Origin of the sequence: Pseudomonas sp. L-22-4S-12 (genome assembly GCF_009799935.1) — a bacterium.
Lineage (GTDB): Bacteria > Pseudomonadota > Gammaproteobacteria > Pseudomonadales > Pseudomonadaceae > Aquipseudomonas.
Map to the genome: position 1 here is coordinate 55251 of NZ_WELL01000006.1, position 112611 is coordinate 167861.

The 112611-nt window shown below is 66.1% G+C and carries 108 protein-coding genes, 4 tRNA genes and 1 pseudogene (2 of these 113 running past the window's edge); 78 read left to right on the plus strand and 35 right to left on the minus strand.

The annotated features are described in order from the left end of the window. A protein-coding gene (locus F3I16_RS15050) for a Bax inhibitor-1/YccA family protein (RefSeq protein WP_160494382.1) crosses the window boundary here: on the minus strand, positions 1-616 show its 5' portion. It extends 53 nt beyond the left edge of the window; 616 of the gene's 669 nt are visible here — the first part of the coding sequence; the start codon lies at positions 614-616; its stop codon lies beyond the left edge, outside the window. Between the two features lie 136 nt (positions 617-752). Between F3I16_RS15050 and F3I16_RS15055 the strand changes: the two genes are divergently transcribed. Further along, positions 753-842, plus strand: a tRNA-Ser gene (locus F3I16_RS15055). Positions 843-1112: 270 nt separating this feature from the next. On the opposite strand, the gene F3I16_RS15060 is transcribed toward F3I16_RS15055, so the two are convergent. Continuing rightward, the gene (locus F3I16_RS15060; RefSeq protein WP_160494383.1) at positions 1113-1340 is read right to left on the minus strand and encodes a general stress protein CsbD; all 228 of its coding nucleotides are present in this window, start codon (positions 1338-1340) and stop codon (positions 1113-1115) included. 92 nt (positions 1341-1432) lie between these two features. Further along, the gene (locus F3I16_RS15065; RefSeq protein ID WP_160494384.1) at positions 1433-10012 is read right to left on the minus strand and encodes a GH36-type glycosyl hydrolase domain-containing protein; all 8580 of its coding nucleotides are present in this window, start codon (positions 10010-10012) and stop codon (positions 1433-1435) included. Between the two features lie 243 nt (positions 10013-10255). On the opposite strand from F3I16_RS15065, the gene F3I16_RS15070 reads away from it, so the two are divergent. The 10 genes from F3I16_RS15070 (at position 10256) to F3I16_RS15115 (ending at position 18189) form a co-directional block, all read left to right on the plus strand. After that, entirely contained in the window at positions 10256-10471 is a 216-nt protein-coding gene (locus F3I16_RS15070) for a hypothetical protein (RefSeq protein ID WP_160494385.1), read from the plus strand. 175 nt (positions 10472-10646) lie between these two features. Further along, complete coding sequence (locus F3I16_RS15075) at positions 10647-11945, plus strand: sodium:proton antiporter (protein WP_160494386.1); 1299 nt, start codon at positions 10647-10649, stop codon at positions 11943-11945. Between the two features lie 67 nt (positions 11946-12012). Then, entirely contained in the window at positions 12013-12738 is a 726-nt protein-coding gene (locus F3I16_RS15080) for a serine protease (RefSeq protein ID WP_256670191.1), read from the plus strand. Positions 12739-12900: 162 nt separating this feature from the next. Further along, a complete protein-coding gene (locus F3I16_RS15085; protein ID WP_160494387.1) occupies positions 12901-13137 on the plus strand; it encodes a hypothetical protein in 237 nt (78 codons plus the stop codon). Next, on the plus strand, positions 13134-13346 hold the full coding sequence (locus F3I16_RS15090) for a CsbD family protein (RefSeq protein ID WP_160494388.1): 213 nt from the start codon (positions 13134-13136) through the stop codon (positions 13344-13346). The genes F3I16_RS15085 and F3I16_RS15090 overlap by 4 nt, the downstream gene beginning before the upstream one ends. A gap of 114 nt (positions 13347-13460) precedes the next feature. Next, positions 13461-14294 (plus strand): BON domain-containing protein, encoded by an 834-nt coding sequence (locus tag F3I16_RS15095; protein WP_160494389.1) that lies wholly within the window; start codon positions 13461-13463, stop codon positions 14292-14294. A gap of 162 nt (positions 14295-14456) precedes the next feature. Further along, a complete protein-coding gene (cls, locus tag F3I16_RS15100; protein ID WP_160494390.1) occupies positions 14457-15848 on the plus strand; it encodes a cardiolipin synthase in 1392 nt (463 codons plus the stop codon). Beyond that, positions 15845-16735 (plus strand): hypothetical protein, encoded by an 891-nt coding sequence (locus tag F3I16_RS15105; protein WP_160494391.1) that lies wholly within the window; start codon positions 15845-15847, stop codon positions 16733-16735. The genes cls and F3I16_RS15105 overlap by 4 nt, the downstream gene beginning before the upstream one ends. A gap of 283 nt (positions 16736-17018) precedes the next feature. Further along, entirely contained in the window at positions 17019-17177 is a 159-nt protein-coding gene (locus F3I16_RS15110; RefSeq protein WP_160494392.1) for a DUF3309 family protein, read from the plus strand. 304 nt (positions 17178-17481) lie between these two features. Continuing rightward, positions 17482-18189 (plus strand): alpha/beta fold hydrolase, encoded by a 708-nt coding sequence (locus F3I16_RS15115; protein WP_160494393.1) that lies wholly within the window; start codon positions 17482-17484, stop codon positions 18187-18189. A 32-nt stretch (positions 18190-18221) separates the two neighbouring features. Here F3I16_RS15115 and F3I16_RS15120 read toward each other — a convergent pair whose 3' ends face one another. Continuing rightward, positions 18222-18563: a hypothetical protein gene (locus F3I16_RS15120; protein WP_160494394.1), complete on the minus strand. Its 342-nt coding sequence runs from the start codon at positions 18561-18563 to the stop codon at positions 18222-18224. Positions 18564-18698: 135 nt separating this feature from the next. Continuing rightward, positions 18699-18899 carry a hypothetical protein gene (locus tag F3I16_RS15125; protein WP_160494395.1) on the minus strand — a complete coding sequence of 67 codons (201 nt, stop codon included), beginning with the start codon at positions 18897-18899 and terminating at the stop codon, positions 18699-18701. A 234-nt stretch (positions 18900-19133) separates the two neighbouring features. Here F3I16_RS15125 and F3I16_RS15130 point away from each other — a divergent pair, with 234 nt between their 5' ends. Next, complete coding sequence (locus F3I16_RS15130) at positions 19134-19706, plus strand: bacterioferritin (RefSeq protein ID WP_160494396.1); 573 nt, start codon at positions 19134-19136, stop codon at positions 19704-19706. A 13-nt stretch (positions 19707-19719) separates the two neighbouring features. Here F3I16_RS15130 and F3I16_RS15135 read toward each other — a convergent pair whose 3' ends face one another. Genes F3I16_RS15135 through F3I16_RS15145 form a run of 3 tightly spaced genes read right to left on the minus strand, consistent with a single transcriptional unit; the run spans position 19720 to position 20855 of the window. Further along, on the minus strand, positions 19720-20019 hold the full coding sequence (locus F3I16_RS15135) for a hypothetical protein (RefSeq protein ID WP_160494397.1): 300 nt from the start codon (positions 20017-20019) through the stop codon (positions 19720-19722). After that, entirely contained in the window at positions 20016-20456 is a 441-nt protein-coding gene (locus F3I16_RS15140; RefSeq protein ID WP_256670192.1) for a phage holin family protein, read from the minus strand. Before F3I16_RS15140 ends, F3I16_RS15135 begins: the two co-directional genes overlap by 4 nt. Positions 20457-20474: 18 nt before the next feature. Further along, positions 20475-20855, minus strand: a complete 381-nt coding sequence (locus F3I16_RS15145) for a YqjD family protein (RefSeq protein ID WP_160494398.1) — start codon at positions 20853-20855, stop codon at positions 20475-20477. A 260-nt stretch (positions 20856-21115) separates the two neighbouring features. On the opposite strand from F3I16_RS15145, the gene F3I16_RS15150 reads away from it, so the two are divergent. The 4 genes from F3I16_RS15150 (at position 21116) to F3I16_RS15165 (ending at position 24920) form a co-directional block, all read left to right on the plus strand. Further along, positions 21116-21436 carry a hypothetical protein gene (locus F3I16_RS15150; RefSeq protein WP_160494399.1) on the plus strand — a complete coding sequence of 107 codons (321 nt, stop codon included), beginning with the start codon at positions 21116-21118 and terminating at the stop codon, positions 21434-21436. A gap of 131 nt (positions 21437-21567) precedes the next feature. Further along, positions 21568-21969: a DUF4398 domain-containing protein gene (locus tag F3I16_RS15155; RefSeq protein WP_160494400.1), complete on the plus strand. Its 402-nt coding sequence runs from the start codon at positions 21568-21570 to the stop codon at positions 21967-21969. Then, positions 21966-22766 carry an OmpA family protein gene (locus F3I16_RS15160; protein WP_160494401.1) on the plus strand — a complete coding sequence of 267 codons (801 nt, stop codon included), beginning with the start codon at positions 21966-21968 and terminating at the stop codon, positions 22764-22766. Before F3I16_RS15155 ends, F3I16_RS15160 begins: the two co-directional genes overlap by 4 nt. 33 nt (positions 22767-22799) lie before the next feature. Next, entirely contained in the window at positions 22800-24920 is a 2121-nt protein-coding gene (locus tag F3I16_RS15165) for a bifunctional diguanylate cyclase/phosphodiesterase (RefSeq protein WP_160494402.1), read from the plus strand. Here the strand turns inward: F3I16_RS15165 and F3I16_RS15170 are convergent. Next, positions 24910-25638 (minus strand): Crp/Fnr family transcriptional regulator, encoded by a 729-nt coding sequence (locus F3I16_RS15170; RefSeq protein WP_178116676.1) that lies wholly within the window; start codon positions 25636-25638, stop codon positions 24910-24912. The genes F3I16_RS15165 and F3I16_RS15170 overlap by 11 nt on opposite strands. Positions 25639-25795: 157 nt before the next feature. Further along, the gene (locus F3I16_RS15175) at positions 25796-26524 is read right to left on the minus strand and encodes a Crp/Fnr family transcriptional regulator (RefSeq protein ID WP_160494403.1); all 729 of its coding nucleotides are present in this window, start codon (positions 26522-26524) and stop codon (positions 25796-25798) included. A 281-nt stretch (positions 26525-26805) separates the two neighbouring features. Here F3I16_RS15175 and F3I16_RS15180 point away from each other — a divergent pair, with 281 nt between their 5' ends. Then, positions 26806-27171 carry a PilZ domain-containing protein gene (locus F3I16_RS15180; protein WP_160494404.1) on the plus strand — a complete coding sequence of 122 codons (366 nt, stop codon included), beginning with the start codon at positions 26806-26808 and terminating at the stop codon, positions 27169-27171. Here F3I16_RS15180 and F3I16_RS15185 read toward each other — a convergent pair. Genes F3I16_RS15185 through F3I16_RS15215 form a run of 7 tightly spaced genes read right to left on the minus strand, consistent with a single transcriptional unit; the run spans position 27163 to position 33450 of the window. Beyond that, positions 27163-29259 carry a flagellar biosynthesis protein FlhA gene (locus F3I16_RS15185; protein WP_160494405.1) on the minus strand — a complete coding sequence of 699 codons (2097 nt, stop codon included), beginning with the start codon at positions 29257-29259 and terminating at the stop codon, positions 27163-27165. The genes F3I16_RS15180 and F3I16_RS15185 overlap by 9 nt on opposite strands. After that, entirely contained in the window at positions 29256-30398 is a 1143-nt protein-coding gene (flhB, locus tag F3I16_RS15190; RefSeq protein ID WP_160494406.1) for a flagellar biosynthesis protein FlhB, read from the minus strand. Before flhB ends, F3I16_RS15185 begins: the two co-directional genes overlap by 4 nt. Then, positions 30391-31191, minus strand: coding sequence for a flagellar biosynthetic protein FliR (gene fliR, locus F3I16_RS15195; protein WP_160494407.1), 801 nt, complete (start codon positions 31189-31191; stop codon positions 30391-30393). Before fliR ends, flhB begins: the two co-directional genes overlap by 8 nt. A gap of 3 nt (positions 31192-31194) precedes the next feature. Then, positions 31195-31467, minus strand: coding sequence for a flagellar biosynthetic protein FliQ (locus tag F3I16_RS15200; protein WP_160494408.1), 273 nt, complete (start codon positions 31465-31467; stop codon positions 31195-31197). An 8-nt stretch (positions 31468-31475) separates the two neighbouring features. Beyond that, on the minus strand, positions 31476-32225 hold the full coding sequence (gene fliP / locus F3I16_RS15205) for a flagellar type III secretion system pore protein FliP (RefSeq protein WP_160494409.1): 750 nt from the start codon (positions 32223-32225) through the stop codon (positions 31476-31478). Then, positions 32225-32599: a flagellar motor switch protein FliN gene (gene fliN / locus F3I16_RS15210; RefSeq protein ID WP_160494410.1), complete on the minus strand. Its 375-nt coding sequence runs from the start codon at positions 32597-32599 to the stop codon at positions 32225-32227. Before fliN ends, fliP begins: the two co-directional genes overlap by 1 nt. Positions 32600-32610: 11 nt before the next feature. After that, positions 32611-33450 carry a FliM/FliN family flagellar motor switch protein gene (locus F3I16_RS15215; RefSeq protein WP_160494411.1) on the minus strand — a complete coding sequence of 280 codons (840 nt, stop codon included), beginning with the start codon at positions 33448-33450 and terminating at the stop codon, positions 32611-32613. 447 nt (positions 33451-33897) lie between these two features. Between F3I16_RS15215 and F3I16_RS15220 the strand changes: the two genes are divergently transcribed. The 18 genes from F3I16_RS15220 to F3I16_RS15305 all read left to right on the plus strand — a co-directional run bounded on the left by F3I16_RS15220 (position 33898) and on the right by F3I16_RS15305 (position 50055). Beyond that, complete coding sequence (locus tag F3I16_RS15220; protein ID WP_372239639.1) at positions 33898-35298, plus strand: sigma 54-interacting transcriptional regulator; 1401 nt, start codon at positions 33898-33900, stop codon at positions 35296-35298. Positions 35299-35332: 34 nt separating this feature from the next. Then, positions 35333-35668 carry a flagellar hook-basal body complex protein FliE gene (locus F3I16_RS15225; RefSeq protein WP_160494413.1) on the plus strand — a complete coding sequence of 112 codons (336 nt, stop codon included), beginning with the start codon at positions 35333-35335 and terminating at the stop codon, positions 35666-35668. 19 nt (positions 35669-35687) lie between these two features. Continuing rightward, complete coding sequence (fliF, locus tag F3I16_RS15230; RefSeq protein ID WP_160494414.1) at positions 35688-37388, plus strand: flagellar basal-body MS-ring/collar protein FliF; 1701 nt, start codon at positions 35688-35690, stop codon at positions 37386-37388. After that, positions 37360-38424, plus strand: a complete 1065-nt coding sequence (locus F3I16_RS15235; protein WP_160494415.1) for a FliG C-terminal domain-containing protein — start codon at positions 37360-37362, stop codon at positions 38422-38424. Before fliF ends, F3I16_RS15235 begins: the two co-directional genes overlap by 29 nt. An 8-nt stretch (positions 38425-38432) precedes the next feature. Beyond that, positions 38433-39128 (plus strand): flagellar assembly protein FliH, encoded by a 696-nt coding sequence (gene fliH / locus F3I16_RS15240; protein WP_160494416.1) that lies wholly within the window; start codon positions 38433-38435, stop codon positions 39126-39128. A gap of 4 nt (positions 39129-39132) precedes the next feature. After that, the gene (gene fliI / locus F3I16_RS15245; RefSeq protein ID WP_160494417.1) at positions 39133-40455 is read left to right on the plus strand and encodes a flagellar protein export ATPase FliI; all 1323 of its coding nucleotides are present in this window, start codon (positions 39133-39135) and stop codon (positions 40453-40455) included. Beyond that, positions 40452-40877 (plus strand): flagellar FliJ family protein, encoded by a 426-nt coding sequence (locus tag F3I16_RS15250; RefSeq protein ID WP_160494418.1) that lies wholly within the window; start codon positions 40452-40454, stop codon positions 40875-40877. The genes fliI and F3I16_RS15250 overlap by 4 nt, the downstream gene beginning before the upstream one ends. A 125-nt stretch (positions 40878-41002) precedes the next feature. Further along, a complete protein-coding gene (flgM, locus tag F3I16_RS15255; RefSeq protein ID WP_160494419.1) occupies positions 41003-41287 on the plus strand; it encodes a flagellar biosynthesis anti-sigma factor FlgM in 285 nt (94 codons plus the stop codon). Continuing rightward, a complete protein-coding gene (gene flgN, locus F3I16_RS15260; RefSeq protein ID WP_160494420.1) occupies positions 41284-41730 on the plus strand; it encodes a flagellar export chaperone FlgN in 447 nt (148 codons plus the stop codon). The genes flgM and flgN overlap by 4 nt, the downstream gene beginning before the upstream one ends. 393 nt (positions 41731-42123) lie before the next feature. Next, complete coding sequence (fliD, locus tag F3I16_RS15265) at positions 42124-43461, plus strand: flagellar filament capping protein FliD (protein ID WP_160494421.1); 1338 nt, start codon at positions 42124-42126, stop codon at positions 43459-43461. Then, complete coding sequence (fliS, locus tag F3I16_RS15270; protein ID WP_160494422.1) at positions 43458-43856, plus strand: flagellar export chaperone FliS; 399 nt, start codon at positions 43458-43460, stop codon at positions 43854-43856. Before fliD ends, fliS begins: the two co-directional genes overlap by 4 nt. Beyond that, complete coding sequence (locus tag F3I16_RS15275; protein WP_160494423.1) at positions 43840-44145, plus strand: hypothetical protein; 306 nt, start codon at positions 43840-43842, stop codon at positions 44143-44145. Before fliS ends, F3I16_RS15275 begins: the two co-directional genes overlap by 17 nt. 3 nt (positions 44146-44148) lie before the next feature. Beyond that, positions 44149-45249, plus strand: coding sequence for a flagellar hook-length control protein FliK (locus tag F3I16_RS15280; protein WP_160494424.1), 1101 nt, complete (start codon positions 44149-44151; stop codon positions 45247-45249). Between the two features lie 62 nt (positions 45250-45311). After that, positions 45312-45800 (plus strand): flagellar basal body-associated protein FliL, encoded by a 489-nt coding sequence (fliL, locus tag F3I16_RS15285; RefSeq protein WP_160494614.1) that lies wholly within the window; start codon positions 45312-45314, stop codon positions 45798-45800. 11 nt (positions 45801-45811) lie between these two features. Continuing rightward, positions 45812-46543 carry a FliA/WhiG family RNA polymerase sigma factor gene (locus F3I16_RS15290; RefSeq protein ID WP_160494425.1) on the plus strand — a complete coding sequence of 244 codons (732 nt, stop codon included), beginning with the start codon at positions 45812-45814 and terminating at the stop codon, positions 46541-46543. Positions 46544-46545: 2 nt separating this feature from the next. Further along, positions 46546-47418: a flagellar motor stator protein MotA gene (motA, locus tag F3I16_RS15295; RefSeq protein WP_160494426.1), complete on the plus strand. Its 873-nt coding sequence runs from the start codon at positions 46546-46548 to the stop codon at positions 47416-47418. Further along, positions 47415-48353 carry an OmpA family protein gene (locus F3I16_RS15300; RefSeq protein ID WP_160494427.1) on the plus strand — a complete coding sequence of 313 codons (939 nt, stop codon included), beginning with the start codon at positions 47415-47417 and terminating at the stop codon, positions 48351-48353. The genes motA and F3I16_RS15300 overlap by 4 nt, the downstream gene beginning before the upstream one ends. 121 nt (positions 48354-48474) lie before the next feature. Further along, a complete protein-coding gene (locus F3I16_RS15305) occupies positions 48475-50055 on the plus strand; it encodes a hypothetical protein (protein WP_160494428.1) in 1581 nt (526 codons plus the stop codon). Between the two features lie 90 nt (positions 50056-50145). On the opposite strand, the gene F3I16_RS15310 is transcribed toward F3I16_RS15305, so the two are convergent. From F3I16_RS15310 to flgA, 3 genes are all read right to left on the minus strand, one after another. Continuing rightward, a complete protein-coding gene (locus F3I16_RS15310) occupies positions 50146-51012 on the minus strand; it encodes a winged helix-turn-helix domain-containing protein (RefSeq protein ID WP_256670194.1) in 867 nt (288 codons plus the stop codon). A 317-nt stretch (positions 51013-51329) separates the two neighbouring features. After that, entirely contained in the window at positions 51330-52175 is an 846-nt protein-coding gene (gene lafA / locus F3I16_RS15315; protein ID WP_160494429.1) for a lateral flagellin LafA, read from the minus strand. 731 nt (positions 52176-52906) lie between these two features. Continuing rightward, positions 52907-53719 (minus strand): flagellar basal body P-ring formation chaperone FlgA, encoded by an 813-nt coding sequence (flgA, locus tag F3I16_RS15320; protein WP_160494430.1) that lies wholly within the window; start codon positions 53717-53719, stop codon positions 52907-52909. 76 nt (positions 53720-53795) lie between these two features. Between flgA and flgB the strand changes: the two genes are divergently transcribed. The 21 genes from flgB to F3I16_RS15425 all read left to right on the plus strand — a co-directional run bounded on the left by flgB (position 53796) and on the right by F3I16_RS15425 (position 69905). Beyond that, positions 53796-54155: a flagellar basal body rod protein FlgB gene (gene flgB / locus F3I16_RS15325; RefSeq protein ID WP_160494431.1), complete on the plus strand. Its 360-nt coding sequence runs from the start codon at positions 53796-53798 to the stop codon at positions 54153-54155. A gap of 3 nt (positions 54156-54158) precedes the next feature. Continuing rightward, entirely contained in the window at positions 54159-54587 is a 429-nt protein-coding gene (gene flgC, locus F3I16_RS15330) for a flagellar basal body rod protein FlgC (RefSeq protein WP_160494432.1), read from the plus strand. After that, complete coding sequence (locus tag F3I16_RS15335; RefSeq protein ID WP_160494433.1) at positions 54587-55267, plus strand: flagellar hook capping FlgD N-terminal domain-containing protein; 681 nt, start codon at positions 54587-54589, stop codon at positions 55265-55267. The genes flgC and F3I16_RS15335 overlap by 1 nt, the downstream gene beginning before the upstream one ends. Positions 55268-55304: 37 nt before the next feature. After that, a complete protein-coding gene (flgE, locus tag F3I16_RS15340; protein ID WP_160494434.1) occupies positions 55305-56498 on the plus strand; it encodes a flagellar hook protein FlgE in 1194 nt (397 codons plus the stop codon). Between the two features lie 11 nt (positions 56499-56509). Continuing rightward, on the plus strand, positions 56510-57235 hold the full coding sequence (locus F3I16_RS15345; RefSeq protein WP_160494435.1) for a flagellar basal body rod protein FlgF: 726 nt from the start codon (positions 56510-56512) through the stop codon (positions 57233-57235). A gap of 12 nt (positions 57236-57247) precedes the next feature. Then, the gene (gene flgG, locus F3I16_RS15350; RefSeq protein WP_160494436.1) at positions 57248-58033 is read left to right on the plus strand and encodes a flagellar basal-body rod protein FlgG; all 786 of its coding nucleotides are present in this window, start codon (positions 57248-57250) and stop codon (positions 58031-58033) included. 5 nt (positions 58034-58038) lie between these two features. Next, complete coding sequence (gene flgH, locus F3I16_RS15355; protein WP_160494437.1) at positions 58039-58701, plus strand: flagellar basal body L-ring protein FlgH; 663 nt, start codon at positions 58039-58041, stop codon at positions 58699-58701. A 22-nt stretch (positions 58702-58723) separates the two neighbouring features. Next, positions 58724-59818 (plus strand): flagellar basal body P-ring protein FlgI, encoded by a 1095-nt coding sequence (locus F3I16_RS15360; RefSeq protein WP_160494616.1) that lies wholly within the window; start codon positions 58724-58726, stop codon positions 59816-59818. Between the two features lie 12 nt (positions 59819-59830). Next, complete coding sequence (locus tag F3I16_RS15365; RefSeq protein ID WP_160494438.1) at positions 59831-60886, plus strand: transglycosylase SLT domain-containing protein; 1056 nt, start codon at positions 59831-59833, stop codon at positions 60884-60886. After that, positions 60883-62250: a flagellar hook-associated protein FlgK gene (gene flgK, locus F3I16_RS15370; RefSeq protein WP_160494439.1), complete on the plus strand. Its 1368-nt coding sequence runs from the start codon at positions 60883-60885 to the stop codon at positions 62248-62250. The genes F3I16_RS15365 and flgK overlap by 4 nt, the downstream gene beginning before the upstream one ends. Before the next feature lie 23 nt (positions 62251-62273). Continuing rightward, positions 62274-63188 carry a flagellar hook-associated protein FlgL gene (gene flgL, locus F3I16_RS15375; protein ID WP_160494440.1) on the plus strand — a complete coding sequence of 305 codons (915 nt, stop codon included), beginning with the start codon at positions 62274-62276 and terminating at the stop codon, positions 63186-63188. A gap of 12 nt (positions 63189-63200) precedes the next feature. Then, on the plus strand, positions 63201-64244 hold the full coding sequence (locus tag F3I16_RS15380; RefSeq protein ID WP_160494441.1) for a hypothetical protein: 1044 nt from the start codon (positions 63201-63203) through the stop codon (positions 64242-64244). Between the two features lie 96 nt (positions 64245-64340). Further along, positions 64341-64685 (plus strand): tryptophan synthase subunit beta, encoded by a 345-nt coding sequence (locus tag F3I16_RS15385; protein ID WP_372238538.1) that lies wholly within the window; start codon positions 64341-64343, stop codon positions 64683-64685. 265 nt (positions 64686-64950) lie between these two features. Beyond that, the gene (gene uvrY / locus F3I16_RS15390; protein ID WP_160494442.1) at positions 64951-65595 is read left to right on the plus strand and encodes a UvrY/SirA/GacA family response regulator transcription factor; all 645 of its coding nucleotides are present in this window, start codon (positions 64951-64953) and stop codon (positions 65593-65595) included. A gap of 81 nt (positions 65596-65676) precedes the next feature. Then, a complete protein-coding gene (gene uvrC, locus F3I16_RS15395) occupies positions 65677-67515 on the plus strand; it encodes an excinuclease ABC subunit UvrC (RefSeq protein WP_160494443.1) in 1839 nt (612 codons plus the stop codon). A gap of 33 nt (positions 67516-67548) precedes the next feature. Next, the gene (gene pgsA / locus F3I16_RS15400; RefSeq protein ID WP_160490527.1) at positions 67549-68109 is read left to right on the plus strand and encodes a CDP-diacylglycerol--glycerol-3-phosphate 3-phosphatidyltransferase; all 561 of its coding nucleotides are present in this window, start codon (positions 67549-67551) and stop codon (positions 68107-68109) included. A 65-nt stretch (positions 68110-68174) separates the two neighbouring features. After that, positions 68175-68250: transfer RNA gene (locus tag F3I16_RS15405), tRNA-Gly, on the plus strand. Between the two features lie 43 nt (positions 68251-68293). Continuing rightward, a tRNA-Cys gene (locus F3I16_RS15410) sits at positions 68294-68367 on the plus strand. A 123-nt stretch (positions 68368-68490) separates the two neighbouring features. Beyond that, positions 68491-68577: transfer RNA gene (locus tag F3I16_RS15415), tRNA-Leu, on the plus strand. 207 nt (positions 68578-68784) lie between these two features. Further along, complete coding sequence (locus tag F3I16_RS15420) at positions 68785-69519, plus strand: DUF599 domain-containing protein (RefSeq protein ID WP_160494444.1); 735 nt, start codon at positions 68785-68787, stop codon at positions 69517-69519. Beyond that, complete coding sequence (locus F3I16_RS15425) at positions 69516-69905, plus strand: MAPEG family protein (RefSeq protein WP_160494445.1); 390 nt, start codon at positions 69516-69518, stop codon at positions 69903-69905. The genes F3I16_RS15420 and F3I16_RS15425 overlap by 4 nt, the downstream gene beginning before the upstream one ends. A gap of 42 nt (positions 69906-69947) precedes the next feature. Here the strand turns inward: F3I16_RS15425 and F3I16_RS15430 are convergent, their stop codons facing one another. Further along, positions 69948-70238 carry a hypothetical protein gene (locus F3I16_RS15430; RefSeq protein WP_160494446.1) on the minus strand — a complete coding sequence of 97 codons (291 nt, stop codon included), beginning with the start codon at positions 70236-70238 and terminating at the stop codon, positions 69948-69950. Positions 70239-70426: 188 nt separating this feature from the next. On the opposite strand from F3I16_RS15430, the gene F3I16_RS15435 reads away from it, so the two are divergent. The 4 genes from F3I16_RS15435 (at position 70427) to htpG (ending at position 74625) form a co-directional block, all read left to right on the plus strand. After that, entirely contained in the window at positions 70427-70900 is a 474-nt protein-coding gene (locus F3I16_RS15435) for a PaaI family thioesterase (protein WP_160494447.1), read from the plus strand. Continuing rightward, positions 70900-71346, plus strand: a complete 447-nt coding sequence (locus tag F3I16_RS15440) for a PaaI family thioesterase (RefSeq protein WP_160494448.1) — start codon at positions 70900-70902, stop codon at positions 71344-71346. The genes F3I16_RS15435 and F3I16_RS15440 overlap by 1 nt, the downstream gene beginning before the upstream one ends. A gap of 37 nt (positions 71347-71383) precedes the next feature. Then, positions 71384-72628: an MFS transporter gene (locus tag F3I16_RS15445; RefSeq protein ID WP_160494449.1), complete on the plus strand. Its 1245-nt coding sequence runs from the start codon at positions 71384-71386 to the stop codon at positions 72626-72628. Between the two features lie 98 nt (positions 72629-72726). Further along, positions 72727-74625: a molecular chaperone HtpG gene (gene htpG, locus F3I16_RS15450; RefSeq protein WP_160494450.1), complete on the plus strand. Its 1899-nt coding sequence runs from the start codon at positions 72727-72729 to the stop codon at positions 74623-74625. 59 nt (positions 74626-74684) lie between these two features. Here the strand turns inward: htpG and F3I16_RS15455 are convergent, their stop codons facing one another. From F3I16_RS15455 to F3I16_RS15475, 5 genes and pseudogenes are all read right to left on the minus strand, one after another. Next, the gene (locus F3I16_RS15455) at positions 74685-75458 is read right to left on the minus strand and encodes an ABC transporter substrate-binding protein (RefSeq protein WP_160494451.1); all 774 of its coding nucleotides are present in this window, start codon (positions 75456-75458) and stop codon (positions 74685-74687) included. Between the two features lie 50 nt (positions 75459-75508). Next, on the minus strand, positions 75509-76369 hold the full coding sequence (locus tag F3I16_RS15460; protein ID WP_160494452.1) for a pirin family protein: 861 nt from the start codon (positions 76367-76369) through the stop codon (positions 75509-75511). Between the two features lies 1 nt (position 76370). Next, positions 76371-76766: an OsmC family protein gene (locus F3I16_RS15465; RefSeq protein ID WP_160494453.1), complete on the minus strand. Its 396-nt coding sequence runs from the start codon at positions 76764-76766 to the stop codon at positions 76371-76373. Between the two features lie 54 nt (positions 76767-76820). Further along, a pseudogene (locus F3I16_RS21425) lies at positions 76821-77705 on the minus strand (methyl-accepting chemotaxis protein); the annotation flags it as partial. Positions 77706-78347: 642 nt separating this feature from the next. Beyond that, positions 78348-79208 (minus strand): ABC transporter substrate-binding protein, encoded by an 861-nt coding sequence (locus F3I16_RS15475; RefSeq protein ID WP_218573270.1) that lies wholly within the window; start codon positions 79206-79208, stop codon positions 78348-78350. A 175-nt stretch (positions 79209-79383) separates the two neighbouring features. On the opposite strand from F3I16_RS15475, the gene F3I16_RS15480 reads away from it, so the two are divergent. Then, complete coding sequence (locus F3I16_RS15480) at positions 79384-79845, plus strand: DUF3859 domain-containing protein (RefSeq protein WP_160494455.1); 462 nt, start codon at positions 79384-79386, stop codon at positions 79843-79845. Positions 79846-79850: 5 nt separating this feature from the next. Here the strand turns inward: F3I16_RS15480 and F3I16_RS15485 are convergent, their stop codons facing one another. Then, on the minus strand, positions 79851-80285 hold the full coding sequence (locus tag F3I16_RS15485) for an OsmC family protein (RefSeq protein ID WP_160494456.1): 435 nt from the start codon (positions 80283-80285) through the stop codon (positions 79851-79853). A 180-nt stretch (positions 80286-80465) separates the two neighbouring features. Here F3I16_RS15485 and F3I16_RS15490 point away from each other — a divergent pair, with 180 nt between their 5' ends. From F3I16_RS15490 to F3I16_RS15515, 6 genes are all read left to right on the plus strand, one after another. After that, positions 80466-81185 carry a response regulator gene (locus F3I16_RS15490; protein ID WP_160494457.1) on the plus strand — a complete coding sequence of 240 codons (720 nt, stop codon included), beginning with the start codon at positions 80466-80468 and terminating at the stop codon, positions 81183-81185. A gap of 186 nt (positions 81186-81371) precedes the next feature. Then, positions 81372-84173, plus strand: a complete 2802-nt coding sequence (locus tag F3I16_RS15495; protein ID WP_160494458.1) for a PAS domain S-box protein — start codon at positions 81372-81374, stop codon at positions 84171-84173. Between the two features lie 116 nt (positions 84174-84289). Then, the gene (locus F3I16_RS15500; protein WP_160080663.1) at positions 84290-84565 is read left to right on the plus strand and encodes a DUF4242 domain-containing protein; all 276 of its coding nucleotides are present in this window, start codon (positions 84290-84292) and stop codon (positions 84563-84565) included. A gap of 54 nt (positions 84566-84619) precedes the next feature. Then, on the plus strand, positions 84620-85384 hold the full coding sequence (gene mddA / locus F3I16_RS15505; protein ID WP_160494459.1) for a methanethiol S-methyltransferase: 765 nt from the start codon (positions 84620-84622) through the stop codon (positions 85382-85384). Positions 85385-85604: 220 nt separating this feature from the next. Continuing rightward, positions 85605-86051 (plus strand): DUF3859 domain-containing protein, encoded by a 447-nt coding sequence (locus F3I16_RS15510; protein WP_160494460.1) that lies wholly within the window; start codon positions 85605-85607, stop codon positions 86049-86051. Positions 86052-86233: 182 nt separating this feature from the next. Beyond that, positions 86234-87859 carry a methyl-accepting chemotaxis protein gene (locus tag F3I16_RS15515; protein ID WP_160494461.1) on the plus strand — a complete coding sequence of 542 codons (1626 nt, stop codon included), beginning with the start codon at positions 86234-86236 and terminating at the stop codon, positions 87857-87859. Between the two features lie 316 nt (positions 87860-88175). On the opposite strand, the gene fabB is transcribed toward F3I16_RS15515, so the two are convergent. The 3 genes from fabB to F3I16_RS15530 all read right to left on the minus strand — a co-directional run bounded on the left by fabB (position 88176) and on the right by F3I16_RS15530 (position 92004). Further along, entirely contained in the window at positions 88176-89393 is a 1218-nt protein-coding gene (gene fabB / locus F3I16_RS15520; protein WP_160490540.1) for a beta-ketoacyl-ACP synthase I, read from the minus strand. A 13-nt stretch (positions 89394-89406) separates the two neighbouring features. Continuing rightward, on the minus strand, positions 89407-89922 hold the full coding sequence (gene fabA / locus F3I16_RS15525; RefSeq protein ID WP_160080653.1) for a 3-hydroxyacyl-[acyl-carrier-protein] dehydratase FabA: 516 nt from the start codon (positions 89920-89922) through the stop codon (positions 89407-89409). Between the two features lie 180 nt (positions 89923-90102). Next, entirely contained in the window at positions 90103-92004 is a 1902-nt protein-coding gene (locus tag F3I16_RS15530; protein ID WP_160494462.1) for an ATP-binding protein, read from the minus strand. Between the two features lie 272 nt (positions 92005-92276). Between F3I16_RS15530 and F3I16_RS15535 the strand changes: the two genes are divergently transcribed. The 9 genes from F3I16_RS15535 (at position 92277) to F3I16_RS21430 (ending at position 104616) form a co-directional block, all read left to right on the plus strand. Next, positions 92277-93299, plus strand: a complete 1023-nt coding sequence (locus F3I16_RS15535; RefSeq protein ID WP_160494463.1) for an NAD(P)H-dependent glycerol-3-phosphate dehydrogenase — start codon at positions 92277-92279, stop codon at positions 93297-93299. A gap of 25 nt (positions 93300-93324) precedes the next feature. Then, a complete protein-coding gene (locus F3I16_RS15540) occupies positions 93325-93672 on the plus strand; it encodes a DUF4389 domain-containing protein (RefSeq protein ID WP_160494464.1) in 348 nt (115 codons plus the stop codon). Beyond that, positions 93669-94127, plus strand: a complete 459-nt coding sequence (sixA, locus tag F3I16_RS15545; protein WP_160494465.1) for a phosphohistidine phosphatase SixA — start codon at positions 93669-93671, stop codon at positions 94125-94127. The genes F3I16_RS15540 and sixA overlap by 4 nt, the downstream gene beginning before the upstream one ends. A 385-nt stretch (positions 94128-94512) precedes the next feature. Next, positions 94513-96168 (plus strand): AMP-binding protein, encoded by a 1656-nt coding sequence (locus F3I16_RS15550; RefSeq protein WP_160494466.1) that lies wholly within the window; start codon positions 94513-94515, stop codon positions 96166-96168. A gap of 181 nt (positions 96169-96349) precedes the next feature. After that, positions 96350-98407, plus strand: coding sequence for a type VI secretion system tip protein VgrG (locus F3I16_RS15555; RefSeq protein WP_160494467.1), 2058 nt, complete (start codon positions 96350-96352; stop codon positions 98405-98407). Continuing rightward, positions 98397-99134, plus strand: a complete 738-nt coding sequence (locus tag F3I16_RS15560; protein ID WP_160494468.1) for a DUF4123 domain-containing protein — start codon at positions 98397-98399, stop codon at positions 99132-99134. Before F3I16_RS15555 ends, F3I16_RS15560 begins: the two co-directional genes overlap by 11 nt. Next, positions 99131-103900: an RHS repeat-associated core domain-containing protein gene (locus tag F3I16_RS15565; RefSeq protein ID WP_160494469.1), complete on the plus strand. Its 4770-nt coding sequence runs from the start codon at positions 99131-99133 to the stop codon at positions 103898-103900. The genes F3I16_RS15560 and F3I16_RS15565 overlap by 4 nt, the downstream gene beginning before the upstream one ends. Next, a complete protein-coding gene (locus F3I16_RS15570; RefSeq protein WP_160494470.1) occupies positions 103897-104202 on the plus strand; it encodes a hypothetical protein in 306 nt (101 codons plus the stop codon). Before F3I16_RS15565 ends, F3I16_RS15570 begins: the two co-directional genes overlap by 4 nt. A 219-nt stretch (positions 104203-104421) precedes the next feature. Then, complete coding sequence (locus F3I16_RS21430) at positions 104422-104616, plus strand: polymorphic toxin type 47 domain-containing protein (RefSeq protein ID WP_160494471.1); 195 nt, start codon at positions 104422-104424, stop codon at positions 104614-104616. 50 nt (positions 104617-104666) lie between these two features. On the opposite strand, the gene F3I16_RS15585 is transcribed toward F3I16_RS21430, so the two are convergent. Further along, positions 104667-105695 carry an IS30 family transposase gene (locus F3I16_RS15585; protein ID WP_160494472.1) on the minus strand — a complete coding sequence of 343 codons (1029 nt, stop codon included), beginning with the start codon at positions 105693-105695 and terminating at the stop codon, positions 104667-104669. Positions 105696-105852: 157 nt separating this feature from the next. On the opposite strand from F3I16_RS15585, the gene F3I16_RS15590 reads away from it, so the two are divergent. Both F3I16_RS15590 and F3I16_RS15595 read left to right on the plus strand, forming a co-directional pair. Next, positions 105853-106017, plus strand: a complete 165-nt coding sequence (locus F3I16_RS15590; RefSeq protein ID WP_160494618.1) for a DUF2986 domain-containing protein — start codon at positions 105853-105855, stop codon at positions 106015-106017. Between the two features lie 92 nt (positions 106018-106109). Beyond that, positions 106110-106484: a hypothetical protein gene (locus F3I16_RS15595; protein WP_160494473.1), complete on the plus strand. Its 375-nt coding sequence runs from the start codon at positions 106110-106112 to the stop codon at positions 106482-106484. Between the two features lie 103 nt (positions 106485-106587). Here the strand turns inward: F3I16_RS15595 and cobA are convergent, their stop codons facing one another. The 4 genes in view from cobA to nirB are tightly spaced (at most 33 nt apart) and all read right to left on the minus strand, a layout consistent with a single transcriptional unit that may run on beyond the window. Then, positions 106588-107325: a uroporphyrinogen-III C-methyltransferase gene (gene cobA / locus F3I16_RS15600; RefSeq protein WP_160494474.1), complete on the minus strand. Its 738-nt coding sequence runs from the start codon at positions 107323-107325 to the stop codon at positions 106588-106590. A 10-nt stretch (positions 107326-107335) separates the two neighbouring features. Further along, the gene (locus F3I16_RS15605) at positions 107336-110206 is read right to left on the minus strand and encodes a nitrate reductase (RefSeq protein ID WP_160494475.1); all 2871 of its coding nucleotides are present in this window, start codon (positions 110204-110206) and stop codon (positions 107336-107338) included. Between the two features lie 33 nt (positions 110207-110239). Then, complete coding sequence (nirD, locus tag F3I16_RS15610) at positions 110240-110575, minus strand: nitrite reductase small subunit NirD (protein WP_160494476.1); 336 nt, start codon at positions 110573-110575, stop codon at positions 110240-110242. Continuing rightward, on the minus strand, positions 110572-112611 hold the 3' portion of the coding sequence (gene nirB / locus F3I16_RS15615; RefSeq protein ID WP_160494477.1) for a nitrite reductase large subunit NirB. The gene runs 417 nt beyond the window's last position; 2040 of the gene's 2457 nt are visible here — the last part of the coding sequence; its start codon lies off the right edge, out of view — the gene reads right to left on this strand; the stop codon is at positions 110572-110574. Before nirB ends, nirD begins: the two co-directional genes overlap by 4 nt.

Here is a 112611-nt window from a genome sequence, read left to right on the forward strand (position 1 = left end):
TGTAGATCGATACATACAGGCTGATGGTGGCCATGATGTAGTTGCGTTCGCCGCCGTGGATGATCGCGCTGGTCTGGAACAGAATGGCCGCCGAGGAGAACAGCACGAAGCCGGCGCTGATGGCCAGCTGCAGGCCGCTGATCTCGAAGAACAGGCCGGCCACCATGGCGCCCAGCAGGACGAAGAACCCGGCGGTGATGAAGCCGGCCAGGAAGCTCATGTCCTTGCGGGTGGTCAGCACGTAGGCGGACAGGCCGAAGAACACCAGGGCGGTCATGGCGAAGGCCGAGCTGACGACTTCGCCGCCACCGCTCATGCCCAGATAGCGGTTGAGGATCGGGCCCAGGGTGTAGCCCATGAAACCGGTCAGGGCGAAGGTGCTGAGCAGGCCCCAGGCGGAGTCGCGCAGTTTCATGGTCAGGAAGAACAGGCCGTAGAAGCCCACCAGGGTCACGATGATGCCCGGATGGCCGACATGCATCTGCTGCGAGACAAAGGCGACCAGGCCGCTGAACGCCAGGGTCAGGGCCAGCAGGCCATAGGTGTTGCGCAGGACCTTGCTGACTTCCAGCTGGTCGGCTTGCGCGTGATTCAGCGCGTAATCTTGTTCGTGCATGACAACTCTCCTGAGCGGCGAAATTGGGTTCCGTGACCGCAGTCGAATGGATCATAACAGAGCGTACTTATCTGCCAATTACGAGAGTTTGACAGTGTGTTGCGTTCCGGTAAGATTGCCGCCCGCAGCAAACGCCGGAAGCGTGGCAGAGCGGTTGAATGCAACGGTCTTGAAAACCGTCGAAGGGGAAACTCTTCCGTGAGTTCGAATCTCACCGCTTCCGCCACATACATGCCTAAAAGCCCCGTATTCCGGGGCTTTTTCGTTTCTGCGGGTGTCGCTCCACACGTTGGCTCACCGCCTGCAGTTTCTCCCGAAAGCGCTTCGTAACCATGCACGCAGGCATTCGAGGCGTAGATGTTCTGCACGGTGGCGCTATCGCCGGGCGGGCTGTTGCGCAGGATCGGGCGAATGATGTTGCCCGAGCCGCGCGAGGCGACGAAATAGGCGGAGAACATGGGCAACCTCCATGGCAGGGGTTGCCTGCCGGTGCGGGTCAGGTGGTTCTGTGCCGCTCGAAGAAGCTCATGACCTGTTTCTGCGCATCGGCGTGCGGCATGTCGTAGCGCTGCTGCACCAACTGGGTCAGCTTCTGTGCATCGCCTTCGGACTTGATCAGCTCGTCCAGGGTCAGTTCGTCCCAGACGATCCGCGCCAAGCCGGCCAGCTGGCGCCAGTTTTTGCGGATGATCTCGGTGAGTGGCTTGCCGGTGTCCTGGCTCATGGTAATTGACCTGGCTGGGGAAGTAGCGAAGAGGGAAGGTGCCTGCGCCTAGCGTCGCAGCGATGGCCCGTGCGGTCGGTGCGCCAGCGCACTTAGGTCGGTCGGCAGCGGATCTCGACGCGGTGCTCGCGGCCGTCGTCCAGCAGCGCGAATTGCGTGCCTGCGAGTGCCACTCCGTCCAGCTGCAGCGATGGAATTGCATCGGCCTGCTGCAGCACCTCGATGCGGTACAGCGCGCTACCGTAGCGGTAGTCCAGGCTGAAGCCCGGCCAGTCGGCGGGCAGCACCGGTTGCAGGCGCAGGCTGGCGCCGCTGCGCTGCAGGCCGAGCAGCGACTCGACGATCAGCCGGTACATCCAGCCGGCCGCGCCGGTGTACCAGCTCCAGCCGCCGCGTCCGGCGTGGGGGGCCACGCCATAGACATCGGCGCTGACCACATAGGGCTCGACCTTGTACTGCTCGATGGCCGCCGCGCTGCCGTGGTTGACCGGGTTGATCAGGCGCAGCAGCTCCCAGGCCCGCGCGCTGTCGCCGAGCGCGGCGAAGGCCATGCCCGCCCATACGGCGGCGTGGGTGTACTGGCCGCCGTTCTCGCGCACGCCGGGCACGTAACCCTTGATATAGCCGGGGTCGAGCGTGCCCTTGTCGAAGGGCGGGTCGAGCAGTTGCACCAGGCCCAGGTCGCGGCGCAGCAGGTGTTGCTCCAGGGCGTCCATGGCACTGCGCTGGCGCTGCGGTGCAGCCGCGCCGGAGAGCACCGACCAGCTCTGGGCGATGGAGTCGATGCGGCATTCCTCATTGCTCGCCGAGCCCAGCGGCGTGCCGTCGTCGAAGTAGGCGCGGCGGTACCAGGCGCCGTCCCAGCCGTGTTCTTCCAGGCTGATGCGCAGGGCAGCGGCCTGCTCGCCGCAGCGCTGGGCGAACGCCGCATCGTCCTGTATCAGAGCGGTGTCGGTGAACTGTTGCAGCACCTCGTAGAGGAAGAAGCCCAGCCACACGCTTTCGCCCCGGCCCTGCTCGCCGACGCGGTTCATGCCGTCGTTCCAGTCGCCGCTGCCGATCAGCGGCAGGCCGTGGGCGCCGCGGGCCATGCCGTGTTCGATGGCGCGCACGCAGTGCCGGTACAGGCTCTCCTGCACGGGCGAACGCAGCGGCAGGTCGTAGTAGGACTCCTCGCCGGCATTCAGCGCGCGGCCTTCGATATAGCTCACCGGCTCGTCGAGCACGCCGTGGTCGCCGCTGATGCGCACATAGCGGCTGACGGCCAGGGGCAGCCACAGGTAGTCGTCGGAGCAGGCGCTGCGCACGCCGCGCTCCATGGGCGGATGCCACCAGTGCTGCACATCGCCCTCGCTGAACTGGTGCGCCGCGCACAGCAGCAGGTGCTGGCGGCTGGCGGCCGGGCTGGCATGCAGCATGGCCATGCTGTCCTGCAGCTGGTCGCGGAAACCGTAGGCGCCGCCGGATTGGTAGTAACCGCTGCGCGCCCAGAAGCGGCTGGCGATCACCTGATACATCAGCCAGCCGTTGACCAGCACATCGATGGCCGGCTCGGGGGTCCTGACCTGGATCGCGCCCAGGGTCGTGCGCCAGTGTGCGCGTACCTGCTCCAGTGCGCTGCTGGCCGCGTTGGCCCCGCGAAAGCGCTGGGCCAGGTGCGCGGCGGCTTGGGCGTCGTGGCCGGCGCCGAGGCGGAAGACGATTTCCTGGCTGTCGCCATCGGCCAGCTCGAAGGCCACCCGGATCGCCGCGCAGGGGTCCAGGCCGCCGCCGGTACGCCCCGATAGGCGCGCTTTGGCCAGCGCCGCCGGGGCATTCAGGTGGCCGTTGCGGCCGAGGAATTCGCTGCGGTCGCCAGTCACGCTGCGCGCCGGCGAGTCGACATCGAAGAACGCCACGCGGCCGGCAAACTCGATGGAGTAGGCGTTGCGCGCGAACAGCACGCCGCTGGCCGGGTCCTGCTCGGTGACCACGTGCAGCGCCGATTTTTCGCGCAGGTCGCCGAGCACCCAGGCCACGTAGCCGGTGGCCGACAGGCGGCGGTTGCGCCCGGAGTGGTTGCGCACGGTCAGGCGCGAGAACTTGATCGACGCATCCAGCGCCACATACACCCACAGCTCGCTGTGGAGGCCGTCCTCGTCGTGCTCGAAGACGCTGTAGCCGAAGCCGTGACGGGTGGTGTAGCTGCCCGTGCCGGGGCGCGGCAGCGGGGTGGGCGACCAGTAGTGGCCGCTGTCGTCGTCGCGCAGGTACAGGGCCTCGTCGCTGGCATCGCCGAGCGGATCGTTGTGCCAGGGCGTCAGGCGGTATTCATGGGCGTTCTCGCTCCAGGTGTAGGCGCCGCCGCTTTCGCTGATCAGCGTGCCGAACTGCGGGTTGGCCAGCACATTGGCCCAGGGCGCCGGGGTGCTGACGCCTTGGTCCAGACGAATCACATACTCGCTGCCGTCGGCGCTGAAGCCGCCGTAGGGGTTGCCCAGCAGCAGCGCCGGGTCGCGGGCTGGCGCCGGGCCGGGCAGGCGGCGTGGCTGGCGCATCTGGCTCGCCTCGAACCGCGGTAGCGCCGCTTCGCTGGTGCGCCGATGCAGCTGCTCGGCCAGGCTGCCGTTGCTGTCGCTGAGCACCAGGCGGGCCACGGCGAGCATCAGCAGGCGATCCTCGCTGGACAGTTGCTGGGCCGGGCGGACGAAGATGCCGCCCGGGCGGTCGACCAGATTGGCCTCGCTGCCGGAGGTGACCAGCGCCATGATCAGTTCCTGCAGCTGCTGGCGATAGCCGACCTGGTCCTCGTTCCAGATCACCAGGTCCAGCGCCAGGCCTTTCTGCCGCCAGTAGGCGTGAGCCTGCACCAGCTGGCGCACCAGCTCGATATTGGCCGGGTCGGCGATCTGCACCAGGACGATCGGCAGGTCGCCGGAAATCGCCTGGCCCCAGAGGTCGGACTGGTTGCGCTGGTTGCCGCGCAGCACGCCGGCATCGGCGCGCAGCGCGGCATTGGCGTAGAGGATCGCGGCGGCCATTTGCTCGAACAGGCGGGCGTCGGCCAGCGAGGCGTTGAGCTGGCGCAGCAGCACCTGGCTGTGGGTCCAGGCCAGGCCGAACACGCGGTCGGCCAGGTGGCGATCACGGTACTTGTCGATCAGCTGCAGGCAGCCTTCGCGGGTCTCGCCGAGGCCCGTGACCAGGTCGATGATGGCGCTCTGGCCGGGGTCCAGGCTGATCCGGCAGCGGATCGCCACGATCGGGTCGAGCACCGAGCCGGCGCTGCCGGACAGGCTGTCGACGCCGGCGTCCAGCGCCGCCGGATGGGCCACGCTGCGGCTGCGGCCGATAAAGCGCGCGCGGTCGGTCTCGTAGGAAATCGCCTCGATATCCACGCCGTGGGCGGCCAGCAGGTGGCACATCCACGGCACTTTTTCCTGGCTGGAGCGCGGCCGCCGCGAACAGAGGATCGCCTGCAGCTCCGGCAGCAGCTCGGTCTGCACGAACAGCTTGCTGAAGGCCGGGTGCAGGGCGTCGGCGATGGCCGGGGCGAGCACCACTTCGGCGTAGCTGGTGAGCTCCAGGCTGCGCCGCACGCGGGCGCGGTTGGTCAGGTGCAGGCGGCGCAGTTCGATGTCGTCCTCGGGCGAGACGACGATCTCGGTGTGCGCATCGAAGTCGCGTTCGCGCACGCGGAATTCGGCGCGGGCATCGGTGAAGATCGCCTCGTAGCCTTGCGTGCGGCGCAGCGTCGGCTGGTGCGCGGCGGACCAGAAGTCACCACTGGCGACATCGCGCAGGTAGCAGAACATGCCCCAGTGGTCGCGGCTGATGTCTTCCTGCCAACGGGTCAGCGCGGTGCCGTTGCAGCGGCTGTAGCCGCCGCCGGCGCTGCTGAGCATGACGTGGTAATGGCCGTTGGAGAGCAACTGCACGGCGGGGCGCCGGCGATCCGGATCGGTGAACACCCGCAGCTTGGTCTCGATGACCCGCGCGGCGGCGTCGGCGGCGGGCGAATGGGCGGCGTGCAGGTACTGCGCGGCGGTTTTCGGGATGCGTTCCTGCAGCAGCAGGGCGGTGGCCTGGAACTGCGGGTCGGACTCGAAGCGCCGCTGCATCGGCCGGTCCAGCAGCACCTGGGCCAGCGCCAGCAGGCTCATGCCCTGGTGGTGGGCCATGAACGAGTGGATCACCGCGGCGCTTTGCCCGCGCGGCAGGCGCGCCGGGGTGAAGTCGACCGCTTCGTGCAGGCCGAAGGTGCCGGCCAGGCCCTGGGCGGCCAGGCGCTGCAGGTTCTTGCAGGCGGCTTGCGGGGCGACCATCAGGGCCAGGGCGGTGGCATAGGGGGCGACCACGATGTCCTCGCCGAGCCCGCGCTTGAGACCCAGGCCGGGGACGCCGAAGGCGCGGTACTGGTAATTGCCGTGGGCATCCTGGGTGTTGTAGCCGGACTCGGAAACGCCCCAGGGCAGGCCCAGCTGGTTGCCGTACTCGATCTGCCGGGCCACGGCGGCGCGGCAGGTCTGGTCGAGCAGGGTGCCGGCGTAGTTGGGCATCACCAGCAGCGGCATCAGGTACTCGAACATCGAGCCGGACCAGGACAGCAGCACCGGCACCCCGGCGTTGCTGGTGAGCAGGCGGCCGAGGGTGAACCAGCCTTCCTGGGGCAGCTGGCCCTGGGCGATCACCACGAAATTGGTCAGCCGCGCCTCGGAGGCCAGCAGGTCGTAATAGGCCGCATCCAGGCGGTTCTCTTCGGCGTTGTAGCCGATGGCGAACAGGTCGCGCTGGCGGTCGTAGAGAAAGCCGAAGTCCATCTGCGCCAGGTCGCCGGCCTGCTGGGCGAGGCGTTCGGCGCAGGCCATGCGCTCGCGCGCGCAGCGCTGCACCGCCTGCACCCGGGCCTGGCTGGCGACGGGCCACAGTGTGCTGTCCAGCTGCGCCAGCTGGCGCCAGGTCGCCGGCGCGGGCTGCTCGCTGGCGTCGAGGGGCGGCAGGCAGAACTGGCCCAGCTCCTCGTGCAGGTCTTCGCCGTGCGCCAGCAGCGCCTGCAGCCAGCGCTCGCTCTGGCTGCCGGCTGCTGGCTGCAGGCGCTGGCGCAGCGCGTGGCAGTGTTCGCACAGGCGCAGCAGGCGTTGGCAGGTCGCCTCCAGGCTTTGCGGCGCCTGCGCCTGCGCGCTATCGAGCTCGTCCTGCAGCTCGCCCAGGGGCTGCTCGTCGCGGGGTTCGCCGAGCAGGGCCTCGCGCAGCAGGGCAAGGCTATCGGCGAGGCCGGCAAACAGCCGGGGGCCGAGCAGCGGCTGGTCCGCCAGCTCCAGCAGGCCCGGGCGCAGGGTCAGCAGCAGGCCGGCCAGGTTGCCGCTGTCCACCGTCGACACGTAGTGCGGCGGCAGGGGCCTGAGCGTCTGCGTGTCGTACCAGTTGAAGAAGTGCCGGCGATGGCGCTCCAGGCTGGCCATGCTGCTCAGCGAGCGGTCCAGGCGCGCCAGCAGGCGGCCGGCGCTGAGGTAGCCGAAGTCGTAGGCGGCCAGGTGCGAGAGCAGGGCCATGCCCATGTTGGTGGGCGAGGTGCGGTGGGCGATCACCAGGCTTGGCTGCTCCTGGATATTGTCGGGAGGCAGCCAGTTGTCTGCCGGACCGACGTGCTGGTCGAAGAAGGCCCAGGTCCTGCGCGCCAGGTTGCGCAGAAAATGCAGTTCTTCGGCCGAGGGCGTGAAGGCCGCCCGCGCGGTGGGCCGGCTCAGCCACCAGGCGATGGCCGGGCCGGCCAGCCACAGCAGCAGGAGCGGGCTGGCCAGCGCCAGCACGCCGGGCCTGGCCAGCAGCAGGGCGGCGCAGGCCAGGGCCAGCGTCGGGGCGATCCACATCAGCCGGTACAGGCCGGGGAGCTGGTTGCCGCTGCTGCGCTCCACTTCGCGCGAGGGGTTCCACTGCAGCAGGCGGCGCCGGCTGACCAGCATGCGCCACAGGCTGCGGGCGATGGCGTCGAGGCTGAGCAAGGCCTCGAAGGGCAGCCACACCAGCGCCAGCAGGGCGCGGCCGAAGTGCAGGGCGGCCGTGCGCGAGGTGGCCTGCAGGTGCTGGCCGAGCGGCGTGTCGTGGGGCTTGCGCAGCAGTTCCAGGAGCGAGCCGAGCAGCGGCTGGGTCAGCACCAGGCCGAGTACTGCCAGGGTCCAGAGCAGCGCCGGCTCGACGGCGAACCAGCCCCACAGCAGCATCGCCAGGAAGGCCGCCGGCTCCAGGCTGCGGCGCAGGTTGTCGAGGATCTTCCAGCGCGCCAGGGCGCTCAGGCGGTTGCGCTGCAGGCCGCCCTCGGGCTTGGGCGTCCACGGCAGCAGCCAGGGCAGCAATTGCCAGTCGCCGCGCATCCAGCGGTGCCGGCGCTTGCAGTCGGCGCTGTAGCGGGCAGGGTGCTCCTCGTACAGCTGCACGTCGCTGAGCAGGGCGGAGCGGGCGTAGCAGCCCTCGATCAGGTCGTGGCTGAGGATGCGGTTGTCGGGAAAACAACCGCACAGCGCCTGCTCGAAGGCATCCACCGCGTAGATGCCCTTGCCGATGAACGAACCGTGCTGGAACAGATCCTGGTAGACGTCGGAGACGGCGCGGGTATAGGGGTCGACCCCGGCGTCGCTGCCGAACAGCTGGGCATAGGCCGAGCGCGCGGTGCTCGGCAGGCTGATGCCGATGCGCGGCTGGAGGATCGCGTAGCCGGCGACGATGCAGCGGCCCGCGGGGTCGAACACGGCCTGGTTGAGCGGGTGGGCGAGGGCACCGACCAGTTGCCGGGCGACATCGCGCGGTAGCTGGGTATCGGTGTCCAGGCTGATCACGTAGTTGACCCGCGGCAGCGCGGCGATATCGCCGACGATCAGCGCGAACTGCTTGCGGCCCTGGCCGCGCAGCAGGGCGTTCAGCGCGGCGAGTTTGCCGCGTTTGCGTTCGTGGCCCATCCACACGCCTTCGCTCGGGTTCCAGCGCCGTGGTCGATGCAGCAGGTAGAAACGCGCGGCGCCGCCGGCCGGGTACTTGTGGTTGAGCGCCTCGATCAGCTGGCGGGCCAGCAGCAGGGCGGCGTCCTGCTCCAGCACCTCGCTCGGCGCATCCATGAAGTCGGTGAGCAGGGCGAAGTGCAGGTTGGCGTCGCGGTTGGCCAGGAAGCGCACCTCCAGGCCTTCGACCAGTTCCTCGAGATCCCGCGCGTTGCCGATCAGCGTCGGTACCACCACCAGGCTGCGCGACTGCTCGGGAATGCCGGCGCTGTAGTCCAGGCGCGGCAGGATGTGCGGGGGCAGGGTCAGGGTCACCAGCCAGTTGACCAGACCCAGGGCCAGGCAGCTGGTCATCAGCAGGGCCGGTAGGCCGAGCAGGGCCAGCAGGCCGCCGTGCAGACCGCTGGCCTGGGCCGCGGCGAGAAATGGCCAGGTCAGCAGCAGGCTGAGCAGCACGGCCGGGCCGAGGAAGAAGGCCAGCGGCGCCCGCCGCAACAGGCGCTGCCAGGCTTCCGCGGGCGTGACGCGGGCGCCCAGGCGCCGTTCCAGCGCGGCCAGCCCCGGCCCCTGCAGGTAGTAGCCGACGTGCGCGGCAACCCCCTGCGCGGCGGCGGCCAGCTCGACGGCGCAGCGGGCCACCGCTTCCTCGCTGTGCGCACAGTGCTTGGCCAGGCGCTCGATCCCATGGCGGTAGTGGTCGCGGGTGGCGAAGTCCATGCTGGGGTAGACCGCCGCCGGGTCTTCGCCCAGCACCTGTTCGACCCGGCTCATGCTTTCGACGAAGCTGCGCCAGTCGCAGGCCGAGAGTTTGCGCAGGCTGCTGATGCTGTTGCTGATGGAAACCTGCTCGGCGGCCTGTTGCTGGGCATCCAGTTGCGCCAGGCGTTCGATGTTCAGGCCGTTTTCGCCGAGCGCCTGTTCGATCCAGTTCAGCGGCAGGTTCAGGGCCGCGCTCTGGCCCTGCAGGCGTCTGGCCAGTTCGGCGACGAAGGAGCTGCTCAGCGGCGGTTGCGAACGGGCCATGTCGGCGACGGTCAGCAGCACGTTCTTGGCATCCTGCTCGGCGGTTTCGTGCAGGCGGTCGGCCCAGTCGTTGGCCAGGTTGCGGTCGTCCCAGTTGGCCATCACCCGCGCCGCCACGCGCCGCAGGTTCTCGATCAAGGCCAGGCGCAGCATGATCGGGATGGCCCACAGCTCGCCGAGGGTCAGCGGCATGACCGACTGGTAGGCCGCGACGAAACGGCTCAGGCTGTCGCTGTCGACCCGGCCGTCGCCATGGCAGATGGTCTCCAGGGCGATGTCATAGACCCGCGGCAGGCCGCTCGACGGACCGCCGGCCAGGCACGGCAGCTCGCGGCTGTAGCCCTTGGGCAGGTGCTTGCGCGCGGTACGGATCTGTTCCTCGATCAGGTAGAAGTTGTCCAGCAGCCATTCCGCCGCCGGGGTGGCACGGCGGGTAGCCGGGGCAACCTCGCAGAGCATGGTGCAGCTGTGCGCCAGCAGCGCCTCGTTATCGTCCAGGCGCGCCAGCAGCGCGCCGGAAGCCGAGCGTGGGCTGAGCCGGTGCTGCTTGGCCAATTGATGGCCATGGTTGGCCATCTGTTCGGCGCTGAACAGTTCGGCGCGCAGGACCGCTTCATAGGCAAACTTGCGCGTTGAACCGCGCAGACGCGAGAGGGGGCGTAGCCATGTACTGGGCATTGTGTCCTTGGCCGGCCATGCAGGAGAGCGCGAAGGGGTAGCGGGGGCGTGGCTCTGCTGCCGCTCAGTCTGCCCAGGGCGGCTGGCGAGCGTCTGTCCGCTAGCGCACATAGCGCCGTGCGTCGCCGCAGCCGGGGCGGGCGCGGCTATGCGCGCTGGCGCACCGACGCACGCGCCGCGTGCGACCACAGTGGCGCTGCCACAGGCGCGCCATAGCGGAGCGCCGGGCCAACCGAGGTCGCCATGAAACAGGCCAACCCATGCAACCTGGGCACCGTTCAGCCGCCCCCCGCCGACCTGTCCGAACAGGCGCCAGGCGCTTCCACGCCCGTCCCCCAGGCGCAGGGCAAACCCATGCTCGGCAATGTCGCCGAGCCGCCAGTGCGCAACGCGCCGCTGACCGATCTGCGCTCGGGCAAGGGCGACCGGCGGGTGAACCCGTCGCGCAGGACCGAGTGATGGGGCCCGTTGTCTCCCCGGGCAGCAGCCGCTGAACCGCTGCAAAGGCTGCGCGAGCCATGCCCGGACCGTGGGCGGGCGGCCGCAAACCTTCATCGACAGTCGGCGTACCTAACCTGACTTCAACGTGACGCCGGCGCGATACGGATGGAGCCCTTGCTGGAGTGTCGCGCCTATGTCCGTTGCCTTCTGGTCACTGCTGCTCGGCGCCTTGCTGATTGTCATGGTGTTGGCCAGAACGCTGCTCGCGCGCCTGCTGCTGAGCAGCGCCATGATCTACCTGGCGGTGGGGGTTGCCTTGGGGCCGCTCGGGCTTTCGGTGATCCGCCTCGACCCCGTCGAGCATGCCGGCATCTTGCAGGCGGCCACCGAGGTGGCGCTGCTGATTTCGCTGTTCACCGTGGGTTTGAAGATGGGCGCGGTGCCCTTGCTCGACCGGCGCTGGCTGCTGCCGCTGCGCCTGGCATTCATCAGCATGGCGCTCACCGTCGGCCTGATCACCCTGGTCGGCGTCTGGGCCCTGGGGCTGCCGCTGGGCGCCGCGATATTGCTCGGCGGCATTCTTGCGCCGACCGATCCGGTGCTGGCTTCCGGGGTGCAGACTACCTGCAGCAGCGATCCGGATCGTCTGCGCTTCAGCCTGGCGGGCGAGGGTGGGCTGAACGATGGCACGGCCTTTCCGTTCGTCCTGCTCGGCCTCGGTCTGCTGGGCTTGCATGAGCTGGGCGCCCAGGGCTGGCGCTGGTGGCTGCTCGACCTGTGCTGGGCAACCCTGGCCGGCCTGCTGATCGGGGCGTTGGCCGGCGCCCTGATCGGCAAGCTGGTGGTCTACCTGCGTACCCGCCATCACCTGGCGGTCGGTCTGGATGAGTTTCTCGCCCTGGGCCTGGTGGCCGTGGCCTACGGCGCGGCGCAGCTGTGCCTGGCGTCGGGATTCCTCGCGGTGTTCGCCGCCGGGCTGGCCTTGCAGCGGGTCAAGGAGCAGCCGCGCACGCAGGAGCCTGAGCCGCCTGCCGATGAGACCGGCGATGACGGGCTGGCGACCCATTCGCAGCATGCCAGTGCGGCCATGAGCCAGGCGGTGCAGGGCTTCAACGAGCAACTGGAGAGCCTGGCCGAGCTGGCCCTGGTGCTGCTGGTCGGGGCGATGCTGGCCTACACCACGCCCACTCTGGCCCTGTGCTGGTTCGTTGCGCTGCTCCTGCTGCCGTTGCGCGGGGCGGCGGTGCTGCTGGGGACCCTGGGCGAGCCACTGGCCGCGCATCAGCGCAGCATGGTCTGCTGGTTCGGTATCCGCGGCATCGGCTCGATCTTCTACCTGATGTTTGCCCTGCAGAATGGGCTAAGCGGTGAGTTGGCGCAGCAGCTGATCAGCCTGACCCTGGTGACCGTGGCCGCCTCCATCGTGCTGCACGGCGTTTCGGTCGGCCCGCTGATGAAGTGGTACCAGCGTCGCGAAGGCGCTGCAACCTGATCCGCCACTCGCGCCAGGCGCCCCATGCCGGTAGATTGCCGGTGGACCCGTACCAGGACATGCCGCGATGCCGATGATCGAATCCCTGCTGCTCAGCGCTGCGCGGGTCTGCACCTTCGCCGACCAGCGCCTGCTGACCAATGCCAGCGGCTTCTTCTTCGCCCGCGACCGGCGCCTGTTTCTGGTCACCAGCCGGCACGTGATGATCGACGAGCCGAGCCGGCATTTTCCGGATCGCCTTGAAATCGAGGTGCACACCGACCTGGGCAACGTAGCTGCCTCCACCGGCTTCTCCATTCCCCTGTACCGTCATGGCCAGAGCCTCTGGCGCCAGGGCCGCGACCGATCCGGGGAGATCGATGTGGCGGTGATCGAGATCGAGCGCGCGGCGCTGCCGCCGAGCATGATCTATCACGCCTTCACCCCGCAGCACCTGCAGCCCCCGGAGCGGCCGGTCGAGGTCGGCACCGCGCTGCTGGTGCTGGGTTTTCCCCTGGGTTTCCACGACACCCTGCACCACATGCCGGTGGTCCGCCATGCCGTGGTCGCGTCGTCCTTCGGCCTGCGTTTCCAGGGCCAGGGCTACTTCCTCACCGATGCCCGTACCCATCGCGGCACCAGCGGCGCGCCGGTGGTGATGCGCATGTACGGCGGCCAGGACGAGCTGCCCTGGGTGCTGCTCGGGGTGCACTCGGCACGCCTCGACCTGGGCAGCCGCGACAGCCAGCAGGACGAGGCACTCGGCCTGAACTGCACCTGGTATGCCGACATCCTGCTGACCCTCACCGAATAGCGCGCTGGCGGCCTTTGCGCGGCGCGGCGCGCCGGCGCCGGGCAAGGCCGCCTCCGCCGAGGCTAAGCGCGGTAGCGCACCGACGCGGCGTGCCGGGGCTGCCATTGTCCTCTACCCGGAACCACGCAATATCGCGGGCTCCGGGATTCATCAGAGGTCAGCATGAGCAAACCCACCGAACAACGTTACCCCAGTGGCCCCGCCAAGGTCGGCGAGCAAAAGCCCGGCGGCAGAAGCAACACCCAGCCGTTCTACAAAGCCATTACGGTCGTCCAGCCGGACGTCTGCCAGGGCCCAGGCAAGGATGCCCGCCAACAGCCGAAAACCGCCGTCAAACCCCAGCTGCAGGCAGCCAAGGGCGATGACGATGTGATGAGCCAGGAGCCGAAAAAATCATGAGCCTTCCCAGCGCAGATGAACTCAAGGGCAAATGGAAGCAGCAAGTCGGTGCCGCCAAGATCGCTTGGGGCAAGTTGACCGAAGACGAGCTGCTGCAATCCGAAGGCCACGAGGAAAAACTCGCCGGCCTGATCCAGGAGCGTTACGCCATCACGCGTGACGAGGCGGACAAACAGGTCAAAAGCTTCATCAAGAAATGCAAAAGCTGATGTAGGTCCTAGCGCCGTTTTGCCCACGCGAAGCGGTGAGCTGCAGGTCTCATCGGGAACAGTCAGCTGACTGCTCTCTCAGGCATCACGTCTTTTCCCGAGTGGAGAAACACCATGAACAAGCAACCGCGTACCCTATTCCTCGCTTCCGCCATAGCCCTGGCCATCGCCACCACGAGCAACGGATTGTTCGCCGCCACGGCATCCCAGGAAGTCACCAATGCCCGCCAGGAAACCCAGATCTGGACCACCTATGCGCTGAGCCCGTATCTGCGAGCCAACGACCTCAAGGTGTCGGTGGAAAACGGCAAGGCCACACTGACCGGCAATGTCGCCGAAGACGTCAACAAGGACCTGGCCGGGGAGATCGCCCTGGGCGTCAAGGGCATCACCGAAGTCGACAACCGTATCGTCGTCGATGCCGACTACCAGCCGGCCAAACCCGGCAGCGAGCGCAGCTTTGGCGATGCCATCGATGACGCCAGCATCACCGCGGCGATCAAGTCGAAGCTGATGTGGGGCAAGAGCACCGACGGCATGTCCACCAACGTGGACACCAAATACGGCCGGGTGACCCTGCGCGGCACCGCGCAGAGTGCCGCCGAGCGTGATCTGGCCGGGCGCATCGCGATGAACACCAACGGCGTGGTCGCGGTGGACAACCAGATCAAGGTCAATGCGATGCAGCCGACCATGAGCGAAAGCGGCAAGGCCATGGCCGATGAAGCCGGCGCCGATGTGTCCGACAGCTGGATCACCACCAAGGTCAAGTCGACCCTGCTCTACTCCAGCAACGTGTCCGGTTCGGCCATCGAGGTGACCACCAACAAGGGTGTCGTCAGCCTCAGCGGCAGGGTCAAAAACGGCGCCGAGCATGACCTGGCCATCGAGTTGGCGCAGAACGTACGTGGCGTGAAGAGCGTGCAGTCCAAGGCTCTGGTGTTTTAACGCAGCGCTTGATTGCTGCTGGATCATCACGCCGCCGTTCTACCGGCTGGCGTGGCGATCCCTTTCCAGCGAGTTTTAGGAGAGGCATCTGTCACGCGCCGGGCATTCGTTGTCCGGGCCGCGCTAACTCCATACCCCTCCATTTTTCGGAGGGGTTTTTTTATGTTCCGCATCCGTTGGCTGGGGCTGACCCTGTTGCCTGCGTTGCTGTGCCTGGCGCAACTGGCAGCGTGCAGCGTATTGCCGACCCTGGTGCCGGACATGGCGCACAATCCGCCGCCGGTGGCCCTGGACGGTGCGCGCGGGCCGCTGTCGGCCGCGCGCAGCGAGGCCATCATCGAGCGCCTCAAGGCCAGCGGCGCGCCGACCAATATCTTCGACCTGCACCTGGCCATCGAGCAATCGATTACCGGTAGCCCGCTGATGACGGGCAACCGGGTCGAGCTGCTGCAGAACGGGCCGGACACCTACCAGTCGATGATCGCGGCGATCGACGCCGCGCGTGACCATATCAACATGGAAAGCTACATCCTCGATGATGACGAGGTCGGCCAGCGTTTCGCCCACGCGCTGATTGCCAGGCAGCGGGCCGGTGTGCAGGTCAACCTGATCCGCGACAGCGTCGGCACCCTGAGTACGCCCCCGGCCTTCTTCACCCAGCTGAGCGATGCCGGCGTGCAGATCGTCGAGTTCAACCCGGTCAATCCGCTGACCGCCAAGGCCGGCTGGGAGATGAACCAGCGCGATCACCGCAAGCTGCTGATCATCGACGGGCGCATCGCCTTTCTCGGCGGCATCAATATCAGCAGCGTGTATTCCGGCAGCTCGGTGCGCCTGGGTTTCAAGGCTCATCGAGACGGCTCCTTGCCCTGGCGCGACACCGACCTGCGCCTGGAAGGGCCGGTGGTCGGCGAGCTGCAGAAACTGTTCATCATCACCTGGGCCAAGCAGCACGGCCCACCCCTGACGGCGCGACATTACTTCCCGCCGGCCGAGCTGCGCGGCAGCGAGGTGGTGCGCGCCATCGGCAGTTCGCCGGACGATCCCTACAGCCTGATCTACGTCACCCTGATCTCCGCCCTGCGCAACGCGCAGAGCGAGATCTGGCTGACCAACGCCTACTTCGTACCCGACCCGCAGCTGCTGGCCACGCTCAAGGAGGCGGTGGCGCGTGGCGTCGACGTGCGCCTGGTGCTGCCCGGCAGCACCGATTCCTGGCTGGTGTTCCATGCCGGGCGCGCCTATTACGACCAACTGCTGCTGGCCGGGGTCCGCCTGTACGAGCGCCGCGATGCCTTGCTGCATGTGAAGACCGCGGTGATCGATGGGGTCTGGTCGACGGTCGGCTCGACCAATCTCGACTGGCGCAGCTTCCTGCATAACCAGGAGGTCAACGTGGTGGTGCTCGGGAGCGGATTCGGCGCAAGGATGCAGGCGGCCTTTCGCGCCGACTTGGCCCTGTCGCGCGAGATCACCCTGCAAACCTGGCAGGAGCGCCCCTACAAGGTGCGGGCCCAGGAGCTGTTCGCCCGCCTCTGGGAGTACTGGCTATGACCGGCATACGCGGGTTCTACCTGGCAGTGCTGCTGTGCGCCCCGGCCGGCCTGCTGCAGGCCGACGATGCCGCCACCCTGCGCGCCAGCCACCTGGCGCTGGCCGCGCAGCTGGCGCATAACCAGTTCCAGCGACCGCTGTTTCTCGAATCGAGCCAGACCGACAACCTGCTGCAGGGCGATATCTACGCCGAGATCGCGCAGCCCTTCAGCCAGGTCGGCCCGGCGCTGCAGGGCGGCGAGCAGTGGTGCGATCTGCTGATCCTGCACCTGAACGTGAAGGCTTGCCGGGCCGCCAGCGTGGCCGGCAACGCCATGCTGCAGGTGCATGTCGGCCGCAAGTTCGATCAGCCGCTGGTCGACGCCTACCCGTTCGCCTTCAGCTACCGGGTGGAAATGGACGAGCCCGATTACCTGCGCGTGGGGCTCCGGGCCCTACAGGGGCCGCTGGGCACCAGTGACTACCGCATCCTCCTCGAAGTGCTGGCGCTGGATGAGCAGCGCAGCTTCCTGCACCTGTCCTACGCCTACACCTATGGCGTGGCGGCCAGCCTGGCCATGCAGGGCTACCTGGCCACCAGCGGGCGCGACAAGGTCGGCTTCAGCATCATCGGCCAGACCGATGCCGGCCAGCCGCTCTATCAGGGCGACATGCGCGGCGTGGTCGAGCGCAACACCATGCGCTACTACCTGGCCGTCGACGCCTACCTGGGGGCACTGGCGCTACCTGTCGGCGCGCGCCTGGACAAGCGCCTGAACGACTGGCACAGCGCCGTCGAGCGCTATCCACGGCAACTGCACGAGCTGGAGCGCGCGGCCTACCTGAGCATGAAACATGCGGAAGTCCAGCGCCAGCAGGCGCTGGCCCAGGGCGCCGCGGTGCAGTGAAACAACCCGCTTTGTGTGCGATGGCGTACAGATGAAGCGGGGTACTTGCGCCCATGCTGCGGGTATGTAGAGCACCGATTCAGCGCCTGCTAAACCCATCCATCCATTCACGTTAGAGGACGCTGCCCAGCATCTCGCGAGCTGAAGCCAGGCAAGACCATGGCGGGCGAACACGCGCAGTGCACCAGCATTGCGCTGCGCTGCCGGACCTTCGCCTGTTGCTGCGCTATCAGGCAGCAGGGCCGGCGCGCGCAGAGCCAGGGCAGGTTCGCAGGGGAATACCATGAGCTTAGGTACCTTACTGTTGATCGTGCTGATCATTCTGCTGATCGGCGCCATTCCCGCCTGGCCGCACAGCCGCAACTGGGGGTATTTCCCCAGCGGTGGGCTGGGCCTGGTGGTGCTGATCCTGATCATCCTGCTCGTGCTCGGGCGCATCTGACCGGTCGCCTGCGGCTTAGCGTGCGGACACCTGCGTGCCCGCCGCCGGGCCGCAGGCGCAAGCCGGTGGCAGGGCCGCGCCTTGCCTCGCGGGGTTCTTGCACCTGTGGTTCGAGGCCTGGCCCGCCTCATCCCTGGCCGCTGACTGAAGTTCCAGCCCGGGTGTCCGCGCCCAGGCTGTGCCGGAGCTCGCTAGGGGTGCGTTAGCGCACGGTCGGGCAGGGCGTTGCCGGTGCATGGTGGCAGTCACTGGCCCCGCCGGACGGGGTTCCATCTGCTGGCCGACTGCTTTGCGAGGTTTCCCCATGAGCAAGCCGCATCTTCTCCTCCTGCCGGGACTGGTCTGCGATGCCCGCCTCTGGCAACACCAGGCGACGGCACTGGCCGAGCGGGCGCACGTCAGCGTGGCCGATCTGAGCCAGGGCGAGTCCATTTCCGCGCTGGCGGCTAATGTGCTGGCCCAGGCGCCGGATGACAGCTTCGCCCTGGCCGGGCTGTCCCTGGGCGGCTATGTCGCCCTGGAAATCGTCCGCCAGGCCCCGCAGCGGGTGCTGGCCCTGGCCTTGCTGGATAGCAGTGCGCGGGCCGACAGCGAGGCGGGCAGGCAAGCTCGCCTGGGCGCGATGAGTCAGGCACAGAGCGACTTCCCCGCGGTGATTGCCAGCCTGTTGCCCAAGCTGCTTCACCCCGATCACCTGGGCGATGCGGCACTGCTCGAGGTGGTCACGGCCATGGCCAACAGCCTGGGGCGGGAGGTCTTTGTGCGTCAGCAACGGGCCATTCTGGGGCGCATCGACAGCCGCCCATCCCTGGCCCAGATCAGCTGTCCGACCCTGGTGCTGTGCGGACGCGAGGATGTCATCACGCCACCCGCCGTGCATGAGGAGATGGCTGCCGCGATCGCCGATGCGCAGCTGGTGGTGATCGAGGCGTGCGCCCACCTTTCCACCCTGGAGCAACCGGAACTGGTATCCAGGGCGCTCGAGTGCTGGCTGCAGGATCTGCAGCGCTGACCAGCGGGCAGGGTGGTCAGCCGGGGGCAGGGCTAGATCAGTTGGTCGATCAGCACCGCATTGCTGTACACCAGGCTGCCATCGCTCTGCAGATGCGCGACCAGATGGAACTGGCCACGCTGGTCGTCCTCGCGCAGATAGACGCGCAGCTGGCAATCGCTCACGGCACCGTATTGCGCCGGCAGGCTCAACTCCAGCGTAGCCATGTCGACATCGACCATGGTCTCGGGCTCGTGACTCTTCTGCAGGTACTCCTCGGCCTGCTCCAGATGCTGGTGATCGAGTCCATTCAGATAGAACTCGATATGTTCCACCGGAGTGGATTGTTCCGCGCCGCTGGCTTTGTGCCAGCCTTCGATGCTTAAGCTACTCATGGCACAAGGCCTCCTGTGCGGTGATGGCGGGGCTGGTCACGCCCCGCCTGCTGAGGGTCGGACCGCCGCAGTGCTGACTTGAGCGTGGTTCGGCGAATCCCTGTAGCGCGGTCTGCGCGCAAGCGCGCCGGTCAGCTAGGACAGCAGCTGCCAGACCTCGGCATTGGCCAGTTCCTTGATGGTGGCGTGCCTGGTCTGACCATGGATGGGCTGGAGTTCGTAGCTGTAGGACGACTCGTAGGTGGCCGAGTAATGCACGCCGCTCAGCCGATGCAGGTAGAGCTGCAGGGGATGGCACTGGGCGTGGATGCGCTGGACCAAGAGTGATTCTGTCATGCCGTTCATTGCGTGGCCTGCTGCAGCTTTTGCTGCTCTGGTTCAGTTCATTCTGTGCAGGCGCCGGGCATCGGTCTGTACGCTATCGCACCCCCACCCGCGCTCAGCGGCCAGTTGGCCAGGCCATTGCAGACCGGTGTGCCGCCAGCCGGCGGCGGGTCTGTGTACGTCTGCGCACAGACGCTGCCAACCCGCGGTCGCAAGCTGGACAACCCACAGACGAGGTGACCGCCCATGACCACAACAACGCCAATGAGCAGCGTCGCAACGCTGCGCAGCCAGGCTCGCCAGCACATCGAGCAGGGTGCGGTAACGGCCGGCTACAGCGCCGACCGCAACGAGGTGCTGAAGCTGCTCAACGAAGCCCTGGCCACGGAGATCGTCTGTGTGTTGCGCTATCGCCGCCATCACTTCATGGCGCGCGGCATCCATGCCAAGGGCATCGCCGACGAGTTTCTCCTGCATTCCAACGAAGAACAGGGGCATGCTGACCAGCTGGCCGGACGTATCGTCCAGTTGGGTGGCGAACCGGATTTCGCCCCCGACAGCCTGACCCGTCGCAGTCATGCGGAATATGTGGCCGCCGCTTCGTTGCTGGAGATGATCAAGGAAGACCTGGTCGCCGAGCGCATCGCCATCGACAGCTATCGCGAACTGATCCAGTACCTCGGCGATCAGGACCCGACCACCAGCCAGATGCTCAAGGGCATCCTGGCGGTCGAGGAAGAGCATGCCGACGAACTGGCCGACCTGCTGGAGACTCTGCCGGTCAAACCCTGGACGCCCCATGCGGTTGAGCCCGACTGAGCGGCGAGCCCGCTCAGCGCGGAGGTGGCAGCCGGCGACTGTCGGTTGCCACGGCGCGCACTATCCTGGCCAGCAGCAGGCCCGTGCCCAGGGTGCGGATCAGGCGAGGCCCGAGCAGGAGCAGGCCGACTTCCGAGAGCAGGCGCATGGCCACGGCGGGCCGCTGGGTGAGCAGGCGCATGGTCATGCTGCGCGGGAAACCGTTAGCGCCGGCCGCGGGGGTGAGCAGATGGGCGATGCGCAGGCGTTGCAGGAATAGCCGGCGGCGCAGAGCCAGGCGTTGTTCACTCAGGGCTTTGCCGGCGAGGCTCATAGGGACCTCTTGAGCAGGTCGATATCCGCGGCCAGCTCTGCACGCGTGGCGGCGAACCCCTGGCAGCTGCGTGCCGCCAGGGCCTGCAGACGGCGCCAGGCGAGCAGGCCGCCGAGGCCATGGACCGTCAGCAGGCCGAGCAGGGCCGGGATGCGGTAGGGGGTTGCCCAGCTCAATGCCAGGACCAGTGCGTTGCCCAGCAGCAGCACGCCCAGCAGGCAGGCAAAACCGAGCAGGCTGGTCAGCAGCATCTGTAACAGCCGGTGCTTTTCTTCGGCCCATTCCACGCGCGCCAGTTGACCGTGCAAGGCGGCCTGGGCGAACAGCGCCCGCCCCGCCGAGCGCAGCAGGCGCAGCAGCGCGAGCAGGTTGAGGTCGGCCACCCGCTCCTGGTGCGGAGCTGTGGCCGCAGGCGCTTGCTGGGTGCTGTGCATCATCTTTGCCGCCTGCCGCAACTAACTGCGACGCGCGATGACGATGCCGAGCAGCAGGGCAACCGCGGCAGTGGCGCCGAGTACCTTCCAGGGTTGCGCGTGGACGTAGTCGTTGGTCTCGCTGGCGGTTTGCCGGGCGTGCTGGGTGATGTTGTCGCCCATGGCCTCGGCGTAAGTCTTGGCCATTGCCACTCGGTCGTTGAGCTTGGCCCGGGCGCGGGCCAGTTCGTCACCGGTCAGCGAAGTGCTCTCCTTGATCAGGTCCTCGATGTCGGCGAGAAAATTGTGGAACTCGCGGGAAATGGCGGATGGCGCGCAGGCACTGGCGGTGTTGGCCTGCGCCTGGCAGGCGTTGCCTTGGCCGTTGGCGTCGGTTGCTGGGCTGGCTGTGGGGGTGTGCATGGTGGGCTCCGGTGCGGCGGTTGCTGGGCCGCGGGGCCGCTCGCCTGACGAGTCCGGCATCCGCGGTGAGTCCCTACCCTGAGCGCGACCGCTGCTGCCGTCTGTGCGCCAGCGAACGCAGGCCGCTATGCGCTGGCCAATGCCTTCCTTATGCGCGTCAGCGTACCGACAGGCTATGGCCGCGCTGTCATCGTTAGTCTCCCGAGTCACCCCCGTGCCGCGGATGCCGCCACAGTAGTCAGGCCAGTTGGAGAGACAGGATGCAAAGCCATTCCCGCTCGTTGCAGTTCATCCTCGGCCTCGCCCTGGCGTTGTTGACGCTGAGCAGCCTGGCTGTTGCCCTGGCCCTGGGCCGGAATGCCGCGGCCGCGCAGCAGCAAGCCCAGGCCTGGAGGAGCTATGCCATGGCCACTCATCGCCAGGCGCTGCTGGCGGTACACCAAGAGTTCGAGAGTTGCCGCACTCCGCCCCGCTGTATAGCCGCCGGGGCGGGCAACCCCGAACAACTGCTGCCGGCCACCGAGCAGCAGGCCCGACTGCCGGGCAGCGAACCCGGGCAGCCGCGGGGGCTCAGTTTCTGAGCCCCTGGCGTGCCAGCACTGCATTGCTGACGACGATCTGGCGCTACGGCGCACGGTCGCAGTGCCGTCAGTCTCCATTCCCGCACGGCCGCCTGGCCAGAGCCAGCGACCTTGCCCACGAGGAACACAGCATGAATCCGCTCAAACAGAAATTCCCTGGCGCGCTGGCGCTGAGCCTGCTCGCTGCAGGTGGCGGGCTGCTCCTGAGCGCCTGTGCCGAGCGGCCCTTGCCGCCCAGCCAGGCGTTGCAGGCGGCCGAGTCGGCGATCAGCAATGCCGAACAGGCCCGGGTTGCCGACTATGCCTCGCCCGAACTGGGTGTAGCCCGCGAGAAACTGGCGGCTGCCAATGCGGCGGTGCAGCAGGAGCAGATGCTCCTGGCCGAACACCTGGCCGAGCAGTCGCGGGTCGAGGCCGAGCTGGCCCTGGCCAAGTCCCAGGCCGCCAGAGCCAAGATGGTCAACGACGAAATGCTGAAAAGCACCGACAGCCTGAAACAGGAAATGCAGCGCAACACGGGAGCTCAACAATGAACGCCGTCCACGACACTCACTCGCTGCTGATCGCGGCAGCCCTGTGCCTGACCTTCGCCGGTTGTGCCAGCGAGCCGGGCATGCCGCAAGGCGCGGCCGGCACCCGTGACAAGCTGACCCTGCTGCAGGGCGACCCGCAGCTGAACACCCGCGCGCCGGTGGCGCTCGAGGAAGCGGAAAGCGCCGTGCTGGCCGCCGAACAGCCGAACGAAGATGAGGCGCTGGGCCAGCATCTGGTGGTCATGGCCGACCGCAAGGTGGAGATCGCCAGGGCCCGGGCCCAGGCGCGTTTCTATGAGGACCAGCGCACCTCGCTCAGCGAGCAGCGTGAGGAGGCCCGCCTGGATTCGCGTACCCGCGAGGCGGACCAGGCGCAGCGTGAGAACGTGCAGCTGCAACAGCAGATCGACGAACTCAATGCCAAGCAGACCGAGCGTGGCCTGGTAATGACCCTGGGCGACCTGCTGTTCGCCACCGGCCGCTCCGAACTGCGCGCGGGCACGGCCAACAACCTGGGCAAGCTGGCGCTGTTTCTCCAGCAGCACCCGGATCGCGATGTGCTGATCGAGGGGCACACCGACAATGTCGGCAGCGCGTCGGCCAACCTCGGCTTGTCCCAGCGTCGTGCCGAATCGGTGCGTTCCTACCTGCAGGGGCAGGGCATCGCGGCCAGTCGCATGGGGGCGTCGGGCAAGGGTGAAGGCACTCCGGTCGCGGACAACGACTCCGCCGCCGGCCGCCAGATGAACCGGCGGGTCGAAGTGATCATCCGCACGACCGCCAACACGAAGTACTGAGCCCGGGCCGCGAGCGTGCGACAGGTGGGAGCGATGGCCTATCGAGTGCTGATTGTCACGGCGGATGCCGACTATGGCCGTGCCCTGCAGGGCATGCTGGGCGCGGCCATGGCCGGCCCCTTCAGCAGCGAGCGGGTCGGCTCGCTATCTGCGGCGTTGGCGTGCCTGCCGGCGGGCGGCATCGATGCCATGCTGCTGGAACTGACCCTGCCCGATAGCCAGGGGATCGAGACCTTCGCGCGGTTGTTCGCCGCCGCACCCCAGGTGCCGACCCTGGTCCTGTGCGTGCCGGCGCAGGAGGCGCTGGCGCTGCAGGCCCTGCAGTGCGGCGCCCAGGGCTACCTGTTGCAGGGGCTGTTCGCCGGTTATCTGCTGGCGCAGTCGCTGCGCAGCATCATCCAGCGCAGCACGACGGAGGCGCACCTGGGCCTGGAGCGGGCGCGCGCGGCAATCACCCTCGACTCGATCAGCGATGCGGTGATCGGCACGGACCTGCTGGGCAATGTCGACTACCTGAATGTCGCGGCCGAGCACATGACCGGCTGGCGGCGCGACGAGGCCCGCGGCCAGCCCATCGACCAGGTCATGCACCTGGTCGATGGCGAGACGGCGGTGGCGCTGATCAACCCGGTGCGGCTGGTGTTGCAGCAGAACCGGCCGATGGGCATGAGCGCCGGCACCGTGCTGGTGCGCCGCGACGGCCGCCAGGTGGCGATCGAGGATTCCGCCGCGCCGATCATCGATCTCGGCGGGCGGATCAGCGGCGCCGTGGTGGTCTTCCACGATGTCTCCGAGGCGCGCGCCATGGCCATGCGCATGGCCTATCTGGCCCAGCATGACTATCTCACCCGCCTGCCCAACCGCGTGCTGCTCAACGACCGTATCGCCCAGGCCATCAGCCTGGCGGAGCGCAGCGGGAACGCCATCGCCCTGATGTTCCTCGACCTGGATCATTTCAAGGCGATCAACGACTCGCTCGGCCACGCCGCCGGTGACCAGCTGCTACAAGCCGTGGCCCGGCGCCTGTCGGCCTGCGTGCGCAGCTCGGATACGGTGAGCCGCAATGGCGGCGACGAGTTCGTGGTGCTGCTGGCGGAGGGGCGCGACATGCAGGACGCCAGCGTCACTGCGCAGAAGATCATCGCGTCGCTGGCGGCCCCCTATGCCATCGACCAGCACGAGCTGCGCATGACCTGCAGCATCGGCATCAGCGTGTATCCGGCGGATGCCGACAGTGCGCAGGTGCTGCTGAAGCACGCGGACACGGCGATGTACCACGCCAAGGATGTCGGGCGGAACAACTACCAGTTCTTCCAGCATGCGATGAACGTGCGCGCGGTCGAGCGCCAGGCGATCGAAAGCAGCCTGTGGCAGGCCCTGGAGCGGCAGGAGTTCATCCTCCATTACCAGCCCACGTTCGACCTGCAGAGCGGTGCCATCAGCGGCGCCGAGGCGCTGTTGCGCTGGCGGCATCCGCAGTGGGGCATCACCTTGCCGGCGCGCTTCGTGCCGGTTGCCGAGGAGTGCGGGTTGATCGTGCCGCTCGGTCGCTGGGTGCTGCGCGAGGCCTGTCGGCAAGCCTTGCGCTGGCAGGAGCAGGGGCTGCGGCTGGAGGCGATCGCGGTGAACATCAGTGCGCTGGAGTTCCGCCATGCGGATTTCGTCATCGGGGTGCAGGCCATCCTCGAGGAAACCGGTTTGCCGCCCGCCTGCCTGCAACTGGAGATCACTGAAAGCGTGCTGATGAGCGATGCCGAGGCCAGCGCCGAGATCCTGCACCAGCTCAAGGGCATCGGCGTGCGGCTGGCCGTGGACAACTTCGGTACCGGCTACTCCAGCCTGAGCTACCTGCTGAAATTCCCCATCGATGTGCTGAAAATCGACCAGTCCTTCGTGCATGCCATAGGCACCGGCAATGGCAATGGCGTCATCGCCAGCGCCGTGATCGCCCTGGGCACCAGCCTCGGCTACCGGGTGGTCGCCGCGGGTGTGGAAAACCAGGCGCAGCTGGATTTTCTCCGCCAGCGCCAGTGCCATGAAGGGCAGGGCCACCTGTTCAGCCAGGGCCTGGCGGGCAGGCAGTTCGCCGCGTTGCTGCGGACGAGCGAGTGCCCAGAAGCGGATGGCGAGATCCGCGCCGAGGTTAGCTCGTAAGCGCGGCCGGGGCGGCAAGCAAGCGCGCATAGCTCGCACAGAGGGCGGCGTAGCACTCGCAGGCGGCGGCTTCCAGGCCGCTGCGGTCGAGGATGGTGATTTGTCCGCGGCTGTAGTGGATCAACTGGCGCAGCTGCAACGCACCGGCGGCGATGGTGACGCCACTGCGGCGCACCCCGAGCATGTCCGCCAGGTATTCGTGGGTCAGATAGAAGTGATCCGCATGGGCCCGGTCATGGGTCATCAGCAGCCACCTAGCCAGGCGTGGCTCGACTTCGTGGAAGTGGCCGCAGGCGGCGTTTTGCGTCAGCTGCGTGAGCATCACATAGAGGTAGCGCTGCAGGGTGCGCTGCAGGCCCGGGCATTCGCGCAAGGTCTGGCGCAACTGCGTGGCGCTGATGCGCAGGGCGCTGCCGCTACCCTGGACCACGGCCCGGCTGGGGGCGGCGTGGATACCCAGGGCCAGTGTCGCGCCGAGCATGCCTTCGTTGCCGATCAGGCCCAGTTCCAGTGGCCGGTGCTGACCCAGGGTGGTGACCAGGGAGATGAAGCCGGTGAGGGGGAAATACAGGTAGCGGAAGGGCTGGTCGGGCTCGCAGAGGACGCTGCCGAACAGCAGTTGCACCGGCTCGCAGTGCGGCATGAGGCGATTGCGTTCCGTGCGCGGCAGGCCGTCGAGCAGCAGATTGACGATGGGCGGCGGGATGGCAGCTGACATGGGGATGTCCTGCAGCACGGAGCAAGCCGACGAAGGCGCGGGAAGGGTGCCTGGCAGTCCCGTTTCCGCAGTCTGCGCGAGCGGGCGCCGGCGCTCTGTTCGCTACAGCACGCTGCACGGTTTTTACCGTCATCTGGCTGCGTTGCAGCGGATGCGATCAGTTGCCCTTGTGCAAGGGCAGATAGGGCAACAGGCGATCGGTTTCCTTCTTCACCACGGCGTAGCACTCGCAGCTCAGCTGTTCCAGCTTGCTCCGGTCGAGCACGGTGATGTGCCCGCGGCTGTACTCGATCACCCCTTGCAGCTGCAGCTTGCCGGCGGCCTCGGTGACGCCTTCGCGGCGCACGCCGAGCATGTTGGCAATCAGCTCCTGGGTCATGGTCAGCTGGTTGCTCGGCAGGCGATCCAGTGACAGCAGCAGCCAGCGGCACAGCTGCTGGTCGATCGAGTGGTGGCGGTTGCACACCGCGGTTTGCGCCATCTGGGTGATCAGCGCCTGGGTATAGCGCAGCATCAGCACCAGCAGCTCGCCATGCCGGTTGAATTCATCCTTGAGGCGCTGGCCGTGCAGCCGGTAGGCATAGCCGCCGCTTTGCACGATGGCCCGACTGGGGGTGCTTTCGCCGCCCATGAACAGGGCAATGCCGACCAGCCCCTCGTTGCCGACCACCGATATTTCCGCCGAAGCGCCGCTCTCCATCACATACAGCAGGGAAATGATCGAGTCGGTAGGGAAATAGACATGGCGCATGGTGTCGCCGGATTCGTAGAGCACCTTGCCGAGCGGCAGGGAAACGTGTTCGAGGTGGCTGAACAGGCGTTGCTGCACTTCGCCCGAGAGAGCCGCCAGCAGATGATTCTGTTGCGGTATGGGTGCTTCGGACATTTCAGTCCCCTTGCGCTAGGTGACTTTGTCGACCGGATCAGTATAGGCCGCTACTGATCGCTACCGCGCATAGGCAGATGGGCGGATGGGGTCGGATTCGAGAATGCGGCACTGCTTGAGCTGCGCGGCTCCCGGCGCAACCAGCCGTGCTTGAGCGGGTGGGCGTCTCGATACGTTCTGTCAGCGCCCTGGAGAGCCCGGCGCCGCATGCCCTTAATTTTCTGCGCAGCGGGTCGCCTTACCCCAGTTGGATCATCCACAACCTGCGGGAAACAGGCGCGATGCGAGAACACGAGCGGATCGTCTTTCGTTCCATTTTTCGGGTCAAGGCCAGGCTGCGCGGCAGCAGCAGCCTGCTCGGCTATGTCGGGGATATTTCCGATGGCGGCCTCAAGCTGATCTGCGACGCGCCCATCGAGCCGGGGAGCCGTTTCGAGATCGATGTGTCGATGCGCGATGGCGAAGGCAAGACCCACCAGGCCAGCGCCGAGGTGATCTGCCAGTGGACGCGGGAGAACCCGCGCACCGGCCATCAGGAATCCGGCGTGGCGCTGGAGAAGATTTCCGCCAGCTTCCACGCCCTGGTGCAGCGCATCCGCGCGCAGCGCAAGGCGCGCACGGCAGGCGACAAGGCGCCGTCAGCCTAGGCTGCCGAGGATGTTCACGCCGATGCGGTCGGGGATCTCGTTCTGCGACAGCACGTGCAGGCCCGGGCTGAACACCCGCGCATAGCGCGCCAGCAGTGGGCGCAGCTGCGGCGCCACGGTCAGCACCGGCGGGTGGCCTTCCTTGCGCAGGCGTTCCTTGACCACCGGCATGGCCTGCTGCAGCTGGTTGAGCAGGTTGGGCTCGACCGGAATGTTGTCCAGGCTCACCGGCCCGGCCTGCTGGGCGATGGACAGGGCGCCGAGCAGGGTGTTCTCCAGGTTGTTGTCGAGGACGAACACCGCCAGTTCCTGACGCTCGCCGGCGATCGCGCTGATGATGCTGCGGCGCAGGGCGAAGCGCACGTCGGCGGCCAGCAGCAGCGGGTCCTTGGTGGTCTCGCTGGACTCCAGCAGGGTGCTGGCGATGGTGACGATATCGCGCAGCGGCACCTGCTCCAGCAGCAGCTGGCGATAGACGCGGTGCTGCAGGCTGTAGCTGAGCTGGTTCTTCAGGTTCTCGGCGAGCTTGGGCGCCTGCGCCGCCAGGCGCTGCATCAGGTGCTCGACGTCGTCGTGCTTGAAGATGTCCGGCAGGTGCTCGCGGATCACCTTGTTCAGGTGGGTGGCGATCACCCCGGCGCAGTCGACCACCTGGTAGCCCAGGTTGAGGGCGCGCGGCTTGTCCTCCGGCAGGATCCACACCACCTGCATGCGGTAGGCCGGGTCGTTGCCGAGGATGCCGTCGATCTCGCCGTACAGCTCCGGCGAGGGTATCGCCATCAGCCGGTCGGCCTGCAGCTCGGCGCCGTCGATGCGTTCGCCGTTGATGTGGATGCTGTACTGCGCGGCCTTCAGGCGCAGGCTGTCGCGGATCTGGATTTCCGGCAGGAGAAAGCCCAGGCCTTCGGAGAGGGTCTGGCGCACCCCGCGCACGCGCTGCACCAGTGGCGCGCCGGAGGCCTCGCTGACCAGCCCGACCAGCTTGTAGCCGAGCGACACGGACAGCCGCTCGACCAGCGGGATGTCTTCCCAGGCCAGGTTCTGCGCGCGCTCCTTCTCCATGGCCTGGCTCAGCGCCGCGACCTGCTCCAGCTCGGCGCCCTCGGCCGGCGCGGCGTTGCGCGAGACCGCCCAGCCGACCAGGGCGATCAGCGCGGCAAAGCTGAAGAAGGCCAGGTGCGGCATGCCGGGCACCACCCCCAGCACGAACAGGATGCCGGCCACGGTGTACAGCACCGCGGGCGAGGCGAGCATCTGCCGGTGCACCAGGCTGGTGATCTCGGCCGACTCGTTGACCCGGGTGACGATGATCGCCGCCGCGGTGGCCAGCAGCAGCGCCGGGATCTGCGCCACCAGGCCGTCGCCGATGGTCAGCAGGGCGTACTGGCGGAAGGCCTCGCCGCCCGGCAGGTCGTGCACCAGGATGCCGATGGCCACGCCGCCGAACAGGTTGATCAGCAGGACCAGGATGCCGGCGATGGCGTCGCCGCGGACGAACTTCGAGGCGCCGTCCATGGCCCCGTAGAAGTCGGCTTCCTTGGCCACCTCGGCGCGCCGACGCTTGGCTTCGGCCTGGTCGATCAGGCCGGCGTTGAGGTCGGCGTCGATGGCCATCTGCTTGCCGGGCAGGGCGTCCAGGGTGAAACGCGCGGTCACCTCGGAGATGCGCTCGCCGCCCTTGGTGATAACGATGAAGTTGATGATCATCAGGATCACGAAGACGATCATGCCGACGATGAAGTTGCCGCCGATCACCACGTTGCCGAAGGCCTCGATGACCTTGCCCGCCGCTTCCGATCCGGTGTGGCCTTCGAGCAGCACCACGCGGGTGGAAGCCACGTTGAGCGACAGGCGCAGCAGGGTGGTGACCAGGATCACCGTGGGCAGCAGGGAGAAGTCCAGCGGTCTCTTCGACGACACGCTGACCATCAGCACCAGGATCGCCAGGCCGATGTTGAAGGTGAACAGGATATCCAGCACCAGCGGTGGCAAGGGCAGGATGATCATCGCCAGGATCGACAGGATCACCACCGGGATGCCGATGCGGCCGCTGCGCAGGGTCGGCAGCAATTGTTGCAGTAGGTTCATGCTTGTCCCTTGTTGGCCAGGCTGGCGGGTATGTCGAACTGCCGGCTGAGTTGCGGCTGGCTGCGACGGCGGCCCTGGCGGTAGGCCTTGAGTTGAAGAACGTAGGTCAGCACCTGCGCCACCGCCTTGAACAGCGCGTTGGGGATCTGCTGGTTGACCTGGGTGCTGAAATAGATGGCGCGGGCCAGCGGCGGCAGTTCCAGCACTTCGAGTCCGTGCTTGGCGGCCAGCTGGCGGATGAACAGGGCGGTTTCGTCGACGCCGCGGGCGATCACGTAGGGCGCCTGGGCCTTCTGCATGTCATAGCGCAGGGCCACCGCATAGTGCTGCGGGTTGACGATGACCACGTCGGCATCCTTGATCACCTTGCCGATCTGCCGGTGCAGCAGCTGGCGCTGCAGCTGTTTGATGCGCGCCTTGACCTCCGGGCGGCCCTCCTGGTTCTTGTGCTCCTCGCGCAGCTCCTGCTTGGTCATGCGCAGCTGTTTGAGGAAGAAGAAACGCTGCAGGGGAATGTCGACCAGCGAGAACAGGATGAACACCAGCAGCAGGCTGATTGCCAGGTCCAGGCTCAGGCCCAGGGTGCCGGCGATGGCGCTGTGGATGTCGCCGCGCTGCAGGGCCAGCAACTGCGGGAAGGTTTCGCCGATCAGCCACCAGGCGATCACGCCCAGCAGCACGATCTTCAGCAGCGACTTGCCCAGCTCGCTGAAGTTCTGCAGGGAGAAGATGCGCTTGAGGCCCTTCAGCGGGTTGAGCTTGCCGGCCCTGAAGGAGAAGTTCTTGCTGGCGAACACCCAGCCGCCGGGCACCAGGGCGAACACGCAGACCAGCAGCGGGGTGATCAGCAGCGGCGCGAGCAGGTACATCAGCAGCATCAGGTTGTGGCTGATGATCAGGTCGAGGTCATCCAGGCTCATTTCGCCGCGGCCCAGATCCAGGTAGGACAGGCGAAAGCTTTGTTGCAGGCCGGCGAGGAAGTACTCGCCACTGAACTTGAGCACCAGCAGGGTGACCAGCAGCGATACCGTGGTCGCCAGGTCCTTGGAGCGGGCGACCTGGCCTTCCTCGCGGCTCTTCTTGAGCTTGTGCTGGGAGGCCTCTTCGCTTTTGTCCTGGGAACTGTTCTGTTCACTCATGGCCGGGCGCTCGCAGCAGGGTGCCGAGGTTGTCGAGCAGCTCGCGGGTCAGGTGCAGGTAGCTGCCGGGCACGTCCGGCAGGGTCAGCAGGATGCACAGCAGGCCCACCAGGATGGCCATGGGAAAGCCCAGGGAGAACAGGTTCATCGACGGCGAGATGCGGTTGAGCAGGCCGAAGCCGAACTGCACCAGGGTCATGCAGAACATCACCGGCAATGTGATCAGGGTGGCGGCCGAGAGCACCCAGGCGAAGGCGTAGATCAGCGTCTCGAAGCCCTGGTAGTGCAGGCCGCTGCCCACCGGCCAGTAGAGGAAGCTCTGGTAGAACACGCTGACCGAGAGCAGGTGGCCGTCGATGCTGAAGAACAGCAGCACCAGCAGGATGAAATACAGCTGCGAGACGATCGACGCCGAGGAAACCCCGTTCATCGGGTCGTTGTAGCGCGCCATGGTCATGCCCATCTGGGTCGAGATCACCTCGCCGACCAGGGCGAAGACCACGAACACCAGCTGCAGGGCGATGCCCAGCAGGGCGCCGATGGCGATCTGTTCCAGGGTGGCGAGCAGGCCGTGCAGGGACAGCGGCTCGATGGCCGGCGCCGCGGGCAGCGAGGCGCCCAGGCTGGCACTGAGGATCAGCGCGATCAGCAGCCGCGGACGCAGCGGCAGCGCCTTGTGGCCGAACATCGGCGCCAGGCTGAACAGCGCCAGCAGGCGGCAGAACGGCCACCAGTAGGTGTTCAGCAGGGGCAGGAGCTGGTCGCTGGCCAGCAGGGCGGGCGGATTCGGCATGGTTCAGCCGACCAGGCGCCCGGCCTGCTGGAAGGTTTCGATGAACAGGTCGCTGAGCGTGCGCAGAATCCAGTGGCCGGCGAACACCAGCATGCCCAGGGTGATCAGCAGGCGCGGCAGGAAGCTGAGCATCTGCTCGTTGATCTGCGTGGCGGCCTGGAAAATGCTGACCAGCAGGCCGCCGAGCAGGCTCGGCAGGACCAGCACGCAGACGATCAGGGCGGTGATGTGCACGGCGTTGGCGATCAGTTCGACGGCGCTGTCCGGAGTGAGCATGTAATTACCTAGAACGGCTGGATGCTGCTGGTCAGGGTGCCCATCATCAGGGCCCAGCCGTCCACCAGGACGAAGACCATCAGCTTGAAGGGCAGGGAAATCATCATCGGCGAGAGCATCATCATGCCCATCGCCATCAGCACGCTGGCCACCACCAGGTCGATCACCAGGAACGGCACGAAGATCATGAAACCGAGCTGGAAGGCGGTTTTCAGTTCACTGAGCACGAAGGCCGGCAGCAGCAGGGAGAAGTCCAGCTGCTTGAGGTCGGCCGGCAGCTTCTCGCCGGCCAGGTTGACCATGGTGTCCAGCGAGGTCTTGCTGGTCTGCGCCAGCATGAAGCGGCTGAGGATCTCCTTGCCGCGCTCCAGGCCTTGCTCCAGGCTGATCTGGTCGCCCTCGAACGGCAGGTAGGCTTCCTGGTGGATCTCCTGCCACACCGGGCGCATCACCAGCAGGGTCATGCACAGGGCGATGCCGATCAGGATGTTGTTCGGCGGGCTCTGCTGCAGGCCCATGGCCTGGCGCAGGATGGCCAGGACGATGATGAAGCGGGTGAAGCAGGTCATCATCATCAGCATCGCCGGCAGCAGGCCGAGCAGGGTCATGATCACCAGGATCTGCAGCTTGATGCTGAGGGTCTGGCCGGTGGCCGTGTCGTTCAGGTTGAGCAGGGCGATCTCACCCTGCTCGGCCTGGGCCAGCAGCGGCAGCACCAGCAACAGCAGGGCGACGACGGGAGCGAGCAGGCGTGCCATCAGCGGCTCAATGCGCTCAGGCCGGTGCCGCTGAGCTCGGTGATGCGCAGGCCGTAGTTGCCGTTCATCACCACCACCTCGGCCTTGGCGAACAGGGCGCCGTTGACCTTCACGTCGAGCGGCTCGCCGGCCAGCTTGTCGAGCATGATCACGCTGTTGGTGTCGATCTCCATCAGGTCCTTGAGCGCCACCTCGGTGGAGGCCACTTCCAGGGTGACGTTGACCGGCAGCTTGCCGAAGAAGCTCAGGTCCTGGCTGTTCGGGCGGGCGACTTCCGGCGCCGGCGCGGCGGCCAGGGGCGCGTCCTGGAGTAGGCCCAGGTCGGTCTCGTTGATCAGGTTCTCGAATTCGCTATCGGATACATGGCTGTTCATGTCTAGGCTGCTCACGGCTGTTCGAAGCTCTCAAGAGAGGTGAGGTAGAGGCAGCCGTCTTCTTCGAAGATGCTGCCGCGAAACAGTTTCTGCTGGTTGACGCGCACTTCGCAGCGCTCCAGCAGGCGGGTCTGCAGGATGTCGCCGACCTGCAGTTCGAGCACCTTGGCCAGGGGCAGCTGCTGGCTGGCCAGCACGCAGGACAGGCGTACCGGCAGCTGCTGCAGCTGGCGGGCCGGGTTGCCCAGGCTGCTCGGCGCGACGGGGCCGGACAGGCGGCTGGTCAGCTCGTCGACCAGCTGGTGGTCCATATAGATGAAGATCGAGGCCGGCTGGGCGCTGGTGTGGCTGGTGAACTGCAGCTCGGCCACGTACTCCCAGCAGACCGTCTCGTAGTCGTTGTCGTGGGGCAGCAGTTCATCGTTGTCGTCACTGGCCAGCACCGCGCGCAGGAAGATCTGGCTGACATCGACGCCCAGGCGCGCCTGCAGGCGCTGCTCGGAGCTGCTCACCGGTGGCGCGCTCAGGCTCGGCCGGGCGCAGCCGCCGTAATAGCACTCCAGGGCCTCGGTCAGCAGGCTGCGCTCGATGCTGAAACCGAGCTTGCCGAACGTGCCCTGATAGATGCAGCCGGGGTCCTGCTCGCGCTGTTCGTGGACGACCACCCGGTGCAACTCCAGGTTGATCCGGTAATTGCGCAGGAAATAGTCGCCAATTACCCGCGGGTATTTGGCAAACACCTCGCGAATATATTGCGGCACCCGATGATAGTGCCGGCCGAGCTTGCTCGGCTTGAGGCGCGTGAGTTGCTCGACGGGCACTGCATGGTGAACTTTCGAATGACCAGTCATGGTGCGAGCGGTATTCCCCGAATAAGTGGGCAGGCTATTCACGGCCCGCCGAGCGCTGTCAGCAGAACGTCGCGTTGGCTCGTGGCCAGGCGTCGCCGGCGATGGACGATGCAACCTGGGCGCATGCTCATCGACGGGCCGCAGGCTACGCGTGGCGCGGGGAGGGGTTAAATCAAGAAACGTCAAAACCCGTCATCAAGAGGAAAAGGCGACGTGTTGAGCGCAAATGAGGAGAACTGACTCGCAATTCTGCTGGGGCGGGATACCTTGGCGTGCGCCTGTTCACATGAGCAATGAAAAGTTGCCCGGCAAACAGCAGCGCACAGTTTCACAAGGCGGCCGTTAGTGCCGCCGACTTAAATGCCGGGCAATAAAAAAACCAACTTCGATACGTTCCAGCCGACCCAGCCTCATTCGAGCAGGTGCCGCATGTTGAATAAGCTCCAAGTGTCCACTACTGATCATTACCAGTCCCTGGCGGGCGAACAGTCGTCGCCGCGTCATGTACTGGTGGTGGGGCAGGCGGACATCGGCCTGCACAACCTGCTGTGCGATGCGCTGCTTGCTGCCGGCTGCCGGGTCAGCCATCTGACCGACTGTGCCCAGCTGGGCGCCGCGGCGCTGCAGCAGGCCGAACTGGTGTTCGTCTTCGTCGGCGGCATGGCCGACCACAGCCTGTATGCCCAGGTCGGCGGCCTGCTGCGCAGCGCGCCGCATCTGGGCGTGATCCCGGTGGTGGCCTACGACGACCAGGCCCGTGCGGCGGCGTTGCTGGAACTGGGTTGCGTCGATTACCTGCTGGCGCCTTTCAGCACAGCGCAACTGTCGGCGCTGCTGGGGCGCCAGGCGGCGGCCAGCGCCGCCGAGGAAAGCTTCGTTTCCTGCTCGCCGGCCGGCCGCCGCCTGCTGGCCATGGCCCAGCGCGTGGCGCAGACCCGCGCGCCGATCCTGATCGGCGGCGAAACCGGCACCGGCAAGGAAATGCTGGCGCGCTACATCCATCGCTTCTCCGCCGAGCGTGACGCCCCCTTTATCGCGGTCAACTGCGCGGCGATTCCCGAGCAGATGCTCGAATCCATCCTGTTCGGCCACGAGCGCGGCGCCTTCACCGGCGCGGTCACCGCCCAGCCGGGCAAGTTCGAGCTGGCCAACGGCGGCACCCTGCTGCTCGACGAAATCGGCGAGCTGCCCCTGGGCCTGCAGGCCAAGCTGCTGCGCGTGCTGCAGGAGCGCCGGGTCGAGCGCCTGGGCGGGCGCCGCGAGATCGAGCTGGACGTGCGCATCATCGCCGCGACCAACCGCGACCTGCAGGCCGAAGTGGCCGCCGGGCGCTTCCGCGCCGACCTGATGTTCCGCCTGGATGTGCTGCCGCTGTCGATCAGCCCGTTGCGCGAGCGCCGCGAGGACATCCTGCCGCTGACCCGGCGCTTCATTCGCCAGTTCGCCCCGCAGGAAAGCGCCGATGAGCTGCTCACCCGCGATGCCTGCAGCGCGCTGCTGGCCCACGACTGGCCGGGCAATGTGCGCGAGCTGGAAAACACCGTGCAGCGCGCCCTGGTGCTGCGCAAGGGCCTGTTCATCCAGGCCCTGGACCTGGGCCTGGCCAGCCCGAGCGCCAGCCTGGCGAACCGAATCGAGGCGCCAGCGCTGAGCCTGGTGCCCGGCGACGAGGGCCGCGCGGCGCTGCGCGCCAGCGGCAAGTGGGCCGAGTACCAGCACGTGATCGACACCATTCGCCGCTTCGGCGGCCACAAGGCCAAGGCTGCCGCCAGCCTGGGCATGACCCCGCGGGCCTTGCGCTACCGCCTCAGTGCCATGCGCGAGCAGGGCCTGTCCATCCCCCTCTGATGTACCGCCGAACCACAGGTCTGGAGACCCGCCAATGAACTCAATCAGCCAAATCCAGCAGGAACTGCTGGGCCGCATGGAACTGCACCGCGAGCTGTCCGCCAGCGGCGCCGCGATCAAGCCGGCCATGCAGCTCGACGAGCCGGGCCAGGCCGGCGTGCTGCAGAGCTTCGCCGACAGCCTGCGCGCCGTCGACGCCCAGCAGCACCAGGCCGCGCAGGCGATGGCCGCGGTCGACAGCGGGCAGAGCGACGACCTGGTCGGCGCCATGGTCGAGAGCCAGAAGGCCAGCGTGTCGTTCTCTGCCTTGCTGCAGGTGCGCAACAAGCTGTCCAGCGCCTTCGACGACATCATGCGTATGCCCATCTGACGCCGACGGGAACTGAGCCGTGCTGCAAGCTATCCGCAATAAAATTCCGCTGCCTGAAGGGCTGACCGGACCGCGCCTGACCCTGATCGGCCTGGCGCTGCTGGCGGCCGTGCTGGCGGCCGGCGTGGTCTATTACCTGTGGCGCGACCAGGGCGCCCTGCGCCCGCTGTACGGCAGCGGCGAGAGCTTTCCGGCGGCCGAGGTGATGCAGGTGCTGGACGCCGAGGCCATCCCCTACAGCCTGCATCCGGACAGCGGTCAGGTGCTGGTGGCCGAGCAGCAGCTCAGCCGCGCGCGCCTGCTGCTGGCGGCCAAGGGCGTCAAGGTGGCGGTACCCAGCGGCTACGAGCTGTTCGACAAGGACGAGCCGCTGGGCGCCAGCCAGTTCGTCCAGGACGTGCGCCTCAAGCGCAGCCTGGAAGGCGAGCTGGCCCGCACCATCATGGCCATGAAGGGCATCCAGCAGGCCCGCGTGCACCTGGCCCTGGAGGAGAGCCGCTCCTTCGTGGTCAGCCAGCGCAGCCCGGGCAAGGCCTCGGTGATGGTGCAGCTGGCGCCCGGCGCCAAGCTCAGCCCGGAGCAGATCGGCGCCATCGTCAGCCTGGTTGCCGGCAGCGTGCCGCAACTGGCCGCCGAGCAGGTCAGCGTGGTCGACCAGAACGGCTCCCAGCTGTCGCGTTCGCTGCACGGCTGGGAAGGCGTGGTGCAGAACGGCCAGGTGGTCGATGACTACCGGCAGAAGATCGAGGCCGGCATCGAGCAGGTTCTGGCGCCGGTGCTGGGCAATGGCAACTACCGCATCAGCGTGGCCGCCGACTTCGACTTCAGCCAGCGCGAGGAAACCCTGCAGACCTACGGCGACGACCCGCGGGTGCGCAACGAGGTGCTGCGCGACGAGAGCACCCTCGACGAGCTGGCCCTGGGCGTGCCGGGCTCGCTGAGCAATCGGCCGCCGCCCCAGCCGCAGGACCCGGCGCAGGCCGCCGACCCGGCCCAGGCCCAGGCCGCGCCGAACGACCCGCTGGCGCCGCAGAACAAGGCGGCCACCTCGCTGCGCAAGGAATCCAACCGCCAGCTCGACTACGACCAGAGCGTCACCCACGTCAAGCACGCGCCCTACAGCCTGCGCCAGCAGAGCATCTCGGTGGTGCTCAACGAGGCGGCCGCGCCTGAGGGCGGCTGGACGCCGGCGGCGCGGGCCGAGCTGGAGCGCTCGATCAAGAGCGCGGCCGGCTTCAACGACAAGCGCGGCGATGTGCTGAGCCTGAGCGTGTTCCCCTTCGTGGTCGAGGCGCCGCTGGATCTGCCGCCGCTGCCCTGGTGGGAAAACAGCAAGGTGCACGACCTGGTGCGCATCGGCGTGTTCGGCCTGATCTGCCTGCTGCTGTTGCTGCTGGTGATCCGCCCGGCGGTGCGCAACCTGACCCGCGGCCCGCAGGCCGAACTGCTGCCCCCGGCAGACCCGGCCGCGACGGCCCAGCTGGAGCGCCAGGCCCATGACGAGCGCCTGCTCGCCCGGGTGGCCGAGGAATCGCGGGTGATGGGCCTGTTCAGCGAGCTCAACCCGCTCTCGGAAATCCGCCTGCCGGCCCCCGGCTCCGGCCTGGAACACCAGATCGAACACCTGCAGATGCTGGCGCGCAACGACCCCGAGCGCGTCTCCGAAGTGATCAAGCAATGGATCGGACGAAATGAAAGAGCAGCCAACCCCAGCGCCTGAGGCGCAGAGCGCCGCCGGCCAGAGCCTGCAGGTGCGTAGCCACCTGCGTTCGCTGGGCTCCATGGAACAGGCCGCGATCCTCATGCTGAGCATGGGCAACGAGGTCTCCGCCGGGGTGCTGCGGCACTTCTCGCGCGAGGAGATCATCGGCATCAGCCAGGCCATGGCGCGCCTGTCCAACGTCAAGCTGCCGATGGTCTCCGACGTGATCGGCCGCTTCTTCGACGACTACAAGGAGCAGAGCAGCATCAAGGGCGCCTCGCGCACCTACCTGTCGGGGATGCTGAGCAGGGCGCTGGGCAGCGAGATCACCCGCAACCTGCTGGACAGCATCTACGGCGAGGAAATCCGCGCGCAGATGGCCAAGCTGGAGTGGATCGACCCGCGCCAGTTCGCCGCGCTGCTGGCCAAGGAACACCTGCAGATGCAGGCGGTGTTCCTCGCCTTCCTGCCGCCGGCGATGGCCAGCCAGGTGCTGGAGTGCATCCCGCGCGAACACCAGGACGAACTGCTGTACCGCATCGCCAACCTCAGCGAGGTCAATGGCGAGGTGATCGCCGAGCTGGGCGAGCTGATCGAGCGCAGCCTGGCCGTGCTCTCCACCCAGGGCGCCCAGGTGCGCGGGGTCAAGCAGGCGGCGGACATCATGAACCGCTTCAAGGGCAACCGCGACCAGATGTTCGAGCTGCTGCGCGCCCACGACGAGGACCTGGTCGGCAAGATCGAGGAGGAGATGTACGACTTCTTCATCCTCTCCAAGCAGAGCAACGAAGTGCTCGAGGCGCTGCTCGAGGCCATCCCGCTGGAAGAGTGGGTGGTGGCGCTCAAGGGCGCCGAGCCGGCGCTGGTCAAGGCCGTCCAGGGCGCCATGCCCAAGCGCCAGGCGCAGCAGATGGACGCCATCAAGCGCCGTCAGGGGCCGGTGCCGATCAGCCGCATCGAACAGGTGCGCAAGGACATCATGGCCGTGGTCCGCGACCTGGCGGCCCAGGGCGATATCCAGCTGCAGTTGTTCCGTGAACAGACGGTGGAGTGAGGGCGCGCATGGATAACAGGATCATCAAGGGTGGCGAACGCAACTGGCGCCCGTACCGCTTTCCGCCGCGCTGCCGCGAACCGCGGGGCGAGGCCTGGGACGGCGATCCGGCCAGCCGCCAGCGGGCCATCGCCGACGGCTTCCAGCAGGGCATGGACAAGGGCTACCAGGAAGGCCTGCAGCAGGGCCGGGCCGCCGGGCGCGAGGACGGCTTCGCCGAAGGCCGCGAGGAGGGCCTGCGCCTGGGCCGCGAGGAAGGCCGCCAGCAGGGCCGCGAGGTCTTCGAGCGGGTCAGTCAGCCGCTGGACGGTGTGCTCGACGAGCTGCGCCGCTTCCGCGCCGAGCTGGAAGGCAAGCGCCGCCAGGAACTGCTCGAACTGGTGAGCAAGGTGGCCAAGCAGGTGATCCGCTGCGAGCTGACTCTCAACCCCACCCAGCTGCTGGCCCTGGCCGAGGAGGCCCTGGCCAGCATGCCGGGCGAGGTCGGCGAGGTGCAGGTGCTGCTCAACCCGGAGGAGTACCAGCGCCTGCGCGACCTGGCGCCGGAGCGCGCCGCGCAGTGGCGGCTGCTGCCGGACGAGCGCCTGGGCCTGGGCGAGTGCCGGGTGGTGACGGCCCAGGCCGAGGCCGACATCGGCTGCCAGCAGCGCCTGGACTCGTGCATGGATGCCCTGGCCGATCACCTCAAACTGCCCCAGGACTGAGCCCATGGTCGCCTCATTCCAGCTCGACGAGGCGCTGCGCTCGCTCGACAGCGTCAAGCTGGCCAAGGTCAGCGGGCGCCTGGTGCGGGTTTCCGGCCTGCTCCTGGAAAGCCTCGGCTGCCGGCGCATGACCGGCCAGCGCTGCCATATCGAACAGGCCGACGGCAGCCTGCTGGAGGCCCAGGTGGTCGGCTTCGACCGCGACATCACCTACCTGATGCCGTTCAAGAAGCCGGTCGGCCTGACCGCCGGCTCGCGGGTGTTCCCGGCCAACGACGAGGCGCCGCTGCGCATCGACGAGTCCTGGCTGGGGCGGGTGGTCAACGGCCTGGGCGAGGCGCTGGACGAGTTCGGCAAGCTGGACGGCCGCGATACCCTGCCGACCGAGCTGCCGCTGGTCAATCCGCTCAAGCGCCGCCCGGTCGAGGAATCGCTGGATGTCGGGGTGCGCGCGATCAACGCCCTGCTGACCCTGGGCAAGGGCCAGCGCGTGGGCCTGTTCGCCGGCAGCGGGGTGGGCAAGAGCGTGCTGCTGGGCATGATCACCCGGCAGACCAAGGCCGATGTGGTGGTGGTCGGCCTGATCGGCGAGCGCGGCCGCGAAGTGCAGGAGTTCCTCCTCCATTCCCTCGGCGAGGAGGGCCTGCGCAAGGCCGTGGTGGTGGTGGCGCCGGCCAACGAGTCGCCGCTGATGCGGCTCAAGGCCACCGAGCTGTGCCACAGCATCGCCGCCTATTTTCGCGACCAGGGCCACGACGTGCTGCTGCTGGTCGATTCGCTGACCCGCTACGCCATGGCCCAGCGCGAGATCGCCCTGGCCCTGGGCGAGCCGCCGGCGACCAAGGGCTACCCGCCCTCGGTGTTCGGCCTGCTGCCGGAACTGGTGGAGAGTGCCGGCAACGGCGAGAGCGAGCGGGGCAGCCTGAGCGCCATCTACACCGTGCTGGCCGAGGGCGACGACCACCAGGACCCGATCGTCGACTGCGCGCGGGCGATTCTCGACGGCCACATCGTGCTGTCGCGGCGCCTGGCCGATGTCGGCCATTACCCGGCGATCGACATCGCCGCCTCGGTGAGCCGCTGCATGAGCCAGGTCAGCAGTGCCGAGCAGCGCACGGCGGCGCGCCTGTTCAAGGAGTTCTACAGCACCTACGAGAAGATCAAGGAACTGATCCCGCTCGGTGGCTACACCCCGGGCATGGATGCCAAGACCGACCGCGCGGTGCAACTGGCGCCGCGTCTGGAGCGCTTCCTGCGCCAGGAGGTGGGCGAGGGCGCCGACCTGGGCGAGTGCGTGACCCAGCTGCAGGGGCTGATGAAGGTATGAAACAGCAACTCGATGTCCTCGGCCGCCTGGCCAGCCTGCGCGGCAGCCAGGTGCAGCAGATGCTCGGCCGGGTCAACTACCAGCAGAACCTCTGCCAGCGCTACCGCAACAACATCATCGGCCTGTCGCGCCTGCTCGGCTTCGAGGTGCCGCTCAGTACCAGCCTGCAGCGCGACAACCAGCAGCGCTACAAGGTCACCCTGCACAAGATGGTCGAGCTGCAGCGCAAGGAGCTGGGCCTGGCCGAGCAGACCCTGGCGCGCATCCAGGGCGAGTTGCTGGCGGCCATGCGCAGCGAGAAGATCGTCAGCCAGTTTCTCGACGGCAAGCTGGCCGAGTGGCAGGCTCAGCTGGCCCAGCAGGAGCAGAAGATCCAGGACGGCCTGGCCGCGCAGGCCTGGTGGCGGGCGCAGGGTGCCTGACCTGTGCCGCGGGCCGGCTTGAGAAGCGGGCGCGGCGCCGCATCCGGGCCGGCGAAAAAACAATTTAAGTTCGCGGGGCGGATGGTCGCTTATCCCTGACAAGCCCCCTTGTAATGGTGATTCCCATGGAAATCGGCCGTACTCAACAATCGATCTATACCGCGCCAGCCGAGACCCAGGCCGCGCCGCGCCAGCTGCAGGCGCAGCCGGCGGGTGAAGCGCGCTCGGCGCAGCCGCTGGCCGAGGGCCTGCCCCTGGAAAAACTGCAGGCCGTGCTCGACAGCCTGCCGGTGGTGGACTTCGCCAAGGTGGCCGAACTCAAGGCGGCCCTGGCGGGTGGCGAGATCAAGCTGGACAGCGCCAGCCTGGCGCAGAGCATGCTGAGCTACCACCGCGGTAGCGACGCGTGACCCAACGCGCGCGCCTGCTGACCATCCTGGCTCAGGATGTTCAGGACGACCTGCTAGATTATCGGCAGCTGGAGCTTCTGCTCCCCGAGTTGCACCAGGCCTTGCTGGCTCGCGACAACCCGCTGATCGCCCGGCTCAATGAGCGCATCGAGTCGTTTTGCGCGCAGGTGCGCGTGCGTGCGCAGCGGCGCAGCAAGGCGCTGGCGGCCCTCGGCCTGGGTGCAGGGGCGGCGGCGATGAGCAGCCTGCTGCAGCACTTCAGCGCCGCCCCGCGGCAACTGCTCGACAGTGGCTGGCAGGCCCTGCGGGCGGCCGCCGCCCGTTGCGCCGAGCACAACGAGCGCAATGGCCAGCTGCTGGCCATGCACCACGAGATCATCGAGCAGCTGCTCGGTGAGTCGACGCGCAACCAGCTCTACGCCCCGCCGAGCCACGCCTACTAAGCGCTGCACCCCTATGCTGCCGCGGTGGTCAGCGCAGATTTCAACGCCTCCCTGCTGCGACCAATAAGGGCTTGGGTCGTCCGGTCTGTACCTGAACGCCCCTGCGTAGGGTGCGCCGTGCGCACCGCAAGCCCATGGATTGCCCCTGGCGCGCACGGAGCACCCTGCGGGAGATCGTGCCTTCGCCGCGCCTTAAGTCCTCGCCTGGCCCTGTCGCCCTTATAGAGAACGGATTGGCCCATCGTGGACGGAAGGCGGCTTTCCGCTTTTGTCGCGTGCTGCGCCAAGGGGAAGGGGTTCTTCACTCTGAATCAGCCTGAAACCCTTGTGGTACGGGCTTTCAGGCCTTGGCACCAGTCTTGCTAAACCACCCTTAAAGGAAGGTACCGAACCATGGCGATCGATTCCGAATACGCAAAGAACATGGCCAGCCAGCTGGCCAACTATCAGGTGCAGGCTGCCTGGACCCGTGCGCAAACCAGCGAGAAGACCTACCAGAGCCAGCTCACGGCGGTAGGCACGCTGGACAGCGCGCTGAAGTCCTTCCGCACGGCCGTCACCGGCCTGCGTTCGGGCGGCAGCAGCATGCTGGTCAATTCGGCAACCTTCAGCCAGACCGGCTATGCCAGTGCGACCGTTTCGGCCAGCGCCACGCCGGGCAACTATCAGTTCTTCGTCAAGCAGCTGGCCAGCGCCCAGCAGTTGGCCGTGCCGGGGATCGCCGATGGGGATGTGCCCGCTTCGGGCAGCCTGGGCTTTAGCCAGAACGGCAAGAGTTTCGCCATCGACCTGGCCACGGTCGACAAGGATGGCAATGGCGTGCGCAGTCTCGACGAGCTGGCTGCCGCGATCAATGCGGCGCCGGACAACTCGGGGTTGACCGCCAGCCTGGTGCGCAGCACCGATCCCGTCACCGGCACGGCCAGCGTTTCGCTGCTGCTGAGCAGCAACAGTAGCGGGGCAGCCAACCAGATCAGCGTCAGTACCGATGGTGTGCCGGGCAGCTTCCTTGGCAAGACCCCGCAGGAACTGAGCAAGGCGCAGGACGCCATCGTCATGCTCGGCGGCGAAACCGGCATGCAGCTGACCAATGCCAGCAACACCTTCAGCAACATGATCGACGGCGTCAGCCTGACCTTCACCAAGGCCCATGTGGCCGGCGAGGCGCCGCTGAGCCTGACTGTTGGCCAGGACAAGAGCGCCACCGAGGCGAAGATGAAGAGCTTCATCGACGCCTTCAACAGCCTGATGTCGACTTTCGACAGCCTGACCGCCAGCGGCGGCAAGGACAGCGAACGCGGCAGCCTGGCTGGCGATTCCAGCATCCGCTCGGTCGAGAGCATGCTCAACCAGGTGGTGCGTACCGCCTTCGGTGGCAAGAGCCTGATCGACTTCGGCGTCGCCGCCGACCGCAACGGCAAGCTCACCCTGAATGCCGAGCGCTTCGCCAAGGCCCTGGCGGCCGACCCGGCCGGGCTGGACAAGCTGTTCAGCGAGAAGGGCAACCTGATCGACAGCATCGACAAGAACGTGGCGATCTACACCGGCAGCGTCAACGGCGTGATGAAGAACCGCAAGGACTTCATCAATGCCCAGATCGGCCGGGTCAAGGACCAGTACGAGGCGCTCGATCGCCAGTACGAGCTGCACTACACCCGCTACCTGCGCCAGTACACCAACCTGATGGAGGTCATGTCGTCCATGGAACAGACCCAGGGGATGTTCGGATGAGCACCTACCACCTGAATGAAACCTACGACAGCTACCGCTCGGTCGACCTCGAGGCGCGCGCCGCCGCGGCCTCGCCGTACCAGCTGGTGCTGGTGCTGTTCGACGGCCTGCTCGACGAGCTGGCCCGCGCCCGCGGCCATATCCAGGCCAAGCGCTACGAGCACAAGGGCCGCTCGCTGGAGAAGTGCCTGAACATCCTCAATGGCTTGAGCAGCGCCCTGGATTACGACAATGGCGGCGAGCTGGTGCACGAGCTGGCGCGCCTCTACGACTACTGCATCTATCGCCTGTCCGACGTCAGCGTGACCCTCTCGCTGGAGGGCCTGGACGAGGTCGAGAAGCTGCTCGGCACCCTGCGCGAAGGCTGGGACGCGGTCAATGCCAAGCGCGGCTGAGCTGCAGGCCCTGCACGAGCGCCTGGCGCGTGCGCTGCAGGGCCGCGACTGGGCCGCCTTCGGTGTCATCGACGGCGCCATCCGCGCGGCCCTGCAGCGGCTCGACGGGGTGCCGCCCAGCGCCGAGCTGAACGCGGCCCGGCAGGGCCTCAAGCGCCTGCATGGCGAGGCCCTGCGCGCTTGTGCGAACGAATGTGAACGCCTGCGCAAGCTGCTGCTGGCGCACCTGCAATACGCCGAAGGCAGTGCCGCCTACCGGCAAGTCAACGACTGGCAAGAGAGCCGCTGAAGCATGCTGCAACTGATGACCAACCCCGCTGCGGCCGCCGCCCCCGGCCCCGACGAGCCGCGCCGCGCCGTGGATGACGCGGCGGCGCCGGGCGATGCGGGCTTCGTGCTGCCGGCGCTGGTTGCCCCTGAGCCGTTGCCCGAGCCGGCGCTCGATGCCGCCTTGGTCGGGTTGCCCGTTGCGGCCGCGCCAGTATCGGCGCCGGCGGACGAAGCCGCGGCCGCAATCCCGGTCGGCGAGGTCGAGGCCCTGCTCGGCAGCCTGCTGCTGCAGCGCGATACCCAGGTGCAGGCGCGTGCCGAACAGGCCCTGGCGGCGTCGCTGCCGGGCCAGCCGGTCCAGGCGGCGCTGGCCGCGGCCATGCCGCTGCTCGGCGGGCAACGGCCGCCGGCCACTGCCCCGGACACGCCTGCCGCTGCCGCTGCCGCCGTGCCGGCGAGTGCCGGCGAGGGTGGCGAGCAACTGTCGGCGCCGCGGCCGCTGGCCATGCCCGCCGTGCCGGATGGCGCCAGCCGCCAGCAGGTTGTGAGCGAGCCAGGCGCGGAGTCCGCCGCCCAGGTGCCGCTGCCGGAGGTGCCGGCCGGCGAAAGCAGTGCGTCTCGCCCGGCAGCGGAGGCGACTCTGCGCGGCGAGCCGAGCGGCCCGCTGGCGCGTCCGGCGGTGCTGGAGCAGCGCCTGCAACTGCAGGGGCCGCAAGCCAAGTGGGGCGAGCAGATGCTCAACGCCCTGCGCGACAGCGTCGAGCTGCAGCTCAGGCAGAACAAGCAACAGGCCACCATTCGCCTCGACCCGGCCGAGCTGGGCAGCCTGGAGATCCGCCTGAACCAGGAGGGTGGGCGCCTGCAGGTGCACATCAGTGCGGCTCAGGGCGACGTGGCGCGCCTGCTGCAGCAGACCAGCGAACGCCTGCGCCAGGACCTGATCGGCCAGCATTTCGTCCAGGTCGATGTGCAGGTTGGTGCCGACAGCCAGTCCGGCCAGCGGCATGCCCGCCAGGCCGCCCACCTGCCGGCCGAGCAGGCACCGCGTGCCTCCGGCGAAGAGGCGGAAGACACCGGGACGGGCGCGCAGCGCAGGCGCAGCGATGTTCTGGTCAGTGTATGAGCCGCTGCCGGCAATCACGCCGGCAGCCTTGAAGTCTTAGCGAAGTGGAGCGTAACCCCGACATGGCGATGCCGCGCATCATCCTGATCATGCTGATCCTCAACACCCTGCTGGCCGTCGGCGGCATCGGGTTCACCTTCACCCTCTACCAGAGCGTGCAGCAGATGGCCCAGGCCGCGCCGAACGAGGCGGCGGGCGCCGCGAGCGAGGCGACCGAGGAAGCCGAGGCGGAGAAGGTCGAGTACCAGTTCCACCCGGTGGACAAGGTCATCGTCAGCCTGGCCGGCGACGGCCGCGAGCACTACATCGTGTTCGACCTGGTGCTGCAGGCCGGCCTGGAAACCGAGAAGAAGAAGCTCGAGCAGATCGACCCGATGGTGCGTAATTCGGCCGTGGCCCACTTGACCAGCCTGAAGTTCCAGGAACTGCGCGGCCAGGCCATTCCCCAGCTGCAGACGGCGCTGGAGGCGGCGATCCTGCAGGATTTCGCCGCGCGCAACCTGCTGGTGCCGTTCGAGCATGTGCTGATCAGCAAGATGATTGTGCAGTAGGACCCGTGCCCATGACTGCCCTGGCCGCCCTCGACCACGATTACGGCTCTCCTGCTGAAACCCAGGGGCTGGATGCGGCTGCCGAGCGCAAGTGGCTGCTGCAATACCTGCCGCTGGTCAAGCGCATCGTCCGCCAGCTGGCATTGCAGGCCAGCCAGGTGATGGATCGCGAAGACATGGAGCAGATCGGCCTGATGGGCCTGCTCGAATGCCTGCGCCGCTATGGCGAGCCCGACGAGCAGTTCGGCCGCTTTGCCGCGCTGCGTATCCGCGGCGCCATCCTCGACGAACTGCGCCGCCAGGACTGGCGCCCGCGCCAGGTGCGCCAGCAGGTGCACAAGGTGCGCGATGCGATCCGCGGCCTGGCGCGCCAGCTCGGACGCATGCCACGCGAGGAGGAAATTCGCCAGCACGCCGGGCTGGATGCCGAGGCCTACCAGGACTACCTGTGGGCGGAATCCTCGGAGGCCATCGAAAGCCTCGACGAGCTGCTCCAGGTCGGCGTCGAGAGCTTCGCCGACGGCGCGGCGGTGGTCGAAGAACGGGTACTCAGCGAGCGCCTGCTGGCCCAGGCCCTGGAGCGCCTGGACGAGCGCGAGCGCCTGGTGCTGACGCTGTATTACCAGCATGAACTGAGCCTGAAAGAAATTGCGCTGGTGCTCGAGGTGAGCGACGCGCGTGTCTGTCAACTGAGCAAGCAGGCGCTGGCCAAGGCCTGTCGCTTCCTGAAAGAGGAACGTTAATCGTGTTGAAGGTACTGGGAGCGCTGATCATCGTCGGCTGCGTGCTGGGTGGCTACGTCATGGCCCACGGCGAACTGGCCATGCTCTGGCAGCCGGCCGAAGTCATCATCATCCTCGGCGCCGGCCTGGGCAGCCTGGTGGTCGGCAACCCCAAGGAAGTGCTGCTGGAGATGTGCGTGCAGATCAAGGGCGTGTTCGTCTACAAGCGCCGCGGCGAGGAGTTCCAGCGCCAGTTGCTGATGCTGCTGTACGAGCTGCTGGAAACCGTCGAGGAGGGCGGCCTCAAGGCCCTCGACGAGCACATCGAGGAACCGGAGCAGAGCGAGCTGTTCAGCAAGTACCCGCTGATCCTCAAGGAAGACAACCTGATGTTCTTCATCGCCGACAACTTCCGCCTGATGGCCATGGGCAAGATCAGCGCCCACGAGCTGGAAGGCTTCCTCGAACAGGAACTGGAAGCCATGGAGCATGCCCTGCTGCAGCCGGCGCGCTCGCTGCACAAGGTCGGCGAGGCCATGCCCGGTTTCGGCATCCTCGCGGCGATCCTCGGCATCGTCATCACCATGGGCAATATCGGCGGCTCGGTGGCCGAGGTGGGCGCCCACGTGGCCGCCGCCCTGGTCGGCACCTTCCTCGGCATCTTCTGCTGCTACTGCCTGATGGAGCCGCTGTCCAACGCCATGAGCCAGCGGGTCAAGACCGAGCTGTCGGCCCTGGAATGCGTGCGTACCACCCTGGTCGCCCACGTGGCCGGCAAGCCGACGCTGCTGGCGGTGGACGCCGGGCGCAAGCTGATCGAGCAGGACGTCAAGCCGGCGTTCAAGCAGCTGGAAATCTGGGTCAACCAGTTCGAGGAGCAAAGGGAAGCGGCATGAAGAAGCGCGGCGACAAGGCTCACCCGGAAATCATCATCAAGCGTCGTTCCCGGCGTGGTCACGACGAAGAACACGGTGGTGCCTGGAAGGTGGCCTTTGCCGACTTCACCATGGCCATGATGGCGCTGTTCATGGTGCTGTGGATCGTCCAGCCGCAGAGCAAGGAAGAGACGCCGTCGACCGCCGACATGTACAACAACCCGCTGGTCGACGGCGGCGCCGGGGTGTTCGACGGCAAGAGCCGCTCGCCGCTGGATCTCGACGGCATTCCGGTGCAGGTGAGCAAGGTCGAGACCCAGGACAACGCCGCCATGAGCCCGCAGGACCCGGCCAGCGAGCAGCCGGGCGGCGAGGCGCCACGCAAGCTGTATGGCACCCCGGCCGAGCTGCAGGCGCTGGCCGAGCTGATGCAGACGGTGGCCAGCCAGTTGCAGGCCGAGGCCAACATTGCCGTCGAGGTGGTGCCCCAGGGCCTGCGCATCCTGTTGCGCGATGACCAGCAGCGCTTCATGTTCGAGCGCGGCAGCACGCGCCTGACTCCCCATTTCCGCCAGCTCATGTTCGGCCTGGCGCAGGTGCTGGACAAGGTCGAGAACAAGCTGATCATCAGTGGCCATACCGATGCCACGCCCTACCGCGGCGGTCGCGCTTACGACAACTGGAACCTCTCCGGCGATCGCGCCCTCAGTGCGCGCAATGCCCTGGTCGAGGCCGGCATGTCGAGCGACGCGGTGCTGCAGGTCACCGCCCATGCCGAGCGCATGCCGCTGCGCCCGGAGGCGCCGGAGGATGGCGTCAACCGCCGGGTCGAGGTGTTGTTGCTGACGCAGCAGGCCGAGCAGCTGTACCGCCAGCTGTTCGGTGACAGCTATGCCCAGGTCCAGGTCAGCCAGAGCGGTGCGAACTTCGCCAAGGAGGCGGACAAGCCCTTGTAAGGCCAGTCCCCGGCCCTTCGCCCGAGCAGGCGGCTCGTGCACGGTTCGGTGCAACGATGAAACTGTGGAGCGCTACGACGGGGCCCGCTCCACGCCACTTTTCCCCGGGACTGCAGCCACGATGACCTCCTTTCTCTCCCCCCAGGCACAGGCGAGCAGCGCCGCGCAGGCATCCGCTGCCCTGGCGTCGCGCATCGATCAGGTACTCAGCGACAGCACCCTGGCCCTGCACAGCCAGCTCGAGGATCTGGTCGATCGCGCCATCGGCGACCTGCATTTCGAGCACCGGCTGGAGCTGGAGCTGGCCGAAGCCGAGTGCGCTGACCTGGCCCGCGAGCTGGCCGAAGCCAAGCAGGCTGCGCTCGGCTTGCAGGCGGAGCTGGCCGCGGCACACAGCCAGTTCGAGGCCGAGCAGCGTGCCCATGGCCAGGCCCTGGTCGAGAATGCCGCCCTCGAGACCCGTCTGGAAAAGAGCGCCCGCGAGCTCGAGGCGCTGGGCGCACAACAGCAGGCCAGTGCGGCGGCCCTGGCCGAGGCGCAACAGCTGGCGCTGCAGGCGCAGGCGGATCTGGCCGAGGCTCGGGAGCGTTTGGCGGTCGAGCAGCAGGCTCACGCCCAGGTGTTGGCGGACAACGCCGACCTCGAGGCGCGGGTGGAGCTGGGCTCCCGGGAACGTGAGGAACTGGCTGCGCGCCTGGAGGCGGCCGCGCAGGACGCCGAGCAGCTGCGCCAGGCGCACCAGCTGCAGGCGCAACAAGCCAGCAGCCGGCAGCAGGCGGCCGAGGAGGAGGCGCGGCAGCTGCGCGACGCCTTGAGTTCAGCCCGGGGCGAGGGCGAGGCGCTGGCGCGCAGCCTGGCCGAGACCGAGCAGGCTGTGCAGCAGTTGCAGGTGGATCTGGACGAAGCCGGGCAGGCTGCGCTGGGCGCGCAGGCGGATCTGCAGGCGGCGCACGGCCTGCTCGAGGCCGAGAAACGCGTGCACGCCCAGTCGCTGGTGGACAACGCCGCCCTGCAGACGCGGCTGGAGAAGGGCGTTCGGGAACTCGAAGAGCTGGGCGTGCGCCTGGCAGCGGCCGAGCATGACGCTGAGCAGCTGCGTCAGGTGCTGCAGGATAGCAGCGAGCACAGCGCCCAGCAGCAGGCCGCCGAGGCTGCCCTGGCTGCCTCCCGGCAGGAGGCGGGCGAGCTGCACGAGCAGCTGGACGCTGCCCGCAGCGCCCAGGTCGGGCTGGAGGCCCGTGCGGCGCAGGCCGAGCGTGCTGCCGAGCAGGCCCGGCAGCAGCTCGACCAGCAGCAGGCGTGCACTGCCGAGGCACTGCAAGAGCTGCAGCAGGAACTGCGCGAGCAGCGCGATGCGCTGGCCGTGGCTGATGCCAGTCGGGGCGATCTCGGTCAGCGCCTGGCGCAAGCCGGGGTCGAGGTCGAGGCGCTGCGTCAGCACAGCGCTACGCTGACCGAGCAGGCGGTCGCCAAGGATCGGCGTCTGCTCGAGCTGGGCCGGACGCTGGCACAGGCCAGCGAGCGCGAGCGCAAGTCCTCGGCGCTGATTAGCGATGCGAAGGGGGTGCTGGCTGAGTCCAAGCACAACATCGCCCTGCTGGAGGTCAAGCTGCGCGATGCCAGGGAGGAGGCCAACATGCTGCGCGCGGAGCTCGCTTGCGCCCGGCAGGTCCAGGTTGAGCCGCTGCAGTACCCGCTGTAGCCATGCCGGCGGCGCACGGTTCGTCGCTGCGACGTCCGAGGTTGGTCTGGTGTTCCGATGGCGGCGCCCGGCGGGTGCCTTGCGTCTATTTCAGTGCAGGCATTGGCGCAGCTGGGCGTCGCTCACCTGGCCCAGCTGCGACCGCGCAATGCTCAACCAGTGCCCACCACGGCCGGCCTGCAGGCAGAGCAGGGCCAGCGCTTCATCGTTCATGCTGATGTACAGCTCGGTTGGGCTGCTGACCAGCTGCGCCAGGCGCGCCTCGATGGCCTGCCCCTGTTGCTGCAAGGTCTGGCGCTGGGCGTCGTCATAGCCCAGGTAGGTCGTGTGCAACTGGCCCTGGGTGCTGCCGGCTCGCTCATCGGTGCGCAGCAGCAGGGCGGTCAGCAGCGTGCCGACCAGCAGCAGGCCGGCGCAGGCCCAGAGGCAGGCGCTACGCTGCCGCCCGGGCCGGGCTTCTGCCTGTGGCTGGGCTTCGACGCTCGGCGCGGTTGCCGGGCTTGTCGCGGTTGCCGGCGCTGCGGCCTGCGGGCTGTCGGCTGCCTGGCTCGGCGCGGGCGTCGGTGCGCTGCTCAGCAGATACTGCGGGTTGATCAGGTAGCCGCGGCGCGGCAGGGTCTGGATGATCTGCCGTTCCTTCTCGTCGCCGAGGACCTGGCGCAGCACATACACCTGCTGGTTCAGGCTGCCCTGGCCGACCACGCGGTCGGCCCAGGCGAACTGCAGCAGCTCCTCGCGGGTCACCACTTCGCCCGGCGTCTGCAGCAGGCGTTCCAGCAGGCGGCTGCCGGAATAGCCCAGGTCGATGCGCTGTTCGCCGCTGGCCAGCTGCAGCTGGAAGCGCGTCGGGTAGAAATACACCAGGCAATCGGGATGACCCGTCTTCAGGGTCAGACAGGGTGCGGCATTTTCGCAAGGGCTGGGGGAACTGGCACTGCTGTTGGTCATGGACTGCATGGGTTGTTCTAGAGGGGTTGCGGGCGCGCAGAGGCCTTGCGGCGGTATTCTGGCGTCATAAAAATGGTGATGCAAGTCTCACTAGTGAAAACAATCTTGTGAATAGCTGTGCTGCTGGTTTGCCTATGGTGCGGCGTCTATTGGCACCCTGGCCATGCTGCTCCGTGGCCCTGCACAGAATAGCCCCGGGTGAGAAATGACGCTCGCCGTCGCCGCCAGGTTACGAGAGGGCTTTTTGCGCACACGCAAAAAACCACGGCCCTGCGGATGCAGAGCCGTGGCGATGCAACTGGCCGCGCAGGCGGCCAGGGTGGTGCTTAGCCCAGCAGGGACATGACCATGCCCGGCATCTGGCCGGCTTGCTTGAGCATGGAGATGCCCGACTGCATCAGCATGCTGTTCTTGGTCATGGTGGCGCTTTCCGAAGCGAAGTCGGCGTCCATGATGCGACCCTTGGCCATCTCGGTGTTGTCGCGCATGTTGGCCAGGTTGTTGGAAGTGTGGTTCAGGCGGTTGATGTTGGCGCCGAACTGGGCGCGCATGGCGGTGACACTGGCCATGGCGGTGTCCATCAGGCCCATGGTGGTGGCGGCGCTGGCGTTGTCGGTCATGGTCCCGGCCTTGGCGGCGGTCCAGTCGGTGTTCAGGGTGGTCAGGGTGCCACCGACGTTGGCAGCCAGGGTCAGCTTCTCGGCGGCGTTGGCGCCGATCTGGAAGTTGACGGCGGCGGTGAACTTGCCACCGGCAGCGAACAGGGCTTCACCGGCGTACTTGGTGTTGGTCAGGATGTTGTCGACTTCCTTGCCTAGCTCGGTGAACTCGGTCTGCAGGGCGGTACGGTCGGCGGTGCTGTTGGTATCGTTCGCTGCCTGCTCGGACAGGTCCTTCATGCGTTGCATGATGTCGCCCATTTCCTTCAGCGCGCCTTCGGCGGTCTGCAGCAGGGACACGCCGTCGCTGACGTTGCGCATGGCCACGGCCATGCCGCGGGAGCCGGCGTTCAGGCGGGTGGCGATCTGCAGGCCGGCGGCGTCGTCGGCGGCGCTGTTGATGCGGAAGCCGGTGCCCAGGCGCTGCTGGTTGGTGCCCAGTGCGCTGTTGGTCTTGCTCAGGTTGGTTTGGGTGACCAGAGCGGAGTAGTTGCTGTGGATCGACAGAGCCATGATGAATTCCTTCCTGCGGGTTGCCTTGAGAGAAAGCTGGCTGCGTTTGCCTGCTGAGGGGGTAGAGCGACAATCGCCGGCAGGGGCTTAAGCAAAATTTCATAATTTTTCTGGCGCCCGGCTTTTGACGGGTGCGCCGAGGGCTCTGCAGCGGGCTTGGCGGGCTGCTTGCTGGTATGTGGGAGCGGATTTATCCGTGAGGGAGAACGGCTCGGTGTTGCCCACCTTCGCGGCTGAAGCCGCTCCTACGAAAAGCGTCGGGCTCTCGCGGCGTGTCGGTAGCCCACGGCTCTTGTATGTGGGAGCGGATTTATCCGCGATGGGGAACGGCTCGGTGTTGCCTGCCTTCGCGGCTGAAGCCGCTCCCACGAAGAGCGTCGGGCTCTCGCGGCGAGTCGGTAGCCCACGAGTCTTGTGTGTGGGAGCGGATTTATCCGTGATGGAGAACGGCTCGGTGCTGCCTGCTTTCGCGGCTGAAGCCGCTCCTACGAAGAGCGTCGGGTTCTCGCGGCGTGTCGGTAGCCCACGAGTCTTGTGTGTGGGAGCGGATTTATCCGCGATGGAGAACGGCTCGGTGCTGCCTGCTTTCGCGGCTGAAGCCGCTCCCACGAAGAGCGTCGGGTTCTCGCGGCGAGTCGGTAGCCCACGGCTGTTGTGGGAGCGGATTTATCCGCGATGGGGCGCAGCTCGGTGTTGCCTGAATCAGCTCCCGCATAAGCGCTGTCTCGGGGTCACTGGTAACGGCTGCTGACCACGCCTTCGTCCATCACCTTGGCCTTGATCACCTTCTCGCTGGACAGGTTGCGCACGCGGATCACGTCGCCGCGCTGGCCGTTGTCCAGGGCTTCGCCCAGGGTGCTGGCGGAGATGCCGTCCTGGCTGGCCTGGATCTTCACCTGCTGGCCACGCTTGACCAGCAGTGCCTCGCCGAGCAGGGCGGGGGTGAGCAGCTGGTCGGCGCGGATGCGGCGCTTGGCGCCCAGGCCGATGACCTCTTCTGCACGGTGATAGAAGCCGCGCCCCAGCTTGCTCAGCGCCGCCTCCTGGCGCTTGAGCTGGGCCGCGTCGAGGGTCTGCCCGCGCTCCAGGGCCTGGCTGGCGAACAGCACGGGCAGGTACAGCTCCACCTGTGCCAGGTAGTCCCGGGTCCAGCCCGGCTGGGTCGGGCAGTGCAGGCTGAAGCGCTGACGGCCGAGCGGTGCGTCGCCGGTTTGCCCGCCGCCTACCTGCAGCGGCTCGGCGCAGGCCTGGGCCGGTGCGCTGCCGATCAGGCTGCCGCTCTCGCGGACGAAGCGCAGCCCCTGCCAGCTCTGGCGCTGGGCATGGGCGGCCACCCGTTCAGCCAGTGCCTGGTCGACGGCCGCCTCGATCTGCGTCAGCGGCGTACCGGCCCGGGCCTGGGGTGCGAGCAGCAGGCCGAGCGCCAGCAGGCGGAAGAGGGCGGAAGCGCGTCTTCCGCCTGCTCGGTCGCGAGCGGCGGAAAAGGGAAGCGGGGCGGCTTTCGTGCCTACGCTTTCCTTTAAAAAGTCTTTATTTATCAGCATCTTATATTTCTTTTGCGAACGGGCACGATTCCTGCTGATAGGCCTCGGCTGAACCCGAAGCAGGAGGAAGGTGAGCATGAGTATAAAGATCGACGACGCCATTGGCGTGCACGCGCAGGCCCTGGAGCTGCGTTCGCTGCGCAGCGAGATTCTGGCGGCGAACCTGGCCAACGAGGATACCCCGGGGTTCAAGGCGCGCGATCTGGACTTTGCCAAGGAGATGCAGCGGCTGGAGCGGGGCGATGCCTTCGACGGCTCCATCGCCAGCTCGAACCTGCAGTACCGCCTGCCGAGTCAGGCCGCCCAGGACGGCAACAGCGTCGAGCTGGCCGTGGAGCAGGCCGAGTTCGCCCGCAATGCCACCGATTTCCAGACCAGCCTGACCTTCCTCACCATGAAGTTCCGCGGTCTCAAACAAGCCATCGAGGGGCGCTAAGCCATGTCGTTCGACGCCATCTACCGCATCGCCGGTTCATCCATGAACGCGCAGACCGTGCGCCTCAATACCGTGGCCAGCAACCTGGCCAACGCCGACTCCGCGGCCAGCAGCCCGGAGCAGGTCTACCAGGCACGCAAGCCGGTGTTCGCCGCCGTCTACGGCAACGACGAGCTGACCCGGCCAGCGGGCATGGGCGGCGCCCATGTGCAGGTGCTCGACGTGGTCACCGCCGGGCGCGAGGCCCAGCGCCGCTACGAGCCGGACAACCCGCTGGCCAGCGCCGAGGGCTACGTCTATTACGCCGACATCAACCAGATCGAGGAGATGACCGACATGATGTCGGCCACCCGCAGCTTCGAGACCGGCGTAGAAGTGCTCAACCGGGTCAAGAGCATGCAGCAGGGCCTGCTGCGCCTGGGAGAAGTCTGATGGCGCTGGTCAATGGCAGCACCCTGGGCGCTCAGACTCTGGCCGGCAGCGATGAGCAGGTGCGCGCTGGAGTGAATGTCAGCGATGCCGCGCAGATGGAGAACAACTTCATCGACCTGATGGTGGCGCAGATCCGCAACCAGGATCCGACCAAACCGGTGGACAGCACCGAGTTCCTCAACCAGTTCGCCGCCATGAGCCAGGTCAAGAGCCTGGAAAACATGACCAACCTCAGCCAGAGCAACCTGGTGCTGCTGGACAACCTGCAGACCCTGGCCGCCGCCGGGCTGGTCGGCCAGCAGGTCAAGGTCGGCGCCGACAGCGTGACCCTCGATGGCCGCGCGGTCTCCGGGCAGCTGACCCTGCAGCACGCGGCGGGCAGCACGCTGCTGCGCCTGACCGACGGCAACGGGGTGACCCGCGAGGTGGAGCTGGGCGGGCGTGCCCCCGGCAGCCTGAGCTTCAGTCTCGATCCGCAGGCCCTGGGCCTGAGCCCCGGCACCTACCGCATCGAGGCGGTGACCGACAGCGGCGAATACCCAAGCGTCGAGCTGCAGGGCGAAGTGACTCATGTGCGTGTCGGCAGCGAGGGCCCGGTGCTCGACGTGGCCGGCATCGGCAGCGTGCCGTTCTACACCCTTACCGAATTCGGTCGCGGCGCGACCGGCAGCCTGCTGTGACGCAGCCGCTACCATCCCCTTGCAAGGTGACTGACAGATGAGTTTCAACATTGCCCTGACCGGCCTCAATGCGGTCAACGAACAGCTCAACACCATCAGCAACAACATCGCCAACTCCGGCACCACCGGCTTCAAGTCGTCGCGCACCGAGTTCGGCAGCGTGTATGCCGACAGCCAGGCCATGGGCGTGGAAGTGCTCGGCCTGACCCAGAGCATCAGCCAGGGCGGTGCCCTGGTGGCCACCGGGCGCAACCTCGACCTGGCCATTTCCGGCGGCGGCTTCTTCACCACCCGCGCCAGCAACGGCGCGATCCAGTACACCCGCGCCGGGGTGTTCGGCACTGACAGGGACAACTTCATCACCAGCGCCGGCGGCCAGCGCCTGCAGGGCTACCCGGTGGACGCCAACGGCAACCTGCTGGTCGGCTCGGTTGGCGACCTGCAGCTGCAGACCGCCAACCTGCCGGCCAAGGCCACCGACAGCCTGGACTTCGTCGGCAACCTGGACGCCAACCAGGCGGTGCCGGCGGTGGCGTTCGACCCGGCCAACGTCGCCTCCTATAACTCCAGCTACACCACCAAGGTGTTCGACTCCCTGGGCCGCGAGCACACCCTGACCCAGTACTTCGTCAAGACCGCCGCCAATACCTGGGACGCTCACTACTACGCCGATGGCGCCGCAGTGACCGCGCCGGCCGGCCCGGTGGCGATGAGCTTCGACACCAGCGGTGCGCTGACCGCGCCGGCCGGGCCGATTGCGGTGAGCTTCAACGCCCCGGGGGCCAACGCCCTCAACGTCGCGGTCGACTACACCGGCACCAGCCAGTACGGCTCGGATTTCGTGGTCACCACCAACCTGGCCAACGGCTATGCGGCGGGTGAGCAGACCGGCCTGGCGGTGGAGAAGGACGGCCGCGTGTTCGCCAACTACAGCAACGGCCAGCGCATGCTGCAGGGCCAGGTGGTACTGGCCAACTTCATCAACGCCCAGGGCCTGCGCAACGAGAACGGCACTGCCTGGAGCGAGACCGGCGAGTCCGGACAGCCGCTGTACGGTGTGGCCGGGGTCGGCTCGTTCGGCGACCTGGCCGCCGCCACCCTGGAAAACTCCAACGTCGACCTGACCCAGCAGCTGGTCAGCCTGATGGAAGGCCAGCGCAACTACCAGGCCAACACCAAGGTGCTGACCACCAACAAGGAACTGATCCAGGTGCTGTTCGGCGCCATCTGAGGACTGATCGCATGGACCGTTTGGGCTTTACCGCAATGACCGCCGCCAGCCGCACCATGAGCTCGTTGCAGCTGCGCGCGAACAACCTGGCCAACGCCACCACGCCGGGTTTTCGCGCCGACATGGAGCAGGCCGAGGCCGTCGCCGTGCAGGGCTACGGCTACGACAGCCGGCACCTGGCGCGCCTGCGCGACAACGGGGTGAACATGCAGGCCGGGACGCTGATGGCCACCGGGCGCGACCTGGACATGGCCGTGCAGGGCCAGGGCATGATCGCCCTCGAAGGCCCGGAGGGCGAGGTCTACACCCGTCACGGCAGCATCCAGGTGGATGCCGACCTGCGCCTGACCATCAATGGCCGGCCGCTGCTGGGCGAGGGCGGGCCGATCACCCTGCCCGAGTACGACAGCCTGCACATCGGCAGCGACGGCACCGTGTCGGTGATCCCGCGCGGCGACTACCTGATGGCCGAGGTCGACCGCATCAAGCGCGTGGACATCCCCGCGGCCAACCTGACCAAGGACAGCAGCGGCCTGCTGGTGACCCGCGACGGTCAGCCGGCCGAGGCCAGCGACGAGGTGCGCCTGGTCAGTGGCTACCTGGAGGCGAGCAACGTGTCTGCCGTCGGCGAACTGGTGGCGAGCATGAGCCTGAGCCGCCTGTTCGAGACGCAGGTGAAGATGATGAAAGCCGCCGAGGACTTGTCCGACGCAGGCAACCGCATGATTCGCGGTTAACCGGAGGTACGCATGAGTTCGGCACTTTGGGTCAGCAAGACCGGTCTGGCGGCGCAGGATACCGCGCTGTCGACCGTGGCCAACAACCTGGCCAACGTCAACACCGTCGGCTTCAAGAGCGATCGGGCGGTATTCGAGGACCTGTTCTATTCGGTCGAGGTGCAACCCGGCGCCCAGGCCGACGAGGTCAACACCGTGCCCTCGGGCATCCAGCTGGGCAGCGGCGTGCGCGTGGTCGGAACGCAGAAGACCTTCACCGAAGGCAACATGCAGCCGACCGGCCAGCCGATGGACCTGGCCATCGTCGGCCGCGGCTTTTTCCAGGTCGAGGCGGCCAACGGCGACATCTATTACACCGAGAACGGCCAGTTCCAGCTCAACGCCGAAGGCATGGTGGTCAACGCCCAGGGTCTGCCGCTGTCACCGGGCCTGGAAGTGCCGGAAGGCAGCAGCCGCTTCACCGTGGGCAGCGACGGCATCGTCAGCGTGGTTCTGCCGGGGGAAACCGCGCCGAGCGAGATCGGCCAGATCACCCTGGTCAACTTCGTCAACCCGGCCGGCCTCGAGGCCCTGGGCGGCAACCTGTACAAGGAAACCGCGGCCAGCGGCGAGCCGGTCGAGGGCACGCCGGGCGCCGACGGCCTGGGCAACATCAAGCAGGGCGTGCTGGAAGGTTCCAACGTGCAGGTGGTGGAGGCCATGGTCAACATGATCGGCATCCAGCGCGCCTACGAGGCCAACGCCAAGGTGCTCGACGCCGCCTCCGGCATGCTGCAGTTCCTCAACCAGACCGTGTGAGTGCGATGAGAGCGTTCCTGATCCTGTTCGGCGCCCTGCTGCTCGGCGGCTGCGCCAGCCTCGAGGAGATGCTGCCCGAGGAAGACTCCAGCCAATACCAGCCGCTGGACCTGGACTACAGCCTGCCGCCGACCACCGGCGGCGGCCTGTTCCGCCCCGGCTACAGCGGCGCCCTGACCCAGGATCAGCGCGCCCTGCGCATCGGCGACATTCTCACCGTGGTGCTGGAGGAACAGACCCAGTCGAGCAAGAGCGCCGGCACCAGCTTCGGCAAGAGCTCGGGGGTGTCGATCGGCATCCCCACCGTGCTGGGCGAGCAATACGACGAGCTGGAAACCGCCGCCGAGGCCGAGCGCGATTTCGACGGTTCGGCCGAGAGCTCGCAGCAGAACTCCCTGCGCGGCTCCATCGCCGTCACCGTGCACCGCGTGCTGCCCAACGGCTCGCTGCTGGTCAAGGGCGAGAAGAGCCTGCGCCTGAACCAGGGCGAGGAATTCATCCGCCTGACCGGCCTGGTGCGGGTCGACGACATCAACCGCTTCAACCAGGTGTCGTCGCAGAACGTGGCCAACGCGAAGATTTCCTACGCTGGCCGCGGGGTGCTCAACGACAGCAACTCCGCCGGCTGGCTGACGCGCTTCTTCACCCATCCGATCTTCCCGCTGTAAACGAGGCTGGCCCATGCGCTGGATGTTGAAAACCCTGGCTGGTCTGTTCACCGCGCTGCTGGCGCTGGGCGTGCAGGCGGTGCCCTTGCAGGATCTGGTCGATGTCGAGGGCATCCGCGCCAACCAACTGGTGGGCTATGGTCTGGTGGTCGGCCTGGACGGTACCGGCGACAAGAACCAGGTGAAGTTCACCAGCCAGTCGGTGGCCAACCTGATCAAGCAGTTCGGCATCAACCTGCCGCCCAATGTCGACCCCAAGCTGAAGAACGTGGCGGCGGTGATGGTGACCGCCAGCGTGCCGCCGTCCTACAGCCCGGGGCAGATGATCGACGTGACGATTTCCTCCCTGGGCGATGCCAAGAGCCTGCGCGGCGGCCAGCTGCTGATGACGCCGCTGCGCGGCATCGACGGCGAGGCCTACGCCCTGGCTCAGGGCGGGGTGGTGGTCGGCGGCCTGAATGCCCAGGGCCAGAGCGGCTCCAGCGTGGCGATCAATACCGCCAACGGTGGCCTGATCCCCAATGGCGCGACCATCGAACGGATGATTCCCAGCGACTTCGGCCAGCGCCCGGAGATCATGCTCAACCTGCGCCAACCCAGCTTCCAGACCGCGGCCAAGGTGGTCGGCGCCCTGGAGCGGGTGTTCGGCAGCGGCGCGGCGCAGGCCCTGGACGCCACCCGGATCAGCGTGCGCGCGCCGCAGGCGGCCAGCCAGCGCACCAGCTTCATGGCCCTGCTGGAGACCGTCGAGGTGGAAGAGGGGCGGCAGCGGCCCAAGGTGGTGTTCAACAGCCGTACCGGCACCGTGGTGGTCGGCCAGGGCGTGCGGGTCAAGGCCGCCGCCGTGACCCATGGCACGCTGACCGTGACCATCAGCGAGAACCCCCAGGTCAGCCAGCCGGGCCCCTTCAGCAATGGCACCACCGCGGTGACGCCGCAGTCCTCGATCGACGTGGCCCAGGAGGCCAAGCCGATGTTCAAGTGGCCGGACGGCGCCAGCCTGGAAAGCATCATCGATACGGTGAACAGCCTGGGCGCCACCCCGGACGATGTGATGAGCATTCTGCAGGCGCTGGAACAGGCCGGTGCGCTGAATGCCGAACTGATCGTGATCTGACGAGCCCCCTTCATGAGCATTGTTTCTCTCAATCCGTCGTTTCATGGGCAACCGGCCCCGGCCAATCCCGCCGAGGGCGCACGCAGCCAGCTGGAGGTCGCCGCCGAGCAGTTCGAGGCGCTGTTTCTGCAGCAGATCCTCAAACAGATGCGCAAGGCCGGTGATGTGCTGGCCGAAGGCAGCCCGCTGCACAGCCGGGAGATGTCGACCATGCGCGACTTCCACGACGAGGTGCTGGCCGAGACCCTGGCCGGACAGAAGCAGGCCGGCATCGCCAGCCTGCTGGTGACCCAGTTGTCCGGCGGGCCGGCCGGCGTGGCCCAGCTGGACCAGGCGCAGCTGGCGGCGCGTGAGGCGCCGGTGCCGCAGCGCGTGCCGGCAGTGCAACCGCTGGCCAGCGCGCCGAGCCTGGTGCAGCCGCTGCGCGACACCTGGCAGCGCGGCGTGAGCGAGGCCGAGGGGCTCTGGCAGCGCGGCAAGGCCGGCTTCCAGCAACTGGTCGAGCGGGTGATCCAACAGGAGTCGGCGGGCAATGTCGCCGCCGTCTCGGCCAAGGGCGCCCTGGGCCTGATGCAGCTGATGCCGGAAACCGCCCAGGACATGGCTGCGGAGCTGGGCCTGGCCTATGACGAGCAGCGCTTGCGCAGCGATGCCGCCTACAACAAGCGCCTGGGCAGTGCCTACCTGGACAAAATGCTCGACCGCTACGATGGCCACCAGGCGCTCGCCCTGGCGGCCTACAACGCCGGCCCGGCGCGGGTCGACAGCTGGCTGCAGGCCCATGGCGACCCGCGCCGCGGCGAAGTCAGCACCGGCGAGTGGATCGAACGCATTCCCTACCAGGAAACCCGCGACTACACCCGCCGTATCCTCGGCGGCCAGGCCGCGGCAGCGCCTGCCGTGCGCCAGCCGGAGGCGCCGGCGGCACAGACGCCGCTGGCGGCGCTTAAGCCGGCGCTGGAAGCGGTCGCCTTGTCTCTGGTGACGCCGGTCGCTGCCGACCATCGCGTCCGGTCCGAGGCATTTGCCCAGCCGATCCGCCTTGAGCGCAAGGAGACCCTGTCGTGAGTACCCTCAGCCAGATCGGCTACAGCGGCGTGCATGCCGCCCAGACGGCCCTGGCCAGCACCGGCCAGAACATCGCCAATGCCAACACCCCGGGCTTCAGCCGGCTCAATGCGCTGTTCGCCTCGCGGGCCGGCAGCAGTGCGCTGAATGCCGGTGGCGGCGTGGAAGTGACCAGTATCCGCCGCCTGTCCAACGAGTTCCTCTCCCAGCAGCTGTGGCGGGCCAACAGCGAGCAGCATTTCTTCGAGAGCAACCAGCAGTACCTCGGTGCGCTGGAGGGGTTGATGGGCGGCGAGGGCTCGAGCATCAGCGTCGGCCTCGACCAGTTCTTCGCCGCGCTCAGCGAGGCCAGCCCGACCCCCAGTTCGCTGGCCCTGCGCCAGCAGATCCTCAGCGAGGCGGGCAACCTGGCGCAGCGCTTCAACGGCCTCAATGGCAACATCCAGGCCCAGCTCGATGCGCTGCACGAGCAGCGCCAGGCCATGGTCGCCGAAACCAACGGGCTGATCGGCAACATCGCCGAACTGAACAAGCGCATCATCGAGACCGAGTCGGTCAAGGGCGACAGCAACGCCTTGCGCGACCAGCGCGAGAACCTGACCCAGCAGCTCAGCCGTTTCGCCGCGCTGCGCATCAACGAAGTGGCCGATGGCTCCTACACCATCGCCCTGACCAATGGCCAGCCGCTGGTGGTCGGCGCCACCGCCGCACGCCTCGACCTGAGCCTGGATGCGAGCAACCAGCAGAGCATTTCCCTGGCCTTCGCCGGCACCCAGTTCCCGTTGCGCCAGGACAGCTTCGGCGGGGCGCTGGGCGGCCTCTACAGCAGCGAATACGCCGCGCTGCGGCCCATGCAGGGCGCATTGCACCAGATGGCCGAGCAGCTGGCGCAGATGGTCAATGGGGTGATGACCGCCGGCTTCGACCTGGCCGGCAATCCGGGCCAGGCGCTGTTCACCTACGATGCCGCCAGCACCACGCAGATGCTGCGGGTGGAGGCGCTCAGCGCCGAACAGCTGGCCTTTTCCGACAGCGCCGGCGAGCAGGGCAACAACGGCAACCTGCTCGACCTGCTGGGCCTGAAGAGCCAGGGCATCACCCTCAACGGCAGTGCCTTCACCCTCAACGACGCCTACGCCAGCCTGCTCGGCCGGGTCGCCAGCGACAGCCGGCAGAGCAAGGCCGACCTGCAGACCACCACGGCGGTGACCCAGCAGGCCCAGGCCCAGCGCGACAGCGTCAGCGCGGTGAACCTGGACGAGGAGGCGGTCAGCCTGATGACCTACCAGCAGGCCTACCAGGCCAACATGAAGGTCATCGCCACCGCCCGGGATATTTTCGAAGAGATGCTGGCTTCCTTCTAAACGCAGCGGCAAGGGGAATCATGATGCGCATCACCAACTCGCAGATCGTCGCCACCATGCACGGCTCGATGAATCGCAATGCCGAAGAGCTGGCCAAGCTGATGCAACAGATGTCCAGCGGCAAGCGCATCCTGGTGCCCTCGGACGATCCGATCGCCAGCGTGCGCGTGCTCCGGGTGCAGCGCGAGGAAGCCAGCCTGACCCAGTACCGCAGCAACATCACCAACGTCTCCGGCAGCCTGTCGACCCAGGAGGTCAACCTGACGTCCATCTCCGACAGCATGCTGCAGGTGCGCGATCTGCTGTTGTGGGCGGCCAACGGCTCGAACACCAGTGCGGACCTGGCCGCCATGGCCGGCGAGCTGGGCAGCCTGGAGCAGACCATCGCCAGCTTCATCAACGTGCGCGACGAGGAGGGCCGCTACCTGTTCTCCGGTACGCTCACCGACCAGCCGGCGCTGACCTTCGACGCACTGAGCGACAGCTACCTGGCCAGCGGCAACGACAAGCACCGCCAGGCCGCGGTGGCCAACGGCGTGCTGGTCGAGGAGAACGTCACCGCGCTGGAGATCTTCGGCGGCGGCATGGACATGCTCAACCAGCTGCATGCCCTGGTGACGACGCTGAAGAGTCCGACCCTGGTCGCCGGCGACCCGGCCGTGCTGCAGCAGATCAAGGACACCCTCGACCAGCTCGACGGCTCCCACAGCAAGCTGCTGGGCAGCGTGACCCAGCTGGGCGGGCGGCAGAACACCCTGAGCCTGATCGCCGACAGCAACGCCGAGGTATCCCTGGTCAACCAGAAGATCGAGGGCGAACTGTCGCGGCTCGACTATGCCGGCGCCACCATCGACCTGAACAATTACCAGCTGTCCCTGCAGGCCACGCAGAAGACCTATCTGAAGATCCACGAGCTGTCGCTGTTCGGCCTGCTGTAAGGAATCCTGCCGATGAAAGTCGACAAGCAACTGCCCGCGGTCACCTCCATCGATCCCCAGGAGCGCCGCCAGACCCAGCCCTCCCAGGCATTGCCGCGTGCACGCAAGGCAGGCGGCGAGGCGAAATCCGCTGCCGCGCCGCTCGCTCAGCGGGCCGAACGCAATGCCAGCTTCAGCCTGCAGCTCAACCAGCAGCTGACCTCCATGCAGTCGGCCGACGGTTATCTGGCGGACCTGGCCGCGCGTCTCGGCCAGCTCAAGCTGTCGCTCAGCCGTCAGCTCGGCGGCGGCAAGCAGGCCAGGGAGGGCGGCGAGCTGCAACCGGCCCTGGACGGCGCGCGCGAGCTGCTGGAACAGCGCACCGAGCGTTCCGGGCAAGCGCTGGATGCACGCTTCAAGCTGCATCTGCATGAACCGGTGCGGGCGCACTTCAGCCTCGAGGGGCTGGAGTCCCTGGAACGGGTCCAGCAGGCCGGTGCGGAAACGCTGCTGTTCAGTGCCGGGCGCAAGCTGGCCGAGCCGCTGGCGGTGGTGCTGGAGGAGGGGCTGACGGAGCAGCAGATTCTCCGCCGTTTCAATACCAGCCTCGGCCAGGCGGGGATTCGCATCGAGCTGGAGCGCGGCGGCGCCCTGAAGTTCTCCGCGACGGAAACCCTGTGGAACGAACTCAAGGGCTCCCTGGCGGTACAGGGCAGTGGCAATCTGTTTGCCAAGGCCGGCTTCACCCGCCTGCAGAGCCGCGAAGACGAGCAGCTGCGCCTGCCCGCCACGCTCAATCCGGACGATCAGCGCGAGCTGCGTCGCGTACTGGACTCGGTGGTGCATTCGCTGGACCGGATCGCGGCCCTGCGCGAGCAGATCGCCCACCGCCAGCAGGAAATCCGCGACTTCCTCAAGCGCCATGCCGACAAGAGCGAGCAGCAGTGGGCCGCCGAGTTCACCGGCCGCCTCTATCGGCTGTTGCGCGAGGGTGGCAGCAGTTACGCGGCGGTCAGTCAGACGGTGGTGGCGCAGTCCAACCTCAATCGATTCGCCGTGGTCAGCCTGTTGTCCTGAGTGCGGGCCGAGGAACCACGGTCATTGCCGAGCATCAATATGGGCCTTGGCTTGTTTGGCGCAAACTTGCATAGTTGGGTAACTGGCGAAAGCGATATGAAAGGCAAGGATTCCATGGTGTATGTGCAGCGCGATGGCGAAGGGCGGATTCTGCGAGTCGAATACGATCCGTTCGAGGGCATGAGCGATTCCCTGGCGGTCGAGAGCCCCGAGCTGCAGCGCTGGCTGGGCGTGCGCATGGAGGTCAAAAGCAAGCTGGACCAGCTGCGCCAGTCCGATCTGGACATGATCCGCGTGCTCGAGGATGTGCTGTACATCCTCATCGATCATGGCGTCATCCAGTACACCGAACTCCCGGAGGCTGCCCGCCACAAGCTCGACCAGCGCGCGCTGGTGCGTGCCGATCTGGAAGGCCTGATCGACCATCCGGAAGATCTCTGAAGTTCTACGCTTGCCTGCATGCCCCGACTGTTTCAAGATCTTTACAGGATCTGCACTCGCCTGTTCCGGTCTTTTTACACCGCCCCACTGGAACAGCCGGAAAGGTCTCCAGTAGAATCCGGCGCCCGCCCAGCGCGTAAGTTCAGCTTCCATCGCTGTGGCGTGGTTCATCGCCAAGCACGGTTTTCTGGCGTTTGCTTTCTGACGTGGTTGCGCCAAGCTTCATGCGTTGCGCGTACGGCAGTGGGTTACAGCGAGGTGTCGCTTGATTAAGGTGCTGGTGGTCGATGACCACGATCTGGTTCGAATGGGTATTACCCGCATGCTGGCCGATATCGACGGCCTGCAGGTGATCGGGCAGGCGGACTCCGGTGAGGCGGCGCTGCAGAAAGTCCGCGAACTCAAGCCGGATGTCGTGCTGATGGACGTCAAGATGCCGGGCATCGGCGGCCTGGAAGCCACGCGCAAACTGCTGCGCAGTTACCCCGAGCTGAAAGTCATCGCCGTGACCGCCTGCGACGACGACCTGTTTCCGACCCGTCTGCTGCAGGCCGGTGCCGCCGGTTACCTGACCAAGGGTGCGGCGCTGGAGGAGATGGTCCAGGCGATCCGCATGGGCTTTGCCGGGCAGCGCTACATCAGCTCGCAGATCGCCCAGCAGCTGGCCCTGAAGTCGTTCCAGCCGAACAACAGCGGTTCGCCGTTCGACCTGCTGTCCGAGCGGGAAATCCAGATCGCCCTGATGATCGCCAACTGCCAGAAGGTGCAGACCATCTCCGACAAGCTGTGCCTGTCGCCGAAGACGGTGAACACCTACCGCTATCGCATCTACGAGAAGCTCGACATCACCAGCGATGTGGAGCTGGCGCTGCTGGCCGTGCGCCACGGCATGGTCGATGCCATCAGCTGAACGCGTGCGCGGAAAGGGCTTCGGCAGGGCGCGGCGCGGACGTAAACTGCCTCTCCCCAGTCATTTTCTCTATCGCCTCCGATGACCGCTTCCAGTTCCGCCGCGCCTTTCGATCCGAGTGCCTTCCTCGCCACCTGCAGCGGCCGTCCCGGCGTGTACCGGATGTTCGACGGCGAGGCCAAGCTGCTCTACGTCGGCAAGGCCTCCAACCTGAAGAAGCGCCTGGCCAGCTATTTCCGCAAGACCGGTCTGGCGCCGAAAACGGCGGCTTTGGTGGCGCGCATCGCGCAGGTCGAAACCACCATCACCGCCAACGAGACCGAGGCGCTGCTGCTCGAGCAGACGCTGATCAAGCAGTGGCGGCCGCCGTACAACATCCTCCTGCGCGACGACAAGTCCTACCCCTACGTGCTGCTGTCCGATGGCGAGTTTCCGCGCCTGGGCATTCATCGCGGGGCGAAGAAGGAGAAGGGCCGCTACTTCGGGCCGTACCCCAGCGCCGGGGCGATCCGCGAGAGCCTCAACCTGCTGCAGAAGACCTTCCTGGTGCGCCAGTGCGAGGACAGCTATTTCAAGAACCGCACCCGGCCTTGCCTGCAGTACCAGATCAAGCGCTGCAAGGGGCCCTGCGTCGGGTTGGTCGAGCCCGCGGAATATGCCGAGGACGTGCGCCACTCGGTGATGTTCCTCGAGGGGCGCAGCAGCGCGCTGACCGATGAGCTGTCGGCCGCCATGGAGAAGGCGGCGATCAGCCTGGAGTTCGAGCGCGCCGCCGAGCTGCGCGACCAGATCGCCCTGCTGCGCCGCGTGCAGGACCAGCAGAGCATGGAGGGCGGCACCGGCGATGTGGACGTGGTTGCCGCCATGGTCAATCCCGGTGGCGCCTGCGTGCACCTGATCAGCGTGCGCGGTGGACGGGTGCTGGGCAGCAAGAACTTCTTTCCCCGGGTGGGCTTCGAGGAGGAGAGCGGCGCGGTACTGGCGGCCTTTCTCGCCCAGTACTACCTGTCCAGCCATGAGCGCGATCTGCCCAGTGAGCTGATCGTCAACGTGCTGCACGAGGACCTGCCGACCCTGGCGGCGGCCCTGGGCGAGCTGCGTGGGCGCGAGCTGTCGATCAGCCATCGGGTGCGCGGTACGCGGGCGCGCTGGCAGCAGCTGGCGGTGACCAATGCCGAGCAGGCCCTGGGCGCGCGCCTGGCCAATCGGCAGCACGTGGCGGCGCGCTTCGAGGCCCTGGCCGAGGCGCTCGACCTGGATGAGCCGCCGCAGCGCCTGGAGTGCTACGACATCAGCCATTCCAGTGGCGAGGCGACCGTGGCCTCCTGCGTGGTATTCGGCCCCGAGGGGCCGCTCAAGTCCGACTACCGGCGCTACAACATCGAAGGGGTGACGGCCGGCGACGATTACGCGGCGATGCACCAGGCCCTGACCCGGCGCTTCAGCAAGCTCAAGGAGGGTGAGGGCAAGCTGCCGGACATCCTCCTGGTCGACGGCGGCAAGGGGCAGATGGCCATGGCCCGCGAGGTGCTGCAGGAACTGGCGGTGCCCGAGCTGATCCTGCTCGGCGTGGCCAAGGGCGTGACGCGCAAGCCCGGCCTGGAAACCCTGTACCTGAACGATGCCGACCACGAATTCAGCCTGCCGGCCGATTCGCCGGCACTGCACCTGATCCAGCAGATCCGCGACGAGGCGCACCGCTTCGCCATCACCGGGCACCGCGCGCGGCGCGGCAAGGCGCGGCGTACTTCCAGCCTGGAAGATGTCGCGGGTATCGGGCCCAAGCGCCGGCGCGAACTGCTCAAGCATTTCGGCGGCCTGCAGGAACTGAGCCGCGCCAGCATCGAGGAAATCGCCAAGGCGCCGGGGATCAGCAAAAAGCTCGCCGAGTCGATTTATGCGGCCCTGCACAGCGAGTAGAATGCCGCTTCAACTCGCTGGCCTGTGGTCCTGATGAATATCCCAAACCTGCTCACCGTTCTGCGCGTCCTGCTGATTCCGGTCATCATCCTGCTGTTCTATCTACCCTTCTCCTGGAGCTACCTGGCGGCCAGCGGCGTATTCGCCCTGGCGGCGATCACCGACTGGTTCGACGGCTACCTGGCGCGGCGCTGGGAGCAGAGCACGCCGTTCGGCGCCTTCCTCGACCCGGTGGCGGACAAGCTGATGGTGGCCGTGGCGCTGGTGCTGCTGGTGGAGGAACACGCCAGCTTCTGGCTGACCCTGCCGGCGGTGATTATCATCGGTCGCGAGATCGTGGTCTCGGCGCTGCGCGAGTGGATGGCCGAGCTGGGCGCGCGGGCGCATGTGGCGGTGTCCAACCTGGGCAAGTGGAAGACGGCGGCGCAGATGGTGGCGCTGGTCATCCTGCTGGCCAATCCGCCGCTGCTGACGTTCTGGGTGGGCCTGGGCTTTGCGCTGCTGATCGTCGCAGCGGGCCTGACCCTGTGGTCGATGCTGCAGTACTTGCTGGCGGCCTGGCCGCATCTCAGCATCACTGCGGAAAAGAAATAAACTTTTTTGAATCAAGGGGTTGACGGCTCGTTCTGAAAGTATAGAATGGCGCCCGTCACCAAGACGCGGGAATAGCTCAGTTGGTAGAGCACGACCTTGCCAAGGTCGGGGTCGCGAGTTCGAGTCTCGTTTCCCGCTCCAGTTTGTTGACGTTGACGCCGCTTCTTGCGGCGTCTTCGTTTGAGGCCGATTAGCAGAGTGGTTATGCAGCGGATTGCAAATCCGCGTACATCGGTTCGATTCCGGTATCGGCCTCCAATCTAAAAAGCCCCGTAGATCGCTGATCTACGGGGCTTTTTCTTTGCTGCCGATTGACTGCCGGCAGCCTTGCAGGGGCTCCGAGGGCTGTATATAGTCCAGCCCTCGCTTCACAGCGCTACCGCCCGAATGGCGAAATCGGTAGACGCAGGGGACTTAAAATCCCTCGCCAGCAATGGCATGCCGGTTCGAGTCCGGCTTCGGGCACCATCGAATTTCCCCCACTACGCCCGCTTGCGCGGGCGTAGTCGTTTCTGCTCCCGGCTCTTGTCATGCGCGGGCATCCGGCCGTCGGCGACTGTGCGGGCAAGAAGAGCTCACGACACATCCGGGCTCACAGTGCGCGGCCTCGAATTGCGTCGTCATCCGCCGCAGGTTCGCTGGCTATAATCGGGCGCTGGATCATGAGGAGTCGGCATGCTGATCAATGCGCCTTATTTGCCGCACCTGCTGGCGGTGCTGTGGTTTCTGCTGTGCTGGGGCGGCTACACCCAGTATGCGCTCTGGAAGGGCCGCGATACGCCCTGTCTGGCCAGCGTCCTGCACCTGTATCGGGAAGACTGGATGCGGCGCCTGTTGCTGCGCGATAACCGCATCGCCGACGCCAACGTGATCGGCAACCTGGAGCGCAATGCCTCCTTTTTCGCTTCCAGCACCCTGATCATCCTCGCCGGCATCCTCACCGTGCTGGGCGCCTCCGATCGGGCGGTCTCGCTGCTGGAGGACCTGCCGCTGGTGCAGCCGGTCAGCCGTGAGTGGTCTGAGATCAAGCTGCTATGCCTGGCCGTGGTGTTCGTCTACGCCTTCTTCACCTTCAGCTGGTGCATGCGCCAGTACAACTTCGCCGCGATCCTGGTGGGCTCGGCACCGATGGTGGGTGAGCGCGATGTCTCCGAGCCGGAACGCAAGGCATTTGCCTCGCGGGCGGCGCAGGTGGTGTCGATGGCTGCGAATCAGTTCAACCTGGGCTTGCGTGCCTACTATTTCGGCATGGCGATCCTGGCCTGGTTCATCAATCCCTGGTTTTTCATGCTGGTTACCGCGGGCGTGGTGCTGGTGCTGTATCACCGCGAGTTCCATTCCGACGTGTTGGAGGTGATGCTGTACACCCAGGCTCCACTGCCGGAGTCGCTCAAGGAGAGAAGCGAATGACCCTGCCTTTCTGGTGTGTGTTGATCAGCGCGCTGCTGATTTTTCTGGCGAAGGTCCCTGTGGCCAAGGCGATGAATGCCGCGGGCGGCTACGACAACCATCATCCGCGCGCCCAGCAGGCGCGGCTGACCGGCTTCGGGGCGCGCGCACTGGCGGCCCACCAGAACAGTTTCGAGGCCTTTCCGCTGTTTGCCGTGGGTGTGCTGATGGCCCATGTCACCCAGACCCATGGCCCGCTGGTGAATATCCTGGCGGTGACCTTCGTGGTGGCGCGGGTACTCTATCTGGTGCTGTATTGGGCCGACCTGCACTGGCAGCGCAGCCTGGTCTGGGTGGTCGGTCTGCTCTGCAGCCTGTTGCTGATGCTCAGCCCGGCCCTGGCCTGAAACGAAAAAGCCCGCGTAAGCGGGCTTTTTCGTGGGGCGGGGTTACTGGTTGTCGACGGCGTCCTTGGCTTCGTCGCCGGCATCCTGAATGGCGTCGGCTGCATCGTCGGCCGCGTCCTGGATTTTCTCGCCGGTGGTGGGCTCGCTGCCCATCACCTGATCGGCTTTCTGTTCGATGGCCGCGCCGGTGTCCTCGGCGGCGTCACCCAGCGACTCCATGGCTTCGGATGCCGATTCCTTGGCCGACTCCATCTTGTCTTCCGGGGTCTTCTCGCAGGCGGCCAGGCCAAGCATGGCGGCAAGGAGCAGGGCATAGGTAAAGGGTTTCGACATGGTTGGGACTCCTTAGGGGCTTTCCTGGCGAGGACTGTCCTCGTGACAGTGCTAAGACGGTGGTGGAGTGGCCAAAGTTCCGCGGGATTCGGCCATGCATACTCTGAACCCGCGTTCAATTGCTGTGTGCCCGCGCCGGCGAGCGGGTATGATGCGCCCCTTTTCGAGCCATCGCCGGGAGTGCTGTCGTGAGCGATAACCCTGTTCTAGAGCGCGCCCAGCGCTTTCTGTCGGCCTTGCGCCATTGCCAGGTGCTGGGTATTGCCGTGCATGAGGCCAAGCCCGAAGGCCTGACCCTGCACTTGCCCTACAGTACGCAGATCATCGGCAACCCGGAAACCGGAGTGATCCACGGCGGGGCCATCACCACGCTGATGGATACCACCTGCGGCATCTCCACCGTGTGCGTGCTGCCGGAGTTCGAGATCTGCCCGACCCTGGACCTGCGCATCGACTACATGCGCCCGGCCCAGCCGCACAAGGATGTCTACGGCTTCGCCGAGTGCTACCGGGTCACCGAGAACATCATCTTCACCCGCGGCTATGCCTACCAGGACAGCCCCGACGAGCCGATCGCCCATGTGGTGGGCGCGTTCATGCGCATGGGCAAAGGCGCCCAGGGCGACAGCGAACTCAAGCGCAATATCCAGGGAGGTGCCTGATGGCCGCGTTGAACCTCAATACCCTGGTGCGCCAGGCGCACGAGAAGAATGACTACGACAGCCTGATCAGCCTGATCCCCTATGCCAAGCTGATCGGCATCGAATGCCTGCGCCTGGGCGATGACATGGTGTTCCGCCTGCCGGCGAACAAGGACAACATCGGCAACCCGATTCTGCCGGCGCTGCACGGCGGGGTGATCGCCGGTTTCATGGAGCATGCCGCCATGCTCCATCTGCTGATGTTCATGGGCATCCCACATTTGCCGAAAATCATCGACTTCTCGATAGATTACCTGCGCGCCGGTCATTATCGTGACACCTATGTGCAATGCCAGGTCTGGCGGCAGGGGCGGCGTGTCGCCAACGTCGCGATCACGGCCTGGCAGACCAAGCAAACCGAACCGATTGCCACCGCTCGTGCGCACTTCAAGGTCGACGAGCCCTGAGTGGGGCGCGGGCGCCTAGAACTCTAAGGAATCCTCAATGGATGCGTTGCTGATCCTCGGCGGCCTGCTGCTGATGCTCACCGGCCTGGTCTGGCTGGTCATGCGGGCCTTCGGCACCAGCCTGCTGTGGGGCTGGGGCAGCCTGTTGCCGCCACTGACGCTGGTCTATGTGCTGCGTCACTGGCGGGTCGCCCGCGGCGCCGTGGGCCTGCTGGCCCTGGGCTGCATCCCGCTGGTGGTGGGCCTGGTGCTGCTGGCCAGCAAGGACCCGGCGCGCCTGGAGGCGATCCTCAGCCTCGACTGGCTGAAGGCCGAGCAGCACGCGCCGGCCGAACTGGATATCCGCCTGCATGGGGAACTGAACGGCCAGCCATTCCTGCCGCAACATGCCGAGCTGATCGATGGCGTGCTCAGCCTGCGCGAGGGCGAGGATTTCTTCGCCAGCCGCGAAGTGAAGATTCGCCTGCCGCAAGGGCTCGTGGCGCCCATTCGCCTGGATGTGTTGCCGGCGGACGAGGGCAACCTGCCCGAGGTGGAAGTCAGCTGGCTGCTGCCCGAACAGGACCTGCCCGAGGCCCGGCGCCTGAGCAAGGGCTACACCCTGCATCTGGATCTGCAGACCCTGCCACCGAACAAGCTCAATGGCGATTTCCATCTGGTGCTGCCGCCGCAGTACGCCACCACCCTGAGTGGCCGCCTGGAGTTGTTCAGCGACCACCTGCGTTACCGCGATGGCCGGCTGGATACCTCGTTCGATTCCCAGGAAACCCTGGCCCGGGTGATCGAGGACTACCTGCAGCGGCGTTTCGTGACCCGCCTGGTGCAGCTGTCCGAGGTGCCGCTGGTGAGTTTTCCGCTCGAGCGTGCGCCGCTGAGCCTGACGGCGAAGATCAATGGCCAGGAGCAGCGCCTGCAGCTGGTGCTGGTGAAGAACGCGCGGGGCTGGCAGGTCGAGGGTGATCACTATCCGGCGCTGCCGCAGCCCAGTACGGCGCAGACTGCACCCGCCGAGGTGGCCGTGCCGCCTGCGAGCGAGCCGAGCCGGGTGCAGGTGGATCGTCGCCAGCGTTTCTCCCTGTTGCGCCTGCTGAGTGCGCCGCAGCAGTACCAGAACCTCAACATGCGCATCACCAAGCTCAGCGGTGGCTCGGCCGAAGGGCGCTTCGCCGGCCTGGGCGAGGATGGCAGCATCCGCCTGAGCCAGCAGCGCGGTGGCGCCGGGCAGGCCACCTTCACCCTGCATCCGGATGAAATCAGCCGGGTCGAGCTGCTCGAACCCTGATCCGGTTTGCGGCAAGCCCTTGAAATCCATTCTGAAGTCCCCATCTGCAGGACATCCGCCGCGTTCGCGGCCTGTCCTGCATGTGGAGTTAGACGACCATGAGTGTGGAAACTCAAAAAGAAACCCTGGGCTTCCAGACCGAGGTGAAGCAGCTGCTGCACCTGATGATCCATTCGCTGTATTCGAACAAGGAAATCTTCCTTCGCGAGCTGATTTCCAACGCCTCGGATGCCGCCGACAAGCTGCGCTTCGAGGCGCTGGCCAAGCCGGAGCTGCTCGAAGGCGGCGATCCGCTTAAGATCCGCCTGACCTTCGACAAGGACGCCAAGACCGTCACCCTCGAAGACAACGGCATCGGCCTGAGCCGCGAGGAGGCCATCGCCCACCTCGGCACCATCGCCAAGTCCGGCACCGCCGACTTCATGAAAAACCTCACCGGCGACCAGAAGAAGGATTCGCACCTGATCGGCCAGTTCGGCGTGGGCTTCTACTCGGCCTTCATAGTCGCCGACAAGGTCGACGTGTTCAGCCGCCGCGCCGGCCTGGCCGCCAGCGAAGGCGTGCACTGGTCGAGCAAGGGCGAGGGCGACTTCGAAGTCGCCACCGTCGAGAAAGCCGAGCGCGGTACCCGCATCGTCCTGCACCTGAAGGCCGGCGAAGAAGAGTTCGCCGACGGCTGGCGCCTGCGCAACATCGTCAAGAAGTACTCCGACCATATCGCCCTGCCGATCGAGCTGCCCAAGGAGCAGCACGGTGAGGACGTTCCGGCCGAGGCCGAGTGGGAAACCGTCAACCGCGCCAGCGCGCTGTGGACCCGCGGCCGCACCGAGGTCAAGGACGAGGAATACCAGGAGTTCTACAAGCACGTCGCCCACGACTTCGAGAACCCGCTGTCCTGGAGCCACAACAAGGTCGAAGGCAAGCTGGAATACACCTCCTTGCTCTACGTGCCGGGCCGTGCGCCGTTCGACCTGTACCAGCGCGAAGCGCCGCGTGGCCTCAAGCTGTATGTGCAGCGCGTGTTCATCATGGACCAGGCCGACGAATTCCTGCCGCTGTACCTGCGCTTCATCAAGGGCGTGGTCGACTCCAACGACCTGTCGCTCAACGTGTCCCGCGAGATCCTGCAGAAAGACCCGGTCATCGACTCGATGAAGACGGCGCTGACCAAGCGCGTGCTGGACATGCTGGAGAAGCTGGCGAAGAACGAGCCCGAGCAGTACAAGACCTTCTGGAAGAACTTTGGCCAGGTGCTCAAGGAAGGCCCGGCGGAAGACTTCGCCAACAAGGAGAAGATCGCCAGCCTGTTGCGTTTCGCCTCCACCGCCGGCGATGACGGCGAGCAGTCCGTGGCCCTGGCCGACTACCTGGCGCGCGCCAAGGAAGGCCAGGACAAGATCTACTTCCTCACCGGCGAAACCCATGCCCAGGTGAAGAACAGCCCGCACCTGGAAGTGTTCCGCAAGAAAGGCATCGAAGTGCTGCTGCTCACCGACCGCATCGACGAGTGGCTGATGAGCTACCTGAGCGAGTTCGACGGCAAGAGCTTCGTCGACGTGGCCCGTGGCGACCTCGACCTCGGCAAGCTGGACTCGGAAGAGGACAAGAAGGCCCAGGAAGAAATCGCCAAGACCAAGGAAGGCCTGGTCGAGCGTCTGAAAGGGGCGCTGGGCGAGCAGGTGGCGCAGGTGCGCGTGTCCCATCGCCTGACCGACTCGCCGGCGATCCTCGCCATCGGCGAGCAGGACCTCGGCCTGCAGATGCGCCAGATCCTCGAGGCCAGCGGGCAGAAAGTGCCGGAATCCAAGCCGATCTTCGAGATCAACCCGGCCCACCCGCTGATCGAGAAACTGGACGGCGAGCCGGACGAGGAGCGCTTCGCCGACCTGTCGCACATCCTCTTCGACCAGGCCGCCCTGGCCGCCGGCGACAGCCTGAAAGACCCGGCCGCCTATGTGCAGCGCCTGAACAAGCTGCTGGTGGAACTCTCCGCCTGATGCTTGCCGCGTAAGAACAAGGCCCGCTGCTGCGGGCCTTGTCGTTTCTGCAGGCTGCGTCAGTGCTTCAGCTGGGCCTCGAAAAACCGGGCGTAGGGCGTTTGCGCCTGCACCGCCTGCAGGGCTTGCTCGTAGCGGGGCAGATACCGGCTGCCGTTCTGGCGGGAAAACACCGAGTACAGCGCCAGGCGTTGCTCCGGCATCGCCAGCACCTTGAACCGGGCCTGGCTGTCGAGGTTATTCGCCTCGTATTGCAGGGCGTAGTCGTCGGGGAAGTAGAAGGCGTCGATGCGCCCGGCAGCGACCATCCGCAATCCCTTGAGCGCCACGTTATCGCCACTCAGGGTCTGCAGTTGTAGCCGCGGATCGCTGAGCAAGGGGGTGTGATAGCCGTTCTGCCAGACGCCAATGCGCAGCTTCAGCACATCCTCTACCGAGCGGATGGCGGCAAGCGGGTTGCTGCTCTGCACGGCCAGCACCGCCGAGGTGCTGAACAGCGCCTGGCGCGGGTAGAGAAAGCGCGTATCGCGCTCAGCGTCCTTGGCCAGCAGCAGGGCCATGTCCAGCTCGCCCCGTTCGAGCATGTACAGCAGCCTGGGGAGTGGCAGCTTGCTGTAACGGATATCCGTTACCTCCATGCGCTCGGCGATCCGCTCGAAATAGGCCGCGGCGATACCGCTGCCGGGGGCCGCGCCCTCGGCTTCGGTGTGCGGTGGCAGGTCGAAATAACCGACCCGCAAGGGCTCGGCCAAGGCCTGGGGCGTGGTCGCGGCAAGGAACAGGGCGCCGAGACTGAGGAACAACGTGGGCAACGACATTCTGGCAGAGGGCATGGCGCTTCATCGCTGATGGCTGGTTGCGGCTAAGGGTGGCTTGCTTGTCGCTATTCTGGCAACTCGATGCGCGCCGTTTCGCCGGGCACCTGCGGCCAGTCGCCGCCGGCCCAGCGCTGCTTGGCCTGTTCCAGCAGCGCCGGTTCGCTGGCGATGAAGTTCCAGTACATGCGCCGTGGCCCCAGCGGTTCGCCGCCGATCAGGGCCAGGTGGCATTCGCCGCAGGCGCTGAGCAGCAGCTCCTCGCCTTCGGGCAGCACGGCCAGGCCGCGCCGGGGCAGGTCGTCGTCCTCCAGCCTGGCCTCGCCGTCGATCAGGTACAGCGCGCGCTCACGCTGCTCGGCCGGAATCAGCAGGCTGGCGCCGGCCTGCAGCTTGAGCTCGGCATAGAGGGTGGGTGAGCGTACCGGAGCCGGCGACTGCAGGCAGAAGCCGCTGCCGGCGATCAGGGTGATCTGCACGCCCATGGCGTCGCTGCGCGGCAGGCTGGCGGCGGGGTGATGGCTGTAGCTCGGTTCGCCCTGTTCCTCGGCCTGTGGCAGGGCCAGCCACACCTGCAGGCCGTGCAGGCGCGAGCCGCTCTGGCGCAGCGCCTGCGGCGTGCGCTCGACATGGGCCACGGCGCGGCCGGCGCTCATCCAGCTGACATCGCCGGGTTGCACGCGCTGATCGGAGCCGAGGCTGTCCTTGTGCTGCAACTCACCCTCGAACAGGTAGGTCAGGGTGGACAGGCCGATGTGCGGGTGCTGGTTGATGTTCATCCCGCTGCCGGGCGCATAGGTTTGCTCCAGCATGTGGTCGAAGAACACGAAGGGCCCGACGCTGCGGCATCTGGCCGAGGGCAGGGGGCGCAGGATGGGTTGCCCGGCGATGTCTTCGGCACGGGGCTGGATCAGCAGCAGGCCGGCCATCTCAGGCCTCTCCGAGCTGGGTGGTGATCTGCACCTCGCTGCTGGTCACCAGCTTCTGCACCGGGCACTTGTCGGCGATGCGCAGCAGCTGCTGGCGCTGCACATCATCCAGGGCGCCGTGCAGCTCCAGTTGCACGGCCAGGCGATAGAGGCCCTGGCGTTCCGCGCTGTCGTCGCGGCTGACCTGCACATCCAGGCTCTCCAGCGGCAGGCCTTTCTGCCGGGCATAGAGCATCAGGGTCAGCGCCTTGCAGGCGCCGATGGCGGCATCGAACAGGTCGTGGGGCTCCGGGGCGGAGGCCTCGCCGCCAAACTCGACGGGGACGTCGCTATGCAGCAGGTGCTCACCGATTTCGATGCTGTGACGCAGGCCGTTCTCTGTGCGGATGCGGATCATGGCTATTCCTGGGCTGACGGGTCGAAGCCACCAGCCTAGCCCAGGCGTGCGCCGTCAGACCAGCACGGAAAGGCGCACGTCGGCGCCAAGCACCCGCTGCAGGCGGCCATCCTGGCCGAGAATGGGCACCGACACGGTGAAGCAGAACTCGTCGGTGGCCGAGGAGCGGTAGACCGGGGTGATATGGCTGCGCAGGTCGTCGGCCACTGCACGGAACCAGGGGCGCTGGCTCCAGTTGCGGCCGCGGCAGGACGCGGTGTCCTGGTGCGGCACGTCGCTGGCGAAGATGTTCTCCGAGAGCTGCACGCCGTTGCCGTCGACCAGGTAGAACAGCTCGAAGCGCGGATCGCGGCGCAGGGTGTCGGCGAGCAGGCGCTCGGCCGCGCCGATCTCGCCGCCGAGCTGGCTGTGGCCGGCCAGCTGCTCGACGCTGGCCTGCACCGCGCGGTGCAGTTCCAGGCGGAAGTCGCCGAGCCCCTGTAGCAGGCGGTCGCCATCCTCGCGCACGGCCTGGCTGTGGCGCAGGACCTGGCCGGCCTTGCCGAGCAGGTCGCCGGCGACCTGGGCGATCTGCTGCACGTCGCCATTGATCGAGCGCACGGCCTGGCCGATCTGCTCGGTGCCGGTGGCGATGTGGCCGACCCGCTCGTCGAGGCGATCCATGGCCTGGCGCGTGCTATCCAGGCCGGCGCCGACCTGCAGCATGCCCTGGCGGCCGTCGTCGACGGCCTGGTGCATGCGCTCGCCGGCATTGCTCAGCTGCTGCATGCCGGCATGGAAACGCTCGATGATGCTGCTGACCTGGCCGGTGGCCTCGGTGGTGTGGCCGGCCAGGCGCCGCACTTCCTCGGCCACCACGGCAAAACCGCGGCCGTGCTCGCCGGCGCGCGCGGCCTCGATGGCGGCGTTGAGGGCGAGCAGGTTGGTCTGCTGGGAGATGCTGGCGATCACGCCGATGACCTTGCTGACTTCCTCCAGCTGCGCGCCGAGGTTGCCGATCACCTGGCTCAGGTCGGTTTCGCACAGGCCGATGGCCTCGACCTGGCGCAGTACGTCCTGGCCGCTCTGCTGGCACTGGCGCAGGGTGCTGGACACCTCGCCGGAGAGTCGGGCGACTTCCACGGTGCCAGGCACCAGCTCGGCATCCAGGGTGGTGGTGACCTGCTCGCTGGCGCTGGCGATCAGCTCCGAGGATTGCGCCAGGCTCTGCCCGCTCTCCTGGTTGGCGCTGGCGATGCTGGCCAGCTGCGGGGCATGGGCGGCGATGCCGACGGCGGCACCGAGGCTGGTGCGGATGCGCTGGTGCAGGCCATCGCTGAAGCGATTGAGGCGGCCCATCCAGGCCTGGCTTTCCGCCAGGCGGCTGGTCAGGTCGTGTTGGTTGAACAGCGCGCTGAGGGCTTCTTCGTCGCGAAGGCGCTGGGCGGGTTTGCGCAGTAACTGCAGCATGATGAGCTCCCTGAATGATCTGCAGGGAGCTGTGCAAGCACGGTGCCACTATCGGCGAAGCCTGTCACAAGCTTGGCGTCGATAATCCGTCTGATCAATTGCCTTGAGTTGGTGCAACTATCTGATTTTGTTCTATTTTGGTGCGGCTGGCTGGTGCCACAGTTCGCGCCGCGAGAAGGGCGTCAGCTGCGGCAGGTCGGGGTTCTGCAGCTCGATCACCAGGCGCCGATCGAGCCGGGCCTGGCGCAGGCTGGCACCGTGGTGGGCGTCGAACAGTCGCTCGAAGCTGCCGTCGGCGATCATCGCTTCCAGGCCGCGCCCGATGTCCGCGGCAAGGTCGGCGCGGGCGCGGGAGGTGAAGAAGTAGAGCGCGCTGGGATAGTGCAGGACGATATGCTCGTCGACTGCCAGCTTGAGCCCCTCGGCCTCGGCGCGCGCTTGTTCGTCCCAGGCCACCAGCACTTCCCGCGGGAACAGGTCGAAACGCCCGGCATTGAGCATGCGGAACAGGTTGGCGTAGTCCTGGCTGGTGACCACCTGCAGGCCATTGCTGCGCAGGATGGCGGTGTCCGGCCAGTCGCTGTGCTGGCCGAAACGCATGAGCTTGAGGTCGGCCAGCTGGCGCACCGTCTGCAGCCAGTGGCGGTCCTCCTCGCGCACCAGGGCCACGCGCCAGCCGGTCAGTCCCTTGTCTAGGGGGATGCGGATCGGCAGCAGGGCCTGCTCGCGTTCGCGGCTGGTCATGGCCCACATCACCTGCAGGCTGCCGTCGTTCTGCTCCAGCGCCTGTTCCGCGCGGCTCTGCGGCATATCCCGGGCGGACGGCTGCAGCTGGTGGCCGGCACCGCTCTTGTCCAGGGCCTGGCGCAGCAGTTCGAGCACATAGGCTTCGGGGGCGGTGCTGCCGGCGTGGCGCGGATAGACCAGGCGCTCGCCGGCCGGCAGCGAGGGGCTGCACAGCAGCATGAGCAGGGCGAGCAGGCGTAGGCGCATCGGGCGTTCCATGGCGGTGGTGGCTGGTATGCATGATGGCCGCCCGCCGGGGCACTGGCCAGTGCCTGCGTCACGACTCGGCTGGTGGCCTGGCCGCGGCAGTTGGCTGCGGAGTTGTCATCAGCCTGTCATGCATCCGTCATAGGCTCGCGCCATCCCAATCAAGGAGCGCGAAATGAAAGTGTTCAGCCTGACGGCATTGGCACTGGGCCTGGCTTCCGGCCTGGCAGTGGCCGATGTGCGTGTCGAAGGACCGATCGAGTACGGCGTGTTCGCCACCCAGTTCAAGGACCCTCAACCGGGGGAGCGGGTGCTGACCCGGGCCAACCAGCAGATCGAACAGACCGATGAGGTGCCGGCCCGCCTCGGGACCAAGTTCGGCGTGCGTTATCGCCTGTCCGGCAAGACGGAAAGCGGCGAGCCGCTGACGCTGATGTATTTCACTCCGGGCCTGATCGGGCCGGACGGGCGGCGCCAGGACAAGATCGAAGTGGTGCAGAAACTGGCCGCCGGTGCCGAGCAGGACGTGATGGCCTACGAGTTCACCGAGCGCTACGAAGTGGTGCCCGGCGAGTGGCAGTTCATGGTGTTCCAGGGCGATCGCAAGCTGGTCGAGCAGCGTTTCCAGGTGCGCTGATTCGGTCAGGCCAGGCGGCTGTGCAATTTGGTGCCGTTGAGCAGGTTGTCGGCCAGCGGGCAGCGCCGCTCGATTTCTTCGAGTAGCGCCTGCTTTTGTTCACGGTCAAGGTCGGCGTCGATCTCCACCTTGACCCTGAGTGCCTGGAAGCCGGGGCGCACGTCATTGCGCCGGCCCAGAAGTCCATCGGGGTCGTAGTCGGCCTCGATCTCGAAGCGCATACCGCGCAGGTTGATCTTCTGCTGATGGGCGATGTAGCGGCCCAGGGTGCCGAAACAGCCGGCGACCGCCGCCAGGATTATTTCCAGCGGGGTGGGGCCCAGGCCCTGACCGCCGGCATTGGCGGGCTGGTCCATGACCACCCGATAGTCGCCGCATTGCACTTCGATACTCATGCCGGCCTGCATGTGCCCATGGGCGCCGATGGTCTTGATCGTCATGCCTGCCCCCTCGTCGTACTGCCATTTGCGTTGCCAGAGCATAGGACGCCCCGAGACCGGGGCGTTGATTCTGGTCAAGCAAGGCGCAATGTCCGCTTCGGCCGTTCGGTCGATACCCGGACGCAGCGTGCGCCTGGCTGACTATGCTGTGAGGAGCGGCGGGTCGGCGAGGGTGCGGGCGTGCAGGAGGGTAGACAGATCCTGGTGGTGGACGATGATGGCGAGGTGCGCCGCTTACTCGAGGACTACCTTGGCGGACATGGCTATCAGGTGCACACCTGTGCCGACAGCACGGGCATGCGCCAGGCCCTGCAGGCTGGCCTCCCCGACCTGGTATTGCTGGATGTCGGCCTGCCTGGCGAGGACGGCCTGAGCCTGGCGCGCTTTTTGCGCGAACACCATGACCTGCCGGTGATCATGATTTCCGGAGCCGGCAGTGCGCTTGATCGGATCATCGGTCTGGAAGTGGGGGCCGACGACTACCTGGGCAAGCCCTTCGATCCGCGTGAACTGCTGGCCCGGGTGAAAACCGTGTTGCGCCGCTATCAGCGCCCGGGTGCCCGGGAGGTCGACGCCGAGGGAGGGGAGAGCATTCGCCTCGGTCGCTATCGTCTCGAGCTGCAGCGACGGCAGCTGTACGACGAGCAGGGCCATGAGGTCGAATTGACCGCCATGGAATTCGATCTGTTGCAGGCATTCGCCCAGCGGCCCAACCGCCCGCTGTCGCGGGATCAGTTGCTCAACCTGACGCAGAATCGCGACTGGAATCCTTATGACCGCTCCATCGATATCCGTATCGCCCGCCTGCGTCGCAAGCTGGAGGACGACCCGGAAAAGCCGCAGATCATTCGCACCCTGCGCGGCGTGGGCTACATGCTGGTAGTCGGTCCGTCACATTGAACGGGCGCCGCTGAAGGTTATCTGCCAGGCGCTCGCGGCAAGCTGCTCTGCCCGCGGTGGTGGGTGTCGCTCGGGTTTTTCACGATCGACCGCCCCTGTTTCAATTGTTTCAGTCTGGTTGTCGAGCGTCGTACCATCAGCTGCGGTTCCTATACTCCGGACAGAGTATCCGTGCGGAGACGCAGCATGAACCAACCGGTTCCGGCGCTGGTGGCCAGCGCCCCGGATCATCCGTTACGGCAGATCGTCGATAACAGCAGCGCGGTGATCTACATCAAGGACCTGCAGGGCCGCTATCAGCTGGTCAATCGCGCCTTCGAGCGGTTCTTCCAGCTGAGCGCCGAGCAGGTACTGGGGCGCAGCGATCACGAGTTATTCCCCGCCACCGTCGCCGATGCCCTGCGCAACAATGACCTGTGTGTGACCAGTCTCGGTCATTCCATCGAGTTCGAGGAACAACTGATACTGCGGGATAGTTCCTGGGTCTATTTGTCGAGCAAGTTTCCCCTGTACGACGAGCAGGGTCGGGTCATTGCCGTGTGTGGCATCTCCACCGACATCAGCGAACGCAAGCGCGTCGAAGAGGCGTTGCGGCATGTCGCCCTGGGTGTCAGCGCCGCCACCGGCGAGGCGGTGTTCGAAGCCATTGCGCGCTATATGGCACGTTCGCTGCGCGCCGATTTCGCCTTCGTCAGTCGCGTCAACGAGGGTTCGCCGTTGAGTTTGACGACCCTGGCGCTGTACCACGCGGGCAAGCTGCACGGCAATGTCACCTACGAGCTGCCGGGTACGCCTTGCGAGGAGGTGTTCAACAAGGCCTTCCACTTCGTCGAAAGTGGCCTGCTCGAACGCTATCCGGATGACGGCGTGCTGACGGCCTTTGGCGTCGACAGCTATGCCGGTTACCCGCTGTTCGCCAGCGATGGCAGGCCGCTGGGGCTGATCGCCGCCGGCCGTTGCCGGCCCATGCAGGATCGCAGCCGGGCGGAGTCGATCCTGCGCATCTTCTCGGTACGGGCTGCCGCCGAGTTGCAGCGTCTGGATGCCGAGGCCAGTTATCGCTCGATCTTCGAGGCGTCGGCGGATGCGATCTTCGTCCATGACCTGAACAGCTATGCCCTGGTGGACATCAATCCGCGGGCCTGCGAGATCTATGGTTACGCTCATGCGGACATGTTGCGTATGGACATTGAAGCGTTCAGTGCCGGCTATTCACCCTATACCGGCGCAGATGCCGTGCGTTGGTTGGCCCGGGCCCGCGATGAAGGACCGCAGCGTTTCGAGTGGCTCAGGCGCAACCGCGATGGCAGCCTGCACTGGGACGAGGTGTTCCTCAAGCGCGCGAGCATCGCCGGCGTCGACCGGATTCTCGCCTTTACCCGCGAGATCAGCCAACGCAAGGAGGCCGAAAGCGCCCTGCGTGCCAGCGAGCAGCAGTACCGCACCATCGTTAGCAGTGCGCTGGACTGCATCATCGGCATGGATGCCCAGGGACGCATCACCACCTTCAATCCGGCAGCCGAACAGTGTTTCGGTTATACGGCGGGTGAAGTGCTGGGGCAGCCGCTGGCAGAATTGCTGATCCCGCCGCGCCATCGGGATGCCCATCGTCTGGGCTTCCAGCGCTTTCTCGAGACGGGACAGGGGGCGCTTCTCGGCCAGCGGGTGGAAGTCTGTGCGCAGCGTGCCGATGGCCAGGAGTTTCCTGCCGAGCTGGCGATCTCGATGGTGCAAGGTGCCGAAGGACCGCAGATTATCGGCATTCTGCGCGATATCACCGAGCGTCAACAGGCCGAATCCCGGCGCGCGGAACTGGAGCAACAGTTGCGCCAGGCCCAGCGCATGGAAGCCATAGGCCATCTGACCGGTGGCATCGCCCATGATTTCAACAATCTGCTGACCAGTATGCTCGGCTACACGGTGATGGCTGAGGAGTTGGCCGAAAAGCAGGACGATGAGCGCTTGGGCCGTTATTTGAGCCGCGTGCAACACTCGGCGGAAAAGGCCCGCGATCTGATCCAGCAAATGCTTACCTTCAGTCGCGGCAGCCGGGGTCAGCCGCAGCCGGTGGCGCTGGGCAAGCTGATCGGGGAATTCCGTCAGTTGCTGCAATCGACCCTGCCAACCAGCGTGGAAATCGAGATGAATCTGGCCCAGGATCTGCCGTCAGCCCTGGTCGATCCGGTGCAGCTGGAGCAGGTGCTGATGAACCTGTGCATCAATGCCCGCGATGCCATGGGCAGCGTAGGCCGGCTGCAGATTGCCCTGCAACGGGTGGTCCAGCCGCGCAATACCTGCGCCTCCTGCCTGCAGACGTTCAATGGCGACTACCTGATGCTGTCGGTGCAGGACAGCGGGCCCGGTATCAGTGGGCCGGTTCAATCGCGCATGTTCGAACCGTTTTTTACCACCAAGGCGCCCGGCCAGGGCAGCGGCATGGGACTGTCCATGGTGCACGGCATCGTCCATGAGTACGGCGGGCATATCCTGTTGGACAGCCGCGCGGGCGAGGGCGCCAGTTTCAAGGTGTTGATTCCGCCGCTGGTGCAAGCTGACACTCAGGCGTCTGCGGGCAGCCCGAGCCTGCTCCAGGAGGGCCAGCAGACCCGTTGGCGCGGGCGGGTCGCGGTGGTCGACGACGAGGGCATGGTGGCCGAGTTCATGGCCGAACGCCTGAGCCAATGGGGGCTCGACGTGTGCCTGTGGTGCGATGCCGAACAGGCCTCGGAGCAGTTGCTCAGCGATCCATACGCCTGGGACCTGGTGATTCTCGACCAGTGCATGCCCCGCCTGACGGGGCTGCAGTTGGCCCGCCGGCTGCTGGCCGCTCGTGCCGACCTGCCGATTGCCCTCTATACCGGTTTCAGCGAGCAACTCGATGAAGCCGAAGTGTTGGCCCAGGGTATCCGTGCGCTGCTGCGCAAGCCCCTGGATCAGGCCCGGCTGCATGCCTGGTTGCGCACGATCCTGCCCAGTGACACCGACTGAAACCATAGGCATACAAAGGCTGAACACGCCGCCATCGCGCAGATACATACGCGGCGCAACCTGACCTCAACTGCAGATAACTCTGCAGCTTCCCGAGACAGAGGCAGGAAACCCGCATGAAACGCTATGTGATCGAACGTCATATCCCCAACGCCGGGCAGATGAGCCCGAGCGAACTGAGCCTGGCCGCGCAGCACTCCCATCAGGTGCTCAAGGGCCTGGGTTGCGACATCCAGTGGCTGCACTCCTATGTCACCGCCGACAAGCTGTTCTGTGTCTATTTGGCGAAAAGCCCCGAGCTGATTCAGCGCCACGCACAGATCAGCGGTTTTCCGGCTGACCGCATCTGCGAAGTGCGCAGCGTACTCGATCCCAGTTGTGCAACTGCTTAAACCCGCGTGCCTGAACCGGCCCATAAGCGGCACGGTAGCCAAGAGGTCTAAACCATGAAACGCCTTGCGATCTTTCTCTATGGCGTCGGCAGTTATGCCGTATTTTTCGCCACCTTCCTGTATGCCATTGCCTTCGTTGGCAACTGCCCGCTACTGCCGCGCACGCTCGACGGCGCGCCCCAACTGCCGACGCTGCAGGCCCTGACCATCGATATTCTGCTGCTGGCGGCATTCGCCGTGCAGCACAGCCTGATGGCGCGGCCGGTGTTCAAGCGTTGGTGGCTAGGGTTGGTGCCCGAGGCTGCGGAGCGCAGCACTTATGTGCTGTTTTCCAGCCTGGCGTTGATCCTGCTGTTCAGCTACTGGCAGCCGATCGGGGGCGTGTTGTGGGCGGTGGAAAATTCCGTCGGTCGCGGGCTGTTCTATGCGGCGTTCGCCTTTGGCTGGTTGTTGGTGCTCTACAGTACCTTCCTGATCAACCACTTCGACCTGTTTGGTCTGCGTCAGGTCTGGCTGCAACTGTTCGGCAAGCCCTATACGGTGCTGCCGTTCAAGACCCCGGCGCTCTATCGCATCGTGCGCCATCCGCTGTATGTCGGTTGGTTCTTCGCTTTCTGGGCGACGCCCGACATGAGTATGACCCATGTACTGTTCGCGCTGATGATCACGGTCTATATCCTCTCGGCGATCCAGTTGGAGGAGCGCGACTTGTGCGAGGCGCACCCGGAGTACGAAGCTTATCGCCGCGAGGTGCCGATGCTGATACCGGGTTTCAACCGACGTCGCCGAGCCCAGGCCGATGATGAAGCAGCGGCCTGAGCACTAAGACCCATAAACGACAAGGGCGCCAATCGGCGCCCTTGTCGTTTATGCGGGAATGGCTTACTTGCCGATTCAGCGCTTGAGCACCAAGGTGGCGTTGGTGCCGGCAAGACCGAAGCTGTTGCTCAGCTCGGCATTGTTGCCAGGCTACAACAGTCGGCTGCGCAGTTGTCATCAGCCTGTCGTGCATCCGTCATAGGCTCGCGCCATCGCAGTCATGACGGCATTGGCACTGGGCCTGGCTTCTGGCCTGGCAGTGGCCGATGTGCGTGTCGAAGGACCGATCGAGTACGGCGTGTTCGCCACCCAGTTCAAGGACCCTCAACCGGGGGAGCGGGTGCTGACCCGGGCCAACCAGCAGATCGAACAGACCGATGAGGTGCCGGCCCGCCTCGGGACCAAGTTCGGCGTGCGTTATCGCCTGTCCGGCAAGACGGAAAGCGGCGAGCCGCTGACGCTGATGTATTTCACTCCGGGCCTGATCGGGCCGGACGGGCGGCGCCAGGACAAGATCGAAGTGGTGCAGAAACTGGCCGCCGGTGCCGAGCAGGACGTGATGGCCTACGAGTTCACCGAGCGCTACGAAGTGGTGCCCGGCGAGTGGCAGTTCATGGTGTTCCAGGGCGATCGCAAGCTGGTCGAGCAGCGTTTTCAAGTGCGCTGAAATTGACTGTGCTGGGCAAAACCCGGGCATGGTGATGTCCGGTTTTTTTATGCGTGGCTCATTCAAGACCCGTGCGCACTAGTCGATAAGTTGAATAGAAGCCGGGCGTAATTCCATTTAAGTTGATCTTAAGAATCGACGCCTATCTTCCCTCACTCGTACTTAGTCATCAGGTGCAGCCCATGTCTTTGAGAAATATGAAAATCGCAACTCGTTCCGGGTTAGGTTTCGCGGTACTTGCCTTGCTGGTTCTGGTTGTCGGTGGTTTCTCGCTGATGCAGATGAATCGCATGAACAAGCAGTCCAGCGAAGTCAACGAAATCTGGGTGCCCGCCATTCTCGCGCTGGACGAGATGAGCCAGGATTTCCTGCGGGTCCGCGCCATGACCTTGCGGTTGCTGCTGATCCGTGATGAGCAGGCCATGCAGGCCAATGAGCAGCGCGTGGAAGAAATGAAGCGCTCCATGGATGCGGCGCAGGCCCGTTACGAGGCGCTGATCACCCTGCCGGAAGAGCGGGTGGCCTACGAGAAGTTCAAGAAGGCCAAAGACCTGTACATGCGCGAACAGATGCGCATCATGGATTATTCACGCAAGGACATGCTGGACGAAGCGCTTGCCGTTGCCGCAGGTGAGCTCAACCAGCATGCCGACCAGGTCACCCGCGAGCTGGTGACGCTGACCAAGCTGAACACCGAGGGCGTGACAGCCGCCGCCACGCAGACCGAGACAGTCTTCAACAGCGCCACCCAATTGGTGATCCTGCTGCTCGTGGCAGCGATTGCCGCCACCATCTTCCTCGCCCTGATGCTCACCCGCAGCATCGTCCGGCCGCTGACCCAGGCGGTGGAGGTGGCCAATGTGGTGGCCTCCGGCGACCTGAGCCAGACCATCCAGGTCGAGGGCGAGGATGAACCCGCGCAGCTGCTGACCGCCCTGCGCAGCATGCAGCAGAGCCTGCGGACCACCATCCAGAGCATTGCCGACTCGTCCAACCAGCTGGCCTCCGCCTCGGAAGAACTGCACGCGGTGACCGAAGACTCCACCCGCGGCCTGCACCAGCAGAACAACGAGATCGAGCAGGCGGCGACCGCGGTCAACGAGATGACCGCGGCGGTGGAAGAGGTGGCGCGCAATGCGGTGAGCACCTCGGAAGCCTCCAAGGAGACCGATCAGACCGCCCAGCAGGGCCGCGAGCAGGTGCGCCAGACCGTCGATTCGATCAGCCATCTGGCCGCGGATGTGACGGCCACGGCCGACGAGGTCGAGCAACTGGCCAGCCGGGTGCGCGACATCAGCCAGGTTCTCGACGTGATCCGCTCCATCGCCGAACAGACCAACCTGCTCGCCCTCAACGCGGCGATCGAGGCGGCACGCGCCGGTGACGCCGGCCGCGGCTTTGCCGTGGTGGCCGACGAGGTGCGGGCGCTGGCCCATCGCACGCAGCAGTCGACCCAGGAAATCGAGCAGATGATCGGTGGCATCCAGCAGGGCACCGAGCGCTCGGTGAGCTCCATGCAGAACAGCAACCTGCGCGCGCGCTCGACCCTGGAAGTCGCCCGCGAAGCCGGGGTGGCGCTGGAGAACATCACCCAGGCCATCGCCTCGATCAACGAGCGCAACCTGGTGATCGCCAGCGCCTCGGAAGAGCAGGCCCAGGTCGCCCGCGAGGTCGATCGCAACCTGGTGAACATCCGCGACCTGTCGCTGCAGACCTCTGCCGGCGCCAACCAGACCAGTGCGGCCAGCCAGGAGCTGTCGCGGCTGGCGATCGACATGAACAACCTGGTGGCGCGCTTCCGCATCTGAGGCGTGATAGACGGCCTGCTGGCATCTGCCCGGCGGGCCGGCCGCAGCCGCTGCTGCGCGACTGAAGGGTGTGCAGGGGGTTGCTGGGCGCGGCTTTAGCCGCGATCAGGCTGATGGCGCAGCCTCTTTCGCGGCTAAAGCCGCTCCTACGAGATGTGGCCTGCGTCGAGAGTCTGGGTACAGGGTTGTTTCACGGGGGCTGCCGCTCGGTGCAGCAAGCCGCTGAATCGCCTGGTTCGCCCGTAATCCGTCAGCCTGCCAGCGAGCCAATAAAAAACGGCGCCCTGGGGCGCCGTTTTCATCTGCGCTGAATCACTCAGCCTTTGTAGCGCTGCATCACCAGGGTGGCGTTGGTGCCGCCAAAGCCGAAGCTGTTGCTCATCACGGTATTGAGCTCGGCATTCTCGCGGGTCTGGCGCAGGATCGGCATGTCGGCCACTTCCGGGTCCAGTTCGTCGATGTTGGCCGAGCCGGCGATGAACTTGCCTTCCATCATCAGCAGGCAGTAGATCGCTTCCTGCACGCCGGCGGCGCCCAGCGAGTGACCGGACAGGCTCTTGGTCGAGCTGATCGGCGGCGCCTTGTCGCCGAACACTTCGCGTACGCCGCGGATTTCCGCGACATCGCCCACCGGGGTGGAAGTGCCGTGGGTGTTCAGGTAGTCGATCGGGCCGTTGACGGTGGCCAGGGCCTGGCGCATGCAGCGCACCGCGCCTTCGCCGCTCGGGGCGACCATGTCGTAGCCGTCGCTGGTGGCGCCGTAACCGACGATTTCCGCGTAGATCTTGGCGCCGCGCTTGAGGGCGTGCTCCAGTTCCTCGACCACCACCATGCCGCCACCACCGGCGATGACGAAACCGTCACGCTTGGCGTCGTAGGCGCGCGAGGCCTTCTCCGGGGTGTCGTTGTACTGGGTGGAGAGGGCGCCCATGGCGTCGAACAGGCAGCTCTGGCTCCAGTGCTCCTCTTCACCGCCACCGGCGAAGACGATGTCCTGCTTGCCCAGCTGGATCTGCTCCATGGCCTGGCCGATGCAATGCGCGCTGGTGGCGCAGGCCGAGGAGATGGAGAAGTTCACGCCCTTGATCTGGAACGGCGTGGCCAGGCAGGCGGAAACGGTGCTGCCCATGGTGCGGGTAACGCGGTATGGGCCGATACGCTTGACGCCTTTTTCGCGCAGGGTATCGATGGCTTCCATCTGGTTCAGGGTCGAAGCCCCGCCGGAGCCGGCGATCAGGCCGGTACGCGGGTTGGAGACCTGCTCGGGAGTGAGCCCGGAATCCTTGATCGCCTGTTCCATCGACAGGTAGGCGTAGGCCGCGGCATCACCCATGAAGCGCAGGATCTTGCGGTCGATCAGCTCCTCGAGGTTGAGATCGACCGAGCCGGATACCTGGCTACGCAGACCGTGTTCAGCGTAGGCCGGATTGAAGCGGATACCCGCCTTGCTGGCACGCAGGCTGGCGGAAACGGTGTCTTTGTCATTGCCCAGGCAGGAAACGATGCCCAGACCGGTGATCACGACGCGGCGCATGGCGAAAAGTCCTTCAGAAACTGTCGGTAGAGGTGAACAGGCCGACGCGCAAGCCTTCGGCACTGTAGATCTCGCGGCCATCGACGCTGACGGTGCCATCGGCGATGCCGAGGACCAGCGAGCGGCTGATGGTGCGCTTGATATGAATGTTGTAGGTGATCTTCTTGGCGGTGGGCAGTACCTGGCCGAAGAATTTCACTTCGCCGGAACCCAGGGCGCGACCGCGGCCCGGATTGCCCTGCCAGCCGAGGTAGAAGCCGACCAGCTGCCACATGGCGTCGAGGCCCAGGCAGCCCGGCATCACCGGGTCACCCTCGAAGTGGCAGGCGAAGAACCACAGGTCCGGGTTGATATCGAGCTCGGCGACGATTTCGCCCTTGCCATACTTGCCGCCGGTGTCGCTGATGTGAACGATGCGGTCGATCATCAGCATGTTGGGGGCGGGCAGTTGCGCATTACCCGGGCCGAACAGCTCGCCACGGCTACAGCGCAGCAGGTCTTCCCGGGTGAAGGCGTTTTGCTTGGTCATGCGAGCTCCTCAATGGCCCCGCCGCACGGGGCTAAGCGATACATCCTGGTTGCCGCAGGCCGTGGGCATCTGTCGGCAGCGTAGTCATAGACTGTTGCGTCGTGGTGAAAGTCACAGTTCGATGTGAACACTTGTAACCTCGATTGCCCTCCGGCGCCATGACGCCCGACAAGGTTGACATTAGCACTCTCGATGACTGTTTTTGTGTAGCCAGCGAAGCAGTATGCGCTCCAGGTCGGCACGCTTGAACGGTTTGGCCAGGTAATCGTTCATCCCGGCCTGCAGACAGGCCTCGCGATCGCCCTGCAGGGCATTGGCCGTGAGGGCGATGATCGGCGTATTAGCATACGCACGCAGCTGGCGAATCTGCCGGGTGGCTTCGTAACCATCCATGACCGGCAGGCGGCAATCCATCAGGATGGCCGCGTAGTGATGCTGGCTGGCGCTGTGCACGGCCTGCAGGCCATCGCCGACCAGGCTGACCTGGTAGCCGAGGCTGCGCAGCATGGCCTCGATCACGGTCTGGTTGACCGGGTTGTCTTCCACCAGCAGCACTTCCTCGCCTTCACCGCGGTAGCCGAGCGGCTGGTTGGCCTGCGGTTCGATGCTCGGGCGCAGGCTGAAGGGCAGGGGGATCTCCAGGGTGAAGACCGAGCCCACGCCTTCGCTGCTGTGGGCATGCAGCGTGCCGCCCATGCGTTCGGCCAGGGTGCGGGCGATCGACAGGCCCAGGCCGGTGCCGCCATAACGCCGGGAAATCGAGGTGTCGGCCTGCTGGAAGGCATCGAACATGCGTTCCAGGCGCTGCGGGGCGATGCCGATACCGCTGTCGTGTACCGCGCAGGTGAACCACAGCACCTGCTCATCCAGCGGCTGCCAGCGGGTTTCGATGCGGATGCCACCTTCCTCGGTGAATTTCAGCGCGTTTCCCAGCAGGTTGACCAGAATCTGGCGGATGCGCGTGGGATCGCCCTGCACCTCGAACTGCTCCAGGCCCGGCTGGCTCTCCAGGCGCAGGTGCAGGCCATGCTGCTGGGCGCTGTGCTGGAACACCTGGATCGAACCCTGCAGCAGCTCCAGCAGGTTGAACGGAATCCGCTCCAGTTCGAGGGCATCGCGCTCGATGCGGGAGAAGTCGAGGATGTCGTTGATGACCTTGAGTAGGTGCTCCGTCGACTCGGTGGCCAGTGCCGCGTACTCGGCCTGCTCGTCGTTCAGCGGGGTGGTTTCCAGCAGCTGCAGCATGCCCAGCACGCCGTTCATCGGCGTGCGCAGCTCGTGGCTCATCATCGCCAGGAAGTCGGACTTGGCCCGGTTGGCCTGCTCGGCCTCCTCGCGGGTCTTGATCAGCTGGGTCATGGCCAGCTGCTGTTCGTGGCTGGCGCTGGCCAGGCTGGCGGCCAGGTTGTTGATGTGGCGCGCCAGGGCGCCCAGTTCGCCGTTGGCGTTTTCCGCCAGCGGCGCCTGGTAGCGACCTTGCTGCAAGGCTTCCAGGGCGCGGCCCATGTTGCTGATCGGGCGGGCCAGGCGCAGGGCCAGCTGGCGTGCCAGCAGGAAGGTCAGCAGCAGGGCGATCAGGCTGAGTACGGCCGCCTTGAGCAGGATCGCCTGCTGCCGGCTGGAAAAGGCGTCGCCGGACATGCCGACCACCACCTGGCCGAGATAATCGGCGGCGTACTGCTCGCTCGGCAGCGGGCGACCGCTGGCCAGGGCGCTCTGCTGCGGACGGATGGGCGCCTTGAATACCTCGACGGCGGCATTGCTGTCGCTGTCCTGGCGCTCGACATAGACCAGGATGTTCTGCGCGCGGTCGCGCACCTCGAGGAAGCGCACATTGGGGGTTTGCAGGGTGGCGCGCAGCAGGCTTTCGAGGATCGCCGGGTTTTCCGTGACGACGCCGTACTCGACCGCCGGCGCCAGCTGGCTGGCGATCAGCTGGCCGGTTTGGTTCAGCTCCTCGCGCAGGTCCTGCAGGCGGGCCTGGGTGAACAGGCCGGCCAGCAGCAGGGTCAGCAGCAGGGCCGGGCCTACGCTGACCAGCTGGGTGCGGGTGTGGATGCTCCAGTTGCCGCGGTAGCTCATGACGTGCCCGCCTCGTCGGCACAAGGCACGCCGGTCGGGTGGTCATGGTGGCCGCATTCGCGCACTGGGGCGCCAATGTGGGAGGAGGAGTCTGGGGGGAATGCTGCGCAGCGCACAAAACGGCCTTGTTCGGGGCGGGTTCCGCGCATGTTAACCGAGATGCGTTGCTTTGCCAGCGCACGGCGGCATCTGCAACAAGGGCTGGCCGGCTGCCCGAGGCTCCGCAATAATGCTGCCCATTCGCCATCCCGATGGCTTCGTATGGATACATCATGACCGAGCAACAACCAGTCGCAGTGCTGGGCGGCGGCAGCTTTGGCACGGCCATTGCCAACCTGCTGGCCCAGAATGGCCAACACGTTCGCCAGTGGATGCGCGACCCGGAGCAGGCGGCCGCCATGCGCAGCCAGCGGGAAAACCCGCGCTACCTGAAGGGCGTGAAGCTGCACCCCGGCGTTGAGCCGGTAACCGACCTTGACGCGACCCTGGCCGCCTGCGAGCTGGTGTTCGTCGCCTTGCCATCCTCGGCGCTGCGCCAGGCCCTGCAGCCGGTGGCGGGGGCGCTGGCGGGCAAGCTGCTGGTCAGCACCACCAAGGGCATCGAGGCGCAGAGCTTCAAGCTGATGAGCCAGATCCTCGAAGAAGTGGCGCCGCAGGCCCGCATCGGTGTGCTCTCCGGGCCCAACCTGGCCCGGGAAATTGCCGAGCAGGCACTGACCGCGACGGTGATCGCCAGCGAGGACGAAGAACTGTGCACGCGCGTGCAGCAGGCCTTGCACGGGCGCACCTTCCGCGTCTATGCCAGCCGCGACCGCTTCGGCGTGGAGCTCGGCGGCGCGCTGAAGAACGTCTACGCGATCATCGCCGGCATGGCCGTGTCGCTGGGCATGGGCGAAAATACCAAGAGCATGCTGATCACCCGCGCGCTGGCGGAAATGACCCGTTTCGCGGTCAAGCTCGGCGCCAACCCGATGACCTTCCTCGGCCTGGCCGGGGTGGGTGACCTGATCGTCACCTGCTCCTCGCCCAAGAGCCGCAACTACCAGGTCGGCTTCGCCCTGGGCGAGGGCCTGAGCCTGGAAGAGGCCGTGGCCCGCCTGGGCGAAGTGGCCGAAGGGGTCAACACGATCAAGGTGCTGAAGAGCAAGGCCGAGGAACTGCAGGTCTACATGCCGCTGGTAGCCGGCTTGCACGCAATCCTGTTCGAAGGGCGTACTCTGGCCCAGGTGATCGAGGCCTTGATGCGCGGCGAGCCGAAGACCGACGTCGACTTCATTTCCACCAGCGGTTTCTGACACCTAGCGAGATCGGGAGAACGACATGACTGAACCAAGCAAAGAGCTGGAACGGGAATCCATCCTGCTGCGCATCCTGTGGATGGTGATTTTCGTCATCGTCTGGCAGCTGGCGGAAATCATCCTGGGCGGCGTGGTGCTGCTGCAGCTGGGTTATCGCCTGTTCTACGGTGCGCCCAACGGCGGCCTGCAGGGCTTTGGCGACAGCCTCAGCCAGTACCTGCAGCAGATCGGCCGCTTCGGCACCTTCAATACCGAAGAGAAGCCCTGGCCCTTCGCCGACTGGCCGGCCCCGCGCGCGCCGCAGGACAACCAACCGCACAGCATTCCGCCCGCGGCGCACCCGGTGGTGGACGAAGAGCCCAAGTTGTGAAGCTGTGGCTGCTGCGCCACGGCGAGGCGGAACCGCGTGCGCGCAGCGATGCCGAGCGCGCGCTGACCGAGCATGGGCGCAAGGAGGTGCGCCACGCGGCCAAGCACCTGCGCGAGAGGCCGCTGACGCAGATCCTGGTCAGCCCCTATCGGCGCGCCCAGCAGAGCGCCGAGCTGGTGCGCGAGAAGCTCGGCCTGTCGCTGCCGCTGACCACCCTCGACTGGCTGACCCCCGATGACGACCCGCGCCAGGTGCTGCGCCGGCTGGATGAATTCATGGCCGAGGAATTGCTCATCGTCAGCCACAACCCGCTGCTCGGCGCGCTGGCCGGGCTGCTGGTACATGGCCACCTGCAACAGCCCTTCACCCTGCACACGGCCAGCCTGATCTGCCTGGGTGGCGAGTTCCCGCTGGCCGGCGCGATGACCGTCGACGCCCTGTATCACCCGCACTAGGGGCTGTTCCCGTTTCGTTCACGGCTGCGACGGAGCCCGTTTTTGCACGGAGCTAGGCGCGAGACGCGAGGTTTGGTCGTCCAAATGAGCCGTCGAGTAACGACGTTCCGCGCAAAAACGGGCCCGTCCCTGCGGGTTGCGCGCAAAATCGCGCCATGCGTCGTTGCGGGACTTGCCAAGGGAATGACCATTGCCTGCGTCCCACGCCTAGCCTGGCGCGATTTTGCGCAGCAACGCAGTTCGCGAACGAAACGGGAACAGCCCCTAGTAGCCCTGCGTGCGCTGAAACATTTCTTAACTTGCACTCCCTCCTTGCCCGTGGAATATTCAACCAAGCAAGTGCTTGGTTGCTCCCTGTGACAATAACAAAAAACAAGGAGGCCGCGTGGCCAGTGCAATCCGTTTACCGCTCGAAGCGTTCTTCGCGCGTGAGTCGCTCCACCCGAACAAGGTCTACATGACCCAGCCCCTGGGCAATGGCCAGATCGAGCAGCTGACCTGGTCCGAGGTCGGCGAGCAGGCGCGTCGCGCCGCCAGCTGGCTGCGCAGCCTGGAGCTGGAGCCGGGCAGCCGCATCGCCATCATCTCGAAGAACTGTGCCCACTGGATCGTCACCGACCTGGCCATCTGGATGGCCGGTCACGTCTCCGTGCCCCTGTATCCCAACCTCACCGCCGAGTCGGTGCGCCAGGTCCTGGAGCATGCCGAGGTGCGTGCCGCCTTCATCGGCAAGCTCGACGACTGGCCGGCGATGGCCCCGGGCGTGCCGGAGAATGTGATCAGCGTGAGCCTGCCGCTGCACCCGCACGGCCGCTTCGACCGTACCTGGCAGGACCTGCAGGCCTGTGCGCCGATCCAGAACACCCCGCGCCCGGCGGCCGAACAGCTGGCGACCATCATCTACACCTCCGGCACCACCGGCATGCCCAAGGGGGTGATGCACAGTTTCGGCAACTTCGGCTTCACCGCCAGCCATGCCACCGAGCTGTTCGGCGTCGGCCAGAGCGACCGGGTGTTGTCCTACCTGCCGCTGTGCCATGTGGCCGAGCGCATGTTCGTCGAGCTCAATTCGCTGTACAGCGGCCTGAGCGTGTACTTCGCCGAGAGCCTCGATACCTTCCTCGCCGACTTGCGCCGCGCACGCCCCACGGTGCTGTTCGGCGTGCCGCGGATCTGGACCAAGTTCCAGATGGGCGTCTACTCGAAGATGCCGGCCAAGAGGCTGGATCTGCTCCTGTCCATCCCGCTGCTCGGCCGCCTGATGGGGCGCAAGGTGCTGCGCGGCCTGGGCCTAGATGCGGTGCGCTATGGCCTGTCCGGCGCCGCGCCGGTGCCGGAAACCCTGCTCAACTGGTATCGCCGCCTCGGCCTGGAGCTGCAGGAGGTCTATGGCATGACCGAGAACTGCGGTTATTCCCACGTCTGCCGGCCGGGCAAGTTCAAGCAGGGCTGGATCGGCCAGAACAATCCCGGCGTCGAGGTACGCATCAGCGAGGAGGGCGAGGTGCTGGTGCGCAGCGGTTCGACCATGCAGGGCTACTTCAAGGAACCGGGCAAGACCGCCGAGGCGATGACCGCGGATGGCTTCCTGCGTACCGGCGACAAGGGCGAGCAGGATGGCGAAGGCAACCTGCGCCTGACCGGGCGGATCAAGGAAATCTTCAAGACCAGCAAGGGCAAGTACGTCGCCCCGGCGCCGATCGAGAACCGCCTGGCGGTGCACTCGCATATCGAGCAGGTCTGCGTGGTTGGCGACGGCCTGCCGCAACCCCTGGCCCTGTGCGTGCTTTCCGAGACCGGGCGCAAGCAGCCGCGCGAGCAGCTGGAGGGCAGCCTCAAGCGCCTGCTCGACGAGATCAACCAGGAACTCGACAAGCATGAGCGCCTGCACAGCCTGGTGCTGGTGCCGGAGGTCTGGGCGGTCGACAACGGCTTCCTCACTCCGACCCTGAAGATCAAGCGCGCCATCGTCGAGGGCACCTACAGCCCGCACTTCCAGGCCTGGGGCAGTCGCTCCGGTGAGGTATTCTGGCAGGAATAGGTGCCGGCGGAGGTCCTGCCGCAATGCACGGGGCTGTCTAGCGCCTCATTGCAGCGGGTCTTGCGCGGTTAAACAGGCATTTCTTTGACCGGGGCCATGATTCGGCAATCCGGTCATTGAAGCCCCGCACCCGCTTGGGCACCCTTGCGCCTTCTGCAAACTCCAGGAAGGAGGTTAGGGCGTGAGGGATGCCAATCAAGCGCATATTTCCCTGAGCATTCAGGATGTCGCCAGCGATCTGCAGGTACTGGCGTTCGAGGGCCGCGAGGCGCTCAACCAGCCGTATGAGTTCAACATCGAGCTGGTCAGCCAGGACCCGCAGCTGGATCTCGAAGCGTTGCTCAATCAGCCGGCCTTTCTCGCCTTCGGCCCCGATGGCGGCGGCGTGCATGGCCTGATCTACGCCATCGAACAGGGTGACTCCGGCAAGCGCCTGACCCGCTACAGCATCAGCCTTAGGCCGCAGCTGGCCTACCTGCAACACCGCCATAACCAGCGCATCTTCCAGCAGCTGAGCGTGCCGCAGATCATCGCGCACCTGCTTGAGGAACACGGCATCGCGCAGGGCGCCTACAGGTTCCAGCTCGGCAGCGTCTATCCGCCGCGCGACTACTGCACCCAGTACGACGAATCCGACCTGCACTTCATTCAGCGCCTGTGCGAAGAGGAGGGCATCAGCTTTCACTTCCAGCACAGCGAAAATGCCCATGCGCTGGTGTTCGGCGACGACCAGACGGTGTTCCGCAAGCTGCCGGCGCTCAACTACCAGCAGGACAGCGGCCTGGTCGCCGAGCATGCGGTGGTACGCGCGTTCAACGTGCGCCTGGCCACGCGCAGCACCCAGTCCAGCTTCCGCGATTACGACTTCGAGAAGCCGCGCCTGACCCTGCAAGCCACCCAGAACAGCGCGTTCCAGCCGAGCCTGGAGGTCTACGATTTTCCCGGTCGTTTCACCGAGCGCGAGCGCGGCAAAAACCTGGCCAAGCGCGCCCTGGAGCGCCTGCGCAGCGACTACACCCAGGCCGAAGGCAGAAGCGATGCGCACCTGGCCTGCGGCCACTTCCTCAGCCTGCAGCAGCACCCCAGCGCACCATTGAACGATCTGTGGCTGTTGCGTGAGGTCTGGCACCAAGGCAAGCAGCCGCAGGTGCTGGAAGAGTCGGTGACTGACTTTATCGGTGGCAGCCGGGCCGGCCAGGCGCTGGATGGCGAGGATTTCCAGCAGGGCTACCGCAACCGTTTCTGCGCTACACCCTGGGCCGATCCATTCCGCCCGGCCCTGCAACATGCCAAGCCCAAGGTGCTGGGCAGCCAGACCGCCGTGGTTACCGGCCCCAAGGGCGAGGAGATCCACTGCGACCAATATGGTCGGGTCAAGGTGCAGTTCCACTGGGACCGTGAGGGTCAGGCCGACGACAAGACCAGTTGCTGGCTGCGCGTGGCCAGCAGCTGGGCCGGCGAGCGCTACGGCGGCATAGCCATCCCGCGGGTCGGCATGGAGGTGCTGATCAGCTTCCTCGAAGGCGACCCCGACCAACCACTGGTCACCGGCTGCCTGTACCACGCCGAGCATGTGGTGCCCTACGACCTGCCGGCGCACAAGACCCGCACGGTATTTAAGACCCTCAGCTCACCCGGCGGCGGTGGCTACAACGAACTGCGTATCGAAGACCGCAAGGGCCAGGAACAGATCTACCTGCACGCCCAGAAAGACTGGGACGAAAACGTCGAAAACGACCAGAAGATCCGCATCGGCCACGAACGCCACGACACGGTCGAGGCCAACAGCTACACCGAACTGAAAGCCGAGGAACACCGCACCACCCGCGCCGACCGCAAGACCGAGGCACGCAGCAATGACCACCTCACAGTAGCAAGCACTCAGCACATCAAGCTTGGCAGCGGCCAGTTCACCGAGACCGGCAACGAAATCCACTACCACGCCGGCAGCAAGGTGGTGATCGAGGCCGGCATGGAACTCACCGCCAAGGGCGGCGGCAGCTGGCTCAAGCTCGATCCGGGGGGCGTGACCCTGAGCGGGGCGACGATCAAGATCAATTCGGGTGGGGCGCCGGGCGTGGGTAGCGGCATCGCCGTACTGCCGCCAGGCGCACTGCTACAGGCCGATGCCGATAGAGCCGGCGCACTGCTCACGCCCGCCCAGCTCCAGACCCTCAAGCGCAACGCCCCCTTCTGCGAGGAGTGCGAGAAGTGCAAGGGAGGCGCCTGTGCCATCTGAAATGCTCTCCACCCGAGACTGGCTGGGCGCGGAATGGCAGGAGGGTCAGCGCCTCTATGTGGTGATGGGCAACGCCAGCGAAGCCAACCCGCTGCAGGCCTATTACCAACAGGCAAGCATCATCCTGCCCCGGCCGATCTGGAGCGGCACACCCTATGCCGGCTGGCAGGAGGTGATGCCCTATCTGGGCGAACTGGAAATCGACAGCAACTTCCTGGACTGGATGGATGAGGCTCCTACCCAGGACAGGGGCTGGCTGGCGATGTCGCCCCACCCGCCGGAATCCGTGCTCGACCATCTGCGCAGTCTGACCCAGGTGCGAATGCCGGATGGCGCCGAAGTGTTCTTCCGCTTCTGGGACGGCAGTTACTGGCTCCCCACCCTGAAACATATGGGACAGAACATCACCCAGGTTCTACCCGCCTTGCACCGCTATTGGGTCAATGGCCGAGCCGTACAAGTCGATCCCGTGCCGCTGCAGCCCGCCAAAGCCTACCCCTGGTGGCAGGTGCCTGCGGATCTGATAGCCACACTGATGGGAGAAGACCCCAGCACTCTCGTCGACAACCTCATGCAATGGCTGCGCGAAGAGCATGCCGATCTGTACTTCGCCCTGCCAACCGCCAATCTACAGCTCAAGGTCGAGCGCCATGTACGTAATGGCGCCATGGATGACCGACTAAAGGAGCGCCTGCTGGCGCTACTGGAAAAGGAAGCCGCCCGATGATCTCCTCCGAAATCGCCAAAATGCTGTTCATGCTGCACGGTCTGTATGCCGAAAAGCCTGATGGCAAGCAGGTAATCGACAAATTCCGTCAGGACATCCTCAACCACTACAAGGGCTATGCGGAAGACTGGAAGACCGGTTGGATGCTGGATGTCGAGCAACAGATCCGTCTTACCGACGATCACGGCAATGAGGTGCTTAAGGTTGCCGCCGACAAGGGCGACGGGAAGCTAAAGGATTACGCCGCCTGCCCGGCCAACGGCAAGCTCAACATCCTACACCGTTTCGAAACAGTCTCCTTCGTGCCTATTGGCAACACCCCCTATGAGGTGAAAGAAGTAACCGGCTCCTTCGGCCCTGCGCCGCAGAAATTTACCGGCAGGCTGGATGCCGACGGTAAGGCATCGATCAGCGGCTGTACTCCCAATCGCCAGTATCGGGTGACCTTCTACCCGACTGTCGGCGAACCCGAGATGAACGCACTGTTCACCTCCTATACGGGCCTGCTGGACAACCTGCACGGCTGGCTCTTGCAGGAGTGGACCACGCGCATTTCCGCACACTGGCTGATGATGTCCCCGGTCGGGGATCCACGCCGCCTGCTGGAGATCAACCAAGCCTTCCTGGCCGGTGTTGGGCATGCGATGAGCAACATCATCGACGATGTGAAAAGCCTCATCGAAATGCTCAGCGATCTGGATAAATTCAAGGAGCAATTACTCAACTTCATTTCCGAGCTGGACTTCCAAAAGCTCAAGGAACAAGCCAAGGATCTCCTGCACACGGCCTTGATGATCCTGCACGACGAGCCCCTGATCTTCTTCTTCGCGGCGACCATCTGCTGCTGGGCAGAACTGCTGCCGCCCGTTGAAGCCGCCGAAATGATCAGCGCGTTCGAAGCGGGCATCCTGCTCAACATCCTGCTCGGCATAGTGCTGTCCGGCGGCCTGGGCCTGGCCTTCCGGCTCTCGGTCAAAGGGCTCAAGAAAGCCGTCAAGGTAACGCCTGCGACGGACAATCTGGTCGATGCCATGCAGGGACTGATCGACATCAGCCGCAGCCATGCACTGAGCGCCCACGCCAAGGTCGTGGCCCCACTTGTGGCCAGCGGCAGCATGCTGGTCAACAGCTCGGCCAAAGTACCCCTGATGATCAAGAGCCTTCCGCAGAAGATTAATCAGGTGGTGGAGGATGCGCTCTCTCTGGTGCGCAACAAAAAGCGGCCGGGCTTTCGCACGGATAAGAGTGAAGCAGTGGATGACGCCTCCACCACCGCCAAAACACCTAGTGGCCAGCCCGCCGATCAAGAGTGCACAACCTGCAAGCATGGCGAACCTGTCTCCATGGTCTCCGGCGAGGAGCTGCTTACCCTCACCGATGCCGCCCTAGAAGGTGTACTGCCGTTTGCCTGGGACAGGCTCTATCGCACCAGCGCCGCGGAGCTCGACTGCGGCTTGGGCTTCGGCTGGAGCCACAGCCTGGCCCAGCGCCTTGAGCTGGAAGGTGAAAGACTGGTCTGGACCGACCACGAGAATCGCCGCACCCACTTTCCCATCCCCAGCGAGCAGCGGCCGGCCATCACCAACCGCTTGGCTCGCGCCGCCATCTACCTTGGCCAGGATCCCACCGAACTGATCCTGGCGCAGGCCGGCAAGACACCGCGCTTCTACCACTTCCGCCGCGATGCTCAGGGTGGCTACCTGATCGCCATCAGCGATGCCTATGGCTGCCGCCTCAATCTCAACCGCGACTTGGCCGGCCGGCCACGGCGCCTCAGCGGTGCAGGGCGCGCCCTGTTGCTGCGCTACGAGAGCAGTCGCATCGTCGCCGTGGACTACCAGATCCAGCGCCCGGCCGAGAACGAGGAAGCCAGCTGGCAAAGCGTACAGACGCTGGTTAGCTACCAGTACAACCAGCAGGGCCAGTTGGTCGCCGCCAGCAACGCCCTGGGCGAGACCGAACGCTACCGTTACGACCCGGACAACGTGATTCTCGAACGCCAGCTGGCCGGCGGCGCGGCGTTCTACTGGGAATGGCAGGGGCAGGGCAAACAGGCGCGGTGCGTACACCACTGGGCCAACTTCGGCCAGATGGACGCGCGTTACAACTGGGACGACCTGGGTGGCGTAACCGTGGTCAACGCCGACGGCAGCGAGGAAACCTACGTCCACGACCAAAATGCGCGCCTGGTACGCCAGGTCGATCCGGACGGAGGCGAAACACTCAGGTCCTACGACGACAAGGGGCAGTTGCTCGCCGAGCAGAGTCCGCTTGGCGCGCTGACCGAGTACCGCTACAACACGGCAGGGCATCTGCAAGCCTTGATCCCTTCGGAGGGCGAGCCGACCTACTACGACTACCTCGACGGCCACGTCCGCAGCGTGCGCCGCGGCGAAGCCATCTGGAAGTACGAGCGCAACGTGCAGGGCGACATCACCGCACAAACCGACCCCCTCGGCCAGATCACCCATTACCGCTACGATGCCCGCGGCCGCCTGTTGGAAATTCGCCATCCGGACGGCAGCCAGCATCTGCTGGTATGGAACGCCCAGGGCGAGCTGATCGAGGAGCGGCTGCCCGGCGGTGGCATATGCCGCTACCGCTACGACGCATTCGGCCGCCTGATCACCCGCCAGGACGATAACGGCGCGCTGACCCAGTACCAATGGGATGCCGGCGGCCGCCTGGCTCAGGTCACCCTGCCCAGCGGCGCCACCCGCGCTTATACCTACAACCCCTATGGCAAGATCACCAGCGAGCGCGACGAGCAGGGCCGCGTCACCCGCTACGAATATGCAGACGGCCTGCATCTGGTCAGCCGGCGCATCAACCCCGACGGCAGCCAACTGCGTTACCGCTATGACAATGCGCGCCTGCTGCTCACCGATATCGAAAACGAGCGCGGCGAACATTACCGGCTGGACTACCACCCCAACGGCCTGATCAGCCAGGAGACCGGTTTCGACGGGCGCCAGACCGCCTACCGCTACGACCTCGCCGGCCACCTGATCGAGAAGAAGGAGTTCGCCGAGGACGGCAGCGAGCGGATCACCGCCTACCAGCGCGATAGCGCCGGGCGCCTGCTGGTCAAGACCCTGGCCGACGGCGAACAGATCCACTATGCCTACGATGGCCTGGGCCGGCTGGTCGGCGTCGACGACGGTCAATGGCCATTGGCCTACGCCTACGATCTGCGCGACCGCCTGATCGAGGAGCACCAGGGCTGGGCGACCCTGCGTTACGAATACGACACGCTTGGCCAACTGGGCCACTGCCGCCTGCCCGACGGCAGCCGCCTGGACTATCGCTATCGCCCTGGCGGAGAGCTGACGGGCATCGACCTCAACGACCAACCACTGACCCGTCACCAGTTCGAACAAGGTCGCGAGCGCTACCGGCGCCAGGGCACCCTGCTCAGCGAATACGACTACGACGACCAGGGCCGACTGCAGGCCCACCGGGTGCGCAGCGACCATCGCCAACTGCTGCAACGCCAGTATCGCTACGATGCCAGTGGCAACCTCGCCGCCATCGAGGACTCGCGCAAGGGCAACCGCAGCTTCCACTACGACCCGCTGGATCGCCTGGTGGCCGTGCGTGGCGACCTGCCAGAGAGCTTCGCCCACGACCCCGCCGGCACTCTGCTGGCGCAGAACACGGCCACCCCGAGCGGCCTGGCCAACGTCAAGGGCAACCGCTTGCTGATGCAAGGCGACAGCCACTATGACTACGATGCCTTCGGCAACCTGGTACGCGAGCGTCGTGGCGCCGGCAAGCGGCTGATCACCGAATACCAGTACGACAACCAGCACCGCCTGATCGGCGCCAGCCTGCCGGATGGCCGCCGCGTGCAGTACCGCTACGACGCCTTTGGCCGACGCATCGCCAAGACGCTGGATGGCCAGACCACCGAGTTCCTCTGGCAGGGCGAACGCCTGATCGCCGAAAGCGGCCCGGTGCACTATCGCAGCTACGTCTACGAACCCGGCACCTTCCGCCCCCTGGCGCTGCTGCAGGGCGAAGGCGATGCCGCCGAGCCCTGCTACTACCAGCTCGACCACCTGGGTACCCCGCAGGAGCTGACCAGCGCGGGCGGGCAGATTCTCTGGTCAGTGCAGTACCGCGCCTATGGCAGCCTGGCCAAGGTGGAAGCCGCGGAAGTCGACAACCCTCTACGCTTCCAGGGCCAGTACTTCGACGCCGAAACGGGGCTGCATTACAACCGGCATCGATACTACAACCCCGGCACGGGATCGTTCCTGACACCGGACCCGATCAAGCTGGCGGGTGGGTTGAACAACTACCAGTACGTGCCTAATCCGACGGGGTGGGTGGATCAGTTAGGTTTACACTCGACGCTAGGGCAGTGCCCCGGTAAGGACGGCCAGCCTGTAGAAAATCCCAGCGCAGAAGCGAATGTTGATGAAGGTACTCCCCCCGCCCCCTCTGCCGATGAAGTTAAATGGACGCCACATGGTTATAAGCACGTGCCGCCAAAGAATAAAGAGTGGCCAGAAGTAGTAAAATCAACAAAATCTGGGCCCGCGAAATACAAACCTGGGGTCGATATTGAAAAGCTCGAGAGAGGAGCCTATGAGATCGGCACCTCCACGACAAATGGAAAACCATGGAAAGTTCAAGAATATGATGAGGTCATTGGGGCTAGTGAAGGTAAACCGAGCCGCTGGATAAGAGTCGAGCTCAGTGCCAACACTATCCACGGCCACCCAATATCTGAAGCCGAATTTAAGAGACTTAAAAAATGACCCTGCGCTCACTTTTAAAAGGTATAATTGAATTTGATGAGCTCAGTCCCATTGTCGATCTCAATGATGGCGAATTAGACTTTGAGTCTTTGAAAGAAGACTTGCTGCAAGTGTCTTACGCCGGCACATACTTGCTAGATGTTGGATGGTACCCCTCGTTCGACCCATCAGGCTTCTTCCAGATTCGTGTAATAAAAGAATATGACTGGGAAAGCCCTGTGCATATTACATGCGCAAAGTCGTATAAAGAATTGATAGGCAAGATAGTCGCCGCGCAGTGGTTAATATTAGAGTCCATGTGAAGCCTTCAGGAGCCACAGAGTCGAATTAAAAGGATTCGAGAAGGGGTTGATTTATTACCGATGTCTCCATGTCGTGTAGGAGTAGCAAATAAATCTAGTAAATAAATTCGTCCCCTTTCTCATGAGGCCTTTTCTTGAACTGGCATTTCTCGAGACGAATTCACGGTCACCAAGTGGGGTAAGGATCAGAACGGAAAGACATTCCCCACTGAGTGGTGAGTGCTAAATGGGAGGAATAAAGGTGCAGAAGTCAACCTAGATGACCCTGCGCTAGTTCCCAGCTCTGACGGTCCCGCATCTCCACACGTTGGATATCAGACACCTGGTAAGCGCGACGGCGGAGGAGCTAAGAGGGGCATATTTTGGTTCCGCAGCTCCCCCGTCTCTCGAGCAAGAATTGGAGGTGTTCAATGAGCTATGTTGAGTCTGAAATCGGGCGGTTGCAGGAGCTGAGTGCAACACGGTTATTGGATTGAAGTGTGCGCATCGTGCCGCATAGCCATGGCCTTTTGCATCACCTCACTCATCATTTCGATCGGACATTTGAAATCGAAGCGTTTACGGGGGCGCATATTCAGTTGCAAGGCAATGGCATCCAACTGTTCTTGGCTGTGTCCCGACAAGTCCGTCCCCTTGGGCAGGTACTGGCGGATCAGACCATTGATGTTTTCGTTGCTGCCGCGCTGCCAAGGGCTGTGGGGATCGCAAAAGAAGATCGCCACACCGGTTCTCTGGGTGATCTCGGCGTGGCGCGCCATCTCTCGCCCCTGGTCGTAGGTCATGCTCTTGCGCATCGCCAGTGGCATGCCATTGAGCGCTGCACTGAAGCCCTCCATCGCCGAGGTTGCCGTCGCGTCATTCATCTTCACCAGCATCAGGTAGCCACTGGTGCGCTCCACCAGCGTGCCTACGGACGAGGCGTTGGCCTTACCCTTGATCAGGTCGCCTTCCCAATGCCCCGGCATCAGCCGGTCTTCGATCTCCGGCGGGCGCACATGAATGCTGACCATCTCAGGGATCTGGCCGCGCCGATCCACGCCGCCAGAGCGCGGCCGGCGCGTTGTCTTGCTTTGGTGCAGGCAGATGATCAGCTCCTTACGCAATTCGCCGACCGGCAAGGCATAGATCGCGTTATAGATCGTCTCGCGACAGACGTAGGCATCTCTGAGGCTGGGAATGTTCATGCTGCGCAGCTTGCCGGCAATCTGCTCGGGAGACAAACGCTCACGCAGCATATGGGCCACCAACTCGAAGCGTTCGCCACCCGGCAACAGCTTTCGCATCGGTCGACAAACCTGGCGGCGGGCCTGCATCTGCTGCTGGGCCACGCGAGCCGAGTAGCCACCGCAGGCAGCTCGATTGCGGCGCAGCTCCCGGCTGATGGTCGAAGGGGATCGGGTGATCAAGCAGGCAATCCTACGCAGGCTGAAGCCTTGGGCATGACCGATTTGAATGGTGGCGCGCTCTTCAATGCTGAGTTCGGAATAAGACATAGGGGCAGCACCGTACCGGAAAGGTCAGGTGTTGCACTCAGTTTTTGCCGCCGCCCCCCTATTACTCTGGGCGCCGTTGCTTGCCGCAGCCCGCGCCTCCGCGCGGGCTGAACTGATCTGCTATTGTGCGCGCGGCTTACATATCGGGTGGAAGAGCATGAACCGGCGCAAGAAGATCAATCAGTTGTTGAAGGCTCACGCCAAAAAAGCCAGTGCCAAGCTGGCCCCAAAAAGTAGCAAGCCCAAGTACATCAGCAAGGCGGATCGCTTGAAGCTGGCTGCCGAGTCTACTGAGGATCTGGGCACTTCTGCTGAAAGCTGACAGGTTCGGCCCTGGCGATTACCTTTCTCTTCCTTCATTGCCAGGACGGCGGTCTAACCATTCATTCACACGTTGGTTCTGAGGATATGGACATGCGACCTCATTCTGCTCTGCTACTACTCTGCCTGGCCGTTGGTATCGCCCATGCAGAAACCTCACAGCGAGAAAGCGCTGCCCCAGCAGGCGTGCCGGGCAAGTTGACGCTGCCCAGTCAGCAGGAAGCGACCGAGGCCATCGTCAAGATGCTCGATCTGGGCGATCAGTATGGGCCGGTCACGACCAAACTGGGGACGTGCATAGCGGCGATGGAGGCGGAACATGCCGGGCAGGTCGCCTGCACCGTCGCCATCACTATCGGCGCGGGCACCTCGGAGACCCAGGCGGACTTCTACCGCAGTGGATCCAGCTGGCTCGCCCAGCCAAGCAGTTCGCAAGAGAAACTGCCGTTTCCTGATCCGGCATTGTGAGCCCAAGAGCGCATAGCGCTGCAGAATCCACCCGCTCCAGCCAGGCAAAAAAAAGCCCGGCCAAAAGGCCGGGCAAAGCATTTCTCCGCAGGAGCGAAGGGGATCAGGCAATCTCTGCCAAAGCGTGAATCTGTTGCTGCGCGGCCACGTCGCCGATCACCAGGATCGCCGGGCTTTTCAGCTGGAAGTCGTGGGCGGCCTGTTGCATGCCGGCCAGGGTGCTGCGGCACTCGCGCTGGTGGGGCAGCGAGGCGTTTTCGATCATCGCCACCGGCATGTCGGCGCGCATGCCGCCGGCCAGCAGGCTTTCGCGGATTTCCGGCAGCTTGGCCACGCCCATGTACACCACCAGGGTGGTGCCGCTCTGCGCCAGGGCCGGCCAGTTGAGGCTGCTGTCGTCCTGGGTGTGGGCGGTGACCAGGGTCACGCCACGGGCGATGCCGCGCAGGGTCAGGGGGATGCCGCAGTTGGTGGCGCCGGCCAGGCCGGCGGTGATGCCGTTGACCATCTCCACTGCGATGCCGTGCTCGGCCAGCCAGTCGGCTTCCTCGCTGCCGCGGCCGAAGATGCACGGGTCGCCGCCTTTCAGGCGCACCACGCACTTGCCCTGGCGCGCGTAGCGCAGCATCAGGCGGTGGATGAACTCCTGGGGGGTGGAGCGGCAGCCGCCACGCTTGCCCACCGGGACGACGCGGGCGGCGGGGCAGTGCTCCAGCACGGCCGGGTTGACCAGGTCGTCGATCATCACGATGTCGGCCTGATTGAGGGCCTTCACCGCCTTGAGGGTCAGCAGCTCCGGATCACCCGGGCCTGCGCCTACCAGCCAGACTTTTGCACTCATGTCGATCTCCTCAGGCGTTCGCCGCGGCGGACAGGGGTTGTGTCGCCAGTAGGCGTTTGATTTCCGGGACGCAAGAGCCGCAGCTGGTGCCGCATTTCAGCTCCTGCTTGAGGCCATCCAGGTCGAGGCCGCGGGCGATGCCGGCGCACACGGCGTCTTCGCCGACGTTCAGGCAGTTGCACAGGGTCTTGCCGCTCTTCTTGCCGCTGCTGCCCGGCGGGGTGGACAGCGGCGCGAGCAGCCAGCGGCGCAGGTCGGCGTCGGCCTGGCCTTCGCTCCACAGGCCCTTGAGCCAGTCGCGGGCGGCGGTTTCGCCGGCCAGGCGGATGCTGACGATGCGCCCGTCCTCGATGCGCACGCGCTTGCCCACGGTCCGGCGCGGGTCGTCGTAGGCCAGTACCGGGCCTTCGTCGACGCCGAGCAGGGCGTCGATCTGCGCCAGCAACCCGGCCTCGGGAGCCACCGCACTGGCGGCGCGGATCAGCAGGGCGGGGCGCTCGCGGCCGGTGAGGGTCAGGTTGGCGTAGGCGAACTCCTCGAACAGCGGGCGCAGGGCGTTGAAGCGCTGCTGCACGTTGCCTTCGACCAGGGCGAACAGCTGCCAGGGCAGCTCGACTTTCTCCACCTCGACCCCGGCCTGCTTCAGCTCCGGCTGCTTGGACAGCGGATCGAACGCCGGCTGGGTCAGCACGTTGGTGCCCAGGCCCTTGAGGAAGCGGTTGCCCCAGTGCATCGGCAGGTAGGCCTGGCCGGAGCGCACGCCGTCGTCGGCCTGTACCGGCACGATCAGGCTGCCGCGGCGGCTGCGCACCTTGACCAGGTCGCCGGCCTGCAGGCGACGCCGGCGCAGCTCGTCCGGGTGCAGGCTGAGCACGGCTTCCTCGGCATGGCCGAACAGCCGCGCGGCGGTGCCGGTGCGGCTCATGCCGTGCCACTGGTCGCGCAGGCGGCCGGTGTTGAGGGTCAGCGGGAAGCGCGCCTCGCGCTTTTCCTGGGGCGCGCGGTAGGGATCGGCGAGGAACTGCGCACGCCCGTTGGCGGTGGGGAAGCGGCCGTCGCCATACAGGCGCGGGGTGCCCCGGGTAGCGCCGGCCGGGAACGGCCATTGCTGGGGACCTTGGTTATCCAGCAGGGCGTAGCTCAGACCGGACAGGTCGAGGTCGCGGTTGCTGGTCAGGTGTTTGTATTCCTCGAACAGCGACTCGCTGTCGAGGAAGCTGAACAGGCTGGGCAGGCCGGGGCGGAGCAGTTGTTCCAGGCGGCGGGCGAAATCACTGGTGATCGCCCAGTCCGGCCGCGCCTCTGCGGGCGCTGGCACGGCGCGGCGCACATGGCTGATGCGTCGCTCGGAGTTGGTCACGCTGCCTTCTTTTTCGCCCCAGCTGGCGGCCGGGAGAAGAAGGTCGGCGTAGTGGCAGGTCTCGGTGGTGAAGAAGGCTTCCTGCACCACCACGAACGGGCAGGCGGCCAGGGCCTCGTGCACCTTGTTCTGGTTGGGCAGCGATTGCGCCGGGTTGGTGCAGGCGATCCACAGGGCCTTGATCTTGCCCTCGCGCACCGCATCGAACAGTTCGATGGCGGTCAGCCCGGGGGGTTCCGGCAGGCTGTCAACGCCCCAGTAGCGGGCGACCTCGGCGCGGTGCTCGGCATTGCCGGCCTCGCGGTGGCCCGGCAGCAGGTTGCTCAGGCTGCCGGTTTCGCGACCGCCCATGGCGTTGGGCTGGCCGGTGAGGGAGAAGGGGCCGGCGCCGGGCTTGCCGATCTGCCCGGTGGCCAGGTGCAGGTTGATCAGCGCGCTGTTCTTGGCTGAGCCTGCGCTGGACTGGTTGAGGCCCATGCACCACAGCGAGAGGAAGCTCGGCGCCCTAAGCTGTCCGCTCACTGCTGCGCTCGGCGCTGCGTCGTTAAAACCCGGCTCGGACTGCTCATTTACGTCTTGTAAACTCCGCGTCCTCGCCGTGTTTTGCCTAGCATCGCCTTCGCTCGCAACGTGATCGAACAACTTAGGTTTGCCGATCAGCTCGGCGCAGGCCTGCAGGTTTTCCACCGAGATGCCGCAGGTGTCGGCGACTATCCCCGGGGTGAAGTCGCGCACCAGGGTCTTCAGGGCGTCGAAGCCTTCGGTGTGGGCATCGATGTAGGCGCGGTCGATCCAGCCTTCCCACATGAGGATGTGCAGGATGCCGTGGAACAGGGCGACGTCGGTACCCGGCAGGATCGCCAGGTGCAGGTCGGCCAGCTCGCAGGTGTCGGTGCGCCGCGGGTCGATAACTATGACCTTCATCTCTGGCCGGCGCGCCTTGGCTTCTTCCAGGCGGCGGAACAGCACCGGGTGGGCGTAGGCCATGTTGGAGCCGGCGATCAGCAGGCAGTCGCTCTGCTCGATGTCGGAGTACGAGCATGGCGGTGCGTCGGCACCCAGGCTGCGCTTGTAGCCGACCACGGCCGAGCTCATGCACAGGCGCGAGTTGCTGTCGATATTGTTGGTGCCGACCAGGGCGCGGGCCAGCTTGTTGAAGGCGTAGTAGTCCTCGGTCAGCAGCTGGCCGGAGATGTAGAACGCCACGCTGTCCGGGCCGTGCTCGCGGATGGTCTCGGCGAACCGATTGGCGGCGTGATCGAGGGCGTTGTCCCAGTCGGTGCGCGAACGCGCCAGGCCCTTGCCCAGGCGCAACTCGGGGTACAGGCCGCGGGCGTCGAGGTCGCCGGTCAGGTGCAGGGTCGAACCCTTGCTGCACAGCTTGCCGAAGTTCGCCGGGTGGCTGGGGTCGCCTTGCACGCCGGTGATCTTCTCGCCGTCATGCTCGATCAGCACGCCGCAACCCACGCCGCAGTAGCAGCAGGTCGAGGCGGTGACTGTGGTTTCAGCGGTTAGAGACATGGCGTGTGATTCCGTAGAGGCGAAGGGCTGGCTTCAAGCGCAGGCGGCCGCGGTGGCCGCGTTGTGCAGGGCGAGCAGCACGCGGCCATCGACCACCTTCACGTCGTGACGGTGCGCGCAGCCTTCGTCCGGGGCCACGGCCATGCCGCTTTCCAGTTCGATCTGCCAGTTGTGCAACGGGCAGGCCACGCGCTTGCCGTAGATCAGCCCCTGGGACAGCGGCCCGCCCTTGTGCGGGCAGCGGTCGTCGAGGGCGAACACCTCATCCGCGGAAGTCCTGAAAATCGCGATGTCGCCTTTCGGCCCGCTGACAATTCGCGAGCCCAGCACATTGATCTCTTCCAGGGCACAGATATCCAGCCAGTTCATACGGTGGCCTCCTCAACGGCTACGACGGGGATACGGTCGAATTCTTTCTTCAGTTGCGGGGTTTCGATGCGTTCTTTCCACGGGTCCTGCTCGAACGACAGGGCGTACTGCAGGCGCGCGTTGAGCGCCTTGCGGTTGCCTTCGTCCTCCAGCACGGCCTTCTTGATGTGCTCCATGCCGACGCGCTGCATGTAGTGCACGGTGCGCTCCAGGTAGAAGGCTTCCTCGCGGTACAGTTGGAGGAAGGCGCCGTTGTACTCGCGCACTTCTTCGGCGGTTTTAACCTTGACGAAGAACTCGGCGACCTCGGTCTTGATCCCGCCGTTGCCGCCGATGTACATCTCGAAGCCAGAATCCACGCCGATGATGCCGACGTCCTTGATCCCCGCCTCGGCGCAGTTGCGCGGGCAGCCGGAGACGGCCAGCTTGACCTTGTGCGGCGACCACATGTTGAACAGGTCGTGTTCGAGGTCGATGCCCAGCTGGGTCGAGTTCTGCGTGCCGAAGCGGCAGAACTCGCTGCCGACGCAGGTCTTCACGGTGCGGATGGACTTGCCGTAGGCATGCCCGGAGGCCATGTCGAGGTCCTTCCACACGGCCGGCAGGTCTTCCTTCTTGATCCCCAGCAGGTCGATGCGCTGGCCGCCGGTGACCTTGACCATCGGCACGTTGTACTTGTCGGCCACGTCGGCGATGCGGCGCAGCTCGGACGGGTTGGTCACGCCGCCCCACATGCGCGGCACCACCGAGTAGGTGCCGTCCTTCTGGATGTTGGCGTGGGCGCGTTCGTTGATCAGGCGCGACTGCGGGTCGTCCTTGGCCTCGCCCGGCCAGGTGGAGATCAGGTAGTAGTTCAGCGCCGGGCGGCAGGTGGCGCAGCCGTTGGGCGTCATCCAGTTCAGGTACTCCATGGTCTGCGCCATGCTGGTCAGGTGCTGCTCGCGGATCGCCTTGCGGATCTGCCCGTGGTTCATCTCGCTGCAGCCGCAGATGGCTTTTTCGCTCTTCGGCTTGACGTCGGCGGCACCGCCGACGGTGCTGATCAGGATCTGCTCGACCAGGCCGGCACAGGAGCCGCAGGAGCTGGCGGCCTTGGTGTGTTTCTTCACGTCGTCGACGCTGAACAGGCCGTTTTCCTGGATCGCCTTTACGATGGTGCCCTTGCACACGCCGTTGCAGCCGCACACTTCCATGCTGTCGGGCATGCTCGCCGCGCTGCTCTGGCCCTGGTGGCCGACGTCGCCCAGGGCGCTCTCGCCGAACATCAGGTGATCGCGGATCTCGCTGATGTTGGCGTTCTCCTTGACCTGGCGGAAGTACCAGCCGCCGTCGGCGGTGTCGCCATACAGGCAGGCGCCGACCAGCACGTCGTCCTTGATCACCAGCTTCTTGTACACGCCGCCGATGGGGTCGGAGAGGGTGATGGTCTCGGTGCCGTCGCTGCCCATGAAGTCGCCGGCGGAGAACAGGTCGATGCCGGTGACTTTCAGCTTGGTCGAGGTCACCGAGCCCTGGTAGCGGGCGAAGCCGAGCTGGGCCAGGTGGTTGGCGCAGACCTTGGCCTGCTCGAACAGCGGCGCGACCAGGCCGTAGGCGATGCCGCGGTGGTTGGCGCATTCGCCGATCGAGTACACCCGCGGGTCGTAGGTCTGCATGGTGTCGTTGACCAGGATGCCGCGGTTGCACGGGATGCCGGCCTTCTCCGCCAGTTCGGTGTTGGGGCGGATACCGGCGGCCATCACCACCAGGTCGGCGGGGATCACGTCGCCACCCTTGAACTGCACGGCGCAGACCCGGCCTTCGCCGTTGTCCATCAGTTCTTCGGTCTGCTCGTTGAGGCGGAAGTGGATGCCGCGGGCCTCCAGGGCGCTCTGCAGCAGCTTGCCGGCGGTCTTGTCGAGCTGGCGTTCGAGCAGCCAGTCGGACAGGTGCACCACGGTCACGTCCATGCCGCGCAGCTTGAGGCCGTTGGCCGCTTCCAGGCCGAGCAGGCCGCCGCCGATCACCACCGCGTGGCTGTGGGTCTTGGCGGTGGC

Coding starts and splice junctions, on each gene's coding strand:
- F3I16_RS15060 (WP_160494383.1), bottom strand. CDS start 1,340: ATGAGCCAGGACACCGGCAAGCCACTCACCGAGATCATCCGCAAAAAC.
- F3I16_RS15065 (WP_160494384.1), bottom strand. CDS start 10,012: ATGCCCAGTACATGGCTACGCCCCCTCTCGCGTCTGCGCGGTTCAACG.
- F3I16_RS15070 (WP_160494385.1), top strand. CDS start 10,256: ATGAAACAGGCCAACCCATGCAACCTGGGCACCGTTCAGCCGCCCCCC.
- F3I16_RS15075 (WP_160494386.1), top strand. CDS start 10,647: ATGTCCGTTGCCTTCTGGTCACTGCTGCTCGGCGCCTTGCTGATTGTC.
- F3I16_RS15080 (WP_256670191.1), top strand. CDS start 12,013: ATGCCGATGATCGAATCCCTGCTGCTCAGCGCTGCGCGGGTCTGCACC.
- F3I16_RS15085 (WP_160494387.1), top strand. CDS start 12,901: ATGAGCAAACCCACCGAACAACGTTACCCCAGTGGCCCCGCCAAGGTC.
- F3I16_RS15090 (WP_160494388.1), top strand. CDS start 13,134: ATGAGCCTTCCCAGCGCAGATGAACTCAAGGGCAAATGGAAGCAGCAA.
- F3I16_RS15095 (WP_160494389.1), top strand. CDS start 13,461: ATGAACAAGCAACCGCGTACCCTATTCCTCGCTTCCGCCATAGCCCTG.
- cls (WP_160494390.1), top strand. CDS start 14,457: ATGTTCCGCATCCGTTGGCTGGGGCTGACCCTGTTGCCTGCGTTGCTG.
- F3I16_RS15105 (WP_160494391.1), top strand. CDS start 15,845: ATGACCGGCATACGCGGGTTCTACCTGGCAGTGCTGCTGTGCGCCCCG.
- F3I16_RS15110 (WP_160494392.1), top strand. CDS start 17,019: ATGAGCTTAGGTACCTTACTGTTGATCGTGCTGATCATTCTGCTGATC.
- F3I16_RS15115 (WP_160494393.1), top strand. CDS start 17,482: ATGAGCAAGCCGCATCTTCTCCTCCTGCCGGGACTGGTCTGCGATGCC.
- F3I16_RS15120 (WP_160494394.1), bottom strand. CDS start 18,563: ATGAGTAGCTTAAGCATCGAAGGCTGGCACAAAGCCAGCGGCGCGGAA.
- F3I16_RS15125 (WP_160494395.1), bottom strand. CDS start 18,899: ATGACAGAATCACTCTTGGTCCAGCGCATCCACGCCCAGTGCCATCCC.
- F3I16_RS15130 (WP_160494396.1), top strand. CDS start 19,134: ATGACCACAACAACGCCAATGAGCAGCGTCGCAACGCTGCGCAGCCAG.
- F3I16_RS15135 (WP_160494397.1), bottom strand. CDS start 20,019: ATGAGCCTCGCCGGCAAAGCCCTGAGTGAACAACGCCTGGCTCTGCGC.
- F3I16_RS15140 (WP_256670192.1), bottom strand. CDS start 20,456: ATGATGCACAGCACCCAGCAAGCGCCTGCGGCCACAGCTCCGCACCAG.
- F3I16_RS15145 (WP_160494398.1), bottom strand. CDS start 20,855: ATGCACACCCCCACAGCCAGCCCAGCAACCGACGCCAACGGCCAAGGC.
- F3I16_RS15150 (WP_160494399.1), top strand. CDS start 21,116: ATGCAAAGCCATTCCCGCTCGTTGCAGTTCATCCTCGGCCTCGCCCTG.
- F3I16_RS15155 (WP_160494400.1), top strand. CDS start 21,568: ATGAATCCGCTCAAACAGAAATTCCCTGGCGCGCTGGCGCTGAGCCTG.
- F3I16_RS15160 (WP_160494401.1), top strand. CDS start 21,966: ATGAACGCCGTCCACGACACTCACTCGCTGCTGATCGCGGCAGCCCTG.
- F3I16_RS15165 (WP_160494402.1), top strand. CDS start 22,800: ATGGCCTATCGAGTGCTGATTGTCACGGCGGATGCCGACTATGGCCGT.
- F3I16_RS15170 (WP_178116676.1), bottom strand. CDS start 25,638: ATGTCAGCTGCCATCCCGCCGCCCATCGTCAATCTGCTGCTCGACGGC.
- F3I16_RS15175 (WP_160494403.1), bottom strand. CDS start 26,524: ATGTCCGAAGCACCCATACCGCAACAGAATCATCTGCTGGCGGCTCTC.
- F3I16_RS15180 (WP_160494404.1), top strand. CDS start 26,806: ATGCGAGAACACGAGCGGATCGTCTTTCGTTCCATTTTTCGGGTCAAG.
- F3I16_RS15185 (WP_160494405.1), bottom strand. CDS start 29,259: ATGAACCTACTGCAACAATTGCTGCCGACCCTGCGCAGCGGCCGCATC.
- flhB (WP_160494406.1), bottom strand. CDS start 30,398: ATGAGTGAACAGAACAGTTCCCAGGACAAAAGCGAAGAGGCCTCCCAG.
- fliR (WP_160494407.1), bottom strand. CDS start 31,191: ATGCCGAATCCGCCCGCCCTGCTGGCCAGCGACCAGCTCCTGCCCCTG.
- F3I16_RS15200 (WP_160494408.1), bottom strand. CDS start 31,467: ATGCTCACTCCGGACAGCGCCGTCGAACTGATCGCCAACGCCGTGCAC.
- fliP (WP_160494409.1), bottom strand. CDS start 32,225: ATGGCACGCCTGCTCGCTCCCGTCGTCGCCCTGCTGTTGCTGGTGCTG.
- fliN (WP_160494410.1), bottom strand. CDS start 32,599: ATGAACAGCCATGTATCCGATAGCGAATTCGAGAACCTGATCAACGAG.
- F3I16_RS15215 (WP_160494411.1), bottom strand. CDS start 33,450: ATGACTGGTCATTCGAAAGTTCACCATGCAGTGCCCGTCGAGCAACTC.
- F3I16_RS15225 (WP_160494413.1), top strand. CDS start 35,333: ATGAACTCAATCAGCCAAATCCAGCAGGAACTGCTGGGCCGCATGGAA.
- F3I16_RS15235 (WP_160494415.1), top strand. CDS start 37,360: ATGAAAGAGCAGCCAACCCCAGCGCCTGAGGCGCAGAGCGCCGCCGGC.
- fliH (WP_160494416.1), top strand. CDS start 38,433: ATGGATAACAGGATCATCAAGGGTGGCGAACGCAACTGGCGCCCGTAC.
- fliI (WP_160494417.1), top strand. CDS start 39,133: ATGGTCGCCTCATTCCAGCTCGACGAGGCGCTGCGCTCGCTCGACAGC.
- F3I16_RS15250 (WP_160494418.1), top strand. CDS start 40,452: ATGAAACAGCAACTCGATGTCCTCGGCCGCCTGGCCAGCCTGCGCGGC.
- flgM (WP_160494419.1), top strand. CDS start 41,003: ATGGAAATCGGCCGTACTCAACAATCGATCTATACCGCGCCAGCCGAG.
- fliD (WP_160494421.1), top strand. CDS start 42,124: ATGGCGATCGATTCCGAATACGCAAAGAACATGGCCAGCCAGCTGGCC.
- fliS (WP_160494422.1), top strand. CDS start 43,458: ATGAGCACCTACCACCTGAATGAAACCTACGACAGCTACCGCTCGGTC.
- F3I16_RS15275 (WP_160494423.1), top strand. CDS start 43,840: ATGCCAAGCGCGGCTGAGCTGCAGGCCCTGCACGAGCGCCTGGCGCGT.
- F3I16_RS15280 (WP_160494424.1), top strand. CDS start 44,149: ATGCTGCAACTGATGACCAACCCCGCTGCGGCCGCCGCCCCCGGCCCC.
- fliL (WP_160494614.1), top strand. CDS start 45,312: ATGGCGATGCCGCGCATCATCCTGATCATGCTGATCCTCAACACCCTG.
- F3I16_RS15290 (WP_160494425.1), top strand. CDS start 45,812: ATGACTGCCCTGGCCGCCCTCGACCACGATTACGGCTCTCCTGCTGAA.
- F3I16_RS15300 (WP_160494427.1), top strand. CDS start 47,415: ATGAAGAAGCGCGGCGACAAGGCTCACCCGGAAATCATCATCAAGCGT.
- F3I16_RS15305 (WP_160494428.1), top strand. CDS start 48,475: ATGACCTCCTTTCTCTCCCCCCAGGCACAGGCGAGCAGCGCCGCGCAG.
- F3I16_RS15310 (WP_256670194.1), bottom strand. CDS start 51,012: ATGCAGTCCATGACCAACAGCAGTGCCAGTTCCCCCAGCCCTTGCGAA.
- lafA (WP_160494429.1), bottom strand. CDS start 52,175: ATGGCTCTGTCGATCCACAGCAACTACTCCGCTCTGGTCACCCAAACC.
- flgA (WP_160494430.1), bottom strand. CDS start 53,719: ATGCTGATAAATAAAGACTTTTTAAAGGAAAGCGTAGGCACGAAAGCC.
- flgB (WP_160494431.1), top strand. CDS start 53,796: ATGAGTATAAAGATCGACGACGCCATTGGCGTGCACGCGCAGGCCCTG.
- flgC (WP_160494432.1), top strand. CDS start 54,159: ATGTCGTTCGACGCCATCTACCGCATCGCCGGTTCATCCATGAACGCG.
- F3I16_RS15335 (WP_160494433.1), top strand. CDS start 54,587: ATGGCGCTGGTCAATGGCAGCACCCTGGGCGCTCAGACTCTGGCCGGC.
- flgE (WP_160494434.1), top strand. CDS start 55,305: ATGAGTTTCAACATTGCCCTGACCGGCCTCAATGCGGTCAACGAACAG.
- F3I16_RS15345 (WP_160494435.1), top strand. CDS start 56,510: ATGGACCGTTTGGGCTTTACCGCAATGACCGCCGCCAGCCGCACCATG.
- flgG (WP_160494436.1), top strand. CDS start 57,248: ATGAGTTCGGCACTTTGGGTCAGCAAGACCGGTCTGGCGGCGCAGGAT.
- flgH (WP_160494437.1), top strand. CDS start 58,039: ATGAGAGCGTTCCTGATCCTGTTCGGCGCCCTGCTGCTCGGCGGCTGC.
- F3I16_RS15360 (WP_160494616.1), top strand. CDS start 58,724: ATGTTGAAAACCCTGGCTGGTCTGTTCACCGCGCTGCTGGCGCTGGGC.
- F3I16_RS15365 (WP_160494438.1), top strand. CDS start 59,831: ATGAGCATTGTTTCTCTCAATCCGTCGTTTCATGGGCAACCGGCCCCG.
- flgL (WP_160494440.1), top strand. CDS start 62,274: ATGCGCATCACCAACTCGCAGATCGTCGCCACCATGCACGGCTCGATG.
- F3I16_RS15380 (WP_160494441.1), top strand. CDS start 63,201: ATGAAAGTCGACAAGCAACTGCCCGCGGTCACCTCCATCGATCCCCAG.
- F3I16_RS15385 (WP_372238538.1), top strand. CDS start 64,341: ATGAAAGGCAAGGATTCCATGGTGTATGTGCAGCGCGATGGCGAAGGG.
- uvrC (WP_160494443.1), top strand. CDS start 65,677: ATGACCGCTTCCAGTTCCGCCGCGCCTTTCGATCCGAGTGCCTTCCTC.
- pgsA (WP_160490527.1), top strand. CDS start 67,549: ATGAATATCCCAAACCTGCTCACCGTTCTGCGCGTCCTGCTGATTCCG.
- F3I16_RS15420 (WP_160494444.1), top strand. CDS start 68,785: ATGCTGATCAATGCGCCTTATTTGCCGCACCTGCTGGCGGTGCTGTGG.
- F3I16_RS15425 (WP_160494445.1), top strand. CDS start 69,516: ATGACCCTGCCTTTCTGGTGTGTGTTGATCAGCGCGCTGCTGATTTTT.
- F3I16_RS15430 (WP_160494446.1), bottom strand. CDS start 70,238: ATGTCGAAACCCTTTACCTATGCCCTGCTCCTTGCCGCCATGCTTGGC.
- F3I16_RS15440 (WP_160494448.1), top strand. CDS start 70,900: ATGGCCGCGTTGAACCTCAATACCCTGGTGCGCCAGGCGCACGAGAAG.
- F3I16_RS15445 (WP_160494449.1), top strand. CDS start 71,384: ATGGATGCGTTGCTGATCCTCGGCGGCCTGCTGCTGATGCTCACCGGC.
- htpG (WP_160494450.1), top strand. CDS start 72,727: ATGAGTGTGGAAACTCAAAAAGAAACCCTGGGCTTCCAGACCGAGGTG.
- F3I16_RS15455 (WP_160494451.1), bottom strand. CDS start 75,458: ATGCCCTCTGCCAGAATGTCGTTGCCCACGTTGTTCCTCAGTCTCGGC.
- F3I16_RS15460 (WP_160494452.1), bottom strand. CDS start 76,369: ATGGCCGGCCTGCTGCTGATCCAGCCCCGTGCCGAAGACATCGCCGGG.
- F3I16_RS15465 (WP_160494453.1), bottom strand. CDS start 76,766: ATGATCCGCATCCGCACAGAGAACGGCCTGCGTCACAGCATCGAAATC.
- F3I16_RS15475 (WP_218573270.1), bottom strand. CDS start 79,208: ATGCGCCTACGCCTGCTCGCCCTGCTCATGCTGCTGTGCAGCCCCTCG.
- F3I16_RS15480 (WP_160494455.1), top strand. CDS start 79,384: ATGAAAGTGTTCAGCCTGACGGCATTGGCACTGGGCCTGGCTTCCGGC.
- F3I16_RS15485 (WP_160494456.1), bottom strand. CDS start 80,285: ATGACGATCAAGACCATCGGCGCCCATGGGCACATGCAGGCCGGCATG.
- F3I16_RS15495 (WP_160494458.1), top strand. CDS start 81,372: ATGAACCAACCGGTTCCGGCGCTGGTGGCCAGCGCCCCGGATCATCCG.
- F3I16_RS15500 (WP_160080663.1), top strand. CDS start 84,290: ATGAAACGCTATGTGATCGAACGTCATATCCCCAACGCCGGGCAGATG.
- mddA (WP_160494459.1), top strand. CDS start 84,620: ATGAAACGCCTTGCGATCTTTCTCTATGGCGTCGGCAGTTATGCCGTA.
- F3I16_RS15510 (WP_160494460.1), top strand. CDS start 85,605: ATGACGGCATTGGCACTGGGCCTGGCTTCTGGCCTGGCAGTGGCCGAT.
- F3I16_RS15515 (WP_160494461.1), top strand. CDS start 86,234: ATGTCTTTGAGAAATATGAAAATCGCAACTCGTTCCGGGTTAGGTTTC.
- fabB (WP_160490540.1), bottom strand. CDS start 89,393: ATGCGCCGCGTCGTGATCACCGGTCTGGGCATCGTTTCCTGCCTGGGC.
- fabA (WP_160080653.1), bottom strand. CDS start 89,922: ATGACCAAGCAAAACGCCTTCACCCGGGAAGACCTGCTGCGCTGTAGC.
- F3I16_RS15530 (WP_160494462.1), bottom strand. CDS start 92,004: ATGAGCTACCGCGGCAACTGGAGCATCCACACCCGCACCCAGCTGGTC.
- F3I16_RS15535 (WP_160494463.1), top strand. CDS start 92,277: ATGACCGAGCAACAACCAGTCGCAGTGCTGGGCGGCGGCAGCTTTGGC.
- F3I16_RS15540 (WP_160494464.1), top strand. CDS start 93,325: ATGACTGAACCAAGCAAAGAGCTGGAACGGGAATCCATCCTGCTGCGC.
- F3I16_RS15565 (WP_160494469.1), top strand. CDS start 99,131: ATGATCTCCTCCGAAATCGCCAAAATGCTGTTCATGCTGCACGGTCTG.
- F3I16_RS15570 (WP_160494470.1), top strand. CDS start 103,897: ATGACCCTGCGCTCACTTTTAAAAGGTATAATTGAATTTGATGAGCTC.
- F3I16_RS15585 (WP_160494472.1), bottom strand. CDS start 105,695: ATGTCTTATTCCGAACTCAGCATTGAAGAGCGCGCCACCATTCAAATC.
- F3I16_RS15590 (WP_160494618.1), top strand. CDS start 105,853: ATGAACCGGCGCAAGAAGATCAATCAGTTGTTGAAGGCTCACGCCAAA.
- F3I16_RS15595 (WP_160494473.1), top strand. CDS start 106,110: ATGCGACCTCATTCTGCTCTGCTACTACTCTGCCTGGCCGTTGGTATC.
- cobA (WP_160494474.1), bottom strand. CDS start 107,325: ATGAGTGCAAAAGTCTGGCTGGTAGGCGCAGGCCCGGGTGATCCGGAG.
- F3I16_RS15605 (WP_160494475.1), bottom strand. CDS start 110,206: ATGTCTCTAACCGCTGAAACCACAGTCACCGCCTCGACCTGCTGCTAC.
- nirD (WP_160494476.1), bottom strand. CDS start 110,575: ATGAACTGGCTGGATATCTGTGCCCTGGAAGAGATCAATGTGCTGGGC.